This window comes from Microvirga sp. KLBC 81 (genome assembly GCF_003075415.1).
Lineage (GTDB): Bacteria > Pseudomonadota > Alphaproteobacteria > Rhizobiales > Beijerinckiaceae > Microvirga.
In genome coordinates this window covers 1-92,127 of sequence record NZ_QDAH01000015.1, presented here as the reverse complement: position 1 = coordinate 92,127, position 92,127 = coordinate 1, and the positions used below count along the sequence as shown (strand labels likewise).

97 protein-coding genes and 1 tRNA gene are annotated in these 92,127 nt (G+C 60.8%); 36 read left to right on the top strand and 62 right to left on the bottom strand.

All coding sequences use genetic code 11. The annotated features are described in order from the left end of the window. Positions 1-710 precede the first annotated feature (710 nt). Positions 711-899 carry a helix-turn-helix domain-containing protein gene (locus DC522_RS35860; protein ID WP_245444114.1) on the top strand — a complete coding sequence of 63 codons (189 nt, stop codon included), beginning with the start codon at positions 711-713 and terminating at the stop codon, positions 897-899. Between the two features lie 82 nt (positions 900-981). Beyond that, positions 982-1,227: a hypothetical protein gene (locus DC522_RS12635; RefSeq protein WP_116529057.1), complete on the top strand. Its 246-nt coding sequence runs from the start codon at positions 982-984 to the stop codon at positions 1,225-1,227. Positions 1,228-1,519: 292 nt separating this feature from the next. Here the strand turns inward: DC522_RS12635 and DC522_RS37230 are convergent, their stop codons facing one another. Next, a complete protein-coding gene (locus DC522_RS37230) occupies positions 1,520-1,921 on the bottom strand; it encodes a DUF4145 domain-containing protein (RefSeq protein WP_165820144.1) in 402 nt (133 codons plus the stop codon). Positions 1,922-2,419: 498 nt separating this feature from the next. Here DC522_RS37230 and DC522_RS12625 point away from each other — a divergent pair, with 498 nt between their 5' ends. After that, positions 2,420-2,791, top strand: coding sequence for a hypothetical protein (locus DC522_RS12625; RefSeq protein WP_133239272.1), 372 nt, complete (start codon positions 2,420-2,422; stop codon positions 2,789-2,791). Between the two features lie 339 nt (positions 2,792-3,130). Here the strand turns inward: DC522_RS12625 and DC522_RS12620 are convergent, their stop codons facing one another. After that, positions 3,131-3,436 carry a hypothetical protein gene (locus DC522_RS12620; RefSeq protein WP_133239271.1) on the bottom strand — a complete coding sequence of 102 codons (306 nt, stop codon included), beginning with the start codon at positions 3,434-3,436 and terminating at the stop codon, positions 3,131-3,133. A 302-nt stretch (positions 3,437-3,738) separates the two neighbouring features. On the opposite strand from DC522_RS12620, the gene DC522_RS12615 reads away from it, so the two are divergent. The 5 genes from DC522_RS12615 (at position 3,739) to DC522_RS12595 (ending at position 5,387) form a co-directional block, all read left to right on the top strand. Next, complete coding sequence (locus tag DC522_RS12615; RefSeq protein ID WP_116529053.1) at positions 3,739-4,011, top strand: hypothetical protein; 273 nt, start codon at positions 3,739-3,741, stop codon at positions 4,009-4,011. Positions 4,012-4,216: 205 nt separating this feature from the next. After that, positions 4,217-4,483 carry a sensor histidine kinase gene (locus DC522_RS12610; protein WP_116529052.1) on the top strand — a complete coding sequence of 89 codons (267 nt, stop codon included), beginning with the start codon at positions 4,217-4,219 and terminating at the stop codon, positions 4,481-4,483. 129 nt (positions 4,484-4,612) lie between these two features. After that, a complete protein-coding gene (locus tag DC522_RS34770; protein ID WP_165820143.1) occupies positions 4,613-4,810 on the top strand; it encodes a hypothetical protein in 198 nt (65 codons plus the stop codon). Further along, complete coding sequence (locus tag DC522_RS34765) at positions 4,803-5,138, top strand: hypothetical protein (RefSeq protein ID WP_165820142.1); 336 nt, start codon at positions 4,803-4,805, stop codon at positions 5,136-5,138. Before DC522_RS34770 ends, DC522_RS34765 begins: the two co-directional genes overlap by 8 nt. Before the next feature lie 48 nt (positions 5,139-5,186). After that, positions 5,187-5,387 carry a hypothetical protein gene (locus DC522_RS12595; RefSeq protein WP_116529049.1) on the top strand — a complete coding sequence of 67 codons (201 nt, stop codon included), beginning with the start codon at positions 5,187-5,189 and terminating at the stop codon, positions 5,385-5,387. A gap of 576 nt (positions 5,388-5,963) precedes the next feature. Here DC522_RS12595 and DC522_RS12590 read toward each other — a convergent pair. The 8 genes from DC522_RS12590 to corA all read right to left on the bottom strand — a co-directional run bounded on the left by DC522_RS12590 (position 5,964) and on the right by corA (position 14,091). Next, a complete protein-coding gene (locus DC522_RS12590; RefSeq protein WP_116529048.1) occupies positions 5,964-6,218 on the bottom strand; it encodes a hypothetical protein in 255 nt (84 codons plus the stop codon). Further along, positions 6,215-6,964, bottom strand: a complete 750-nt coding sequence (locus DC522_RS12585; protein WP_116529047.1) for a Crp/Fnr family transcriptional regulator — start codon at positions 6,962-6,964, stop codon at positions 6,215-6,217. Before DC522_RS12585 ends, DC522_RS12590 begins: the two co-directional genes overlap by 4 nt. A gap of 182 nt (positions 6,965-7,146) precedes the next feature. Continuing rightward, positions 7,147-7,359: a hypothetical protein gene (locus DC522_RS12580; RefSeq protein ID WP_133239269.1), complete on the bottom strand. Its 213-nt coding sequence runs from the start codon at positions 7,357-7,359 to the stop codon at positions 7,147-7,149. Between the two features lie 771 nt (positions 7,360-8,130). Then, the gene (locus DC522_RS12570) at positions 8,131-10,068 is read right to left on the bottom strand and encodes a potassium transporter Kup (RefSeq protein ID WP_245444113.1); all 1,938 of its coding nucleotides are present in this window, start codon (positions 10,066-10,068) and stop codon (positions 8,131-8,133) included. Between the two features lies 1 nt (position 10,069). Next, complete coding sequence (locus DC522_RS12565; protein WP_116529043.1) at positions 10,070-10,537, bottom strand: hypothetical protein; 468 nt, start codon at positions 10,535-10,537, stop codon at positions 10,070-10,072. Positions 10,538-10,706: 169 nt separating this feature from the next. After that, a complete protein-coding gene (locus DC522_RS12560; RefSeq protein ID WP_116529042.1) occupies positions 10,707-11,399 on the bottom strand; it encodes a response regulator in 693 nt (230 codons plus the stop codon). Then, complete coding sequence (locus DC522_RS12555; RefSeq protein WP_245444112.1) at positions 11,396-12,892, bottom strand: DUF4118 domain-containing protein; 1,497 nt, start codon at positions 12,890-12,892, stop codon at positions 11,396-11,398. Before DC522_RS12555 ends, DC522_RS12560 begins: the two co-directional genes overlap by 4 nt. 185 nt (positions 12,893-13,077) lie before the next feature. After that, positions 13,078-14,091 carry a magnesium/cobalt transporter CorA gene (gene corA, locus DC522_RS12550; protein WP_116529040.1) on the bottom strand — a complete coding sequence of 338 codons (1,014 nt, stop codon included), beginning with the start codon at positions 14,089-14,091 and terminating at the stop codon, positions 13,078-13,080. A gap of 123 nt (positions 14,092-14,214) precedes the next feature. Here corA and DC522_RS12545 point away from each other — a divergent pair, with 123 nt between their 5' ends. Then, positions 14,215-16,146: a potassium transporter Kup gene (locus tag DC522_RS12545; RefSeq protein ID WP_116529039.1), complete on the top strand. Its 1,932-nt coding sequence runs from the start codon at positions 14,215-14,217 to the stop codon at positions 16,144-16,146. Positions 16,147-16,409: 263 nt separating this feature from the next. On the opposite strand, the gene DC522_RS12540 is transcribed toward DC522_RS12545, so the two are convergent. Beyond that, positions 16,410-16,634 carry a hypothetical protein gene (locus DC522_RS12540; RefSeq protein WP_245444111.1) on the bottom strand — a complete coding sequence of 75 codons (225 nt, stop codon included), beginning with the start codon at positions 16,632-16,634 and terminating at the stop codon, positions 16,410-16,412. A gap of 667 nt (positions 16,635-17,301) precedes the next feature. Between DC522_RS12540 and DC522_RS12530 the strand changes: the two genes are divergently transcribed. Continuing rightward, entirely contained in the window at positions 17,302-17,619 is a 318-nt protein-coding gene (locus DC522_RS12530; RefSeq protein WP_116529037.1) for a hypothetical protein, read from the top strand. A 6-nt stretch (positions 17,620-17,625) separates the two neighbouring features. After that, on the top strand, positions 17,626-18,114 hold the full coding sequence (locus tag DC522_RS12525; protein ID WP_116529036.1) for a site-specific integrase: 489 nt from the start codon (positions 17,626-17,628) through the stop codon (positions 18,112-18,114). A 351-nt stretch (positions 18,115-18,465) separates the two neighbouring features. Here the strand turns inward: DC522_RS12525 and DC522_RS12520 are convergent, their stop codons facing one another. The 5 genes from DC522_RS12520 to DC522_RS12500 form a co-directional block, all read right to left on the bottom strand. After that, positions 18,466-19,494 (bottom strand): AraC family transcriptional regulator, encoded by a 1,029-nt coding sequence (locus tag DC522_RS12520; RefSeq protein WP_116529035.1) that lies wholly within the window; start codon positions 19,492-19,494, stop codon positions 18,466-18,468. Between the two features lie 30 nt (positions 19,495-19,524). Further along, positions 19,525-20,565 (bottom strand): AraC family transcriptional regulator, encoded by a 1,041-nt coding sequence (locus DC522_RS12515; protein WP_256369852.1) that lies wholly within the window; start codon positions 20,563-20,565, stop codon positions 19,525-19,527. A gap of 452 nt (positions 20,566-21,017) precedes the next feature. Beyond that, on the bottom strand, positions 21,018-21,422 hold the full coding sequence (locus tag DC522_RS12510; RefSeq protein ID WP_371679447.1) for a DUF192 domain-containing protein: 405 nt from the start codon (positions 21,420-21,422) through the stop codon (positions 21,018-21,020). A 63-nt stretch (positions 21,423-21,485) separates the two neighbouring features. Next, positions 21,486-22,106 (bottom strand): cold-shock protein, encoded by a 621-nt coding sequence (locus DC522_RS12505; protein WP_245444110.1) that lies wholly within the window; start codon positions 22,104-22,106, stop codon positions 21,486-21,488. A 129-nt stretch (positions 22,107-22,235) separates the two neighbouring features. After that, positions 22,236-22,991: a Sir2 family NAD-dependent protein deacetylase gene (locus tag DC522_RS12500; protein WP_165820140.1), complete on the bottom strand. Its 756-nt coding sequence runs from the start codon at positions 22,989-22,991 to the stop codon at positions 22,236-22,238. A gap of 65 nt (positions 22,992-23,056) precedes the next feature. Between DC522_RS12500 and DC522_RS12495 the strand changes: the two genes are divergently transcribed. Next, on the top strand, positions 23,057-24,082 hold the full coding sequence (locus DC522_RS12495; RefSeq protein ID WP_245444109.1) for a DUF1624 domain-containing protein: 1,026 nt from the start codon (positions 23,057-23,059) through the stop codon (positions 24,080-24,082). A 185-nt stretch (positions 24,083-24,267) separates the two neighbouring features. On the opposite strand, the gene DC522_RS12490 is transcribed toward DC522_RS12495, so the two are convergent. Further along, positions 24,268-24,780 carry an Lrp/AsnC family transcriptional regulator gene (locus DC522_RS12490; protein ID WP_116529033.1) on the bottom strand — a complete coding sequence of 171 codons (513 nt, stop codon included), beginning with the start codon at positions 24,778-24,780 and terminating at the stop codon, positions 24,268-24,270. 309 nt (positions 24,781-25,089) lie between these two features. Here DC522_RS12490 and DC522_RS12485 point away from each other — a divergent pair, with 309 nt between their 5' ends. From DC522_RS12485 to DC522_RS12475, 3 genes are all read left to right on the top strand, one after another. Beyond that, complete coding sequence (locus DC522_RS12485) at positions 25,090-25,371, top strand: hypothetical protein (RefSeq protein WP_116529032.1); 282 nt, start codon at positions 25,090-25,092, stop codon at positions 25,369-25,371. A gap of 296 nt (positions 25,372-25,667) precedes the next feature. Then, complete coding sequence (locus DC522_RS12480) at positions 25,668-26,279, top strand: 2-dehydro-3-deoxy-6-phosphogalactonate aldolase (RefSeq protein WP_205769626.1); 612 nt, start codon at positions 25,668-25,670, stop codon at positions 26,277-26,279. Between the two features lie 80 nt (positions 26,280-26,359). After that, positions 26,360-26,611, top strand: a complete 252-nt coding sequence (locus tag DC522_RS12475; RefSeq protein WP_047189841.1) for a hypothetical protein — start codon at positions 26,360-26,362, stop codon at positions 26,609-26,611. 60 nt (positions 26,612-26,671) lie between these two features. On the opposite strand, the gene DC522_RS12470 is transcribed toward DC522_RS12475, so the two are convergent. Beyond that, on the bottom strand, positions 26,672-26,905 hold the full coding sequence (locus tag DC522_RS12470) for a hypothetical protein (RefSeq protein ID WP_116529030.1): 234 nt from the start codon (positions 26,903-26,905) through the stop codon (positions 26,672-26,674). 219 nt (positions 26,906-27,124) lie between these two features. Here DC522_RS12470 and DC522_RS12465 point away from each other — a divergent pair, with 219 nt between their 5' ends. Further along, positions 27,125-27,427: a hypothetical protein gene (locus DC522_RS12465; RefSeq protein WP_133239268.1), complete on the top strand. Its 303-nt coding sequence runs from the start codon at positions 27,125-27,127 to the stop codon at positions 27,425-27,427. A 51-nt stretch (positions 27,428-27,478) separates the two neighbouring features. On the opposite strand, the gene DC522_RS12460 is transcribed toward DC522_RS12465, so the two are convergent. The 7 genes from DC522_RS12460 to DC522_RS12430 all read right to left on the bottom strand — a co-directional run bounded on the left by DC522_RS12460 (position 27,479) and on the right by DC522_RS12430 (position 34,238). Continuing rightward, positions 27,479-27,553 (bottom strand) — tRNA-Glu (locus DC522_RS12460). An 80-nt stretch (positions 27,554-27,633) separates the two neighbouring features. Further along, a complete protein-coding gene (gene recJ / locus DC522_RS12455; protein ID WP_116529028.1) occupies positions 27,634-29,445 on the bottom strand; it encodes a single-stranded-DNA-specific exonuclease RecJ in 1,812 nt (603 codons plus the stop codon). Between the two features lie 27 nt (positions 29,446-29,472). Beyond that, entirely contained in the window at positions 29,473-29,913 is a 441-nt protein-coding gene (locus DC522_RS12450; protein ID WP_116529027.1) for a GNAT family N-acetyltransferase, read from the bottom strand. A gap of 165 nt (positions 29,914-30,078) precedes the next feature. After that, entirely contained in the window at positions 30,079-31,077 is a 999-nt protein-coding gene (gene glpX / locus DC522_RS12445; RefSeq protein ID WP_116529026.1) for a class II fructose-bisphosphatase, read from the bottom strand. A gap of 55 nt (positions 31,078-31,132) precedes the next feature. Next, entirely contained in the window at positions 31,133-32,455 is a 1,323-nt protein-coding gene (locus tag DC522_RS12440; protein WP_116529025.1) for a homoserine dehydrogenase, read from the bottom strand. Positions 32,456-32,562: 107 nt separating this feature from the next. Further along, positions 32,563-33,783, bottom strand: coding sequence for an LL-diaminopimelate aminotransferase (locus tag DC522_RS12435; RefSeq protein WP_116529024.1), 1,221 nt, complete (start codon positions 33,781-33,783; stop codon positions 32,563-32,565). A 41-nt stretch (positions 33,784-33,824) separates the two neighbouring features. Then, positions 33,825-34,238, bottom strand: a complete 414-nt coding sequence (locus DC522_RS12430) for a hypothetical protein (protein WP_205769624.1) — start codon at positions 34,236-34,238, stop codon at positions 33,825-33,827. A 102-nt stretch (positions 34,239-34,340) separates the two neighbouring features. On the opposite strand from DC522_RS12430, the gene DC522_RS12425 reads away from it, so the two are divergent. Continuing rightward, on the top strand, positions 34,341-36,146 hold the full coding sequence (locus DC522_RS12425; RefSeq protein ID WP_116529023.1) for an alpha/beta hydrolase: 1,806 nt from the start codon (positions 34,341-34,343) through the stop codon (positions 36,144-36,146). 87 nt (positions 36,147-36,233) lie between these two features. On the opposite strand, the gene DC522_RS12420 is transcribed toward DC522_RS12425, so the two are convergent. Then, on the bottom strand, positions 36,234-37,574 hold the full coding sequence (locus DC522_RS12420; protein ID WP_116529022.1) for an OmpP1/FadL family transporter: 1,341 nt from the start codon (positions 37,572-37,574) through the stop codon (positions 36,234-36,236). A 383-nt stretch (positions 37,575-37,957) separates the two neighbouring features. On the opposite strand from DC522_RS12420, the gene DC522_RS12415 reads away from it, so the two are divergent. Beyond that, on the top strand, positions 37,958-38,833 hold the full coding sequence (locus DC522_RS12415; protein WP_116529021.1) for a fumarylacetoacetate hydrolase family protein: 876 nt from the start codon (positions 37,958-37,960) through the stop codon (positions 38,831-38,833). A 64-nt stretch (positions 38,834-38,897) separates the two neighbouring features. On the opposite strand, the gene argC is transcribed toward DC522_RS12415, so the two are convergent. Next, complete coding sequence (argC, locus tag DC522_RS12410) at positions 38,898-39,866, bottom strand: N-acetyl-gamma-glutamyl-phosphate reductase (RefSeq protein WP_371679431.1); 969 nt, start codon at positions 39,864-39,866, stop codon at positions 38,898-38,900. Positions 39,867-40,155: 289 nt separating this feature from the next. Between argC and DC522_RS12405 the strand changes: the two genes are divergently transcribed. Then, positions 40,156-41,067 (top strand): HEPN domain-containing protein, encoded by a 912-nt coding sequence (locus tag DC522_RS12405; RefSeq protein WP_245444108.1) that lies wholly within the window; start codon positions 40,156-40,158, stop codon positions 41,065-41,067. A gap of 225 nt (positions 41,068-41,292) precedes the next feature. Here the strand turns inward: DC522_RS12405 and rpsI are convergent, their stop codons facing one another. Continuing rightward, the gene (gene rpsI, locus DC522_RS12400) at positions 41,293-41,769 is read right to left on the bottom strand and encodes a 30S ribosomal protein S9 (RefSeq protein ID WP_047189852.1); all 477 of its coding nucleotides are present in this window, start codon (positions 41,767-41,769) and stop codon (positions 41,293-41,295) included. Positions 41,770-41,772: 3 nt separating this feature from the next. Next, positions 41,773-42,237, bottom strand: coding sequence for a 50S ribosomal protein L13 (rplM, locus tag DC522_RS12395; RefSeq protein ID WP_116529020.1), 465 nt, complete (start codon positions 42,235-42,237; stop codon positions 41,773-41,775). Between the two features lie 281 nt (positions 42,238-42,518). Here rplM and DC522_RS12390 point away from each other — a divergent pair, with 281 nt between their 5' ends. After that, positions 42,519-43,157: a glutathione S-transferase family protein gene (locus tag DC522_RS12390; RefSeq protein WP_116529019.1), complete on the top strand. Its 639-nt coding sequence runs from the start codon at positions 42,519-42,521 to the stop codon at positions 43,155-43,157. Between the two features lie 17 nt (positions 43,158-43,174). Here the strand turns inward: DC522_RS12390 and DC522_RS12385 are convergent, their stop codons facing one another. Then, the gene (locus tag DC522_RS12385; RefSeq protein ID WP_116529018.1) at positions 43,175-43,612 is read right to left on the bottom strand and encodes a PaaI family thioesterase; all 438 of its coding nucleotides are present in this window, start codon (positions 43,610-43,612) and stop codon (positions 43,175-43,177) included. A 50-nt stretch (positions 43,613-43,662) separates the two neighbouring features. Here DC522_RS12385 and DC522_RS12380 point away from each other — a divergent pair, with 50 nt between their 5' ends. Both DC522_RS12380 and DC522_RS12375 read left to right on the top strand, forming a co-directional pair. Continuing rightward, positions 43,663-44,187: a CoA-binding protein gene (locus DC522_RS12380; protein WP_116529061.1), complete on the top strand. Its 525-nt coding sequence runs from the start codon at positions 43,663-43,665 to the stop codon at positions 44,185-44,187. A gap of 95 nt (positions 44,188-44,282) precedes the next feature. Beyond that, positions 44,283-45,566: an O-acetylhomoserine aminocarboxypropyltransferase gene (locus DC522_RS12375; RefSeq protein WP_116529017.1), complete on the top strand. Its 1,284-nt coding sequence runs from the start codon at positions 44,283-44,285 to the stop codon at positions 45,564-45,566. Positions 45,567-45,733: 167 nt separating this feature from the next. On the opposite strand, the gene DC522_RS12370 is transcribed toward DC522_RS12375, so the two are convergent. Continuing rightward, on the bottom strand, positions 45,734-46,411 hold the full coding sequence (locus tag DC522_RS12370; protein WP_116529016.1) for an AAA family ATPase: 678 nt from the start codon (positions 46,409-46,411) through the stop codon (positions 45,734-45,736). 428 nt (positions 46,412-46,839) lie between these two features. On the opposite strand from DC522_RS12370, the gene DC522_RS12365 reads away from it, so the two are divergent. Further along, positions 46,840-47,256: a DUF1236 domain-containing protein gene (locus DC522_RS12365; protein WP_116529015.1), complete on the top strand. Its 417-nt coding sequence runs from the start codon at positions 46,840-46,842 to the stop codon at positions 47,254-47,256. A gap of 51 nt (positions 47,257-47,307) precedes the next feature. Here DC522_RS12365 and DC522_RS12360 read toward each other — a convergent pair whose 3' ends face one another. Then, entirely contained in the window at positions 47,308-48,390 is a 1,083-nt protein-coding gene (locus tag DC522_RS12360; RefSeq protein WP_116529014.1) for a COX15/CtaA family protein, read from the bottom strand. A 127-nt stretch (positions 48,391-48,517) separates the two neighbouring features. Here DC522_RS12360 and DC522_RS12355 point away from each other — a divergent pair, with 127 nt between their 5' ends. After that, positions 48,518-48,730, top strand: coding sequence for a DUF2842 domain-containing protein (locus DC522_RS12355; protein ID WP_116529013.1), 213 nt, complete (start codon positions 48,518-48,520; stop codon positions 48,728-48,730). A 50-nt stretch (positions 48,731-48,780) separates the two neighbouring features. Here DC522_RS12355 and DC522_RS12350 read toward each other — a convergent pair whose 3' ends face one another. From DC522_RS12350 to DC522_RS12330, 5 genes are all read right to left on the bottom strand, one after another. Beyond that, entirely contained in the window at positions 48,781-48,975 is a 195-nt protein-coding gene (locus DC522_RS12350) for a hypothetical protein (RefSeq protein ID WP_116529012.1), read from the bottom strand. Positions 48,976-49,092: 117 nt separating this feature from the next. Continuing rightward, positions 49,093-49,476, bottom strand: coding sequence for a hypothetical protein (locus DC522_RS12345; protein WP_116529011.1), 384 nt, complete (start codon positions 49,474-49,476; stop codon positions 49,093-49,095). 174 nt (positions 49,477-49,650) lie between these two features. Further along, positions 49,651-50,694 carry a response regulator gene (locus DC522_RS12340; RefSeq protein WP_116529010.1) on the bottom strand — a complete coding sequence of 348 codons (1,044 nt, stop codon included), beginning with the start codon at positions 50,692-50,694 and terminating at the stop codon, positions 49,651-49,653. A gap of 12 nt (positions 50,695-50,706) precedes the next feature. Then, positions 50,707-52,851, bottom strand: coding sequence for a PAS domain-containing sensor histidine kinase (locus DC522_RS12335; protein WP_116529009.1), 2,145 nt, complete (start codon positions 52,849-52,851; stop codon positions 50,707-50,709). Between the two features lie 2 nt (positions 52,852-52,853). Next, positions 52,854-53,360, bottom strand: coding sequence for a molybdopterin-dependent oxidoreductase (locus DC522_RS12330; RefSeq protein ID WP_133239267.1), 507 nt, complete (start codon positions 53,358-53,360; stop codon positions 52,854-52,856). 382 nt (positions 53,361-53,742) lie between these two features. Between DC522_RS12330 and DC522_RS12325 the strand changes: the two genes are divergently transcribed. Together DC522_RS12325 and DC522_RS12320 are read left to right on the top strand one after the other, a co-directional pair. Then, entirely contained in the window at positions 53,743-54,159 is a 417-nt protein-coding gene (locus DC522_RS12325; protein WP_116529007.1) for a BA14K family protein, read from the top strand. Positions 54,160-54,428: 269 nt separating this feature from the next. Then, positions 54,429-54,704, top strand: coding sequence for a hypothetical protein (locus DC522_RS12320; protein ID WP_116529006.1), 276 nt, complete (start codon positions 54,429-54,431; stop codon positions 54,702-54,704). 16 nt (positions 54,705-54,720) lie between these two features. Here DC522_RS12320 and DC522_RS12315 read toward each other — a convergent pair whose 3' ends face one another. Beyond that, entirely contained in the window at positions 54,721-55,704 is a 984-nt protein-coding gene (locus DC522_RS12315; RefSeq protein WP_245444107.1) for a L,D-transpeptidase, read from the bottom strand. Positions 55,705-55,779: 75 nt separating this feature from the next. After that, positions 55,780-56,466, bottom strand: a complete 687-nt coding sequence (locus DC522_RS12310; RefSeq protein ID WP_116529005.1) for an extensin family protein — start codon at positions 56,464-56,466, stop codon at positions 55,780-55,782. Positions 56,467-56,660: 194 nt separating this feature from the next. On the opposite strand from DC522_RS12310, the gene DC522_RS12305 reads away from it, so the two are divergent. Then, the gene (locus DC522_RS12305; RefSeq protein ID WP_133239266.1) at positions 56,661-57,062 is read left to right on the top strand and encodes a hypothetical protein; all 402 of its coding nucleotides are present in this window, start codon (positions 56,661-56,663) and stop codon (positions 57,060-57,062) included. Between the two features lie 13 nt (positions 57,063-57,075). Here DC522_RS12305 and DC522_RS12300 read toward each other — a convergent pair whose 3' ends face one another. The 7 genes from DC522_RS12300 to DC522_RS12270 all read right to left on the bottom strand — a co-directional run bounded on the left by DC522_RS12300 (position 57,076) and on the right by DC522_RS12270 (position 64,284). Next, positions 57,076-58,443 carry an FGGY-family carbohydrate kinase gene (locus DC522_RS12300; RefSeq protein WP_116529003.1) on the bottom strand — a complete coding sequence of 456 codons (1,368 nt, stop codon included), beginning with the start codon at positions 58,441-58,443 and terminating at the stop codon, positions 57,076-57,078. Positions 58,444-58,446: 3 nt separating this feature from the next. Continuing rightward, on the bottom strand, positions 58,447-58,770 hold the full coding sequence (gene rhaM, locus DC522_RS12295) for an L-rhamnose mutarotase (protein ID WP_116529002.1): 324 nt from the start codon (positions 58,768-58,770) through the stop codon (positions 58,447-58,449). Beyond that, on the bottom strand, positions 58,767-59,813 hold the full coding sequence (locus DC522_RS12290; protein WP_116529001.1) for an ABC transporter permease: 1,047 nt from the start codon (positions 59,811-59,813) through the stop codon (positions 58,767-58,769). Before DC522_RS12290 ends, rhaM begins: the two co-directional genes overlap by 4 nt. Beyond that, positions 59,810-60,829 carry an ABC transporter permease gene (locus DC522_RS12285; RefSeq protein ID WP_116529000.1) on the bottom strand — a complete coding sequence of 340 codons (1,020 nt, stop codon included), beginning with the start codon at positions 60,827-60,829 and terminating at the stop codon, positions 59,810-59,812. The genes DC522_RS12290 and DC522_RS12285 overlap by 4 nt, the downstream gene beginning before the upstream one ends. Before the next feature lie 16 nt (positions 60,830-60,845). Continuing rightward, on the bottom strand, positions 60,846-62,363 hold the full coding sequence (locus tag DC522_RS12280) for a sugar ABC transporter ATP-binding protein (RefSeq protein ID WP_116528999.1): 1,518 nt from the start codon (positions 62,361-62,363) through the stop codon (positions 60,846-60,848). Between the two features lie 75 nt (positions 62,364-62,438). After that, positions 62,439-63,434: a rhamnose ABC transporter substrate-binding protein gene (gene rhaS / locus DC522_RS12275; protein WP_116528998.1), complete on the bottom strand. Its 996-nt coding sequence runs from the start codon at positions 63,432-63,434 to the stop codon at positions 62,439-62,441. A gap of 37 nt (positions 63,435-63,471) precedes the next feature. Next, positions 63,472-64,284, bottom strand: coding sequence for a DeoR/GlpR family DNA-binding transcription regulator (locus tag DC522_RS12270; protein WP_116528997.1), 813 nt, complete (start codon positions 64,282-64,284; stop codon positions 63,472-63,474). A gap of 247 nt (positions 64,285-64,531) precedes the next feature. On the opposite strand from DC522_RS12270, the gene DC522_RS12265 reads away from it, so the two are divergent. After that, the gene (locus tag DC522_RS12265) at positions 64,532-66,637 is read left to right on the top strand and encodes a bifunctional rhamnulose-1-phosphate aldolase/short-chain dehydrogenase (RefSeq protein WP_116528996.1); all 2,106 of its coding nucleotides are present in this window, start codon (positions 64,532-64,534) and stop codon (positions 66,635-66,637) included. A 21-nt stretch (positions 66,638-66,658) separates the two neighbouring features. Continuing rightward, positions 66,659-67,954: an L-rhamnose catabolism isomerase gene (rhaI, locus tag DC522_RS12260; RefSeq protein WP_116528995.1), complete on the top strand. Its 1,296-nt coding sequence runs from the start codon at positions 66,659-66,661 to the stop codon at positions 67,952-67,954. Positions 67,955-67,964: 10 nt separating this feature from the next. Here rhaI and DC522_RS12255 read toward each other — a convergent pair whose 3' ends face one another. The 4 genes from DC522_RS12255 to adhP all read right to left on the bottom strand — a co-directional run bounded on the left by DC522_RS12255 (position 67,965) and on the right by adhP (position 74,163). Further along, entirely contained in the window at positions 67,965-69,089 is a 1,125-nt protein-coding gene (locus DC522_RS12255) for an ABC transporter permease (RefSeq protein WP_116528994.1), read from the bottom strand. Positions 69,090-69,094: 5 nt separating this feature from the next. After that, positions 69,095-71,836 (bottom strand): ribosome-associated ATPase/putative transporter RbbA, encoded by a 2,742-nt coding sequence (gene rbbA, locus DC522_RS12250; protein ID WP_116528993.1) that lies wholly within the window; start codon positions 71,834-71,836, stop codon positions 69,095-69,097. After that, the gene (locus DC522_RS12245) at positions 71,823-72,797 is read right to left on the bottom strand and encodes an HlyD family secretion protein (RefSeq protein WP_245444106.1); all 975 of its coding nucleotides are present in this window, start codon (positions 72,795-72,797) and stop codon (positions 71,823-71,825) included. Before DC522_RS12245 ends, rbbA begins: the two co-directional genes overlap by 14 nt. A 340-nt stretch (positions 72,798-73,137) precedes the next feature. Beyond that, on the bottom strand, positions 73,138-74,163 hold the full coding sequence (gene adhP, locus DC522_RS12240; protein ID WP_116528992.1) for an alcohol dehydrogenase AdhP: 1,026 nt from the start codon (positions 74,161-74,163) through the stop codon (positions 73,138-73,140). A 365-nt stretch (positions 74,164-74,528) separates the two neighbouring features. On the opposite strand from adhP, the gene DC522_RS12235 reads away from it, so the two are divergent. After that, positions 74,529-76,880, top strand: a complete 2,352-nt coding sequence (locus DC522_RS12235) for a 3-hydroxyacyl-CoA dehydrogenase/enoyl-CoA hydratase family protein (RefSeq protein WP_116528991.1) — start codon at positions 74,529-74,531, stop codon at positions 76,878-76,880. 13 nt (positions 76,881-76,893) lie between these two features. On the opposite strand, the gene DC522_RS12230 is transcribed toward DC522_RS12235, so the two are convergent. From DC522_RS12230 to DC522_RS12185, 10 genes are all read right to left on the bottom strand, one after another. Next, positions 76,894-77,580: a transglutaminase family protein gene (locus DC522_RS12230; RefSeq protein ID WP_116528990.1), complete on the bottom strand. Its 687-nt coding sequence runs from the start codon at positions 77,578-77,580 to the stop codon at positions 76,894-76,896. Between the two features lie 33 nt (positions 77,581-77,613). Beyond that, positions 77,614-78,330, bottom strand: a complete 717-nt coding sequence (locus DC522_RS12225) for a TetR/AcrR family transcriptional regulator (RefSeq protein ID WP_116528989.1) — start codon at positions 78,328-78,330, stop codon at positions 77,614-77,616. 96 nt (positions 78,331-78,426) lie between these two features. Continuing rightward, the gene (gene bktB / locus DC522_RS12220) at positions 78,427-79,608 is read right to left on the bottom strand and encodes a beta-ketothiolase BktB (RefSeq protein ID WP_116528988.1); all 1,182 of its coding nucleotides are present in this window, start codon (positions 79,606-79,608) and stop codon (positions 78,427-78,429) included. Between the two features lie 27 nt (positions 79,609-79,635). Next, positions 79,636-81,468 (bottom strand): long-chain fatty acid--CoA ligase, encoded by a 1,833-nt coding sequence (locus DC522_RS12215; RefSeq protein ID WP_205769623.1) that lies wholly within the window; start codon positions 81,466-81,468, stop codon positions 79,636-79,638. Positions 81,469-81,476: 8 nt separating this feature from the next. After that, complete coding sequence (locus DC522_RS12210) at positions 81,477-82,286, bottom strand: ABC transporter ATP-binding protein (protein ID WP_116528987.1); 810 nt, start codon at positions 82,284-82,286, stop codon at positions 81,477-81,479. A gap of 5 nt (positions 82,287-82,291) precedes the next feature. After that, positions 82,292-83,473 (bottom strand): ABC transporter substrate-binding protein, encoded by a 1,182-nt coding sequence (locus tag DC522_RS12205; protein ID WP_116528986.1) that lies wholly within the window; start codon positions 83,471-83,473, stop codon positions 82,292-82,294. A gap of 21 nt (positions 83,474-83,494) precedes the next feature. After that, positions 83,495-84,535, bottom strand: a complete 1,041-nt coding sequence (locus DC522_RS12200; RefSeq protein WP_116528985.1) for a branched-chain amino acid ABC transporter permease — start codon at positions 84,533-84,535, stop codon at positions 83,495-83,497. Continuing rightward, on the bottom strand, positions 84,535-85,413 hold the full coding sequence (locus DC522_RS12195) for a branched-chain amino acid ABC transporter permease (RefSeq protein WP_116528984.1): 879 nt from the start codon (positions 85,411-85,413) through the stop codon (positions 84,535-84,537). Before DC522_RS12195 ends, DC522_RS12200 begins: the two co-directional genes overlap by 1 nt. Further along, entirely contained in the window at positions 85,413-86,252 is an 840-nt protein-coding gene (locus tag DC522_RS12190; protein ID WP_116528983.1) for an ABC transporter ATP-binding protein, read from the bottom strand. The genes DC522_RS12195 and DC522_RS12190 overlap by 1 nt, the downstream gene beginning before the upstream one ends. Before the next feature lie 3 nt (positions 86,253-86,255). Further along, positions 86,256-87,044: an enoyl-CoA hydratase/isomerase family protein gene (locus tag DC522_RS12185; protein WP_245444105.1), complete on the bottom strand. Its 789-nt coding sequence runs from the start codon at positions 87,042-87,044 to the stop codon at positions 86,256-86,258. 478 nt (positions 87,045-87,522) lie between these two features. On the opposite strand from DC522_RS12185, the gene DC522_RS12180 reads away from it, so the two are divergent. Then, positions 87,523-88,671, top strand: coding sequence for an acyl-CoA dehydrogenase family protein (locus tag DC522_RS12180; RefSeq protein ID WP_116528981.1), 1,149 nt, complete (start codon positions 87,523-87,525; stop codon positions 88,669-88,671). Between the two features lie 35 nt (positions 88,672-88,706). Here DC522_RS12180 and DC522_RS12175 read toward each other — a convergent pair whose 3' ends face one another. After that, the gene (locus tag DC522_RS12175; protein ID WP_116528980.1) at positions 88,707-89,240 is read right to left on the bottom strand and encodes a lytic transglycosylase domain-containing protein; all 534 of its coding nucleotides are present in this window, start codon (positions 89,238-89,240) and stop codon (positions 88,707-88,709) included. A 230-nt stretch (positions 89,241-89,470) separates the two neighbouring features. Between DC522_RS12175 and DC522_RS12170 the strand changes: the two genes are divergently transcribed. Then, positions 89,471-90,232 (top strand): SDR family oxidoreductase, encoded by a 762-nt coding sequence (locus DC522_RS12170; protein ID WP_116528979.1) that lies wholly within the window; start codon positions 89,471-89,473, stop codon positions 90,230-90,232. Continuing rightward, positions 90,207-90,452, top strand: a complete 246-nt coding sequence (locus DC522_RS34270; protein ID WP_133239265.1) for a hypothetical protein — start codon at positions 90,207-90,209, stop codon at positions 90,450-90,452. The genes DC522_RS12170 and DC522_RS34270 overlap by 26 nt, the downstream gene beginning before the upstream one ends. Before the next feature lie 385 nt (positions 90,453-90,837). Here the strand turns inward: DC522_RS34270 and DC522_RS34760 are convergent, their stop codons facing one another. Next, a complete protein-coding gene (locus tag DC522_RS34760) occupies positions 90,838-90,975 on the bottom strand; it encodes a hypothetical protein (RefSeq protein ID WP_165820137.1) in 138 nt (45 codons plus the stop codon). A gap of 182 nt (positions 90,976-91,157) precedes the next feature. On the opposite strand from DC522_RS34760, the gene DC522_RS37225 reads away from it, so the two are divergent. The 3 genes from DC522_RS37225 to DC522_RS12160 all read left to right on the top strand — a co-directional run bounded on the left by DC522_RS37225 (position 91,158) and on the right by DC522_RS12160 (position 92,102). Then, the gene (locus DC522_RS37225; RefSeq protein WP_371679410.1) at positions 91,158-91,388 is read left to right on the top strand and encodes a Ku protein; all 231 of its coding nucleotides are present in this window, start codon (positions 91,158-91,160) and stop codon (positions 91,386-91,388) included. Between the two features lie 18 nt (positions 91,389-91,406). Next, positions 91,407-91,628 carry a hypothetical protein gene (locus tag DC522_RS37220; protein WP_371679445.1) on the top strand — a complete coding sequence of 74 codons (222 nt, stop codon included), beginning with the start codon at positions 91,407-91,409 and terminating at the stop codon, positions 91,626-91,628. Between the two features lie 177 nt (positions 91,629-91,805). Further along, positions 91,806-92,102, top strand: coding sequence for a hypothetical protein (locus DC522_RS12160; RefSeq protein ID WP_116528977.1), 297 nt, complete (start codon positions 91,806-91,808; stop codon positions 92,100-92,102). Positions 92,103-92,127 lie beyond the last annotated feature (25 nt).

Below are 92,127 nucleotides of genomic sequence, written 5' to 3'. Positions count from 1 at the left end.
TCTGCGAGTGCTATGCGATTACGCGAAACCGCTTCGAACGGCTTCTGCCCCACACCTTTCAGAATGACTGAGACCGGCACTAGAGCCAGTGCCGCAAAAGGCATCGGATTTACTCAAAGCGCCGTTTGAGTCGACGGGTACTTTCTTTTGCAACGCCGGACTTCGGAAGAATCAGCCGCGCTGGACTTGATGAGAGTCCGTCGTCCTTGGCGCCTTTGTCCCTAGAGAATTTGTCAGAACTTCAGGGCATTATCAGTCAACGCACCGTATGTGCGAGGGCACGAACTCTTGCAGCGAGCGGCAGCATAATCGTCGGCCTTGAGAGGAGGCGGTGATGCTTGTGGTCATGCGCTGCCTGCCGGTCCTCTTGATCCCACAAGTGCCTGTTTGGCACGGTCCTCCCGCCATCTGGCTAGAGCATCGTGCTTAAAAAGTGGACCGGTTTTCGCTGACGCGGACCTCCGGTTCCGCTTTCAACGATGCGCTCTCTCTAGAAGGGAGCATCGGATCAAATCCCAAAAGTGCAAGTCCACTTTTCACGTCCGAGGCTCTGGCCCTTGCACGGTAGGGTTTATCCAGCACAAGGCCCTGCACGCTCTCTGCGACCGCCACCGGCGCCTCGCCGCCGCGTTCTGGCGCGAGACCCTGATTGATGCGGCCATTTCCGGGAATGGGTGGCCAATGTCGAGCGACGCGAAGGCTACCAGCGCATGGCCCACATCCTGTGCGAGCTGCTGGTGCGCCTGCGGGCGGTCGGCTTGGTCCAGAACCATGCCTGCGATCTGCCGATCACCCAGGGCGAATTCGCGGATGCGCTCGGCATGACCACGGTCCACGTCAATCGGATCCTGCAGCAGTTGCGGATCGATGGCCTGATCGAGACCAAGGGACACGCTTGAACATTCCCGACTGGGAGAAGTTGAAGCAGGCCGCTGAGTTCGATCTGGGCTACCTGCATCTGGAGCAGAAAGAGGCAGCCGCATGAGCTTCACCTTTCAGCCCGTGCGGGTTGCGACCGGCAGCGATGAAGAGGGCCTGCTGGTCTTCGATGACGACCAGCGGCTCCTGGCGGCGCTGACCCACCACTCGGACCAGTACGACAGCCTGTCTGGGCATTGGATTATAGAGGTTGGGTTCGGTCTGCCGGGAGGACTGGATCATCCCGCATATGCCGATCTGGAAGCAGCCCAAGAGGGCATCAGGCAGCGCCTTGCCAGGGGGCGTTAGGCGGCTTTCCTCGTACAGACTGCTTCCGGTTCCACAACCGGCCTTCGGGAAATACTGGTCCGGCCAGCTCTCGAAAGAGCGACGCCGGCGCGATCAAGGAGGCTTGATCCGATCACGCCGGCGTCGGGGCCTCGCGATCAGGGCAGTCCAGCGGACCAGGCCCTGAGAGGCCCTGACCTGAGAGTAATTGCTCAGGCCGCCACGATGAAGTTCTCGTTTGGGTTAGGTTTGCTCCCCCATTTTCGACGCGAAATGAGCGTTTTGGAACTTCAGATCTCACGCGCGAGGCGGATCAGGCTGCAGCAGGCTCCGGCGGAGGCTTAGGCATCATCAGCTTCTTTTGGCGAGGTGGCTTAGGCGGCACGGCCTCCCTTAGTCTCTCGGCTTGATAGCCGAGGATAAACGTTCTGCAAATGAAGCCCTCAATGCTTGCCAACATGATTTCGAGTTGGTGCGCCGATGGCCGCCAACTCCGATGAGCCGCGGCACTTCCCGCATCTGTCAGTGCGTCAAGCATCTCGCGCTCGTTTGTCCCGATCTTGCCTTGCGCAAGGAGTTCGTCGAGCTTTTCGTCGAGCCTTTTGGCAGGATTTACTCCGAGAAACTCAGACGCGCGGTCAAAGGCAGTCCTGATGCCTATAGCTGCGAAGATGCGAAGACCGCTATCGAGCGCCGTGCAAGTATCGATAAGCAAATTATGTAGCTGACCGTCATATATCCATATCTCTGAAAGCCATTCAGGTCGGGTGCGCTATTCGTCATCGCTCGCGTATCGAGTTGATCAACGCAGAATGATGCGAAGTGCGTCTTGTGCGGGCTTGGTTTGCCATCGCGGACCTCGGTTACAGCGGCCTTCACGATAAATCCGGGTATCTTTCCTTGGTAGTAAGTTCTGTTTATTGATCCCCGAATATTCATCAGCCGCCCATCAAGTGTCCTGACTACGCTTGAGAAATGGACACCGCACAGTTCAATACGACCCGTTCCGGTACACGATCATCGGGGGCAAGATAGTTGTGGCCGATCCGGCCAGCCGCAGAGTCATCTGGAGCCTGGAGTGAGATCAGGTTGTTTCCCAGTCTCACGTTCTATGAATACCGTGCCGAATCCAGCCTCGTCATTGACGACAGCCTGGGCATCGTCCGCCTCAACAGGCTGGCATTTTGGCGACCGTTGTCTATGACTGGTCCCGATGAAAACCTACCTGCTCCCTATGCTTGTCCTTACGACAGCCCTTTCCGGATGCTCGGCCGCCTACATCATCGGCGAATATGGCCAGAGTTCCGGACATGAGATCCGTTTGAGCTGCCGCCGGACCTACCGAGTACACGAAAAGGCGGACAAGCTGCTGGTGACGGCCTTCGCGGCCAGTGAAGCCGCCGGTGCGGCGTGTCGGGCCATGCTCACTGAGGACGCGCCTGAGTCGACGGAGCATCCGATCCGCTATTGGGATGCCGCCGAAGCCTATCTGACGGACAAGAAGATCCAACGATGCATGATCAGCGGAGGACGTGAACTCGAACTGCTCCATTCCGAGTTCACCGTCGCTTGCGTACCAAAATAGGCACGCGGACTTAGGTGCCCTATCCTGGTTAACCGTCGCTTCCTTCCGCTGTCTGACCAGATAAAGGAGCTTTCTTCGTTTGGCGGCGTGACCGGTAGATCTGCCGCGCCTTCTGCGCTGCATCCTCGCGAGCCTGCTCGGAGAGCGCCCGTCTGATTTCGTGCAAAGACCCATGTTCGCGGCCACACCCGGCGCACCGCACCGCCGAGGCTGCATCCGCCCGGGACGGCAAGAGCGCCTGAGGCCTCCCACAGCACGGACAGGAATAGGCGATCGTCACGAAACCGTTCACCCAATCAATTCCCAAGTTTTGAGCAGTTCGGGCCAGTGGCGATACCATCAACTTCTTGCCTTCTGAACCCTGCCCTTAGGGCGCTTGTAAGGCAGCGGGTCGAGTTCGCGCCGGCCGGTGTCCACCGACACCCGCCAGACGCAGCCCGACTTGGCGTACACCCGAAGAACGAAATCGTTGCGGACCGGCTTTGGAGCCGCCGCGGCGACGGAAGACGGGATACGTTGATCGGAGTTCATGATGGCAGGAGCGGCGATGACCACTCCGGCGCACAGGAGAAGCAGGATCAAGGCGAGGCGAAGGGGTCGGGCAATGGCTTCTACGGGTGAGCGACAAGTAAATAATCTTACCATGCAGCTGGGTCCTAGATGTGGGAAATACGCACATTACTCTCCACGATTTGGTCGTATTGACCGTCTCCTATTGCTGTCCGGCGCACCATCTCACAGCGGAGGCGGGTTAGGCGTCCTCACCCCTGCGGACAAGGTGCGGCTCACCGGCGCTTCGAGGTCGGGATGAAGACCTCTGTCGGCTTCGTATACGACGCAGGAAGTGCCGGCCCCATCGCAAGGACGATCATGAGGGCTCAAGGCGCCACCAATCCTGGACTGTCAGCCGGGAAGGAAGGCGCTACGCGATTGCGAGGAAGACGACGATGCGAGTGATTTACGTTGTTCAGGGCGCCAAGGCTGGCACAGGTCCATTCTGGACCGCCCTGATCAGGCTCGCAGTCCTGACTGCGGCGGGCCTTGCCCTTCTGGCCCTCATCCTCATCGGGCTGCTCATCGTCCTGCCCCTGGTGCTGGTCGGCGGCGTTGCCCTGCTTTTCTATGTCCGCCGCCGTCTGCGCCAAGCTCAGTCCAGGCGACATCCCCGGGACGGCGTAATCGATGCGGAATATACCGTTGTCGACCACCGCCATGGATGAAGGCCCACAGCATCGGACGTGAAAAGTGGATCTGCACTTTTGGGACCCATCCGATGCTTTCTCCTTGAATGAGAGCATCGTTCAGGCGACCCGAAGGGCCGCGCCAGCGAATGACCGGATCCACTTTTCACGGGCGTGCTCCTTCGGGTCGCTGACGCGGACCTTCGGTTCCGCACGATGCTCTAGGCGGTAGACGTCCCGCGCGATGGACCGAGCGTCCGTGGATGTCCCGCGCGCGAATGAGAACGGCAATCTGACCTTTATCCAGACCTACGACTTTGATCTCAGTAACCCTGACGACGCCTTCATCTTCGAGGAGTTCCAGGATCGAATTGCCGGCCGCCTGTTCCAGATCCCCGGCCTTGGGCTGAAGCTCCTTGACGCCTTCACCACCCAGCTTGACGGCCAGATCGAGCAGGAGCCGGTCAAGAAGGGCACGCGCACCTGCGTGAAATTTCCTCTCCCCCTATAGCACGGACCGTGCGATTTCGAAGACGCCGTTTATGGAACAGCGGCCACTGGGACGACATGAGGACCGCCGATCCGGAGGTGTCGTCATGAGCATGGAGGACGATCCCTGATCCAGCACACGGAGGCGGTTGTGGCCGAAGCAGCCCGACTCCGACAGGCCCTCGAGCAGGCCCAGGAGCGGATCAGGCACCAGATTCTGGAACTGGCCTGGATCGAGGCCGAACTGGATCCGCTTCTGCTGCACCCACCCGAGGAGCTTGCTACGGTCAGGGCGCTTCCGGCCCAGGATCCGCCTGAGGAGGTGGGGAGGCAGACCGCTCATGCCTAGCGATGGCCTCCAGGATGAGCTGGCGGTGGTCCTGCCAGAGCACCATGGTCTCTTCGAGCAGCCGCAGCAGCTCTCTGGCCGTAGTGGTATCGCAGCCTTGCTCGGTCATCCTCCGGATCAGGGCAATCTGCCCAGAGATCCGTTGCTCACCGGCGGCGAGATGCCGATCTGCCAGGATCAGGTCTTCGCGTTCGCGTTGGAGGTCGTTCATGGCGACACCCCCGGCCGTGCAGGCGGGAGCGCACGTCTCTCTCAGTCACTGGCGCCTACGGGTTCGAATCTGCCGGTGATGGAGCCATTCTACACCTTATGGGGTGGCGAACGTTAGGCTTCTGAAGTGCGTTAGTAGCCTGATTGCTCTGCAATGAGGGTGGCCTTGTATTCCCCACGCTGCGATAAGGCCGCCGAATATCGCCGGCAGGCTCAGGAGGTCCGGAACCTCGCCCGCCAGATCTCGATCAACGACGCCCGCGGCCAGCTTCGTGCGACAGCCATGCACCTGGAGGCACTGGCGGAGGAAGAGGAGCGCCGGGCCGGGAACGTCGCCCCTGCTCAGGGCCCGGCGGGGGAGGACTAAACGCCACGAATTTCCGATAAGCCTACAAGTCGTGGCAACGTGCTGAAGATCCTCATGAGGTCGCCAGGGCAGATGCCATCGGCTTCTCCTCTCAGTCCCTGATCCCTGTAGTTTCCTGCGTGCTCCTCCTCTTCCGGAACGGAGGCCAGGGACCGTAGCACTGCATGGAAGATCACCCTGTGCGAATAATCGAGCCGACGGCGGAAAATCCGCACCGGGTCAAACTTTCACGTTCAGGCCGCTCAGCGAACGCTGACTTTTTAGAGCATCGTGCGGAACCGAAGGTCCGCGTCAGCGACCCGAAGGAGCACGCCCGTGAAAAGTGGATCCGGTCATTCGCTGGCGCGGCCCTTCGGGTCGCCTGAACGATGCTCTCATTCAAGGAGAAAGCATCGGATCAATCCCAAAAGTGCAGATCCACTTTTCACGTCCGATGCTTTAGTCGCCGAAGGGGGACCAAGCTCCTTGGTCTGGGGAGTGCCATTTGGAGACATTCTGGGTTCACAGCAGCCCGCACACCCAATCCTCGATTGCTCACAGGCAGGCAGAATTCCGCTGAAGACGTTGATGGAACCGCTACCGACGGGATCGACCGACGCTGGAGCGCTGACTGATCCAGTCCTCGGCTTCACTCAGATCGGCAAAGGTCGGGTGGCTGAGTTCGCCCAGCCGATCAAAGCCGACCTCCAGGAACCAGTGCCCGGGAGCCACCTCGTTCTCAGGCGAGAGCTGGATCAGCACCGCCAAGAGCCGTTGGTCATGGTCAAAGACCAGCATGCCCTCTTCTTCAGCTCCCGTCGCGACCCGCACCGGCTGAAGCGTGAGGGTCATGCGGCTGCTCCACCTTGCTTGAGGTGAAGGTAAGTCTCGTCAAAGTCGCCCGCCTGCTTCAGCTTCTCCCAATCGGGAATGATCAGTTGGGTTCCCCTGGTTTCGATCAGGCCGTCAGCCCGCAGCTCCTGCAGCACCCGGTTGACATGCACCGTAGAGACGCCGAGTGCATCGGCAAACTCGGCCTGGGTGATCGGCAGATCACAGACATGATCCTCGGCCAGCCCCACCGCCCTCAGGCGCACCAGCAGCTCGCACAGGATGTGGGCCATGCGATGGTAAGCTTCGCGCTGTCCGACGTTGAGCAACCATTCCCGGAAGCTGGCGGCCTCCACCAGGGTCTCACGCCAGAAGGCGGCGGTGATGCGGGGATAGCGCAGGCAGAGATCCCACAGCGCCTCATGGGTGATGAAGCCGACACTGCACGGGGTCAGGGTGGCCACGCTGATGTCCAGCACCTTCAGGTGCAGGCTCTGCACGTCGGGCATGTCACCCGGGATGCAGAACGCCACGATCTGGCGCCTGCCATCTCCGGTGACCTTGTAGGTGCCGGTAAAGCCGCTCAGGATCACGAAAGACCGAGAGGGGCGGTCGCCCTCCCGCACCACGTCCTGATCCTCCTTGATGACGGTTGCCTGCATCGGCAGATCAAGGAGGGCCTGCCGCTCGTCATCGGTCAGGGTGAAGATGCTCTCCAGCTTGCGGACGAGCGGATGGTGATCGGATGGAGAAGCTGCAGGCACCATGACGTTCTCTGTTCTGCAGATGGGAGCTCTCCTATGGTTCCGCTCCCGGCACCATGGCCATTGCTGATGATGCCGCTATCCTTACAGACAAGCGCAGGTCTGTCTTTGACCCATGTTACTTTTTTGCGATTTCGGTCAGCCGCTGCTTTCATGACGAGGACTAAGTTGCTTGTGATCAGCACTCAGCCTCGGGTGATGACGTCCAGCATGAGTCGGCGCCGGACGTGCCACTGGTCAAGGATCAACTCCAATTTCCGAAGCAGGTCCTTGGCTTCGGTTACGTCATGGCCCTTCTCGATCATTCGCTCGATACGGGCGATTTGAGCGGACACCCGCAGATCGGCTTCGACGATCCGCTCCTGGACCCTGGCAATGTCTTCTTGGCGGTAGGGCATGATGAACAATTATGCCTCAGATCGCCTGCGATCAACATAGGTTAAAACGATAGGCCAACATACGTTGAAAAGAAAAGCAGCGTCTCTTCACATGTGGGCCGGATCCATGAGCGCAAGACCAACCTCGCCATCTCGAACGCCTCTTGCGACGCTCGGCCGGCCCATACATGAGTCATAAACGGAAGTTGCCCAGCCCTTTTGAATGCCTGCATGTCATTCGGAAGCTGCCAAAGGCGCACGGTCCGATATCTGCCAGAGCGAGACATTCGTGGTTCACCGCCGAACGCCATCGTTAAGCGTGTGCGGACAACCAGGGCGCAGATTTGCGGGTGACCGGCTCGTGCGGCTGCCTTTTCGAGAGTATGGGACGGATCACAGGTAGATCAGCTTGGAAATGAGCCACACGGTGGAGCAGACGATTGAGAGCCTCGCTGTCCAAAGCCCAATCCTATGCCAGTACCTAAAATCCCACTCCCGTTTGTTGGGTAGATCACCCGTGTCTGGTGTGAGGTCAGCTTTCAGAGAAGCCTGGAACTGCTTCCAGGATTGCCTGGCAATCACATGGGCGACGATGGACAATCCGCCGGAGAGGATTGCCCCGTTCCACAGTAGGTTCCGAAGATCCTCAATGGCCACGGCACAACCTCAGGCTTCTGAGGCTGGCAAGACACGCCTCACCTGCTGCGTTGAACACGCAGTGTACGGCTGGATTGGCCTTGCGGATCATGACCGCAACGGCCACGGGGCGGAGCGTTGCGCAGATAGCCCCGCTCATACCGTCACCTGCGTGCCGACCTCCACCACGCGCCCGGTCGGGATCTGGAAGAAGTCGGTGGCGTCGTTGGCCGACTTGGCGAGGCTGATGAACAGCTTGTCCTGCCAGAATGGCATGCCGCCATGGGCCGAGGGCCGGATCGAGCGCCGCGAGACGAAGAACGACGTCGCCATGATGTCGAACGTGAAGCTCTGCTTGCGCAGGAGCGCGAGGCCGCGCGGGATGTTCGGCCTTTCCATGAAGCCAAAGGTCATGATCACCCGCCAGAACGAGTCACCCAGCGATTCGATTTGAACCCGCTCTTCATCCGGAATGCGCGGAGCATCCGCGGTCTTGATCGTCAGCACCACGTTCTTCTCGTGCAGGATCTTGTTGTGCTTGAGGTTGTGCAGAAGGGCTGCCGGAGCCGTATCGGGATCGCTGGTCATAAACACAGCGGTGCCCTTCACGCGATGAGGCTGGCTCTTCTGCAACATGCCGATGAGTTCAAGCAGCGGCACGTCGACCTTGCGGGTCTTGTCGAACAGGATCCGCACACCCCTCCGCCAGGTCAGCATCACGATCGTCAGGGAAGCGGCCATGAGCAGCGGCAACCAGCCACCCTCGGCAACCTTCAGGATGTTGGCCCCGAAGAACACGGCATCGACCAGCAGGAACGGCACGATCACCAGCGCCGCCATCTGAGGCGACCACTTCCAGCACCGCCACAAGGCGAAGAACGCCATGATGGCGGTGATGACCATAGTCGCCGTGACAGCAATGCCGTAGGCCGATGCCAGGGCACTGGAGCTGCGGAAGGCGATGACAAGGACGACCACCGCGGCAAGCAGGAGCCAGTTGATGCGGGGCAGGTAGACTTGGCCCTTCTCGGTTTCCGAGGTGCGGCGGATCTCGAGGCGCGGCATGAGGCCGAGTTGGATCGCCTGCTGGGTCAGCGAGAAGGCACCGGTGATCACCGCCTGGCTCGCGATGATCGTGGCCGCTGTTGCAAGGGCGACCATCGGCAGCAGCGCCCAAGCCGGGTAGAGCAGGAAGAATGGGTTCTCCAGCTTGTCGGGATGAGCCAGCAGGAGCGCAGCCTGCCCCGCGTAGTTGATCGCCAGACAGGGCAGGACAAGGCCGAGCCAAGCCGTCTGGATCGGCCTGCGGCCGAAGTGCCCCAGGTCGGCATAGAGCGCCTCGGCACCCGTCACCGCCAGGAACACCGCGCCGAGGGCGAAGAGGCCGGCAATACCGTGGTTGATCAGGAACAGCACCCCGTAGATCGGATTGATTGCAGCCAGAATTCCTGGATCATCACCGATGTGGATCAGGCCACCGACAGCCATAGCCAGGAACCAGACCGTGGTGATCGGTCCGAACCAGACCGCGACCGAGGCCGTGCCGCGGCTCTGTACGGCAAACAGACCGAGCAGGATGATCAGGGACAGCGGCACGATGTAGGGCTCGAAGGCCGGGGTGGCGAGCTTGAGGCCCTCCACGGCCGAGAGCACGGAAAGGGACGGCGTGATGATTGCATCGCCATAGAACAGGGACGCACCCACGATGCCGAGGAGGGTGATGACGCCGCCTGCCATTGGCCCCATGGCGCGGTGCACCAGAGCCATGAGCGAGAGCGTGCCGCCCTCGCCGCTGTTGTCCATCCGCAGGATGAGCAGCACGTACTTGATCGTGACGATGACGATGAGGGCCCACAGGATCAGCGAGAGCACGCCGAGCACCATCTCGCGGGTGAGCGCGCCGCCCTCCGAGGCCGCCATCAGGCTTTCCTTCAGCGCGTAGAGCGGGCTTGTGCCAATGTCGCCGTAGACGACGCCGACGGAGCCGAGGGTCAGAGTCCAGAAGCCGGTCCTGGCATGGGCTAGTGGGGCATGGGCTAGTGGGGAACCATCCGATTCATCGGATGCGGACTGGCCTGGAACTGTTGTGGTCATGTTATCTTTCTGCATCGTTGCTCACGCGATTGGTTCCCCGCCGTCCCGTCCTTCTAAAGGGAGTGACATTGCTCGGAACAGGTCCTTGGATCTTTCGGAGTTGGGCCTGGACAAGGGCGCCGAGGATCGCCAGGGAGGGGTTGTCGTGCTGGAACTCGGCAACGTCCTCGATCCAGTTGATCGCCAGACCGCGGACGCAGATCGAGCAGGTCCAGCGCCGGTCATCGCAGGACAGCCGGTGGATCACCCAGTCCGGCAATTCCCAGCCAATCAGCCAGAACCCCAAATCGACCCAGGCCTCTGCCGCAATCAGTCGCCGCACGAGGTCGTTGGGCTTGGGTGCCGCCTGTAGCCGGGGGCATGCCTGCTGCAAAACCTCCGCCACGAGGTTGTTTGTCGGCTCGGAGGCCGCCTCGATCCTCGACAGGAGAGAGCGGAGAGCGCGTTCCTGGTTTCGCCTAAACCACATGCCAGCTTGTCCCGACAGGGCACGACGGGTCCGGCCAATCAGCTCTCCGCGAGCCAAATGGCCGTGTCCTGCCCTGTCGGGGAGACATGATCCGGTTCGCATAAAAATTCGATGCGGAAGTGAGGGCCGCGATATAAAGGCCGTATAAAGACGCCGGCCCGAAAGCCGCTCAAGCCATGTCGAGCAGGCGATAGCCGATGCCTGACTCCGTCAGGATGAAGCGGGGATCGGATGGGTTCGGCTCGATCTTCTGCCGGAGCTGGCCGATGTAGACCCGCAGGTATTGGGTGTCATGCTCGTGGGCCGGCCCCCACACGGCAGTCAGGATCTGCCGATGCGTCACCACCTTGCCGACGTGCCGCGCCAGGAAGGCGAGGAGATCGAACTCCTTCGGGCTCAAGTTCACCTCGGTGCCCTGCCATGTCACCCGTCGGCGGGGAACATTGATCTCCAGGCCGCCGACACCCACGACCGGCGTCTCGCCATTGCGCTGCATGCGGTGGCGCAACGCCGCCCGCAGGCGCGCCATCAGCTCGCCGACGCCGAAGGGCTTGTTGACGAAATCGTCAGCGCCGAGGTCCAGGGCGGCAATCTTCTCAGCCTCCCGGTCGCGGGCCGAAAGAATGATGATCGGCACATCAGACCATTGGCGTACCCGGGTGATGACGTCCTTTCCATCCATGTCCGGCAGGCCGAGGTCCAGAATGACGATGTCCGGAGCGTCCGATGCAATCTGCCGAAGGGCATCGCTCCCGTTGTTGGCTTTGAGAACCTCATAGTCATTCGCCAGAAGCGCCGGCGCGAGGAAGCGGTGGATGGCCGGCTCGTCATCGACAACGAGGACGCGGGCGGGATTGGTCATGGGTCGTCCTTCGGAAGTGGCAATCTGATCTCGATCCGGGTCCCACGTCCGTGCGCAACCGGGCTTGTCGCCGCGACAGTGCCGTGATGAGCCTCAACAACCCCCCTGACGATGGCGAGGCCGAGCCCTGTCCCCTCGCCGGCGTCGCCGCTCGGCCTTGGCGCCCGCGCGAACTTCTCGAAGACACGCGGCAGCACGTCCAAGGGGATTCCGGGGCCGTCATCCGTCACCGAGAGCACAACCTGATCTCCTTCGCGCTCGGCATGAAGATCGACATGGGCGGCAGGGCCTGCATGTTGCACAGCGTTCCCGAGCACGTTGGCCAGAACCTGGTCCAGCAGGTTTGGGTCCCCGGCGACAAACGGAACCGCTTCGTTCACGCGAACCTGGAACGTCTGGATTGCCCCACGACGCTTCACGAGGGCGACGGTGCGGTCAAGCAGTTCCCGCACGTCGATCCAGTCTCGGTTAAGCTCGAGCGCCCCGGCCTCCAGCCGCGTCATCGCCAGGAGGTTGCGGACCATCCCGTCCAGGTGTTCCGCTTCGTCCTTCACCTGCGCGAGCAGGTCACGGCGGGCCGGGTCCGGCAGCCGTGCGCCATACTCGATCAGGCTGGTCGCAGCGCCGAGGATGGATGCCAGCGGCGTACGGAAGTCATGGCTGATCGAGGCCAGCAGGGTGTTGCGGACCCTCTCGGCCTCGGCGGCGGCCCGCGTGGTTGTAATTTCCTGTGCAAGGCGCGCCCGCTCCAGGGCCGTTGCGGTCAGCTCCGCCAGGGTCTCGACAAGTGTTCGCGCCTCGGGAGTAAGAGGTGCATTGTCGGGGTGGGCAACGCCAAGGACCCCGATGGCACCGCTGGGCGTGCGAAGAGGCAGAAAGAGCCACGGAATTGTTGGGTCGACCGAGGTTCCGGCGCCCGTGGCTTGCTCCTGCGACAGGGCCAGCGTCGCTGCCGAGAGGGCCTCCGGGCTGAACTGATCGTCGGGCGGCCAGGCGGCCGACACCACGAGGCCGCTTTCCTGCCGCAACAGGATCGCGCAAGGGCGATGCAGATCGCCGTGGGCTTGGATGGCCGCATGATCGAGCACGGACTGGGGATCGGCCAGTGCCGACAGACGGCGTGCGAACTTGTACAGGCGCTGCGAGGCGGCTTCGCGCTCCGCCGCCCTGCTCGCCTGATCCCTGGCGCGGCCCGCAATGGCCGAGGTCAGGACAGCGGCGGCCAAAAGTACGAACAGCGAGAGCAGTTCATGGGGTTCGGTGACCGAGAAAGTATGGAGCGGCTCGATGAAGAAGAAGTTATAGGCCAGGAACGACAGCCCCGACGAGAACAGGGCCGGCCAGATGCCGAAGCGGGCAGCCGAAAACAGGACCGCCAAGAGGAAGACCATCGAAACGTTCGGGAGACGGACCAGGGCCGTCAATCCGAGGCCGATCCCTGCCGCCGCGGCAACCGCCGCGGCGGACCAGAGGTAGGGCCACGCTACCTCCAAGAGGCGATCCCTCTTCCCGGCGCGGGCTGAGGATCTCCCGTGTCCGCTCCCGAACAAGGATTGCGCAGCACGACGCGACCGGGGACCAAAAATGACCATCGGGCGTATGACCTACGTCATTCCTTGGTTCTTGGCCATAGTCTGGGTCGCACGTGAGCCGCCCCAGGATGCGTTCGCCGAATTGCCTAGAGCCACCGCTTCTGGCGGAAGCGCCAGTACAGCCAGCCACACACTACAGCAATGACCGTCAGCACAAGGGGATAGCCGTATCTCGAGTGGAGCTCGGGCATGAACTCGAAGTTCATGCCATAGATGCCGGCCACCGCCGTCGGCACCGCCAGGATCGCCGCCCAGGCCGCCAGCCTGCGCGTGATCTCGGTCTGCTGGGACTGGCCCCGCATTAGGCTGGCCTCGAACGCAAACGCCAGCACCTCGCGCAGCGATTCGATCTCCTCCTGCACCCGGCGGATGTGGTCGGAGACGTCGCGGAACAGCGGCTGCATCGCCACATCGATCCCGGGCAGCCCGGGCTGCTCCAGGCGGCGGCAGACCTCCACCAGCGGCACCGCGGCATTGCGCAGGCGCAGCAGGTCCCGGCGCAACTGGTAGATCCGTGTCATCTGATCCTGTAATGGGTTCGCGCCCAGGACGCTGTCCTCGATCTCCTCCACCTCGGCCTGGATGGTCTCGATGACCGGCATGTAGTTGTCGACGATGAAGTCGAGAATGGCATAGAGGATGAAGTCCTCGCCCTCTGAGAGCGCCTTGGGAGCCGCCTCGCAGCGCTCCCGCACGGGAGTATAAGACGTCGAGGCGCCGTGGCGGACGGAGACCACATAACCTTGTCCAACGAACAGATGGGTCTCGCCAAAGGCGATGCGCCCGTCCAGCATCTGGGCCGTGCGCGCAACGATGAAGAACGCCTCGCCGTACTGTTCGAGCTTGGGCCGCTGGTGCGCCTTGAGGGCGTCCTCGATGGCAAGCTCGTGCAGGCCGAATTCCTGTTGGAGTCGCCGCAGGAGGTCCAAGCCGGGCTCGTGCAGGCCGATCCAGACCACGTGTCCGGGCTTGCGCGACCATTCCCCCGCCTCGTCGATCGCAATGTCGGCCACGCGCCGGCCTCCTGCATACACGGCCGACGCGACCACTCCTGGTGGTTTTTCAGCCTGCGCTGCAACGAGCCTGAGAGAGTTCGCCATGATCAGTCAACGCTTGGCTGTGGCGTACGGTGCCACCGCCGGGATGCCGACACTCCGCGTGCCGCCCGAGGTGAAACCCTCCAAGGCGCGGCTACGTTAGGCCACGGAAGCCGAGTACGTTTCATGAGCAAGGGAGGGCTGATCGTGGCCACCACCGAAGTCAGCGCAGGCACCGCCACAGGCTCTCCAGATTACACGCATGCCGCCCCAACCTCCTTCTGGGCTCTCACCTTGGGCACCATCGGGGTCGTCTACGGCGACATCGGCACCAGTCCGCTCTATGCCCTCAAGGAGAGCCTCGCCGCCGCCACCGGCCCTGCCGGCCCCGGCGCACTCACCCGTGAAATGGTGCTGGGAGTCGTCTCTCTCATCCTGTGGGCGCTGATCATCATCGTGACGGTCAAGTACGTGGCCATCGTCCTGCGGGCCGACAACAACGGCGAGGGCGGCACCCTCTCGCTGGTGACGCTGGCCCAGCGCGCCCTTGGACACAGCACCGGGGTCACCATCGTCCTCGGCATGGTGGGCGCCTCGCTGTTCTATGGCGATGTCATCATCACCCCCGCCATCTCCGTCCTGTCGGCGGTCGAAGGCCTCAAGCTGCTGACGCCCGCCTTCGAGTCCTACGTGGTGCCGCTGAGCCTCGTGATCCTGATCACGCTCTTCGCCGTGCAGCGGTTCGGCACCGCGAGCGTGGCCGCGTTCTTCGGGCCGATCACCGCCTTTTGGTTCCTGGTCATGGCCTTGGGCGGCCTGATGCACATCCGGGACGACCTCAGCGTCGTCGCCGCCATCAATCCCGTACATGGCGTCAGCTTCTTGGCGAGTCACGGTACCGCGGGGCTCCTCGCCCTGGGTGCGGTCTTCCTGTCCGTGACCGGCGCGGAGGCGCTCTATGCCGACATGGGTCATTTCGGGCGCGCGCCGATCCGCACCGCCTGGCTCGGCCTCGTCCTGCCGGCGCTCGCGCTCAACTATCTCGGGCAAGGCGCCATGCTGCTGGCGCACCCTGAAGGGCTGGAGAACCCGTTCTTCCTGCTCTACCCCTCCTGGGCGCTGCTGCCGATGGTGATCCTCGCCACGGTCGCGACCATCATCGCCAGCCAGGCGGTGATCACGGGCGCGTTCTCGATCTCGGAGCAGGCGATGAATCTCGGTGTGCTACCCCGATTCCGCGTGCTGCGCACCTCCGAGACGGAGAAGGGCCAAATCTACGTCCCGTTCATCAACTGGCTTCTGCTCGCGGCCGTCATCCTGCTCGTCATCCTGTTCCAGACCTCGAGCGCCCTGGCGGCGGCCTACGGGCTTGCCGTGACCGGCGACATGGTTATCACCTCGTGCCTGCTGTTCATCGTGGCGTGGAAGTTCTGGGGCTGGTCACCAGTTGTCACTGCGCTGGTGCTGGCCCCGTTCCTCGCCATCGAGCTCGTGTTCCTGGGGGCGAACGCGCTCAAGATCCCGCAGGGCGGCTGGTTCCCGCTGCTGGTTGGGACCGGGCTGTTCATCCTGATGCGGACTTGGCGCAAGGGCACGCGCCTGCTGGCAGAGATTTCGCACCGGGGCCGTCCGCCCTTGGCCGAGTTCATCCGCATGGCGGAGAGCAGTTCGGCGCCGCGGGTGCCCGGCACGGCCATCTTCCTGACCGGGAACGCCCAGGATGTGCCTGCCGCCCTGCTGCATAACATGAAACACAACAAGGTGCTGCACGATCGGAACGTGATCCTGACCGTGGTCACCGAGGAGATCCCGCGCCGTCCCGATGAAGGCCGCATCACCACGGAGAAGCTCTCGGAGCGGTTCTCGCGGGTGACGGTGCGCTTCGGCTTCATGGAGCACCCGAACGTGCCCAGGGCGCTGGAGGCGGCGAACTTCGACCTGGCGAACGCGTCGTTCTTCCTGTCGCGGCGGGCGCTGCAAGCCTCGGCGCAGTCAGGCCTGCCGCTCTGGCAGGATTACCTCTTCATCCCGCTGGCGCGGTCCGCGAGCGACATCACGGACCAGTTCTGCATCCCCGAGGACCGGGCGGTCGAGGTGGGGTCGCGGATCACGATCTGAGGTATGGCGGACGGGTCTCCTACTGGGAGATGAGCCACAAGACCGAGCAGAGGATCGAGAGCCCCGCCGCCGCAAGCCCGATTCTGTGCCAGTAGCGGAAATCCCACTCCCGCAGGTAGGGGAATTTCCCGGAGTCGCGGGTGAGGACATCCCGCAGGGCGGCTTCGAATGCTTTCCTGGAATGTCTGGCAATCGCGTGGGCGACAATGGACAGCCCACCGAAGAGATTGCGAGATCCCAGGGCTGACCGAGATGGCGCATGATCAGAGGGTCGAGCCCTTGCGGGCCTTTTCCTGTTGGACCAGCTCCTGCAAAAGCTGGTGAGCCTGGGTGTCGCGTGCCACCCGCGGGGCAATCTCAGCCGATTTCCGGCCGTAGGGTGTTGTGACGGTGGGGATCTTGCGGTCAACCTTGTAGGTGCCCGCGTAGGTTCGTCCATCGATCTTGATGTGGATTGCATGGCCTGACATGGGAACATGGCCTGACATGGGAAAAGGCCTCCTGCATGAGAGCTTGCCCATAGCGTCAGCACGAGCGGACCCCTCAAAGGACAAGAGACCACGGGCGAGAATAAGCTTGGCTTAGTGTTTTGGGAGTCCACGCCAGGATAGAGGATCCGTTGTGCCGAAAAGGCTCCGTATGGCAGAGGAGCGCAGTACCTTGCGCAGGGAGTTCGGGATCTTCCTTGACCCCAGTTTCCTCGTCGTTTTTGGTCCTGATCCTCCTCTTGGGAGCCGCCCTGACGGGCATTCTCCTGGATTACACGACGAAGTACGGGATCCCGCCGTTCTAGCGCATCGTGCGGAACCGAAGGTCCGCGTCAGCGAAAAGGGGATCCGGTTTTCCGCTCTCAACGATGCTCTCATTGGAGGAGAAAGCATCGGATGGGTCCCAAAAGTGCAGATCCACTTTTCACGTCCGATGCTGTAAGCGCGAAGCGGATGCCTACGAACGCCGAAAGAAGGCCGAAGCATTCAAGCAGGTTGAGGAGGAGGAGAAGCGAGGCCGGGAACCCATGACCTTCGGTGCGGCCTCAACGCGCTATTGGGAGGAGGTGGCCCAGCACCAACCCAGCGCTGTCGATGCTGAGTGGTGCCTCGCGTGACTCCAGCGGGAAATCGGCCTCACCACTCGCCTTGCGGTCATCACCGATGGATGGTGGCCCGGCTCGTCGCCAAACGCCGGGGTGAGCGCACCTGCAGCGGCAAGCTGGTGAAACCCTCCACCGTCAACCGTACCGTGGTCGAGCCCCTGCGCCGGGTGATGAACCGGGCAGCGCTGATCTGGCGCGAACCTATGCCGCAGATCAATTGGAAAATCCATCGCCTCAAGGAAGACAGCGAACGGGTGCGCGAACTGCGCGCGGAGGAGGAACAGGATCTTTTCACGCACCTGCGGGAAGATTATCACCCCATCGTGCGCTTTACCCTCCTCACCGGGTGCCGCCTGGATGAGTGCGTTTCGCTCACCTGAAACCGGGTGGATTGGGGAGCGCGCAAGCTCTGGATCTTGGGTAAAGGCAACAAGCTCGCTTCGATCTCGCTCCCACCATCCGTGCGCAAGCTCCTCTGGCTCCTGCAAGGTCACCACCTCGAAGCGGTGTTCACCTATGTTGCCACCTACACACGGAAAGGTTTCATCAAAGGCGAACGCTACCCGATTGCATACGAGGGATTAAAGACGATCTTCCGGCGCACGATCCGGGGCAAGATCAAAGATTACCGCTGGCACGATAACCGCCACACCGCTGCCATCCGCGTGCTGCGCGCCACCGGAAAGCTGCGGATCGTGAAAGAAATGCTGCGGCACGAGGGTATCACCACCACCCTCAAATATGCCCATGTGCTGCACGACGATGTGCTGGAAGGGATGGAAAAAGCGGCCCTCGTCCCGACCGAAACGGCAAGTCCCGACAACATTCCCGACGCGGCGGAAGAGGTGCCCGGAGGCGCCGAGAAAAAACTTTAAGGATCAGGAGGTTAGGGGCTGCGGCGGGGAACATGACCGCCTTCTCCCAAAGCAGATGCGCTACCAGACTGCGCTATACCCCGATGCTCTCAATGGCTTGGTTTCTCCAACGATTTGAGAACCCCTACGCAAGCCTAAGGTTTCAGAGTTCAGAACATAATGGAACCTATGGGACTGGTTTGAAAGGAAAAGTTCGAGGAAAAGCCCATGGATGTTCGGCGGGCGTTCCCAAAACTGTCGCTGGAGCATACGCGAGCGCGTCTCTGAGATCGTGGCCGGAATGGAGAAGATCTTCCAGGATGTGCAAAGGTTGCATCGTAGGAATACGATAGCATCGTCCAGGAACACACTCTACAGCCGCAGCTTTTTCTGCAGCGTCTGACCTGGCGTCACGCCAAAGACACGCCGGTAGGCCGTCCCGAACTCGCCCAGATGCGTGAAGCCGCAGGCTGATGCGATCTGCGTCACCGTCACGACGGCAGGATCTGCTGACAGCAGCGCCTCATGCGCCCGCCGCAGCCGCACGGAGCGCAGGAACCCCATCGGCGTGATGTTGCGGAAGTTCTGAAACCCGTTCTGCAGGCTGCGCGCGCTCACCCCCGCCTGAGCCGCCAGATCGGCCAGCGACAACGGCTCGGCAAAGTGCGCCTCGATGTAGGCTTCCGCCCGCTTGACGTAGAACGGTACGGCCGCAGCCTGAGGTGCCAGCAGGGCCTGCGAGTAGCCATGCTGGTGAGAGAGGAGAAAGCCGGTGAGCAGCTGCTGTTCGAACTGCCGCCAGGCCACTGGCGACTGCCGGATGAAAGCGTGCGGGTCGGCCAGCTCGGCTTCGGCATAGCTCAGAAGCCGCAGCCAGCTGCGCCCGGAGGCGGTCTCGAGATCGGCCGAAATGTCGAAGTTGACGAAACCTGGAATGTCATGCCCCAGCAGCTTGGCGCAGCACTCCGCCATCTTCACGCGGTCTGCCATAAAGACTTTGCTTTCCATGTCCTCCGCAATTCGCGTTATTCGCTGCGCGCCCGACGTAATAATGGCCGCTCGTTCTCGCGAGCATGGAACCGTTTTGCCTTCTATAAGGAGCTCTCCCGCTCCCGATGCTGTCCTGACAAACGCTATCCGATCGTCAGCCTCCTCGGGCTCCAGGTTGATCTCGACGTCACGTCCGATCCGCAGTTGAAAGACCCCGAGGTCGGCTTGGCCCTGATACGCAAGGATGCTGTCGGCCCGGTCGCCTGCCGAGGCGTTCACGATTCTCTGTGGAGCGACCAGCACATTCAGCGCATTCTCCAGTTCATCAAGCCTGTTGGACTGGCATGCTTGGTCGATGATCTGGCTGTCCTGCGAGTTCCGTGGCATGGCGGCAGGCATGTGTCGACTCATGGACTTACCCCCTCATATCAGGAACACACTCTACAGCCGCAGCTTTTTCTGCAGCGTCTGACCTGGCGTCACGCCAAAGACACGCCGGTAGGCCGTCCCGAACTCGCCCAGATGCGTGAAGCCGCAGGCTGATGCGATCTGCGTCACCGTCACGACGGCAGGATCTGCTGACAGCAGCGCCTCATGCGCCCGCCGCAGCCGCACGGAGCGCAGGAACCCCATCGGCGTGATGTTGCGGAAGTTCTGAAACCCGTTCTGCAGGCTGCGCGCGCTCACCCCCGCCTGAGCCGCCAGATCGGCCAGCGACAACGGCTCGGCAAAGTGCGCCTCGATGTAGGCTTCCGCCCGCTTGACGTAGAACGGTACGGCCGCAGCCTGAGGTGCCAGCAGGGCCTGCGAGTAGCCATGCTGGTGAGAGAGGAGAAAGCCGGTGAGCAGCTGCTGTTCGAACTGCCGCCAGGCCACTGGCGACTGCCGGATGAAAGCGTGCGGGTCGGCCAGCTCGGCTTCGGCATAGCTCAGAAGCCGCAGCCAGCTGCGCCCGGAGGCGGTCTCGAGATCGGCCGAAATGTCGAAGTTGACGAAACCTGGAATGTCATGCCCCAGCAGCTTGGCGCAGCACTCCGCCATCTTCACGCGGTCTGCCATAAAGACTTTGACTTCCGTGTCTTGAGCGAATCTCACTATTCTCTCTGGACCGGACGGAAAAATGACCGCCTGGTCCGCTGAGTGCGAATACATGTGTCTGTTCAGGAGTACTTCCCCCGTTCCCGATGCCGACATGACGAACGCTATCCGATCGTCAGCCTCATCTGGCTCCAGGACGACATCGATGTTACGCCCGATCCGGGCACGAAAGATTCCGAAGTAGCCCTGGCCTCGGAAGGCGAGCATGCCATTAGCATGATCGCCAGCCGAGGAGCTCCTAAACCTCTGCGGAGAGACTTGTACATTCAGGGCATGCTCGAGTTCATCGAGCCTTTTGGAATGCAAGACCTCGTCAATGATCTGGCTGTTCTGCGGGGCCTGGGGCTGCTCCGCCTGATCCTTGTCATTCGGTTTCCGGAGCATAGCGGCAGCCATATGTCTGCTCATCACTTACTCCCAGCAGCAGGGGCGGCCAGGAGCCTGGCTGACGCTGCAAGACGTCTCTGTCGACTGGCCCGATGATGTATATCTTCTCTTGAAGCACTCAGCTCATCACGGCAGGGGAAATTATTGTAATGTTGTTTCTCTGCAATGGCACAAGATTTCGTTCGCTCAATTGAGAGAAAGACCAGACAACAACTTGGAGTAGCGCCCCGAAATCGCATTCTCACTCGCCTTTGACGTTGCGAGAGCTTGAGACCTTATAAGTTCGGCGCATTTGCCACAAGTAATACCTACGCTTGAGGCAATTCAGCACTTAGCATCACCAGCGCTGGGTTGCCACGGCAAGGTTCGGTCTCATCGAGACCCCGGCGTATCCATAGGCGGAGATTGAATTTGGTAGATCACCTGAGCTAGCCGCACCTGAACGCGGTCTACTGCTTGAAGAGTGGATGCTCGATCCGGTCTCCAGCCTTGATTCCAAGCCGGGCCGCCGTACCCGCATTCAGCTCCAGAACGGCGAGAACAGGCTCGCCGGAGGGGATGGTGCGGGTGGACAAAGGTTCCGTATTGGCGGCAATCCGGGCGATGGTGCCATCCTGCCGGATGAAAAGCATATCCAGAGACAGGTAGGTGTTCTGCATCCACATGGAGACCGGTTCGACCCGGCCGAAATCGAACAACATGCCCCGGTCAGGAGCCATGGAGCGGCGGAACATCAGTCCCTGTGCCCGGTCAGCATCGTTGCGGGCAACCTCGACCTGAAAGCTCTGCCGTTGCCCGCCCTGTGTCACGACGGACAAGACCTCGAGAGCCTGCGCATACGCTGCCCCGGCCAGGGCAACCACAAGGCCGAGGGCCGGGAAAACCGGGCGGAGGCGCTGGAACACGAAGGAAGCCTGTCAGTGGGAGTGTGGCAGAGCCATGTCGGCGAGACGAACCTCGGCGGCCATGAGGCCCTTCGAACCGTCGCCGAAGCGCACGAAGACGCGCTCACCGGGCTTCAGTTCTGCAATGCCATAGCGGCGGAGGGTTTCCATATGGACGAAAATGTCCGGCTTGCCCTCGCCCTGCGTCAGAAAACCGAAGCCGCGCAGGCGGTTGAACCACTTCACGACCGCAGGCTCCAGACCGCTCGTCGGCACCACCTGAACATGGGTGCGCGGCAGCGGGAGCTCCGAAGGATGCAGGGCCGTCGATTCATCGAGCGAGAGAATCCGGAAAGCCTGGAGCCCGCGGGGGCGCTGGACCGCCTCAACCACGATACGGGCACCCTCGTTCGCAGCTTGGTATCCCTCGCGCCGGAGGCAGGTCACGTGCAACAGGACATCGGGCATACCGTTATCGGGCACGATGAAGCCGAAGCCCTTGGCAACGTCGAACCACTTGATCCGGCCGCTCACCTGAATGAGTTCAACAGGGTTCTCTTCCGCAATCGGCTGAGAGGCCTCGCGCCGTCCTTGATCGAAAGAGGGATTTTCCTCTCGAAGATTGAAGGAGTTAGAGCCGAAATCGCCAGTCATGAATAAACCCAAACTCGAATCAAAAAGCCCGATTCTTAAAAAGAGGATAACATCGTCCTGAATCAGGGGAAGCCGGAAACAGCCCTTAAAATGCGATGAAATTTTCAGCATCCGGCGAGAGCATTGAAATTACGAGACAAATGCCGACAGCACGGTCCCGATTTCCGCATGGATCACCAAGTCTGCCATCTCGTCGAGGGGGGTCGGCTCGCGATTGACGATCACGAGCTGCGCCCCGTTCTCCTTCGCGAAAGCCGGAAAGGCGGCCGCGGGATAGACGACCAGGGAGGATCCCACAGCCAGGAAGAGATCGCAGCTCGCTGTGAGCTTCTGTGCCCGGCGCATGGCTTCCTCCGGCATGGCCTGGCCGAAGGAAACGGTCGCGGATTTGAGAATGCCGCCGCAATTGATGCACTCGGGCGGTTCGCCATTCCCTTCGAAATGCCGCCTCACCCAGTCAAGCTCGTGGCGACGTCCGCACGAGAGGCACTTTGCGTAGGTGCCGTTGCCATGCAATTCGATCACCTGCTCCTCGGAGAGGCCCGAAGCCTGATGGAGCCCATCGATGTTCTGGGTGATCACCGCAGGCATCCGACCCGACGCGATGAGCGATGCGATGCCGATATGCCCTTGGCTCGGCTGGGCCTCGCGGTAGAGATCGTCCATAACGAACTTGCGTCGCCATGCCTCCTGCCGCGCTTCGGCGCTTTGGACGAAATGCTGGAAGGGGATCGGCTTGTTATGCATCCAGGGACTGTTGGGAGAGCGGAAATCTGGAACGCCACTTTCCGTCGAGATGCCCGCCCCAGTGAAACCGGCGACGATCCGGGCGTCTTGAATCATTTCCTGCAATGTGGCGATTGACGTGGCGAGGTTCTCGGTCATGTCACTGATATAGAACGTGCAGGGCGGGATAGAAATGCCTCCATGAACCACAGGATCAGCATCACGTGAACGACGATCTTTCTCGCGCGCCATCCTCTCAGGAAAAGACTTACGCTCCTGCGATAGCCGGGCGCACCCAAGTCGTCGCATCCCAGCGCTGGGATGCCATCGACGTGGCTCGCGGGCTCGCGATCGCAGCCATGATCGTCTACCACTTCAGCTGGGATCTGAGCTTTCTGAAGCTGATCGAAACCAACATTCTCCAGGTGCCGGCATGGCGCTGGTTCGCGCGTGGGATTGCAGGCTCATTCCTGCTCCTTGCTGGCGTGGGACTTGCTCTCGCCCATGCGCAAGGTTTCCGCCGCCTTCCCTTCTTGAGACGGCTCATGAAGGTGGGCGGAGCGGCGCTGGCCGTCACTCTCGTCACGTTCTTCGCGTTTCCTGAGAGCTATATCTTCTTCGGCATTCTTCACTGCATCGCCGTGTCGAGTGTGCTGGCGCTCCCGTTCCTGCGGCTGCACCCTGCCCTCACTTTGCTGGCCGCGGTCATGTGTCTGGCCGCTCCCACGATCTTTACGAGCCCCGCGCTCGATGTGCCCTATCTCGATTGGCTGGGGCTCGGCGCCACGGATCCACTGACGAACGATTATGTGCCTGTCTTTCCATGGTTCAGCATGGTTCTGATCGGTGTCGCTCTCGGTAAGCTGCTCCTGAAACAAGCCGAGACCATGCGCCTTGCGCGATGGCGGGCGACGGATGCACTATCCCGAACCCTTGTCTGGGCCGGACGAAAAAGCCTTCCGATCTACCTCATCCATCAGCTCGTATTGCTTGGGTTTCTCTATGGAGTGCTGCAGATCATCGGACCGAATCCAGGAGCCGAGGCACAGCCATTCATGAATGAATGCGTTTCGACCTGCCTGATGCAGAACGCTCAACCACAGACCTGTAACGCCTTGTGCTCCTGCACGGTCGACATGCTGCGCCAAAGCGAATTGTGGCGAAAAGTCCTCAGCGGCACGACGAGCGCAGAGGAGCGGACGCAGATCTCCCGAGCCGCGCAGCAATGCCTGCGCCGCGCGCCATCCTAGAGCATTTTTCGGCGAAGTGGATTCGGTTCGCCGTTAAAAATGCGTCGCGCTACAGCATCGGACGTGAAAAGTGGATCTGCACTTTTGGGACCCATCCGATGCTTTCTCCTCCAATGAGAGCATCGTTGAGAGCGACCCGAAGGGCCGCGCCAGCGAAAACCGGGTCCACTTTTCCGCACGATGGTCTAGGTTTCGACAGTGATAGGATAGCCGTCGAAGCTCTTCAGGGTTTTGAGAACGAAGGTCGTGTGAATGCGGCCAATGCCGTATGCCGTATCGGCAAGGATGGCTCCGGTAAGCGCCTCGTAGACCGCAAGTGTCGGCGCAACGATACGGGCGATGTAATCGTACTCGCCGTTCACGACCTGCAATTCAACGACCGCCGGGTGTTCGAGCAAGGCCTTCTCAAGCCGCTGCCGCACTCCTGCGGAAGGGTCGCGCATGCTGATTCCAGCAAGCGCAATGATGTCATGGCCTATCGCCGAAGGGTCGACGAGAGCCGTATAGCCGCGGATAACCCCCTTCTGCTCCAGGCGCTTGACCCGCTCCAGGCAGGGACGTGGCGAGAGCCCGACACGGTCTGACAAGGCCTGATAGGTGATACGGCCGTTCTGGCGCAGCGCATCGAGGATCGAAAGATCGATCCGGTCGAAAGCAGACTTAGCTGGACGGAACGGCAGCTTCGCAGGCGGCTTCATGATGGTGCTCGAACGAGGATCTCCTCCCCACCGGGAGGTGTGCGCGTCTGTAGCTCACGAAGAGGGCCGCTTGCAAATCCTGTACGAGTGACCGCGAAATATCTGGCGGCACGCAATCATTTGGGGTTGCGACAGCAAAGCCAAATCTAATTCACGTTGCATTTTGATCCAATGTTTCGTCTTCTCACTTTTATCATGGAAGATAGGGCTGATAACGTTGCATTTTCGCGAATCAAGAACTATATTGCGGCGTTACATTACAAAGTACATTTTTCTGACGACTTAACCTAAGTCTCCAAGGGGCAAAGGATGACTTTTTACTCGGAGGCGAATATCGCTCGCCAAATTACCGACCTGTGCGAATGGATAGGTGAAGGCAGCATCGCAAAAGTCGAAATGAGCATGTCGCTTACCAGGGATCTGGCCTTCGATTCCATGAAGCTCATGCAGTTCTTCGCCGGCACTGAGGAACTGTATTCAGGCATTGCCCTAGAAGATTGGTTCATCGAGCACAGCGCCGGCGGGCGCGATACCATCGGTAGCGTTGCGCGATACATCGCTGCTGCGGTGACGCTAGTTACACGGGAGTGATCCAGGGGCTCCCCGAGGCGCAAACGCGCTGCGGCCCTTGGTCAATTTGTCCCTAGCCCTTCCCAAACACGTCTTCGATCACGAGACCCTATGGGACGAGATGTTCGATCAATGATAAACCGCTCTAAAAACCCCAGAGGTTGAAGCTAGTGCAGTTGGTCCATCAAAAGCAATTAGTCGCTGCGAACTGAGCGCAGCAGAGCGCAAAAGTCGCTGGAAAACCCGCGCGACTTTTGCGTTAAGTTCTCGTCATCGATACATGCTTTCAAAGAGGTGCTGTCTTGTTGCGGGGCTATATGACCGATCTTCCCCTGATCGCGATCCTTCGCGGGCTGCGTCCTGATGCGGCCGAAACCGTCGGCCTTGCTCTTGTTGAGGCGGGTTTTCGCATCATCGAGGTTCCGCTGAATTCGCCGGAGCCGTTCCGCAGCATCGAAATCCTGGCCAAGGCGATGCCGGGCGATGTCCTCGTCGGCGCCGGGACCGTTCTTGATCCTCAGCAGGTGGACGGCATCCGTGATGTGGGCGGCAAGCTCATCGTCATGCCTCATGCCGATCTCGATGTGATCCGGCGCGCCAAGGAACATCGGATGATTTGCACCCCAGGCGTCGCAACGCCAACGGAAGCCTTTACCGCGCTGAAGGCTGGGGCCGACGCCATCAAGATCTTCCCGGCGGAAGCCATTCCTCCGGCGGTCGTGAAGGCTTGGAGGGCGGTTCTGCCCAAGGAGACGATCGTGCTGCCGGTCGGCGGCATCAAGCCTGACAATATGAAGGCCTACGTCGATGCAGGCGCCAACGGGTTCGGTTTGGGTTCTGCTCTCTTCACGCCGTCCATGACTGTCGAAGAGATTGGCCGCAATGCGCGTGCCTTCTCATCCGCATGGAAAGATCTGCGTGCGGGCTGAAGCTGTCCCGAGCCTTTGCAGGAACCGCCACGGGCGGACGACGTTCACACGGCAAAGGCTTGAACCATGGAGCTTCAGACATGAAGAAGTTAGCGTTCGTTTTTGCCGCCACTGTGCTTAGTACGGCGGCCTTCGCTCAGGACACCACGACGACCATCAAGAAAGAGGAAGGCATCCTCGGCAGCAAGACGACGATCGAGCAGAAGCGCGAACCGAGCACGACATCGTCGACGACTGTGACCACCGGCTCGAGCGTTGGCTGTACGACCGAGACGAAGCAGAAGACGGACGAGTTCGGCGACACCACCACTCAGAAGAAAACCGAGTGCTGAGTGCGTCGATCACTCACCAGTAAGAGGCCCGGCTTGCGCCGGGTCTTCTCGTGAGAGACCTTAGCGGCGCTTGCCGCTGCGTCCGCCGCGGAAGAACGGAACCGTCAGAAGACGCCGTCCTGTCTCATCCACGATCTCGAGTTCGATATTGCCTGCATCCGCAAGCTCGTCCCGCAGCTCTTCGACAGTGGCGATCGCTTCGGCCTTGGCCGCCTCAAGATCGGGAAGCTCGATGCCTTCATCGTCCTCGTCGACGTCGTAACCGTCTCGAATATTGAAGAAAAAGCGAGGCATGGCTTTACGCTCGGCAAAAGAGAGATGGCGAGAAAACGCCTTTCATTTCGGCAAGTTCACTGTAGCGGCAGCCGCCCTCGTTTGGACATCGGAATCTTGGTGAAGACGCCCAGTTATGCAGCACAACTTGCTGTGCTTCTCGGCATGGAGCTTTTGAGACACTTTGTGCGTTGACGGAAACGCCAAGGGATCATGCGGGCAAACCGCAGAGGACGTGCCATGATCCATCGCTCCCTTGCCATGCTGCCTCTCCTCAGCCTGCCCCTGCTTGTCGAACCCTCCGCGGCTTCTGCCCAGATCTCATGCGGTCCGCGCGATCAGCTCGTGAAACTGCTTGCTGAGCAATACAAGGAAGATCCTGTCGGAATCGGCCTCACCCAGCCTGGCCAGGTTCTCGAAGTCTTCGCCTCTCAAGCCGGATCGTGGTCGATGGTGATGACGATGCCGGATGGCAAAGCCTGTCTGATCGCAGCCGGCGATAATTGGGAAATGGTGGCCAAGATCAAAGGCAATCCGATCTGAAGGCGATTGCCCTCAGACATTCTTTGCAGCCGATTGTCTGAAAGAAGAAAGTGGCGCGCCCTAGGGGAGTCGAACCCCTCTTTCCTGCGTGAAAGGCAGATGTCCTAACCGATAGACGAAGGGCGCACTGTGTTTCGGGGGCATTGCCGCCGAGGTGGGCGGACGTATAGACGGGTTCGTGACGCACCGCAAGCGTCAGTTTTGAATTATTCAGCCCTTGCCGCATCCATGATGCGAAGCTCGGCTTTTTCCTGGCCACCCCAACGGTCGATGGAGAGGGTTCCCGCCACGTGCAGCGAGCTTCCAATGGCCTCTGAGAGCGCATTCCCCAGCGGCTGGCCCGCCGCGCGGAATGCGATTCCCCCGATGAAGCTGCCATCGCCGCTGCGAAGCTTCACGCGTATATGCCCGCCGCTACCGACCTCACGGACCTCGACGACACGATGTTGTGGAAAGACGAAGACAGGCTCCGGCTGCCCTGAACCGAATGGCCCTGCCCGCTCCAGTGCGGTCACGAGTGTCGGCTGCGCGCCTGCCGCCGTCAGCGTTGCGTCGATGGCAAACTGATCGTTCAGGCGCGTGATGCTGACTGGCTCGTTCAGCTTGTCCGTAACGAAGGCGAGGAAACGATCCATGTCGGTCGCATTGATCGTCACTCCCGCCGCCATGGTGTGGCCGCCGCCCTTGATGGCGATTCCAGCCTCCACGGCCGCCCGGACGGCAGCCCCAAGATCGACACCGGGCACGGAGCGGCCCGAGCCGGTCGCCGTGCCGTCTGGATTCAGCGTGAAGGCGAAGGCCGGACGGCGGAAGCGCTCCTTGGTGCGGGCGGAAATCAGCCCGACAACGCCTGGGTGCCATTCGGCCGAAGCCGTCACGAGCACCGGCTGGTCGGGGGACTTCTCCAGAACCAGCATGGCCTGGGCCTCGGCCTCCTGAACCGCGACCACCTCAATGGCTTGGCGCTCGCGGTTCAGCCGGTCGAGCTCGCCCGCGATCTGACCAGCCTGAACCGGATCCTCCGTCAACAGGAGCCGAGCCCCGAGCGCGGCATCGCCGATTCGTCCGCCCGCATTGATGCGCGGACCCACGAGATACCCGAGGTGCCAGGCTTCCGGAGCCCCGGCGAGACCCGCCGTGTCGAGCAAAGCCGCCAAGCCCACGCGGCGGCGGGCGCGCATGATGGCAAGGCCCTGGCGCACGAAAGCACGGTTAAGCCCGATCAACGGCACCACGTCCGCCACCGTGGCGAGAGCCACCAGATCGAGGCTGCCCATCAGGTCTGGCTCACGCCGGCCCTGGAAGAAACCGCGCTGGCGCAGAACCCGGTTGAGGGCGACGAGGAAGAGAAATACCACGCCCGCGGCGCAGAGATGACCAAGCCCCGAGAGATCGTCCTGCCGGTTCGGGTTCACGATGGCGAGCGCCTCGGGCAGCTGCTCCGGCGCCTGGTGGTGATCGAGAACAATCGGGTCCAGGCCAAGGCGCTTCGCCTCCGCGAGCGGTTCGATGCTGGCCGTGCCGCAATCGACGGTTACGAGGATATCCGCCCCCTGCTCCTTCAGCGCGCGGATGGCATCGACATTCGGGCCGTACCCCTCGGTGATCCTGTCCGGGATGTGAATGGCGAAACTGATCCCGCAGGCGCGCAGATACTCGGCCAGCAGCGCCGAGCTGCAGGCACCATCCACATCGTAATCGCCGAAGATCGCAACCTTCTCCGAGCGCATCACGGAATCCGCGAGCCTTGAGGCTGCGGCTTCCATGTCGGTGAGCACATGGGGATCCGGCAGCAGGTCCCTCAGGCGCGGATTGAGGAAACCTTCGGTGTCATGGATGCCGACACCGCGCCCGGCGAGCACGCGCGCCAGAATGTCCGGTACGCCGTGAGCTTGGGCGATGGCGAGCGCAATTGCGCTCTGGGAAGCGCTGCAACGCTCGACCCAGAGACGACCAAGGGCTGATTGGGTCACCCCCAAAAAGGGTTTCGGCAGAGAAATCGGCGATGATTCGGTCACGGAATGAGTATTAACCGCGAATTGTGGTCAAAACACCCTGCGATACTGAATGAACCCGCTGCGGGACGCTACCTTGTCGTAAAGCGCCTGAGCGGCCGTGTTCGTCTCATGGGTCAGCCAATAGACGCGGCTCGCCCCATCGGCTTTCGCGCGATCATAAACCGCCTCGATCAAGGCCCGTCCGACACCACGACCCCGCGCCTGCTCTGCCGTGAAGAGGTCCTGAAGATAGCAGTAGTCGCCCGTCGACCAGGTGGAGCGGTGATAGAGGTAGTGCACAATGCCGACGACCTTGCCATCGAGGATGGCGACAAGGCCGTGCATGGGCTCGGCCGGATCGATGAGACGCCGCCATGTGGTTTGCGTGACCTCGGCGGGCAGCGTGGATTTGTAGAAGGTCAAGTAGCCCTGCCAGAGCGGCTCCCACGCCTGCCGGTCTTCAGGATTGAAGGGGCGGATTAGAATCATCCGATTGTCTCGAGTGCTCTCATGCCACGTATCTCAAGCCCTCCCCCATCGTGGCCGCACTTGTTGCGGCCATCCAGGTCTTAAGATCCGCGTCCTTTGAAACGTGGATGGCCGGGGCAAGCCCGGCCATGGCGAAGAAGCAAGGTAATGCGTAGCTGCGAACGCTTAGTCGAGGTGGAACTTCGACAGTTCGCGGTGCTCGCCGTGGATGCGGCGGACCGTGCCGGTGGCGGAGCGATAGACCACGGTCTCCGTGGTGATCACTTCCTTGCCGAAGTGGACGCCCTTGAGGAGCGCGCCGTCGGTCACGCCGGTGGCGGCCACGATCACGTCGCCGCGGGCGAGGTCCGTCATGTCGTACTTCTTGTTCGGATCGGTCACGCCCATCTGGAAGGCGCGGGACCGCTTCTCCTCGGTATCGAGGATGAGGCGGCCCTGCATCTGGCCGCCGATGCAGCGCAGCGCGCCGGCTGCGAGCACGCCCTCGGGCGCAGCGCCGATGCCGAGATACATGTCGATGCCCGTGTCGGCAGGCTTCGTCGTGAAGATCACGCCCGCCACGTCGCCGTCCGTGATCAGGCGAACGCCGGCGCCGGTCTTGCGGATGGCCGCGATCAGCTCCGCGTGGCGCGGACGGTCGAGCACGAGGCAGTTGATCTCGTTCGGCTTCACGCCCTTTGCCTTGGCCAAAGCGTGAATGTTGTCCTCCGGCGACGCATCGAGATCGACGACGCCCGTGGGATAACCAGGACCGACGGCGATCTTATGCATGTAGACGTCGGGAGCCGCCAGCAGAGTTCCGGCCTCGGCCATGGCCATGACGGCGATGGAGCCGGGCATGTCCTTGGCGCAGAGGGTCGTGCCTTCGAGGGGATCGACGGCGATATCGACCTTGGGGCCCTGCTTGTTGCCGACCTTCTCACCGATGAAAAGCATCGGCGCCTCGTCGCGCTCGCCCTCGCCGATCACCACGGTGCCGTCAATGGGCAACTTGTTCAGCTCACGGCGCATGGCGTCCACGGCGGCTTGGTCTGCCGCCTTCTCGTTGCCGCGCCCACGCAGGCGGGCGGAAGCCACCGCCGCGCGCTCAGTAACGCGAACGAGCTCCATGGTCAGGATGCGCTCGATGATTTGCCCCGGTTGGACGGTAATGGCTTGCGACATGGATGTGTCGACTCCCTCTTGAAGGTGATCTGTGGGCTCTTCGCCTGCTCGACGATTAATCTCGCTCGATGCGAATGACTTGGGGCGGCTCGGCGATAAGACCATCCCTCGAAATCTTCTCCAGCGCAGACCGGATGGAGGCTTCCGTCGCCGCGTAGGTGATGAGAACGAGGGAAACCGGCGCACCGGAGCGGCCATGAGGATCCTGCGTGGCGGCGATCTCGGAACGCTTCTGCAGGATGCTTTCGAGCGAAATGTCGGCCTCGGCCATACGCGTGGCGACACCGGCGGCAACACCTGGCCGGTCATGAACCGTAAGGCGGACGTAGTAGCCACCCTCATGCCGCTGCATGGGCGCGCGAGGTGCCTTCTCGAGCTGACCAACAGGCTTGCCGAAGAGAGGCTGCGCCACACCTGCGGCCACATCGGCGAGGTCGGCCACCACGGCGGAAGCGGTGGCATCGCCCCCTGCTCCGGGTCCGATCAGCGTCAGCTCGCGAACCGCATCCGCATCGATGGTTACGGCGTTCGTGACGCCCATGACCTGCGCGATGGACGATGTCCTCGGCACCATGGTCGGATGCACGCGCTGCTCGATTCCGGTCTCCGTGCGCTCGGCGACGCCGAGCAGCTTGATCCGGAAGCCCAGTTCCTTCGCCATGGCGAGGTCGAGCGGCGTGATGGAGGAAATGCCTTCCACATAGATCGCGTCGGCGTCGATCTCGGTGCCGAAGGCAAGGCTCGTGAGGATTGCGAGCTTATGGGCCGTGTCGAAGCCTTCCACGTCGAAGGTCGGGTCGGCCTCCGCATAGCCGAGGCGCTGCGCGTCCTTGAGGCATTCCTGGAAGGTCAGCCCCTCCATCTCCATGCGGGAGAGAATGTAATTGCAGGTACCGTTGAGAATGCCGAAGAGCCTGGAAATCCGGTTGCCCGGCAATGCCTCACGCAGGGTCTTGATGATCGGGATACCGCCGGCAACCGACGCCTCGAAGGCAATCGACACGTCCTTGCCCTCGGCAATCTTTGCCAGTGCCAAACCATGCTTAGCGAGCAGAGCCTTGTTGGCCGTCACGACATGCTTGCCGCCGGACAGGGCCGTCTGCACCACGTCAAGAGCTGCCCCATCGGCACCGCCCACCAACTCGACCACGCAATCCACATTCGCCGAGCGGGCAAGGTCCACGGGATTGTCGAACCACGTGAATCGGGAGAGATCGACGCCGCGATCCTTGAGTCTATCGCGAGCCGACACGGCCACGACTTCGACGGGCCGGCCGCCCCTCTGGGTGACGGTCTCGTTCCGGCGTTCGAGGATCCGAATGACCGAAGCGCCAACCGTGCCGAGGCCGGCAATGCCCACCTTGAGAGGACGTATCACGGACAAAAGCTCCCTGTAAAACCGCGTTGCTCTTTACGCCTGCCAAGCTCCCATGTCCATGCGGTCAGGGAAACCCGACTGTCATACGGGGCGACTGTCCTTCAGGGTCAGCCCCGGCGCGCCATCGGAACCACGTTGTGGAGGGTCTGGTCGGCGTTGTCGAAGAACTTGCGGATATTGCGGGCGGCCTGGCGGATGCGCTGCTCGTTTTCCACAAGGGCGATACGGACATAATCGTCGCCGTGTTCGCCGAAGCCGATACCCGGAGCAACCGCCACATCGGCCTTTTCGACCAGGAGCTTGGAGAATTCCAGGCTGCCCATGGCCCGGAACCTCTCCGGAATCTGGACCCAGGCGAACATGGAGGCGCTGGGGGCCGGAATGGGCCAGCCCGCCTTCTCGAAAGCGTCGACCAGCACGTCACGGCGCTTCTTATAGATCGCGCGCATCTCGCGGATGCAATCGTCGGGACCATTGAGGGCCGCCGTCGCTGCAACCTGCACCGGCGTGAAGGCACCATAGTCGAGATAGGACTTCACGCGGGTCAGAGCGGCGAGCAGGCGCTCGTTGCCGACAGCAAAGCCGATGCGCCAGCCGGCCATGGAGAAAGTTTTCGACATGGAGGTGAATTCCACCGCCACGTCGATCGCGCCCGGGATCTGGAGGATCGAGGGCGGCGGGTTCTTCTCGTCGAAATAAACCTCGGCGTAGGCAAGATCCGACAGCAGGATCAGTTCGTGCTTCTTCGCGAAGGCCACGAGGTCCCGGTAGAAATCGAGGGAAGCCACATAGGCCGTGGGGTTCGACGGATAGCAGACCACCATCGCCACGGGCTTCGGGATCGAGTGCATCACGGCCTTCTCGGCGGCCACGAAGAAGTCCGGAGTGGGTTCTGCCGGAACCGAGCGGATCACGCCACCCGCCATCAAGAAGCCGAAGGCATGGATCGGGTAGCTCGGGTTCGGCACGAGGATCACATCACCCGGTTCGGTGATGGCCTGGGCCATATTGGCGAAGCCTTCCTTGGAGCCCAGGGTCGCGACCACTTGCGTGTCAGGATTGAGCTTCACGCCGAAGCGGCGCTCGTAATAGCCGGCCTGGGCACGGCGCAGGCCCGAGATGCCCTTGGAGGCCGAGTAGCGGTCCGTGCGCGGCTTGCCCACGGTCTCGACCAGCTTGTCGATCACGTGCTGAGGGGCAGCCAAGTCCGGATTACCCATGCCGAGATCGATGATGTCCGCTCCATTGGCGCGGGCGGCGGCCTTGATGCGGTTGACCTGCTCGAAGACATAAGGCGGAAGGCGCTTGATGCGGTAGAAGTTAGACATGGTTCTGTCCTCGAGCGGAATCGGATGACCTGATATAAAATTTATGGGTTGGGATTGGAATTCGTCTTCTGGCGCGGACTCTGCGGCTTCTTGACCGGCAGCGTGACAGGCTCAGGCGGAGGCGTTCCGCCCAGACGAGCCGCAGCGGCTCCGGCAGCCTCGTTGCGGGCGCGCAGGGCATCGAGCTCCGATTCGGCTGCCTTGATCTCCGTGGCACTCCGGGCCGGAGTCGGGCGCCCCTCTTCAGCAGTCCCAATCGGCATGTAGTCGAGGTTCTGCGGGCGCGAGCGGGCCACGAAATCCGGAGTCGGCGCAACTCGGGGCCCAGCCCCCACGGCGGTCGCGATATCACGGACAGGATTGGAACCGCCTGTGCAGGCAGCAACGTTAGCAGCAACCAGCACCGTCAGCAGGAGGGCCGGAGCGCGGGAAACCGTAGGAAACTGAGTACGCATTGTCGCTAACCTAAGAGATAACTGCACAGATCGGGGATCAAACGCTAAGATGCTCGAAATGCGCACCCTGAGCAATGGCGCGAGATAGAGGGAGATCGCCTTATGGACAAGCCATACGGTGAAGAGAAAGCTCGGTCCTTATCCCCGGACTTCGAGGAGCTCTCCCGCAACATGGCCCGCTTCCTTGAGGGAGCGACCAAGGCAACGGCCGCTTACCTCAAGCCGATGGAGGAGCGCGGCTCCCCACCGGAGATCGCAAGCGATGCCTCGGAAGCGATCAAGACGCTGGGCCGTGTTGCGGAAGCATGGATGAGCGATCCGCAGAGGTCCCTGGAAGCCCAGACACGCCTCGGGTCCCAGTTTCTCGATCTTTGGGCCTCGACACTCAAGAAGGCGCAGGGCGAGCCTGCAGACCCTGTTGCGGAGCCCGAGCCCAAAGACAGCCGCTTCAAGGATCCGGAATGGTCCGAAAATCCCGTCTTCGATTTCCTGAAGCAGGCCTATCTGATCTCCTCACGCTGGGCGGAGGACATGGTTGAGGAGGCCGAGGGTCTGGACGAGCGGACGCGCCACAAGGCGCAATTCTATCTCAAGCAGATTTCGAGTGCCCTCTCGCCGTCGAACTTCCTCCTCACCAATCCCGAACTCATCCGCGAGACGTTTAAGGAAAACGGAGCGAACCTTGCTCGCGGCATGGCGATGCTGGCGGAGGACATTCAGGCGGGTCGCGGCGAGCTCAAGATCCGCCAGACCGATCTCACCAATTTCAAGATCGGCGTGAACATCGCAACCACCCCAGGCAAGGTCGTCTTCCGTAACGACCTGATCGAGCTGATCCAATATGCGCCGACCACCGACCAGGTATTGAAGCGCCCGCTGCTGATCGTGCCGCCGTGGATCAATAAGTACTACATTCTCGATCTCAACCCGGAGAAGTCGTTCATCAAGTGGGCGGTGGACCAGGGCCTCACCGTGTTCTGCATATCGTGGGTTAACCCGGCAGAGCAGCATGCGGAGAAGGGCTTCGAGCACTACATGCGCGAGGGCGTCTTCGCGGCGCTCGATGCGATCGAGCAGGCTACCGGCGAAAAGAAAGTGACGGCCATCGGTTATTGCGTCGGCGGCACCTTGCTCGCCGTCACCATGGCTTACATGGCGGCCAAGCGCGACAAGCGCATCGATAGCGCGACCTTCTTTACCGCACAGGTCGATTTCACTCACGCGGGCGATCTGAAGGTGTTTGCGGACGAGGAGCAGATCCGCGCCATCGAGACCGACATGAAAAAGCGCGGCTATCTCGAGGGATCACGCATGGCCAATGCCTTCAACATGCTGCGCCCCACCGACCTGATCTGGTCGAACGTCGTGAACGTTTACATGAAGGGCCGGCCGCCCACCGCCTTCGATCTGCTCTACTGGAACTCGGATTCCACGCGCATGCCGGCAGCGAACCACGCCTTCTATCTGCGCAACTGCTACCTGGAGAACAGGCTCGCCAAGGGAGAGATGGAGCTGGCAGGCGTGAAGCTCGATCTGAAGAAGATCAAGGCGCCGATCTTCAACCTCGCCACGAAGGAAGATCACATCGCCCCTGCCCGCTCCGTGTTCCTGGGCTCAAAAGCCTTCGGCGGTCCGGTCGATTTTGTTCTCGCCGGATCGGGCCATATCGCGGGCGTGGTGAACTCACCCAACAAGCCGAAATATCAGTTCTGGACCGGCGGCCCGGTCGAGGGCGAACTGGAGGACTGGATGGCCAAGACCACGGAGCATCCGGGTACCTGGTGGCCTTATTGGTTCTCGTGGATCGAGAAGCAGGCCCCTAAGAAAGTGCCCGCACGGGAGCCGGGCGGCAGCAAGCTCGAGCCCCTCTGCGATGCGCCTGGGACTTACGTTTTGGCGAAGGCCTAACGCGAACCGCATCAACGCAGTTCCTCATACACATCAAAGGAAAAGGCCGGCGATGACGCCGGCCTTTGTGTTGGAACCCTACGGCTCTCAGTACTTGCGAACGATCGGGGCTGCCGGGATAGCCACCTTCGCGTCGTCCCAGCGGTAGCGCAGGCCCACCGAGATGATATCTACGTCCGAGTCCACATCAGCCACGAAGGGCAGACCAGGTCGAAAGTCCTGATGGCCCTCGACGATGCGGATATCAGTCTCCTTCGTGAAGATGTGGGTATAGGCGACGTCGAACGACAACTTGTCGTTCCACTGGTAGCCGAGACCAATCGAGGCCCAGACGCGGTCGTTATCCGGCAGACGGGTGGAGCGGATCTCCGTGTCGATCGGGGATTCTTCGTAAGCCACACCGGCGCGCACGATCCACTGGTTGTTCAGCTTGTAGTCCATACCCAGCGAATAGAAGAAGCCGTCGTCATAGTTGAGCGGAAGCTCCTGGACGACAGCCCCGGTGCTTGCATTGGTGACGAGCGGAGTCTTGAGAACGCTCCAGTTCGTCCACTCGAAGCCGAGGTGGACCGTCATAGCAGGTGTAATCACCTGCGAGAGACCGACGGTGACCTGATCGGGGGTCTTGAGAGTCGCGTCAATCGGCGTCCGAACCGCGACAGGAGCAACAACGCCAGCGGGAAGCGTAAAGGATCCTTCGAGGTTATGCTCGATGGTCGAACGGTAGCCGACACCGATCGTCGTTCCCGCGAATGGAGTGATGGTCAGACCAGCCGTGAAGCCGAAGCCGATATCATCACCATCGAGAATGCCGCTCGGCTGGCCAGGACGAACGGCGGTGGCAGGCACAGTGATCGGGGTCGGCACTGCACTCTTCAGGCGGATGTCGAAATACTGGAGCGTCGGGCCTGCGGCCACCGACAGCCAATCGGTCACCTTCACGCCGATGACCGGGTTGACGTTCGCAGAGAAGATTCGCGACGAGCGGGAATAGACCTGACCGGCCCAGTTCTCGCGGGGATCGGTCACGAGACCGTAGGGAGCGGTACTGGAAAGACCGACCCAAAGCCTGTCGTTGATCTGGTAGGAGGCGAAGCCGGTCGGCACAATGGCATCCTGCCCGATATCACCGGAAGCGCCCAAGACGGCAGTCGGTGTCCGCAGAGGATCCGGATTGATATCGCTGCGCGGAACGATCAGCGAAAGATGCCACTCGCTGTGCCAGCCGGGAGCCATCGTGATGACGGCAGGGTTCCAGAACATCGAGGAGAGATAGCCCGAGCCGGATGCGGCACCGGCGAACGAATAGCCCTGCGCAGTAGCGCTCTGCTCGCGGACCGCGAAACCGCCAGCCTGAGCGCTTTGAGCGGCAATGAGAGCGGCGAAGGAGATTGCGGCGAGGGACAAAGAACGATTGAAACGGCTCATGGAGGATTCCTGCCCTTTTCTGTTTTGTTGCGGGGAATCCCGCATTGGCCGCAATGTGCCAATGCTTTATTTCTGCCGCAATCTCCTTATGATCTGCCCAACATGTCTTAAACAAACCTAAATACTGACCATACTTGCTGACTTATACTCGAACATGCGAAAGATTAGCCGCCAAATATACAATTCAATACAATTAGTTCATATGTAAACCAGTGTATTTGAAATGCACGACTGCAATTGTGCTGCATTGCATCTGGTGGGGGACATTTCGCGCTTTGTCAGGCCTCGTGGCAAAACGGCAACATATTTGCGTCTAGAAAATGCATTGTAGGCAGGCAGCGAATGCACCAAATAGCAACGTGCCGTTACAAGAGGAGCGCTTGATGAAGCTGGTGAGATTTGGGGAATACGGACGCGAGAAGCCGGGAATCGTCGATGCCCAAGGGCAGATCCGCGATCTGTCTGGCGTGGTCCCGGACATTACAGGCGCAACTCTGTCGTCGGAGAGCCTGTCCCGCATCCGCAATGTCGATGCCGGCACGCTCCCCCTCGCCTCGTCGGGACAGCGCCTCGGCGCCTGCGTCGGTCAGGTCCGCAATTTCATCGCCATCGGCCTGAACTATGCGGATCACGCCGCCGAAACGGGTGCGCCCATTCCGGCGGAGCCCATCGTCTTCAATAAGGCGCCCTCGTGCATCGTCGGCCCCAACGACGATGTCATCATTCCTCGGGGATCCCAGAAGACCGATTGGGAGGTTGAACTCGCCATCGTGATCGGCGAGCACGCTTCCTATGTCGGCGCTAACGAAGCCTTGGGCTACGTGGCCGGCTACTGCGTCTGCAACGACGTCTCCGAGCGCGAATTCCAGCTGGAGCGCGGTGGCACGTGGACCAAGGGCAAGGGCTGCCCGACCTTCGGTCCCCTCGGTCCCTGGCTCGTGACGAAGGACGAGATTCCCGATCCGCAGAATCTCTCCATGTGGCTCGACGTGAACGGCGAGCGCGTGCAGAACGGCTCCACCACGACAATGATCTTCAACGTGGCGAAGATCGTATCCTACGTCTCCCACTTCATGATCCTGGAGCCGGGCGATGTGATCACCACCGGCACGCCGCCCGGCGTCGGCATGGGCATGAAGCCGCCGCGCTATCTGAAGGCTGGCGACGTGGTGACCCTCGGCATCGAAGGCCTCGGCGAGCAGCGCCAGCGCTTCGTCGCCTTCGAGGAGGCTCAGCCGGATACGAGCAGGGGCCGATAGACTTCTTCGACAAAACCACCTCGTCATGGCCGGGCTTGTCCCGGCCATGACGAGGCATTTCGTATTAGGCCAGCCCGAGCATGAGCTGGATGTTCTGCACCGCAGCGCCCGAGGCGCCTTTACCGAGATTGTCGAGGCGTGCCACCAGCACCGCGTGGCTGTAGCTGTCGTGCCTGAAGACGAAGAGTTCAAGGCGGTCCGTGTCGTTGAGCGCCTCAGGCTCGATACGCTCAATCTTCCTGCCCTCGGAGATCGTCGGTACGACGCTCACGAGACCACCGCCCTGGTAGCGCTCGATCAATGCCTTCTCCAGCTCGATCGCCTTCGGCTTGCCAGACAGCATGTCGAGATGGAGCGGAACGCTCACCAGCATGCCCTGCCGGAAATTGCCGACGGACGGAATAAAGATCGGGCGGCGTGTCAGTCCGGTATACTTCTGAAGTTCGGGCACGTGCTTGTGCTCGAAGCCGAGGCCGTAGAGTTCGAAGGCAGGTGCCGTGCCGGCCTCGTAGGCCTCGATCATCGTGCGCCCTCCGCCGCTATAGCCGCTGACGGCATTCACGCTGATCGGGTAGTCAGGCGGGATCAGGCCGGCATCGACCAGGGGGCGCAGGAGCGCGATGGCACCGGTGGGGTAGCAGCCGGGATTGGCGACGCGCTCGGCGGTCGCAACCGCCCGCTTCTGCTCCGAGGTCAGTTCCGCAAAGCCATAGGCCCAACCAGGACTCACGCGATGTGCGGTGCTGGCATCGAGGATCTTCGGCTTCCTGCCGCTCAAGCCATCGACGAGAGAAACCGTCTCCCGTGCGGCATCGTCGTGGAGGCATAGCACCACGAGGTCGACCTCGGCGAGAATCTCACGCTTAGCTTCGGGATCCTTGCGGCGTTCGGGATCGATGCTGCGGATAGAGACTCCCGGTACGCTTTTCAGGCGCTCGCGAATGCCGAGGCCCGTTGTGCCCGCCTCACCGTCGATGAAGACGGTCTTCGTGCCCTGAGAGAGATCCGCAGAATTCTGGGTCATGGTTGTCATGGTCGATCTGATCCACCTGTGGCCGCCGATGAAGCTAAAGCCAATAACGCCAATAGGGTTCTGGAGAAACAAAAAAGCCGCGCAACGGCGCGGCTTGCGGTCAGGCCTTCAAGACAGCCGTCATCGCTCGCGCGCCGGGGCGGCAATCATTCGGCGTCGGATGATGAAGAGGCTCTGGTTCATGGGAGGTTTATGCGGGCGCAGACGGCCTTTTGTCAACAAGCCCATCCTGAGAGCCGAAACGCCCTTCACCCCTGAAGAAGGATGCTCTAGGCATGGAAGGGACTTTATGACACTCAAGGGCATGCACAGCGAACTCGATCATCTCCCGGAGCAGCAGCAGCGCGACCTACGCCGGGCGCTCGACGTGCTCTTTGCCGAGTTCGAGGAGGCATTGAAAGGCAAGCTCTCGTCCGAGCGCAAGAACGGGCGCATCCTCAAGGTGATCCTTTACGGCTCCCAGGCGCGCGGCAAGGCGGTGCGCGATCCGGTGACCGGCTATGTCTCCGATTACGACCTGCTCGTGGTGGTCAACGGCGAAGAATTCGCCGATCCCGATTATTGGGAAGGCGCAGAGGACCGCCTCCTTCGCCAGAACTTGATCAACCCCATGTACCACCCGATCCAGTTCATCGTGCACAGCTTGGGCGACGTGAACGATCAGCTCTCGCGCGGCCGCTACTTCTTCATGGACATCGTGCGTGAGGGCATCGTGCTCTACGAGGCCGAGGGCCATCCCTTCGCTGAGCCAAAGCCGCTCTCACCCGAAGCGGCGCATGAGGAGGCGAAAGGGTATTTCGATTATTGGTTTACCAGTGCCGGTGAATTTTTCGATGACTTCAGTAGCAATCTAGGCAAGGGACGCTTCAATAAAGCAGCCTTCGAACTCCACCAGGCCACCGAGCGTCTCTATCACTGCACGCTGCTGGTGCTGACGCTCTACACGCCAAAACTGCACAACATCGAGAAGCTTCGAGACATGAGCGAAAAGCTCGACGCGCGCCTGATCGAGGCTTGGCCACGCAATACGCGGAGGGCGCGGCGCTTCTTTCAGAAGCTCAAGCGCGCCTACGTCGATGCGCGCTATTCCAAGCACTACACCATCACGACAGAGGAGTTAGTCTGGCTTGGCGAGCGCGTCGCGGTGCTACGGGACATCGTGCGCGCCATCTGCGAGGAAAAGCTGGCGAAGGCGCAATAAGTCTCCATCATTCCGGGGCCGCTCGGCGGAATGACACCCTCTCACGTCATTACCAGCCTCGTGCCGGTGATCTCGTTTAGAAAGGTACGTCGCTTTTCCGGATCGAGATGGTCGGTACAAGCCCGGCCATGACGCGGGAGGGCTGTTGGGCCTTGAGATAGGCGCATTGTAACAAAAAGGGCGGCCCGAGAGCCGCCCTTTTCGAAATGTACAGTCTTGAGGCGATTAGCGCTTCGAGAACTGGAAGCTGCGGCGAGCTTTCTTCTTGCCGTACTTCTTACGCTCGACGACGCGCGGATCGCGGGTCAGGAAGCCTTCCTTCTTGAGCGGGCCGCGAAGCTCCGGCTCGTAGTAGGTCAGCGCCTTCGCGAGGCCGTGACGGACCGCACCGGCCTGACCGGAGAGGCCGCCGCCGTTGACGTTCACGACAATGTCGTACTGGCCTTCGCGCTGAGCGATCTGCAGCGGCTGCGACAGGATCAGGCGGAGAACCGGACGAGCGAAGTAAACCTCGACAGCGCGGTCGTTGATGGTGATCTTGCCGGAACCGGGCTTGATCCACACGCGGGCGACAGCGTCCTTACGCTTGCCGGTGGCGTAAGCGCGACCAAGGGAGTCGAGCTTCTGGACATGCTTCGGAGCTTCCGGAGCGGCGGCCTGGGCGTTCTGACCCAGATCGGCGAGAGACTGAAGGGTCGCCATGGATTAGGCCCTCACGTTCTTGGCATTGAGAGCAGCCACGTCGAGCACCTCCGGCTGCTGAGCGGTATGCGGATGCTCAGCGCCGCCGTAGACGCGCAGGTTGCCCATGATCTGGCGGAAAAGCGGGCCGCGGGGGAGCATGCGCTCCACAGCCTTCTCGACCACGCGCTCAGGGAAGCGGCCGTCCAGGATGAACTTGGCGGTGCGCTCCTTGATGCCGCCCGGATAACCGGTGTGGTGATAGTACACCTTCTGCTCGCGCTTGCGGCCGGTGAACACCACCTTGTCGGCGTTGATGACGATAACATTGTCGCCGCAGTCGACGTGGGGCGTGTAGCTTGCCTTGTGCTTGCCACGCAGGCGCATCGCCACGATCGTCGCGAGACGGCCCACAACGAGGCCCTTCGCGTCGATCACAACCCACTTCTTCTCGACCTCGGCGGGCTTCAGCGAAGTCGTAGTCTTCATTGCGCTGTTTCCCGTTGGAGCCCGTCGGGGCTCAGGTTCTGAAAAACGACAAACCGCCGCGAAATGCGGCGGCGAGTGAGTGGTGTTTAGTGATTTTGCGCCCGCAAGTCAACGGCGTTTATGCACAACGACGGCAGCAAAAAACATAAAAGAAACAATGCTTTATGTACATGCGGTATCTAATTACCTAACTTGTGGTATTATAGGACCACACGTGATTTGCCATTTCGAACTGTACAGCTATCGTCCTCTCGCCTGCTCTGTTCTATGAGGAAACAACCATGGCTGACGATCTCATCTTCTACACCCATCCCAAGTCACGCGGACGGATCGTCCGCTGGATGCTCGAGGAGGCTGGCCGCCCTTACAAGACAGAGATTCTGCAGTTCGGAACCTCCATGAAGAGTCCGGACTACCTCGCCTTCAATCCAATGGGGAAAGTGCCGACGATCATTCACAAGGGCACAGTTGTTACGGAAGCGGCCGCCATCTGCGCCTATCTGGCCGATGCCTTTCCTGAGGCGGGGCTTGCGCCTCTGCCTGGCGATTCCCGCCGTGGACCATATTACCGCTGGATGTTCTTTGCCGCCGGACCTGTCGAGGCTTGTCTGAGCAACAAAGCTCTTGGGTTTCAGGTGCCGGATGAACGACGTGGCATGGTCGGCTATGGCTGCATCGAAGACGTCACGAACGCCCTGGAATATGCCGTCACCCAATTCGAATACATTGCCGGCGACCGCTTCAGCGCAGCGGATGTCTATGTCGGCTCGCAGATCGGCTGGGGCATGATGTTCGGTACGCTCGAGAAGCGTCCCGCCTTCGAGGCCTATTGGGGGCGGATCAATTCACGGCCAGCCGCCATCCGCGCGCGGGAGATTGACGATGCTCTGGTGGCCGCCCAGCAGCAGGCCTCCCAATAAGGGCAGACGTGCCACTCCTATCGGCGATTCGGGATCGAATAGGTTCCGGTCGCGTGGCAGACCACATCGGGGCTGCCTTCGGAGAAGATCGAAACCTCTCCCACGGCAAGGCGCTTGCCGAGCTTGAGCAACCTGCAATCGGCGATCAGGGCACGGGGCTCGGGCTTTCTGAGGAAATTGAAGTTGAGGCTCGTGGTAACGGCGAGCGCTACGGGGCCGATATGGGCGAGGATCGCTGCATAGAGCGCGAGATCCGCCAAGGTCATCATGGAGGGGCCTGAGATGGTGCCGCCGGGGCGCAAGTGGCGGTCGTGATAATCCATGCGCATCCGTGCACGGAGCGGCCCGATCTCATCGACGAAGAAGGTCTGCCCGCCTTCATGGATCTGGGGGAACTCCCGATCCAGGAAGCCGGTCAGTTCGTCCTTGCTCATGATCGGGTGATGAGATGCCATTTTTCACGATGCTCGTTGAACTGCCCTGCCCTTTCCCATACGTTCCCGCCATGGATCACAGCAATTACCCAAACGATTACATCCGCGGCATTCTCAACACCGTGAAGACCATCGCGCTCGTGGGCGCCTCGGCGAGCCCCGCCCGCCCGAGCTGGATCGTCACCAAGTACCTGCTGGAGCGGGGCTATGACGTCATCCCCGTCAATCCGGGGATCGCCGGCACCGAGCTGCTCGGCAAGAAGGTCTATGGCTCACTCGCCGAAGTGCCCGGCCCTATCGACATGGTTGAGATCTTCCGCAATTCGGAGGCCGCAGGCCCGATAACGGACGAGGCCCTTGCTCTCGATCCCCTGCCGAAGGTGCTCTGGATGCAGCTCTCCGTCCGCAACGACGAGGCTGCCGCCAGGGCGGAGGCCAAGGGCCTGAAGGTCGTGATGGACCGCTGCCCCAAGATCGAGTTCGGCCGTCTCTCGGGCGAGATCTCCTGGCAGGGCGTGAACTCACGGATGATCAGCTCAAAGAAGCCTGTTCTCTCCGGCAAGGGCTTCCAGAAGCTCGGGCTCAATCGCCCATAGTTTAAAAGGGAACCTTCAGTGCTCCTTGACCGGAAGAACGTTTCGTTCTTTAAAGAGAACAGAACATCATCCCCAAAGGAAAAGGGCTCCCACCAATGTCTGACCGTCTGCCAGGCTTCAACACGCTCGCCATTCATGCGGGGGCCGCCCCCGACGCCGCGACCGGCGCCCGTGCCACGCCGATCTATCAGACCACGTCCTTCGTGTTCGACGACGTTGATCACGCGGCGTCTCTCTTCGGCCTGCAGGCTTTCGGCAACATCTATTCGCGCATCGGCAATCCTACCTGCTCCGTTCTGGAGGAGCGCGTCGCGGCGCTTGAGGGCGGCACGGCAGCTCTCGCCGTCGCATCTGGCCACGCGGCGGAGTTCCTGACCTTCCACACGCTGCTTCAACCGGGCGATGAGTTCATCGCCGCCAAGAAGCTCTATGGCGGCTCGATCAACCAGTTCAATCATGCCTACAAGAACTTCGGATGGAACGTGGTCTGGGCCGATTCCGATGATCCCTCGACCTTCGAGGCAGCCGTCACGCCGAAGACCAAGGCGATCTTCGTCGAATCGATCGCCAATCCGGGTGGCGTAATCGTCGACTTGCAGGCCATCGCGGCTATCGCCAAGAAGCATCGCATTCCGTTCATCGTGGACAACACGATGGCCTCGCCGTACCTGATCCGTCCCTTCGAGCATGGCGCCGACATCATCGTGCACTCGGCCACCAAGTTCCTTGGCGGTCACGGCAACTCGGTTGGCGGCCTGATCGTGGATGGCGGCTCGTTCAACTTCGCCGGCGATGACCGCTATCCCATGCTCTCCAAGCCCCGCCCCGAATACGGCGGCATGGTGCTGGGCGAGACCTTCGGCAATTTCGGCTTCGCCATTGCCGCCCGCGTGCTCGGCCTGCGCGATCTCGGTCCTGCCCTCTCGCCCTTCAACGCCTTCCTGATTCTCAACGGCATCGAGACCCTGCCACTGCGCATGCAGCGCCATTCAGACAATGCTCTCGCCGTTGCCGAGCATCTGGCGAACCATAGCAAGGTGTCCTGGGTCAGCTATCCGGGCCTGCGCTCGGACCGTTATCATAACCTCGCCAAGCAGTACTGCCCGAAGGGAGCAGGCGCGGTGTTCACCTTCGGCCTGAAGGGCGGCTACGAGGCAGGCGTGAAGCTCGTGTCGAACCTCAAGCTGTTCTCGCATCTTGCCAATATCGGCGATACGCGCTCGCTGGTAATCCACCCAGCCTCGACCACGCACCGCCAGCTCACCGACGAGCAAAAGACTCAGGCCGGTGCCGGCCCGGAGGTAGTGCGCCTCTCTATCGGCCTTGAGGACACGGAAGACCTGATCGAGGATCTCAATCAGGCTCTGGACGCGGCTTAAACCTTCGCGCTTCTTCGTCATGCCCGGGCTTGTCCCCCGGACATCCACGCCTTAGTCATCCAGGACGTGGATGGCCGCAACAAGTGCGGCTATGACGAAGTGGGAGAAGTCAGCAACAAAAAGGCGGCTGAAAGCCGCCTTTTTGTTTTGACCAACCCAGGCTGCAATTACGCCGCGCGCGAGGAGCCGCCGGTCTTCTTGTAGGTGTTGTGAATGGCGTTGAGCGAACGCTCCAGCGCTATCCATAGGCGCCCGATTTCCTCGGCGCCCTGCGAGTTCGGCTCGTACTCCTTTGCCCCCTCACCGGTTGCCAGCGCAAGGGTCAGTTCGGGGCGATGGGTGATCTGGCCCGCCCAGACGGGGACCTGCAGCGCATTGAGAGCGCCGCGGGCATCAGCCACCACGGGAGACTCCGCATCCCCGTGCTTGGCCGGAGCGGCATTGATCACGGCAGCGTAGGGCTTGCGCAGCTCACGCGCGATAGCGACCGTATCCTGCAGGGCCGCGATGTCGAACAGGCTGGCCCGGGTGGGGACGATCACAAGCGTGGCGTGCCTGATGGACTCGGCAACGATGTGGGACTTGTTGGGCGGCGTGTCGACCAGAACCCACTCATAACCTTCGCGCTTGGCCTCTTTCAGAGTTTCGCCAAGGTTGCGCACATTGTGCTTGAGGCCGAGATGTTCCTGATGGCGGATCTTGTGCCATAGCGACAGCGACCCCTGCGGATCGTTGTCGATCAGCAGCGTCCTGCGGGTAGGATTGGCAATATAGCTCGCGAGATGTGCAGCGAGCGTGCTCTTACCCGAGCCGCCTTTCCGCGAAGCAAAGACCAGCACATTCATGCCTGAGACTCCTCATAAGCCTATCAAAGCCCGCCGCCCCTGGTTAACGCGAGCTTAATATTGTTCATCTGTAGCAGAACAAGACCTGATTTCCTAATTCCACCTTTGATCACTCTGTGTATATCCCCAAGCAGAGCGCCGGTTTTCAAGCGCAAGATCATGCCGCAACGGAAGCACCTGAAAGCCGAGCTTTGAGCAACCCTCCCTGTCTGCCGCGACATGGAGATCAACGTTCGAAAAAAGGGCCGGAATTGCACAGGCGAGGTCCCAGGATTCAATAGAAGAATGATGATTTGGATCCGCAAGCAGGAAAGAAAAGAGGATTAATTCCTTGAGATGTCGGCCTTTTGAAACTCTCTATCAATGTCGGAACCACACCTAAGCCTGGTCGTTAAGCTCCCGACTTCACCAGTGAATGGAGCTGACACATGTCTAAGAAGATTCTTTTTGCAGGCGCTCTTCTCGTGGCTCTGGCCCCGGTTGGCGCATTCGCCCAGGACCCGGCAGCTGGTGGCGCGGCCGCTGGCGCAGCGACGGGTGCCGTTGGCGGCGCAATCGTCGGCGGCCCGATCGGTGCGGCCGTTGGCGGCGTGACGGGCGCGATCGTTGGCGGCCTTGCCGGTGATGCACAGCCCCGCTTCCGTCAGTATGTCGTGACTCAGGGCGTTCCCTCCTACCGCTATACGGAAGAGGTTCGTGTGGGCGCTACCCTGCCTGCTTCAGGCGTGCAGTACTATGAGGTTCCCGCTGAGTACGGCGTGACCCAGTACCGCTACACGGTGGTCAACGACACCCCGGTTCTGGTCGATCCCGGCACCCGCCGCATCGTCCAGGTCATCCGCTAATTTCTAGTGGCATGATGAAGTTTGGGCGGCCGTCAGGGCCGCCCTTCTCTTTTAAGCGGCACTCACTCGTGCATGAACCACGGCCATCGCGAGAACAGCCATCGCAAAGACCTGATGCGCCAATCCGGCCCAGAGCGGCACCGCGAGCAGCAGCGTCACGATGCCGAGGCCCATCTGGGCAAACGCGAGAAATGCCATTCCAGTCGCACGGCGCGCCGCACCCGAGCCCTGCGCTCTGCGGCGCATGTCCCAGGCATGCCAAAGGGCAAAGGCGACGAGCACGTACGCCACCACGCGGTGGTTGAACTGAACGAGCAGCACGTTGTCGACGAAGTTCTCGATCCAGGGCTTCACCACGAACAGAGCCGACGAGGATGGGACGAATGCCCCGTCCATGAGCGGCCAGGTGTTGTAGGTCAACCCGGCTTTCGAGCCGGCGACGAGACCGCCCAGAGCAATCTGCAACAGGATCAGACCGACGAGAATGCGGGGCGCATAGCCTGCGCTTTTCTCAGGCCGAGAAGCGCTGCGGTCTTTCAGTCCGGCCGCCACCCAGACCAGGCACGCGAGAATGATGCTGGCGACCGTCAGGTGCAGCGCGAGCTTGATGGGCGCGACAGCCGTCATGCCGGGCTCCAACCCTGAGGCCACCATGATCCAGCCGATGGTGCCTTGCAGTCCGCCGAGCGCGCCGATGCCGAGCAGCGTCAGGGCTAGCCTTCCCTTGATGATGCCGCGCACCCAGAACCACACCAACGGTAGGAAGAAGACCAAACCGATGAGACGGCCGAGCTGACGGTGCCCCCATTCCCAGGCATAGATGAACTTGAACTCGGAAAGGGTCATGCCCTTGTTCACGAGCTCATATTGCGAGATCTGCCGGTACTTCTCGAACTCTGCTTGCCAGGCCTGTTCCGTGAGCGGCGGAATCGCGCCGGTGACCGGCTTCCATTCCGTGATCGACAGGCCAGAGCCTGTCAGGCGGGTCGCTCCGCCAACGGCGACCATCAGCACGACCAAAGTTGCGAGCGTATAGATCCATGTGCGGACCAGGGTCTGAGACCGGATTTGAGGCGATTGGGCTTCAGGCAGGCGCGCCAACGGCGCGCCCTCGGTTGAGGCTGCGACAGCCATGCTCGTTCTCATCGACAATTTAAGACTTGAACCCGGGATAACGCTTGTCACATAGAGGCTGAGCCTCCTTGAGGCAATCAATGCCAGTGACGCACCGCGAAAAGGTGGGTTCTAGAAGGGTTTGAGCATGAGCATGCGTGTGCGCAAGCTGATCGGGACGGTGGTGATGCTGGTCTTCATCATCACCTATGCGCTGTTTGCCATGGCTGTGGCTGAGGGCCGAATTACTGAGGCTCCGAAGCTCGTCCAGACCCTTGCCTATATCGCGCTCGGCCTGATCTGGGTGTTTCCCATGATGCCGCTTGTCCGGTGGATGGCTAAGCCCGACAAGCAGCCTTGATAAGGCATGAGGTTGATCCCAAAAGTGGCGGCCACTTTTGGGCCCGATGCTCAAGCGCCGCCGATCCCCTCGATAATCTTGCCCGTTCCGCCGCACATGGGACAGGCCGCCGCACCGATGCGGCCGCTGCCCTTGCATTCGGGACAGATGTTCTCGCCCGCACCAGGAGTGCCGGGCTCGGCTTGGTCGCCAGGGTTGAGTTTCGGTGTGTCAGGGGCAGCTTGGTCTTTCGGTGTGTTGCTCATGACAGAACTCACGCTGTGGCTTTCCCCGTCAACGCGGCAATGGAATCGGAGTTTCTAAAACGCGCAAAAGAAAAGGCCCGCCGGAAGCGGGCCTTACATGATTCGTGGCGGAGGTGATTAGTTGCAGACCTGACGGCTGCGATATTCCCAACCCCAGCCCGGAACCCACTCCCGATAACGTTCGGTCGTGCAACGCTCGACATAAACCCGGCGCGGACGATGATGCTCGTACACAACCGTGCCAGGCTGCTCCACGTAAACGCGGGTCGGCGGTGGCGGCGGAGGCGGTGCCACATAAACCGGCGCCGGAGCGGCATAAGCCGGCTGCTGGGCAATCGTCGCACCGACGATGGTGCCGACCGCAAGGCCACCCAGGGCACCGACGGCAGCAGCCGCGCCGGGAGACATGCGATCACGGGCAGCAGCCGGTTGGGCAGCGGCCAGACCGGTCACCAGCGCCAGAGCAGCGGCCGTACCGGAGAAGAAACTGAAGACCTTCATGGATCGTCACCTACAAGCAGGAGGGAGATTTCCGTTCCCCCTTTCTTGGCGATGACTATATCGCCTCAAACCTCACTGGAAGCTGAACAGATTATGGCAAAGCTTCGACCGAACTTTGTTTCAGCGCGGATGGTAAGCAAACCCTTAACATGCCTTTTCGCTCATAGACCGACGCTAATCTCCTGTTGTCCGCAACGGGACTGACAGCAGCACGCGCACCAGATCAGCCTGCCGGTTCGTCTCGGTTTTCCTGAAAAGGTTCTTCAGGTGGAAGACAACCGTCGTCTGCGCGATCTCGAGTTCTTCGGCAATCTGGTCAAGTCGCTTGCCATCGATCAGCATCAGTGCAACTCGGGTTTCGGAAGGCGTCAGATTGTAAAGCCGTACGAGCGTGTCGCCTGAGACCTTGGTGCGCTGCTCGGTATCAATGACAAGCAGCACCACGGCATCGGGCCTCTCTTCCACCGAGAACCTTTGGCCAGGAACAAGCACGAGATACGGACGCCCACCGGAGTTGCGCGGGAAGGACACGATCTCGTCGAGAGCTTCCTCTTCGAACGCCTTCTCGATGGCCTGATGCAGCTTGGAGTTCTGCTTCGCCATAGCACCCTTGAGCACACCGCCCGAGACGGTAAGACCATCATTCTCACCAATGATTCGCTCGGCTTCCTTGTTCATCAGCCTCACGCCCCCTTTCTCATCGACGATCACAACGCCGACCAGAAAGCGGTCGAACGCGAAAGTCGCTTTGTACAGGGCGTCGACAGTGCGTCCGCGCGAGGATTTGAGAATTTCCTGCCAAGCCTCTTCCGCGCGGCTGACGGCACTCGACTGCACGCGCGCCACCTGATTGAGACGCGCCTCAATCGTGGCGAGCAAGATCTCGTAGTCGATGGGCTTGACGAGGTAGTCGTCCGCGCCGGCCTGCTTACCAACGAGAACGTCGTTTCTCTCCGCCAGGGCCGTCAGGAAGATGAAGGGGACATCGGCCTTGTCCGCTTGCTCGCGAATGGCCTTGAGCACGTCATAGCCCCCAAGACCCGGCATGGTGACGTCGCAGAGCACGAGGTCAGGCCGCTCGCTCTCAAGGAGACTAAGGGCTTCGCTGCCATTAGCGGCCTGAAGCACGCGGTAGTTGGCGGACTCCAGTTCCTCGGCAATGTCGGTCCTCAAGTCGTCTTCGTCTTCGACGCAAAGAATTGTTTTTTGAGCATTCATTGGCTTGGTCACTTATGCAGCCTGTTGCGCCTCTTCGGCATTCGATAGCGGCAAGTCGAACGTGAACAAAGATCCTCCGGCCTCGTAGCTTTCCACTTGGATCTCCCCCCCATGCAAGTGCATGATTCTCTGCGCGAAATTCAAACCGATACCAGTCCCTGCGATTCCGGATGCCGTCCTGGCACGATAGAACCGATCGAAGATCTTAGGCAACTCGTCGGCCGGAATACCGATACCCCAGTCCCGGACGGAGCAGAAAGCACGCGCACCTTCTGTCCAGACCTTGATCTCAACCACTGGACTCTCGCCTGAATACTTCACCGCATTTGAAACAATATTGATGACAACCTGCTCGATCAGCATGCTGTCGCAATAGACCTGCACAGGAACATCAGGCACCTGGAAGCGAATGTTCGCATGCGAATTGAGTTCGCTCTGACGCTCGCAGATATCCATGACAAGGTGGACGAGGTCACAGGCTTCAGGATTCAGCTCGATCCGGCCAGCATCAAGTTTCGCGGCATTCAGAACGCTCTCTACGAGGCGCGTCAGGCGATTGCCGGCGTTTCTGATCTTCTGAATACGTGCGGAAAGCTCTTCATGCGTCAAATTGGAGCCGCGCCTCAGAATGCGCTGCGCGCTGGAATCGAGGATAGCCAGCGGTGTCCGGAACTGGTGGGAGACCATGGAGACGAAGTTGCGGTAGGCATCCGTCGTCTCACGCTCACGATCGAGAGCAGACTGAAGGGCCTTTGCCACCTGCTTGTAGCCGGAGATGTCGGTAAGACGCACGAAGATCGTGGCGCCATCCGCCTTCGTGACGGACAGGCGGGCCCAAACGTCCTTCTTGATCAGAACGTCGATCTCGATTTCCTCGAAGGGAGGATGAGCCACCAGAAGTCGCTCATCCGCACCTTCGCACATGGCAAAGCAGCGGAGGAAGACGGGAAGGCTCATCTCCTCCCGGCCCCAAAGGGCTACGGGCGCAGCCGCCCAGATCTGCTCGTTGGCAAAGAGCAGTTTGCCGGTCCAGTCGAAGGCCGCAAACCCTTCTGCGGCGGATTCGATAGCCGCAATTAGACGGCGCTCGGCCTGCCGCAGAGCGGCGGTGCGCTGGAGGACCTTGATCTCCAGGTCGAAGTTGTGGCGCTCGGCCTGCTTGCGGGCGAGCCATTGCTCGGTCACGTCGCGCACGAAGGCGATGCCCAGCTTGCGCTGAGCCATGGAGACCGGAAAACAATTGATCTCGAGGCAACGTTCCTGGTCGGCGTCTTCCGGTGTCTTGTCTTCGAAGACGGAACTGGTTCCCTCAATTACCAGATTGAGAGAACGGATCACATCCGCTTTTGAGAAAAGCGGGTCGATGTCTTGCATGAGCCGGCTGATCGCCTGATCCGGCTTGACGTTGAGCAGACCCTCCATTCCGGGATTCCAGAGCAGGCACTCCAGCTTCTCGTCGAACATGACGATGCCCTGGTTGCTGACGTTGTTGATCACGAGATCCGACAACTCCTGCTCCTGGCGCAGAAGTTGCTTGGCCTGGCTTGCCTCCTGAACGCCTCGGAAGAAGCGTAGGAGCAGGAAAGTCGCGCTGAGCACGATGCCGACGAAGAACGCGAAGCTCTCGAAGACGACACGCATGTAGTTGGAGTGTTTCAGGGAGGCTTGCTCACGCCCGTACAGAAGGACTCGGTTGGCGGCATCCCTCAGCTTGAAGGCGAGATCACGCGCCTGAGCCTGCAGCAGCAACGCACCCTCGGCATCTATACCTTGCTGGAGCAACGGCTCGGCCAGCGTGAGCTGAAGATAAGATTGTTTCAGGTCACCCATGAGCCCCAGGGTACGGAACACCTCACTCTGAGGCCCTTCAAGAAGAACCGCGAGGCGGCTGATCAGGATGGTGGCACGAAAAGCCGGCTCTTCCTCAGGTGTGGCAAAGTTCTCCTGGGCTGCTTGACGCGCCAAGCTTTCGGCAAAAGCAGCTGCCTCGAACTGGGTTTGAGTGGTAACCCAGAGATTCGTCTGCATGGTGTCCGTCCGCAGATCGCGCTCAACGTCGACCAGCCGCATAACCGTGACGCCGAGATAGGCGACGAGGCTCGCGATTGCAAAGAGCGTGACGATGGCTGCTTTCTTGCTGGGCAGAGCGAATTTCATGGCTACTCGATATGAAGCTTGCTCAGCTGCCAGACCCAGCGCGAGTCATACCTCGCGTCATGGAGGACGGAATGGGCATCACGCGGATAGGCAATCCAAAGCGGCCCCTTATCGCGGGCGGTAATCACCTTGCCGTCGACCTTCATGGCGAGAATGGGCTCGAACTGAAGATCCTCCATGGGGATGGAATTCTGATAAGCGTTCAGGGCCGTCGCCTTGATCGTCTTGCCGAGAGCCCCCACACGCTCCAGCACAGCACGCAGAGGAACCCCCTCGAATGTCATGGGGGTTGCCGACACTTCGGATGATGTCGTGTACGAGGCCTTTCCCAAAGTTTCCAGCATGGCCTTGTCAAACCGAGCCTGCCCCGGGGCGTTCATCTGGGTGATATTGCCCGTGATCGTCAGGATGACGGCCCCCTGGGGGCGCGGCAAAGGCTCTGCTGCGGAAGCGGCACTCATGCGCCCCAGCACCGCAAACAGCATTACCACCAATGTGACGCAACGCACGAAAGCCCCCTCTCGACAGGATTATGTTAGAACATACACCTTTTTGAAGGATTTCATGGCAAAAATCCAGGGCTTTTCAAGGATTTTTGCTATCGCCCATTTAGGCATTTGGTTGGCTGAGACCTCTGCCTCACAGGCAGACGGAGGAGTGAGTTTCACATTTTCTTGATATGTTATGTTTTAAAGTTTCTTCTTCTAGGGCGTGCAGATTGCATAGGGGGCGTGACATCACACGGCGGCCAGTTAGCGGGCGCAGGCCAGGAGAAGGACACAGGCCCGGTAAACTGGCCTATGGTGTTTGCAAGCTTGGCAGATTGCGTTGTAGTTTCGCACGCTGATGTAGCGCCTATACTACTATATCCTTGCAAGTCAGGAGTCCTCGATGCCCAAACTCGCTCTGGTCCTCGGTCCATTGGTAATCCTCTCGGCCACCCTACTCGGCTCGTCCCTTCCTGCTGACGCCGAACCTCTCCTGAACCAAACCCTGCCGAAAATCGAGCGGGCTTACCCGAACGAGAGCTACACGCAGTACTATCACCGCCGCCGCTACTATTATCGCCGCCATCACTATCATGATGACGGCGGCTCGGCTCTTGCCGCGGGCGCCGTGGGCTTGGCAGCAGGAGCTTTGATCGGGAGCGCCATTGCCAGCCAAGCTCAAGCCGCCCCTCCTCCGCCTCCGGGCACGATCGATCCCACAGTGGCGGCTTATTGCGCCCGCAAATATCGCTCTTACGACCCGGTGACGGGCACGTTCCTGGCCCATAACGGGATGCGCTACGTCTGCACCTATCCGTAAGCCCGTCGTTATCAATGCATAGGTCTATTGTCTTACGTCGGTAGGTTTGTTGTCTCTGCGCAATCGAACGCAGCATCAGGCGAGAGATCACGCCCGGCGTCTGTGGCGTAGCGCATCGTGCGGCAAAGTGGATCCGGTTTTGCACAACCAACGATGCGCTCCTTGAGAAAATGAGCATCGGTGGGGGGCTCAAGAGTGGGGTCCACTTTTGGGTCCGATGCTCTAAAATCGGCAGAGAGCCTGAAATTCAAAAAGTGAAAGACACCCTCATGGCCCTTCCTCCCGACAGCAGTGGCACCGTCATTCCTCCCAACGAGGCAGCCATCGTGACGGCCAGCAACATGACGGAGCTGGAGCTTGTACTGCCCGATATGGGCGATGAGGATCTTCCCGAAATCGCGATTTTCCTCGTGGCCTGTGCCATGCGCTTCCACAGCGACCCCAACTTCGTGCAGGAGCAACTGGAATGGCTCGTCAGGATGCACGATACCGAGGTTGATGAGGGCCTGAAGCCTGACCAGCTGAACTCCGCCAACGACGATTGAAGGCCGTCCTCACCTGTCAGTCGAGAAAGACGACCGGCATCCCTTTCTTGACCATGCCTGCAAGCTCCTCGACATCCCAGTTCGTCAGCCGAACGCAGCCATTGGAATAGGCCTTGCCGACTTTCTCCGGCTCCGGCGTGCCATGGATACCGAAGGACTCGACGGAAAGATCAATCCAGGTCGAGCCGGCAGGATTATTGGGCCCAGGCTTGATCTCGAACTTCTCCTTCGCCTTCACGCCCTTGAAGGCATAGTCAGGATTGTAGGTGTAGGTGGGATTGCGCGCGACGGCGCGTATGGTGTGCGAGCCTGCGGGCGCGGGCTTCTCCTCGCTTCCGATGGAAGCCGGGTAGGTGGCAAGCACCGCTCCGTCCTTTCCGATCACTCGCAGGAGGTGCTCGCTTTTGACCACTTCGATCTTCTCGATCTCCTTGGCCTGTTCGTTCGCGGCTGAAGGCGGCGCAACATTGGCGACGACGATCGAAGTGCCCGCTTGGTCGAAGCGCTTATCGGGGTTGAGTTCCTTCAGCAGGTCTACATCCATGTGGAATTTTTCAGCCAGGAGCTCTTCCGGACTGGAATAGGACAACCGCTCCAGCTCTGCCAACTCCTCCATCTTCTCAGGGATCGCTGTAAAAGGTCCTTTCACGTCCTCATCGCTGATCGTGTAGGTCATGAGGACCGGATCGGATGAGGCTTCGTTCAGTTTTCGCCACAGTTCTTCGTCGAGAGCTCCGTCGATTTTAACCCCACGCGCCTTTTCGAAGGCTTTGATCGCGTTCTGCATGTTCTCGCCATTCCGCCCATCGATCGCGCCGGGAGAAAACCGCGCACGGTCGAGCAAAACCTGCGCTTTGATGAGAACTGGACTGACGCCATTTTCAACCTTCGCAGAGAAATTGGCGGCATTCACGGCCTCCATATCCAGGATCTGCGGGGCGGCGGCCGCCCCTCCAGTCATGCACGACAGACCCAACGCGGCACGCATCAGAACCTTCATCACCTACTCCACTCCGTTCGCCTCGCTGTGAGACGAGTGAACATAAAGACGAAAGCCTGCTGCTCGTTCCCTGCATCACTGGCAAATGCGATAGTCACCCTTGCGCACGCGCATATCGAGATGAAGGTGATCGTCGTGGTCATCATCGGCGCCCGGCCCGAGCACGGTCGAGAAAATCGCGCAAGCATCCTTCTGGACAGCTGACTGGAAAGCGGCCTCAGGGGAACCTTCGGCCTGAACACGGACCGTCAGCGGCGGGCGCTTGTCGAACTCGAAGCCCATCACGTCCACGCTGTTCCCAAAGGCATGCTCACTCAGCTTGGCTCCGGACCGTTGATCGCGGCACTGGTAGGATGTTCCGATCAGCAGTTTTGTCGGCGCGCTTTGGAAGTGCTCGCTCGTGCGGGGAATGACGACCTCGTTCACCCACCGCACCAAACCCTCAGCAAAGGAGCACTCCATCAGCGAGGCCGGCGCGACCTCCACCCCATTCGGAAGCACCGAGACGGAGACAGGGTTGCCAATCCTGCAGGCATTCTCCTGCACAGGCGGACGCTTCTCGAAGCGAAGCCCCAGCTTGGTCAGACGCTCGATGCAGGCGGTATCCGGATCATCGGCATCCGTCGCTTTCTGCTCAGCACTCTCTCCAACAGGCGGTTTCCCATCAGGCTTTTCAGGGGGCGCAGGCCTGTCCGGTCTTGGCGGCGGCAAGGGTGGATTCTGCCCCTGAGCGGCCCCTGCCTCGGGGAGCGCCACTGCCATCAGGAGGACCAGACTTCTGTTCCAGCTTGACAAACCTTTGCGGGAAGAGCCGCCCAACCGCCAATCCTTGCCTTAGACATTCGCCACGGAAGTCAACCGAACTTGGCGAGTTCGCGTTCCACTCACCCGTTAGAGTGGCTTGTCGTCCGCGCTGAAAACGCCAAATTCTTATTCAGAAAGGATCTGTCATGGGGATGTTTCCGCTATCGCCGGCCGACTACAACGAGAGCCTGGCACTCAGCCCGAAGCTGCATGAGCTTCAGGAGGGCCCTTGCACGAGGCGTGTCGCGGAACTCAGGGCAAGGGTGGAGAGGCTGCGGGCTAAACTTCGGGCAGCTGAAGAGATGCTGGTACGGGAACAAAGCCGGGCGCCTGAGATCGGCGAGTTCGTTCGCTGTCCGCTGACCGGCTTCTTCGGCCAGGTCACGAAGGTTACGCCGCGCGCCTACGGCCGCCCCTGGGTCGAGATCCTGCTTTACCTTGGCAAGGACATGCCCGGCCACACGACCGTCGATCTGTTCGGAAACTGGGAGCTGATGGACCCACCTTCCGAGGATAGCGTGGTCCATGCCCTTATGATTGCACCTGAAGCGTAGAGCGCCGATCGGCTCACCCAGCCTGCACCAGTTTGTTCCAATCCCGGCAATATTGCTGGAAGCTCTCAGGCAGATGGCAGGTGGCACTCGCTGGCTCGGTCTGAGCGGCTGTCGTCGCAGAGAGGCCGGAAGCAAGAAGAGCCGCGCCGACACTCGTACCTGTCGATCCGGCGACTGCGATCACCGGACGTCCGATCGCCTTGGCCAGAGCCTCAATGTAGAGTTCATTTCGGGCGAATGGCCCCTCTACGACGATGGGGCCTGCCGCTCCGGTGAGATCGAGACAGGCTCTCGTCATCAAAGCGGCATAGAGGGAGGCTGCCACATAGGTCTCGTCCGGGTTCAGCCCTTGCGGCGCATTCACGATACGGTGCTCGGCATGAGGATAGGGGCCACATCCCGGGACGACGCTCGGCGTCAGGCAAATGCCTTCTTCGACGACACGTGCCACAGCCTCATGGGTATCCGTCCCCTGCCCTCCCGTCAGGATCTCGAACTCGCGTCCCCCCATGAACCGGGCCGAGGGAACGGCACGGCCGAGAGCATCGACATTGGCCAGCGTATCGCGCCCGGGATCGAGATGATCGAGGTCTCCGCCGACTGCGAAAAGCACGACCCAGGTGCCTGTCGACACCACGGCGAAAGGCGCCTCGCGCTGAAGGAGATGCGGCAGCAGAGAGGCATTGGAATCGTGGATACCGCAGAAGACCGGAACGGGACCGGCAAGCCCGATCTCCGCCGCGATCTCGTCAGTCACGTAACCCAGCATATCCGATGGTTTCTTGACGGGTGCCAGTTTGCCGGCAATCCCGAGGCTATCAACGAGGCCGGAAAACATGCCTACGCGCGGTAGCCACAGATCCGTGTGGCACCCGAGCGATGTGACCTCGGTGGCCGCAACCCCTGTCAGCCGCCAGCCCCAGTATTGCGGATAAGTGACGATCGTCCGCACCTCCCTGAACGCATCCGGAAAGGCGGTCTTCTGGTAATGGAGCTGTGCACCGAGATTAAGCCCGCCCGGAAGACGAGGTGAGAAAGTCTCCCGGAACGATGGCCTGATCCCATCATACGCATCATCGATTTCTTCCGGGTAACGGAACTCGTAGTCCAGCACCGGCAATGCCAAGCCGTCCTCACCAAGAAGCGCACCGCTCGCGCCGTGAGCCGTGATAGAGATGGCCTCGAATCCAAACTCGGCATTGAGCTGCTTCAAGGACTCCAGAAAGAACGCGAAGATCCCATCCACGTCGAAATGAGGATAAGGTCCGTCCGTCAGCACCTTGTTCGGTTTCGTGCGCGCGGCGAGCTCCCGCCCGGCCGCCACATCGACGACAACGGCCTTGACGTTCGTCTTGCCGACATCGAGCACTGCGACTTTCATGGGTCAGACCATGTGGAAGACGGTAGCGAGAGGCTTCTCAACCGGCGAGTTGTCCGGGTTCGTTGCCATGATATCGGCCATGTAGGCCCACCAGCGCTTCATCACGGGGTGGCTCGGCAGATCGGTCATGTTGTGGTTCACAGGCCGCCAAAGCACGGCGAAGAGAATGTTGGTCTCCCGATCGAGGTGGATCGAATAATCCTCGACGCCCGCATCCTTCAAAAGCTCCACCAGTTCGGGCCAGATCTCGTCATGGCGGCGGCGATATTCTTCCTCCATTCCGGGATTGAGCTGCATCTTGAACGCGTACTTTTCCTTTGCACTCATGCGGATGCTCTCGAGCGGATGCGGCGGAAGACGATCGGCAGCGCGATCACGAGGATCAACAGCAGGCCGATGAAGATGGACATAACGATGCCGGGCACGTTGAGCAGGCCCAACCCGAAGGTGACGAGGCCCATGACGATGGCTGCAAGGACCACGCCCAGAATGGTGCCAGAACCTCCCAGAATGCTCACCCCGCCGAGCACCGCCATGGTGATGGCCTCAAGTTCCCAACCGGCCGCGATGGTGTGCCGGGTCGAACCCAAACGCGAGGTCAGGCATACGGCCGCAAAGCCGCTCATCAGACCGGTCAGCAGAAACAGGATGAACTTCGTGCGCTGTACGGGAATGCCGGAAAACTGCGCCGCAAAGGCATTGTTGCCGATGGCGTAGATCCGGCGCCCGAAGGTCGTCCGGTGCAGCAGGATTCCGAAGACAACGGCGAAGAGCACGAAAGCCACCATCTCAAAGGTGACGACCTCGAACCCGGGAAGCGTCGGCCACCAGGAGAAATCCGACATGTAGCCTTGGCCGAACCAGGCGAAGCTCGCAGGGTAGCCGCCATAGGCCTGATCGCCGAGAACGATCTGCGCAATGCCACGGAACAGGCTCATAGTACCGATTGTCACCACGATGGACGGCAAACCGATGCAGGCCACCAATAACCCGTTGAACGCACCGCACAGAAGACCGACGCCGAGGCCGATACCGACCAGCGCCGGCGTCTGGAATCCGGCCTGGGCGGCCGCTCCCATGGCGGTCGAGGCGAGCGCGATGATCGCTGCAACCGACAGGTCGATTTCCCCTGAGATGATCAGCAGCGTCATCGCGAAGGCGATCATCGCCTTCTCGGTGAAGTTGTAGGTGGCGTCCGACAGGTTCCACGGATCGAGGAAGTGCGGCGAGGCCAGCGAGTTGGCGATGAAGATCGCAATGGCGACTGCGGCGAGAAGCGTCTCCCAGCTCCCCAGAAGCCGCCCGATGGGTGTCGAGAGCTTGTCGGGGATATGGCGCACGGGCTGCTTGTCGGCTGTCATGATGCTCATGCGGCTGCTCCTTCAACAGGGGCCTCGATCCGGGACGGGCGGCGCTTGGCAGCATCGCGCAGGATAAGACGGCCCTTGCGGCGCTCCTGACGGGCATTGAAGAGAACGGCGATGATGATCACCAGGCCGGAAATCGCCATCTGCCAGAACGGAGAGATGTTGATCACCGGAAGCGCGTTCTTGATTACCCCGAGGAAGAGCGCGCCCAACACGGCTCCGCCGACGGAACCGATACCGCCCAACGTCGAGATGCCGCCGATCACGCAGGCCGCAACCGTGTCGAGCTCGAAGCCGGCGGCGATATCCACGTAAGCGACCGCATAGCGCGACACCCAGAGATAGCCGCAAAGCCCTGCTAGAGCACCCGACAGAACGAAGGCAAAGAACTTCGTGCGACCGACGTCGACGCCGGCATAAAGTGCTGCGGTGGGGTTTCCGCCGGCGGCATAAAGGGACCGCCCGAAGACCGTGCGCGTGAACAACACGGCGACAAGAGCGATCACCAGGATCGCCGTCCAGCCGAGCAGGGGAAGGCCGAGCACCGGCATGCGTGGCGTGTTGAGGAAGACCGGCGTCATCTGAGTCTGGTTAACCCAGGCACCGCCCGAGAGCACGAAGGCCATGCCGCGATAGATCGTGAGCGTGCCGAGCGTCGCCACGATGGCAGGAATGCCGATCTTCCACACCATGAAGCCGTTAACGGCGCCGAGAATGGCTCCAATGGCGAGGGCCGCCAGGATCAGGAGCGGCAGCGGAATGCCCGGATAGGCGGCATTGAGCATCGCAACCGCCATACCGGTGAAGGACAGGTTCGCCGCCACGGACAGATCGATGGACTTTGTCAGGATCACCGCCATCTGACCAAGCGCCAGTATGATCAGGATGGCGGTGTCGTTGAAGATGTTGGCGAGGCTCTTGGGCGAGGCGAAGCCCGGCGCGCGATAGGAGAAGGCGGCGATCAGCACGACGATGATCGCCACCAGCAGGAGTTCGCGGTACTTCAGAATCCGGCTCATGGCGTCTCTCTTCCCATCACTCGTTGCCGGTGGCGGCGCGCACCAGCATTTCGGCGTCGAGCCCCTCCCGGTTCCAGATGCCGGCCATCCGCCCTTCGCGCATCACCATCACCCGGTCGGACATGCCGAGGATTTCGGGTAGCTCGGACGACACCATGATCACGCTGAGGCCCTCCCCCGCGAGTTCGCTCATGAAGGCATGCACGGCAGCCTTGGAGCCGATGTCGATCCCCTTCGTCGGCTCGTCCAGAATGATCACCTTCGGCTTGGTGGCGAGCCACTTGCCGATGACGACCTTCTGCTGATTGCCGCCAGACAGGGTACCGACCGGGACCGACAAGGCGGCCGCACGCAGGTCGAGCCGCTCCGCATACTTGCGCGCCAAGGCGAATTCCTCGGCCTGCCGGAGGAAGCCGGCCCGCGTCGTCTTGGCCAGAGTGGCCATGGAGAAGTTCTGGAAAATAGGCATCTGAAGCACGGCCCCATGACGGCCGCGCTCTTCCGGCACATAGACGATGCCAGCCGAAATGGCGTCCGACGGAGAGCGGATCTGGATGGAGTGCCCTTCGAGCTCGAGGGTTCCCGCACTTGGGCGCGTGATGCCGAAGAGAGATTGGCAGAATTCCGAACGCCCTGCTCCGACGAGACCGTACAGGCCAAGGATTTCGCCACGGCGCAGCCCGAATGAGATGCTGTCGAATTCCGTCGGATGGGAGTATCCGGAAACCTTCAGAACGGTGCTACCGATGGCGACGTCTGTTTTGGGAAACACGTGATCGACCGAGCGGCCGACCATCATGCGCACGATCTCGTCCTGGCTGGTTTGCGACAGCAATCCGGCACCGATCGAGCGCCCGTCACGGAAGACCACGAACCGCTCGGCGATCTCATAGACCTCTTCGAACTTGTGGCTGATGAAGAGGATCGCCTTACCCTGTCGCTTCAGCCGTTCGATGATGCGGAAGAGGTCCTCCACCTCCTTATAGGACAGCGCCGCCGTCGGCTCGTCCATGATGACGATACGGGCCTCGACGGACAAGGCGCGTGCGATGGCAACGAGGTGGCGCTGCGCAATGGAAAGATCCTTCAGCCGCGTATAAGGGCTGATCGGCGCATCGATGGAGGTCAGCAGCGCTGCGGCGCGCGCATTCATGGCGGCCCAATTCACGAGCCCCCACCGGTTACGAGGCGCGTGCCCAAGGAAGATGTTTTCGGCAACCGAGAGTTCGTCGAACAGCACGGTTTCCTGATGGATCGCCGTGATGCCGCTGCGAATGGCGGCCTCCGCATTTGCGAAATGGACAGCCTCGCCATCGACGACAATCTCGCCGTTATCGGGCTGGTAGATGCCTGTGAGAATCTTGACGAGGGTGGATTTGCCCGCGCCGTTCTCGCCGATCAACGCCGTCACGGTTCCCGGGTAGAGCACGACATCGACATGATCGAGCGCCTTGACGCCGGGAAACGACTTGGAAATGCCGCGCATCTCCAGAAGCGGAGTTGGATCTTTAGCAACCGCTTGTACGACAGACATGGGAACTCCCGCCGCGAGCCAACGTGAGCAAGGAAGGCGCAGGAATCCCGCGCCTTCACTCTGAGGGTGTCGAGATCAGAAGATCTTGGCGAATTCGTCGACGTTCTTCGCGTCATACACGAACGGATCGGCCATGGCGGCTTCACCGTTGTCACCGACCTTGATCTTGCCCATGCGGCCGGCATTGATCTCCGAACCCGGCTTGCCGTCGGTCTCCTTCTTGACGAGACGATAGGCGAGCTGCGTCGCGGAGTAACCGAGATCGATCGGATTCCAGATCGCGAACTGCTTGGTCGCACCCGAGTGGACCGCACCCGCCATTTCAGACGGCAAGCCGAGGCCAGTCACGTAAACCTGGCCGATCTTGCCGGCATCCTTCACCGCCTGCGAGGCCGCGAGCACGCCGACGGTCGTGGGAGCAACGATCACCTTCACGTTCGGGTGGGAGGTGAGTAGGCCCTGGGCTTCGCGGTAGCTCTTGTCGGCCAGATCGTCGCCATAGACGGTCGTGACGAGGTTCAGCCCGGGATATTTCGGCAGTTGCTTCTTCATCTCGGCAATCCAGGTGTTCTGGTTCGTCGAGGTGGAGGTGGCCGACAGGATGGCGAAGTCGCCCTTGCCGCCAGGCAGGTGATCGGCTGCGAGCTTCAGGCACATATTGCCGATGAGCTCGTTCGATGACGGATTGAGATGAAGGATGCGGCCGTCCTTGTTGACGCCGGAATCCCAGGAGATCACCTTGATGCCGCGCTGGGCAGCCTTCTTCAGCGCCGGAACGACAGCGTCGGGATCGTTGGCGGAGATCGCGATCGCATCGACCTTCTGGGCGATGAGCGCATTGATCACCTCGATCTGACCTTCAGCGGTCGTGGTGGTGGGACCGGTGTAGATGACGTCGACCCCGCCGAGCTCTTTCGCCGCTTCCTGAGCGCCCTTGTTGGCAGCCTCGAAGAAGCCGTTGCCGAGTGACTTCACGACGACGCCGATCTTGATGTTCTCGGCGCTTGCCGCGCCCGTGAGAAGGGCGAGGCCCAGAGCGGTCCCGACGGCGAGTTTCGCGAATAGTTTCATGTTTTCTTCCTCCCTTGCAAAACACCTCCGGCAGACTTCACGCTGCCGATGAGGATTTCGTTGGCTGCTCGGCTGCCGCGACATTGGCAACGATCAGCTTGATGCCCGCTTCCTCGATCATCGCTCGAGCCGAATCCGGGATGCCATCGTCGGTGATCAGCGCGGAGACACGATTGAGCGGACAGAGAATGAGGCTGGAGCGGCGCTGGAACTTGGTGGAATCCACCATCAGCACCAGTTCATCGGCTTGGTTGATGAGCTTCTGTTCGGCTTGAATGATCAGGGCATCCTGCTCCATCACGCCGAGTGGGCCGACGCCCTGAGCGCCCATGAACATGCGCTGCGCATAGAAGTTGCGCGTCACGTCGTTGTCGAAGGGCGAGAGAATGATGCTCTGGTCGCGGTAGACAGAGCCACCCGGCAGCATCACCTGGTTCTTGGAATGCTTGATGAGGTGCTCGGCAATCGCGAAGGAATTGGTGAAGACCTGCATCCGGCGGGCGGTCAGATAATGCACCATCTGGAATGTGGTGGTTCCGCCATTGATGATGATGGCGTCACCATCATTGCACAGGGCCACGGCCTCGCGGGCGATGGCGCGTTTCTTGGCAGCGTTCTCGCCTTCCGAGATGCGGAAGGGCTTTGCAGCCAGCGGGCTGATTTGCTGCGGGTGAAGAGCTTCCGCCCCGCCGCGCACGCGGCGCAGGCGCCCCTGGACATGAAGGGCCGCGATGTCCCGGCGGATCGTTGCCTCGGAGGCCTCCGTCAGTTCCATCAAATCCTGGATGGTCGCGACCGGCCTCTCCTGAACGAGGCTGAGAATGATCCGGTGCCTTTCACGTTCGTGCATTATCCCTCACCAGAGTGCCCTAGAACCAAGCAAGATCACTAAGAGGCCATCAAATTCGCTTAAGAGCAATCCTAGCGTCATAGAGATTTGGAGCATCGTCAATCATTTCCTGTCTTATCCCTTCGTATTATGAAATGTTTTGCTCGTTTTTGATTGGTTTTGGTTGACAAGACTGGAGGCCTCGCCAATGTTCTTTGCCTAAACGTGAGGCACTGCGCGCCCGCTTTCAGCTTGGCAGGAGGACAATGTGGATACTGCGACGCAAACCGTGAAGCTGCTCGACAATAAGTGGGACGACGCGAAAGCGGCCACCCTCGACGAGCCCGGCCTGCTCCTCTACCGCTCCAATCTGCTCGGGGCCGACAAACGCATCACGAACTATGGCGGCGGCAACACCTCGGCCAAGGTGATGGAAACCGATCCCCTCACCGGCGAGAAGGTCGAGGTTCTCTGGGTGAAGGGCTCCGGCGGCGATGTCGGCACCATCAAGCTCGACGGTTTCGCCACCCTCTACATGGACAAGCTGCTCTCGCTGAAGTCACTCTACAAGGGCCTGGAGGACGAGGACCGCATGGTCGGCTTCCTGCCTCACGCGACCTTCAACCTGAACACACGCGCAGCCTCCATTGATACGCCCCTGCATGGCTTCCTGCCCTACAAGCATGTCGACCACATGCATCCCGATGCGATCATCGCGATCGCAGCCTCCAAGAACTCACGCGAACTCACACAGGAAATCTTCGGCGACGAGATCGGTTGGCTACCCTGGCGTCGCCCCGGCTTTCAGCTTGGTCTCGATCTGGAGGCTTTCGCCAAGGCCAATCCCCATGCCAGGGGCGTCGTACTCGAAAGCCACGGTCTCTTCACCTGGGCCGATAACGCGAAGGACTGCTACGAGCTGACGCTGCGCATCATCAACCAGGCCATCAAGTGGTTCGCGCAGAAGACGGCCGGCAAGCCAGCCTTCGGCGGCGCCGTGACCACCAGCCTCTCCCGCGAAGAGCGCCGCAAACTCGCCGCACGCCTCATGCCGGAAATTCGCGGCAAGATCAGTCAGGCAGAGCGCAAGCTCGGACACTTCGACGATCAGGACGCGGTACTGGAATTCGTCAACTCGGCCAACCTGAAGCCGCTGGCGCATCTCGGCACAAGCTGCCCGGATCACTTCTTGCGCACCAAGATCCGTCCACTCGTTCTCAACTTCGATCCGAAGTCCCCGGATGTTGACGCCGTGGTGACAGGTCTCGATGCGGCTCTGGAGGCCTATCGCGCCGACTACACGCGCTACTACGAGCAGTGCAAGCGTTCCAACAGTCCGAAGATGCGCGATCCGAATCCGGTGATCTTCCTGATCCCGGGCGTCGGCATGCTGTCCTTCGCCCGCGACAAGGCTACGGCCCGGATCGCCAGCGAGTTCTATGTGAATGCCATCAACGTGATGCGCGGCGCCTCCTCGGTCTCCGAGTACCAAGGACTACCCGAGCAGGAGGCGTTCGACATCGAGTATTGGTTGCTCGAAGAGGCGAAGCTCCAGCGCATGCCCAAGCCGAAGAGCCTCGCGGGCCGCGTGGCCTTCATCACCGGCGGCGCCGGTGGTATCGGCCGCGCCACGGCCGAGCGGCTGATGAGCGAGGGCGCCTGCGTGGTCCTGGCCGATATCGACCAGGAATCCCTCGTTTCAACCGTTGGCGATTTCGGCAAGCGCTTCGGCAACGACGTGGTTCGCGGCGTGAAGCTCAACGTCACGAGCGAGACGGACGTGCTCAACTCCTTCATCGAGGCCTCAGTCGAATTCGGCGGCATCGACATTCTGGTGTCGAATGCAGGAATCGCGTCTTCGGCTCCTGTCGAGGAGACCGATCTCGCCATGTGGAACAAGAACATCGACATCCTGACGACCGGTTACTTCCTGGTCTCCCGCGAGGCGTTCCGCCTGTTCCGCCGCCAGAAGCTCGGAGGCAACATCGTCTTCGTGGCGTCGAAAAACGGCCTCGCCTCCTCACCTAACGCCTCGGCCTATTGCACAGCGAAGGCCGCCGAGATCCACCTCGCCCGCTGCCTGGCTCTCGAAGGCGCGGAGGCCGGCATTCGCGTCAACACGGTCAACCCGGACGCGGTGCTGCGCGGATCGAAGATCTGGTCCGGCGAATGGCGCGAGCAGCGTGCGGCCTCGTCCAAGCTCGCCGTCGACGAGTTGGAGGAGCATTACCGTAAACGCTCCCTGCTGAAGTTGAACGTCTTCCCGGAGGATATCGCGGAAGCCATCTATTTCCTCGCCTCCGACGCTTCGGCGAAGTCCACCGGCAACATCATCAACGTGGATGCCGGCAACGCCATGTCGTTCACGCGTTAAGATCAGGCCGGGGAGGAAACCATGTCAGAACAGAAAATCCGGGCCGAGATCGTCGCCACCGACAACGAGAAGCGCTCAAACGCTCTGAAGGCCGACTACGACGCTCTCGGGGCAAAGCTCTCCCGCGAAGGCATCGATATCGATGCGATCACCGAAAAAGTCGGGAAGTTCTTCGTGGCCGTCCCCTCCTGGGGCGTCGGCACAGGTGGAACCCGCTTCGCCCGGTTTCCCGGCATTGGCGAGCCGCGCAACATCTTCGACAAGCTCGACGATTGCGCAGTGATCCACCAGCTGACGCAGGCGACGCCGACCGTCTCTCTGCACATTCCATGGGACAAGGTCAGCGATCCGCCGCAGCTGAAGTCTCACGCTGATGCGCTGGGTCTCGGCTTTGATGCCATGAACTCCAATACCTTCTCCGATGCACCGGGGCAGGAACACAGCTACAAATACGGGTCGCTCAGCCACACGGATGCGGCGACCCGCCAGCAGGCCATCGAGCACAATATCGAGTGCATCGAGATCGGCGAGGCCATTGGCTCCAAGGCGCTGACAGTCTGGATCGGCGACGGCTCGAACTTCCCGGGCCAGACGAATTTCACCCGGAGCTTCGAGCGTTATCTCGACTCCATGAAGACGATCTATAAACGGCTACCTCGAGACTGGCGCATCTTCTCCGAACACAAGATGTACGAACCGGCCTTCTACTCGACAGTCGTCCAGGATTGGGGCACGAACTACCTGATCGCGACAGAGCTTGGTGAGAAGGCTTATTGCCTCGTGGACCTCGGCCACCATGCGCCGAACGTCAATATCGAGATGATCGTGGCTCGCCTGATCCAGTTCAAGAAGCTCGGCGGCTTCCACTTCAACGACTCCAAGTATGGTGACGACGATCTCGATACGGGCTCCATCGATCCCTACCGCCTGTTCCTCGTCTTCAACGAGCTGGTGGACGCCGAGTACCGAAAGGTGGCGGATTTCCACCCCGCTCACATGATCGATCAGTCGCACAATGTGACGGACCCGATCGAGAGCCTTATCCGGAGTGCCAACGAGATCCGCCGCGCCTATGTGCAGGCGCTAATCGTGGATCGGAAGGCGCTGGAGAGCTATCAGGAATCCAACGATCCGCTCATGGCGTCCGAGACGCTGAAGACCGCGTTCCGCACCGATGTGGAGCCGATCCTCGCCATGGCTCGCTTTAGGGCCGGCGGTGCCATCGATCCCATCGCGGCCTATCGGGCGAGCGGCTATCGTGAGATGGTCGGCAAGCAGCGCCCTGCAGTCACCGGAGGCGGTGGCGGCATCGTCTGATGCCGCCTCATCACCCTGCTTTGGCAAGCATGCTGCGGAATCGCGCGATGGCGACGACCAGAAAAACGACGCCAAGCCCGGCCATGATTGCCATGTCCTCCCAGACAATCGGGAAGCCCGCCCCGCGGTAAAGAATGGCCTGCGCGAACCGCACGAAGTAGATCGAAGGCGAAACATGCATGGCCGCCTGCAGCGCCTGCGGTATGCTCTCCAGGGGAGTCATGGTGCCGGAGAGTAGCATCATCGTCACGAAGACCGGGATCGCAAGCAACGCGAATTGCGGCATGGAATTGGCAATCGTCGCCAGCAGGATTCCGAGCGACGTCGTGGCAAAAAGATAAAGGACCGTGCCGGCAAGAAAGAGTGCAATGGAGCCTGCGATGGGGATATCGAGCACCATGCGCAGCACCAATTGCACCGAAAGAAAGACGGCGATCAGGATGACGAGGCCGTTCGCCCAGATCTTGCCGAGAGCAATGGCCGCCGGTGTGACAGGCATCACCAGGAGATGCTCCATCGTCCCGTGCTCACGCTCCCGCATGATAGCAGCGCCCACAAGCAGGATCGAGAGGATGGTCACGGAGTTGATCACCTGCATGACCCCATTGAATCTGACACCATTGAGGTTGGGATTGAAGGCGAAGCGGACGACGCCTTGGATGGGTAGTACGCTGTTGACACCAGCTTGATCGAGGTATCTCGCCGTTTCGGTGAGCAGGATGTCCTGGAGATAGGCTATGCCGTTCCCTGCCTGGGCGATGGCAGTCGCGTCGGCTCGCACGGCGATCCCCGGCGAGCGACCCGCTAGCACATCGGCCTCGAAATGTGGCGGGAATTCCACCACGAAGGTGTATCGGCCCGCATCGATGGCATGATCGATGGCATCGGCCTCCACCATTATGGGAGGCTTGAAGTATTGCCGCGGGATGGCATCGGCGAGCCTCTGGCTCAGTTGCGTGCGGTCCTGGTCGACGATGGCGATGGCCGCGTTCGAAACCTCCAGCTTCACGCCCCGCGCAACTGTCACCACCGCAATCGAGAGCGCATAAACGACAAGCCCAAGCATGACGTAGTCATATCGAAGGCTCGAAAACTCCTTCAATCCCAAGAAGAAGACGTCCTTGAGGAAGCGCATCGCCGTCAGGCCTCCTGTTTGGACAGCATGAGACATGCGGTTGCAAGGAACACGACACCGAAGCCAGCGAGTATCGCGTAGTCCAACACGAGATCAGCAGCGCCTAGACCCTTGGCGAAGGTGCCGAGCGAAATCCTCTGAAACCAGCCTGCTGGAAATGCATAGCCAATGATGCGACCTACTCCCTCTACTGAAGCGATCGGATACATGAAACCGGAGAAGTTCACGGCAGGAATGACGCTGAGAATGGCCGTTGCGAATGTCGCCGCCACCTGGGTGGACACCACGGTCGAGATCAGGAGCCCGAATGCCGTGCAGGCGAAAACATAGATCATGGCTCCAAGCGCGAAAGCCGCGATGGATCCGTTGAAGGGCACGCCGAACGCCAAGACGGCCGTGGTGAGCAAGCTGACGACATTGATCATCCCAATTCCGACATAGGCGAGCTGCTTGCCGATCAGGAATTCGGCCACGCTCGCCGGTGACGCCTCGAGGTTCGCAATGGACCCGATCTCACGCTCCCGCACCACGCCGAGCGCGGTCATCATGGCGGGGACGAGCAGGAGAACCAGCATGATGACGCCCGGAGTGATGGCGTTTACCGACTGGAAGGCCTGATTGTAGAGATAGCGGGGTCGGATATCGACCGGCGCGCTCACCCCCGACGAGCCGGCCGAGGCCTCCCGAGCCAGCTCGTTCGCATAGGTCATGATCAAGCCGGAAACGTAGGAGCGCACCGTTTCAGCGCGAAACGTATTGGCGCCATCGATCCAGATGCTGACCTCGGGACGGCGTCCCAGAAGAAGGTCTTTTCCGAAGCCGGGCGGGATGCCGACTACGAGGCGCAGCTCTCCACTCGTCAACCGCCTGTCGCCCTCGGCCTCGGAATCGACAGGTGCTTTGGCCTCGAAGTAGCGAGAGCCTTCGAAGCTGCGCAAGAAGGCTTGGCTTTCCGCAGAACGATCACGGTCGAAAGCCGCGTAGGTCAAATGCTCCACATCGAAAGAGATGCCGAAGGAGAAGATGATGAGCAGCAAGATCGGAATAGCGAGCGCGAACCCGATCCGGATACGGTCGCGCAGCAGCTCCAGCGTTTCCCGGCGAGTGAAGGCCCAGAGCCGACTGAACCGGCCAGCCTCTCCTGCCCCGCTTGGTCCGGCTCCCTTGAGCGGCCCATTATCTGGCTCTTGAGCTTCGGCGGATGCTTTTACGGGACCGGGCTCCTCTCCACCCTCGGCGAGATAGGTGATGAACGCCTCCTCCAACGTAGTGGCATTGCGGGAGGCCACAAGCTCGGCAGGCGTTCCCATTGCAAGTACGCGCCCTCGGTGCATGAGCGAGATCCGATCGCAGCGCTCCGCCTCGTTCATGAAATGCGTTGACACGAAGATCGTCACGCCCTCATCTCGTGAGAGAGCGGCGAGGTGCCTCCAAAAAAGATCCCGCGCGGCCGGATCGACGCCTGACGTCGGCTCATCGAGGATGAGCATCTGCGGCCTGTGAAGGCACGCAGCCGCAAGCTGCAGGCGTTGCCGCAGTCCGAGCGGAACCCGGGCCGGCAGATCATCCGCGACGCCGATGAGCTGAAAGCGCTGAAGGCTCTCGACAATCCGTTCCTCAGTTTCTTTCGGCGGGACACGGTACAGTCGAGCATGGAGTTCGAGATTGCCGCGAACCGTCAGCTCCTCGTAGAGCGAGAAGCCTTGACTCATGTAGCCGACACGCATGCGGGCATCGAGATCCCCGGCATCGACTGCTTTGCCGAACAGCTCGGCCCGCCCTTCGGTCGCGGGCAGCAAACCGGTCAGCATCTTCATGGTCGTCGTCTTTCCGCAGCCATTGGAGCCTAGGAAGCCGAAGATCTCGCCGCGCTCGATGCGGAAGCTGACATGGTCGACGGCCGTGAAGTCACCAAAACGGCGGGTCAGCCCCTCCGCTACGATAGCCGATGCGCCGTCATGGACAGCCCGGGGCCCAATGGTGAAATGGCCCTCTGGTTTCGCTCCCGTCTGCAGGCTTCGGTAAGCCTCTTCGAGGGTCGAGGCTCCGGTCTGCGCCAGCACATCTCGAGTTTCTCCGGCCGCAATAACCCGCCCCTGCTCGATCGCCATCACACGGTCGAAGCTCTCCGCTTCCTCCATGTAGGCCGTCGCGACGATGACAGTCATTGCCGGACGACCGGCGCGGATGCGTGCAATCAGCGTCCAGAACTGCCGGCGAGATAAGGGATCAACGCCCGTTGTCGGCTCGTCGAGTATCAGCAGGTCGGGATCATGGACAAGGGCGCAGCAGAGCGACAGCTTCTGCTTCATGCCGCCGGAGAGTTTGCCTGCGGGCCGATCCGGAAACGGATCGAGACCCGTGGCGGCGAGGAGATTCTGGAGCCGCGTCTTCCGCTCCGGTCCAGTGAGCCCGAAAAGCCGCGCATGAAAGTCGATATTCTCCGCGACGGACAGCGTGGGATAGAGATTTCTGCCAAGCCCCTGCGGCATGTAGGCGATACGCGCAGCAATGGCGTTGCGATGTGCGGCATCGGCCATAGACCCGCCGAGCACCTCCAGCGTGCCTTCCTGCAATCGCCGAACACCGGCGATCAACCCGAGCATCGTGGATTTTCCGACGCCGTCGGGGCCGACCACTGCCGTAGCGCTTCCAAGCGGCAGGCAGATGGAGATGTTGTCAGCCGCCAGGATTTTCCCATAGCGGTGGGTGAGTCCCTCCAATCGAACGGCGTCACGACTTGGCATCGGGCAGCCTCGGCTGCAGCCAATCGGGCCAGGTGCCGGAGGAGCCGAGCAGGATATAGGCATTCCCTGTCAGGCCTGACTTCACGTAGTCCCGGTACTGCCGGAGGAGTTCGATGGGGACGCTCACCTTGACGCGGTACATGAGCTTTGCCCTCTCGTCTGCGGTCTCCACCGTCTTTGGCGTGAACTGAGCCTCAGCGGCCACGAAAGAGACGTTGGCGGGGATTACGTAATCGGGCGCGGCGTCGAGAACGATGCGAGCCTCACTGCCGAGCCTTACCTGCCCGACCGAGGCAGTGGGCAGAAAGACGGTCATATAGACGTCGGACAGGTCGAGCAGCGTCACAACCTTTCCGCCAGAAGCAACGACCTCTCCGGGCTCAACGAGCCGGTACTCGACGCGTCCGGCAATCGGAGCCTTCAAGGTCATGTCGGCAATGCGCGCCTCAACCTGCGCCACATTCGCTTCAGCCACTTTCCTCGCAGCCTCGGCATCTCCAATCGCCGCTTTCGCCGCTTGGACTGCCGCTGCAGCCACGTCTCGCGCTGCGCGCCTTTGGTCAGCCTCCGCCCGAGAGGTATAATCCTTCTCAAGCAGGTTCGTGGAGCGCTTGAGCTGGACTTCGGCAAGAGCAAGTTCCGCCTCACGGCTCGCTGTCGTCGCCCTGGCTTGAGCCACTCCTTGGATAGCCCGCTCGACCGCGGCCTTCGTTGCTGCGAGTTCCGCGCGGACCTCGGTCTCGTCCATCATTGCGACGACCTGACCCTCGCTTACCATGTCGCCTTCCCGCATGGTGATCGACGCAATGCGGCCGGGAACCTTGGTCGAGATATCGACGCGCTGGACCTCGATCCGCCCGTTCGCCTGAGCAATGTTAGCTGGGACGGTTTGTGCGGTTTTCTGGAAATAGGCATAAGCGCCGAGCCCCGCGGCTGCCAGGAGCACGAGGACGACGGTCATTGGAGCTAACCGCCTGGTTTTCATGAAGGAACCCGACAAAAGCGAACCAATTCACCGGAGCAGACCATCAAGTAGCGGCCGCACATGGCAAGGTGCGATCGCGAAACGCGAAGCCAAGCTCAGCCACCTTCCAAGCTCAGCCACCTTGCCGCATATGCTCCTGCAAACATGAATGCCGTTGCGGCCTTTGGTCAAGATCGAAGGCTTTGGCTATTAGAGCATCGGACCCAAAAGTGGACTGGCACTTTTGGGTCCGATGCTCCCTCTCTGCAGGAGCCCTTCGTTCGAGGCAGAAAACCGGGTCCACTTTTCCGCACGATGCCCTAGTCACGTGACAGGATCATTGCATTTGCAGCACGATCCGTCCGTCAATCTGGCCGGCCTCCATGCGCTCGAAGATGGCATTGATGTTCTCGAGCTTGTCCCAGGAGAAATGGGCCGCAACCGCTCCATGGCCCGCGAACTCCAGCGCCTCCTCCAGATCCTGCCGCGTGCCGACGATGGAGCCGCGCACCGTAATCCGCTTGAGGACAGTGTCGAAGATCGGCATCGCGAACTTGCCAGGAGGCAGGCCGACGAGTGCCATCGTGCCGTGCGACCGGAGCATGCCGAAGGCTTGCTCGAAGGCGGCAGGAGAGACCGCTGTCACAAGGACTCCATGAGCCCCTCCGATGGCCTTCTGCAATTCCTGCATGGGATCCGTTCTCTTGGCGTCAAACGTGATTTCGGCTCCGAGAGACTTGGCGAGAGACAGCTTTTCCGGGTGCACATCGACGGCCGCGACCCGCATACCCATGGCGCGGGCATATTGCACGGCCATGTGACCGAGACCGCCGATGCCAGAGATCACCACCCATTCGCCCGGCTTGACCTCCGTTTCCTTCAAGCCCTTGTAGACCGTGACGCCTGCGCAGAGGATGGGCGCAGCCGGCCCCCATTCGAGCCTGTCGGGCAGACGGCCAACATAGTTGGGATCGGCCACCGCGTACTCGGCGAAGCTGCCATTGACGGAATAGCCGGTGTTCTGCTGCGAACCGCACAGCGTCTCCCAGCCGGTGCGGCAGTGCGGGCAGTAGCCGCAGGCGGTGTGCAGCCAAGGGATCCCGACGCGATCCCCTTCCCTGATCCGCTTCACGTCACGACCCACCGCCACGACGGTGCCAACGCCTTCGTGCCCAGGAATGAAAGGCGGATTGGGCTTCACCGGCCAGTCTCCCCTGGCGGCATGAAGGTCGGTGTGGCACACGCCAGTCGCAGCGATCCGCACGAGGATCTGATCTGGGCGAGGCTCGGGAATCTGCACCTCCTCGATGGTCAGGGGACGTCCAAGCTCGCGAACGAGCGCTGCCTTCATCATCTTCGCCATGGAATCCCTCCTCGTTTCAAAGAAGATGAATACCTGCAGAGCCGAGCGGCCACATTGATCGGGATCAAGGTTATGGGCGCCCTCTCACGTTCCGGCCCCTTAAATGTCAGCATCAGTGGAGTTTCTGTTTCGAGTCTCGCCCAAGCGTCGGCGCAGCCCGCCGTTGACAGATCCTACTAGGAAGTAGGAATAATACTGCGCTTATAACATGATCAACGACGGATAGGGCGATCCTGTTCTCGGATGGAGACCCGAAACAGGCACCCCAATCCTTCGAAGGCCCTCGGGTGGTCGGTGGCACAGAAATTGGCACGCCGTCCTCAAGATCGGAGCTCAGATTGGCCATCCATATTCTGGGAGACACCATGAACGCCCTCTCCTCTTTCTCTCCTTCCATCATCGGCGTTCGAGAAGCTGGCATTGCGCGTGTAGCCGTCATCGGCGCCGGATCCATGGGATCCGGCATTGCCGCGCAATTTGCCAATGCCGGAATCCCTGTGGATCTTCTCGACATCCGAGGGTCGGACTCATCTCCCGATAGCCCAGCCGAAACGGGTATCGCGCGGCAGCTGAAGGCAAACGGCTTCATGCATCCTGATGCTGCCAAACTCGTCCAGGCCGGCAATATCGACGATGACCTTCAACGGCTTTCGGAAGTCGATTGGATCATTGAGGCCGTTGTCGAGAAGCTCGACGTGAAACGCGACCTTTACCGCAGGATCGACAGCATCAGGAAAAAAGGATCGATCGTTTCCTCCAACACCTCCACGATACCCCGTTCAGACCTGATTGTCGAACTTGGTCCCTCGTTTGGGGCCGACTTCCTGATTACGCATTTCTTCAATCCGCCGCGCATCATGCGGCTCGTCGAGATCGTCAGTTCTCCGGAGAACTCAACCGAGCTCGTGGCGCGCGCGAAGGCAGCATCGGAAGTCATTCTCGGAAAAACCGTTGTCGATTGCCAAGATACGCCTGGCTTCATCGCCAATCGCATCGGCTGCTACTGGCTGGCGGTGGCTGCGCTGGAAGCGAAGCGCCTAGGTCTCACCGTCGAGGAGGCGGATACGGTGATGGCGGCGCTGGGCATGCCGCGCACCGGTGTCTTCGGACTGCTCGACCTCATCGGCATCGATCTTATTCCGCACGTGTGGGGCAGTCTCATGATCGCCCTGCCCGCATCTGACGACATTCACTCCTATGATTTGCCTTCGGATCAGACCGTCCAGGGCATGATCGCGGCAGGACAGCTGGGTCGAAAAGCCAATGGCGGCTTCTACAGGGTCAATGTCGACAAGTCGCATGAAGTCCTGGATCTCTCGTCAGGTCGGTACCGTCCGGAAGCGCCGGTCGACGCTGCTGCGCTACCTGGTAAGGGCCGCGATCTTGCGGCTCTTTTGCAGTCTGATGACCGACTTGGTCTCTACGCCTGGAGCGTGTTGTCCCACCTCATCGCCTATACCGCCCATGTCGGCCCGGAGATTGCGAAAGACGTTGCCGCCATCGATACGGCCATGGAACTCGGCTATGCCTGGCGCGAAGGCCCGTTCAGGCTTGCCGAACGTTGCGGGCTGGCGATGCTTGCCGAACGCTTGGCTCGGGAAGGGCAAGACGTGCCCTCCCTCCTGGCCTCTGCTATCCGAAACGAGGGATTCTACGGCCGGAACACAGGATCGGCGCTGCGCACCGATGGCACGCGCGCGCAGCCGACGGACAAGACCGGCATTCTCACATTGCCGGCCATCAAGTCATGCCAGCAGAGAATTCTCGGGAATGAAGGAGCCTCGCTCTGGGATGCAGGCGACGGCGTGGTCTGCTTCGAAGTCCATACAAAAATGAACAGCCTGACCCCTGCCGTTTTCGATGCGCTGGAGACAAGTCTCGATAAGGTGGCCTCCGAGTTTCGTGGTCTCGTCATCGGCAACGACAACGCGCGCGCTTTCTCTGCCGGCGCTGATCTGTCCTACTTCGTCGGTCTGATGCGCGAGGAAAATTGGGCAGCGTTGGAGGCCTTTCTCTCACGGGGTCAGAACCTCTTCCAGCGGGTGAAGTATGCGCCCTTCCCTGTAGTGGCTGCGCCGGCGGGACTCACCCTCGGCGGCGGGTGCGAGCTGATGCTCCATTGCGATGCCATTGTCGCGCATGCGGAGTTGGCGGCAGGCCTTCCCGAAACGAAGGTCGGCATCGTGCCCGGCTGGGGAGGATGCACGCAACTCCTGCTGCGCATGCAGGAGCGTGTCAAGGATGCAGGCGATCCTGTTTCTGTCGCGACAATGGCTTTTGAGACAATTCTCGCCGGCAATTCCTCGTCCTCGGCTCTCGATGCCTGGGACAAGGGATTGCTGCGCACCACCGATGGCATCGTCATGAACCGCGATCGTCTGCTGGGCATAGGCATCCAGCGCGCAGCGTCAATAGCGAACGTCGGATACCGTGCGCCTGATCGCTCGAAGATCGTGCTGGCTGGTCCGTCCGGCAAGCGCATGCTCATGGATCTTACTGAGAAGCGCCAAGAGGCCCTTCGCCTCACTGAAACGGATATGGCAGTCGCCGAGACTCTCGCCTCAGTTCTCACTGGCGCGAATAGCAGGAGCGGCGCCGCTTCCGAGGAAGACGTGCTGGCATTGGAGCGGGAGGCAGTGATTACCCTCGCGAAGAGGCCAGCAACGCGGGAGCGCATCGAGCACATGCTGGCAACCGGCAAGCCGCTGCGCAATTAGACGACCTGTTGTTTCAGGAGGCCGGAGCCGCGGATGCTCCGGCCTCCTCTTCCATACTTTGCCCTCGATAGCCTCCGGGCCTGCAGAGGGCCGGATAGAGCCGCGCCATCTCACCCATGAGAAACTTCGCAGGCACGTCGAAGAACGTGCCGTGATTGACGACGTAGTCCATGAACGCCCGCCCTTCTCCGTCGAAAGGTTGGAATAACGCGTCGCCGGAGCCATCGAAGTCGAGCGGTTCGACACCGAGCTTGGCACATAGGCTCGCATTGAACGTCGGCGTCGCCTTTAGCCAACGATTGCCGAGATGAACCTCGACATAGCCGTGGCACGAGAACACGTCGGTGCCGACCGCTGCCAGCAGGCGGGGTGTCGCGAGATGGTTGCGCACATCGGATAAGCCGATACGCGCCGGAATTCCGCCGGCGCGGCAGAGTGCCGCATAGAGAGCGGCCTTGCTGACGCAATAGCCGCGACCCGCCGCCAGAACGCTGCTGGCCCGGAAGCTCTCGCGGTTCGTGTAATCCACATAAGGATCGTAACGGATGCCGTCGCGCACCGCGTCGTACAGCACCTTCGCCCGCTCTGCCGCCGAAGCAAGTCCAGCCGTCAGCTCCTCGGTCCTTTTCCGGATCGCAGGGTAATCGCTGTCCACATATTCGGCCGGGCTGAGATAAAGGCGCTGCTCGGATACATTCATGGCGCAGTTCCTCTGCTGCCAAAACAACAGCCGTCAGGAGGCTCGACTGGCGGACTTCCGGGGCGGTTTTGGTGACGCAGGTGCGTTCGCAGCAGCGAGCTTCATTCCAGCCTTACTGTTCGTCTTTCTTTTCGCCTGGCCAACACCACCAACGCCGTGGACGAGCAGGTCGATCATCTGGTCTGCAAGCTGCTCCGGATTGAGCGGTCCGCGCGGATCGTACCAGCGCGCGATCCAGCTCAAGGCACCTGCAGCGGCGAAGGCTGCCATCTTCGGATCGCAGGGGCGGATGGAGCCGTCCTCGATACCCTCCGCGATGACGGAACGGAACCGCTTGTCGATTCGTCCTTTCAGCGCACGCAGTTCCTTGCGCGTGCCCGGCGGAAGCGGATCCTCGCCCACGAGGATCAGGCAACGGCCGAAATCCTCGGTAACGATCTGCACATAGACCCGCCAGAGAGCAATCAGCTTGGTAAGGCCATTGGCACTGGTTCCCTCGATCTGGGCCGAGGCATCCTCCAGCATCTCCAGACCGATACGGACACACTCGAACAGGATCTGATCCTTGTTCTTGACGTAGTAGTAGATCGTCGGCTTCGTGACGTTCAGGCGCTCGGCCACATCGTCCAGGGACGTCTTGTGAAAGCCGTTCTCGTTGAAAGCCTGAGCGGCAGCACGCAGCACGGCATCGCGCTTGACTTCGCGCTCCTTCTGCCGATCGGCAGGCTTTTTCCACGGGGATGCCGTCATAGGATTCCTGACTGATAAGGGGGGCGTGGCCGCCCGCCCATGTAACGGCGGCTCGGCAGGACGTCCAGGGCAGGCGCGCCCCTCATTGGATTTCCTTTAGGCTCTCTCGATAGCCAGCGCGATGCCCTGGCCACCGCCGATGCACATGGTAATCAGGCCATGGCGCCCGCCCATTCGAGCCAGTTCATAGGCCGTCTTGACTGTGAGAATGGTACCGGTTGCCCCCACCGGATGACCGAGAGCAATGGCTCCACCATTCGGATTGACGCGCTCGGGATCGAAGCCGAGTTCGTTCGCAACCGCGCAGGCTTGTGCTGCAAAGGCTTCGTTCGACTCGATGACATCGAAGTCGCCGATCTTCATGCCCGTCTTCTCAAGCAGTTTCCGAACAGCCGGAACAGGACCGATGCCCATCTCGCCGGGCTCCACGCCGGCATGCGCATAGCCGACGATCCGGGCCAGCACATTCTGCCCTTCGCGTTCCGCCCTGCCCTCCTCCATCAGAACGACAGCGGCGGCGCCGTCGTTGATGCCGGAAGCGTTGCCAGCCGTTACCGTTCCGTCCTTGCGGAAGACGGGGCGAAGGGACGACAGACTCTCGCGGGTCGTTTCGCCCTTGGGGTGTTCATCGGTGTCGAAGGAAATGATCTCCCGCCCCTTCCTGACTTCGACAGGAAGAATCTGATCCTTGAATCGCCCCTCATTGATAGCGATAGCGGCGCGGCGCTGGCTTTCCGCCGCAAATGTGTCCTGTGCGTCACGGGAGATCTGCCACTTGGACGCGACGTTTTCAGCCGTGATGCCCATGATGCCGTTGCCGAACGGATCAGTGAGGATACCGGTCAGGTGATCCACAACCAAGGCGTCCCCCATCCGCTGACCAAAGCGCGCCGTATGCAACAGGTGCGGCGAACGGCTCATCGCCTCCGCGCCACCCGCCACGGCCACTTCCGCATCGCCCAGCATGATGGATTGTGCAGCCGATACGATGGATTGGACGCCGCTGCCGCACAGACGATTCACGGTCATGGCCGGCACCTCGATGGGAACGCCGCCCTCGATGGCCGCGACCCGGCCGAGATAGGCATCCTTCGGCTCAGTGATGATCACGTTGCCGAACACCACGTGGTCCACATCCGAGCCTTCGAGCCCGGCTCGCTTCAGCGCCTCTGCCACGCAGAGCGCGCCGAGCCGGGTGGGCGAATGGTCGGACAACGTGCCTCCGAACGTGCCGATGGCGGTCCTGACTCCCGATGCAATCACGACGTTGCGTACCATCCTGAAAACTCCTTGAACCTGATTGTCTTACTCCGCTGCCACGGCGGGCGCTTCTCTGTAGAGCCCTTCGATCTCGGCGGCATATTTCCGATAGATGTTCGCGCGCCGGACCTTCATGGTGGCGGTGACTTCATCGTCATCGTGATCCAGCTCCTTCGTGAGGAGATGAAATTTCTTGATCTGCGCCACGGGCGCGAGCTGCCGGTTGGCACGCTCGACCTCCGCATCGATCAGCTCGCGTACGCGCCTGTTCTCCGCGAGGCTCTTGTAGTTCGTGAAGGGCACCCGGTTTTCCTCGGCCCACTTGCCGACGGTTTCCGCATCGATCTGGATCAACGCAGCCGGGTAGCGGCGCCCTTCGGCGATGACGATGCACTCCTTGATGAAGGCGCTGCTCTTGACCGTATTCTCGATCTCGGACGGACTGAGGTTCTTTCCGCCGGCAGTGATCATGATGTCCTTGAGCCGGTCCACGATCTTGACCTGACCGGCTTCGATCTTGGCCACGTCGCCCGTGTGCAGCCATCCGTCACGGATCGATGCACGTGTCGCCTCCTCGTTGCGGTAATAGCCCTCGAAGACCATATCGCCGCGCACGAGCAGTTCTCCGTCCGGGCCAATATCCACCTCCGCCCCATGAACCGCTGGACCGACGGCACCCGGCAGGAGAGCGTCGAGCCGCTGTCCCGTGACCATGCCCGAGGTCTCGGTCAGGCCATAGACTTCGATGAGCGGGATCCCGAGCGTGCGGAAGAAGCGAACGATCAGGGGCGAAATGGGCGCTGCACCGGTGAGCGCCACTTTGATGCGCCGCAGGCCGATGAAATTCTGCAGCGCCCGGAAGACCAGGAGATAGCAAATCCCGAACACCATCTTTTCACGTAAGCTGCGGTCGGCGGGCGCCTTCTCGGCGAAGGGCTCGCACAAGGAAACGGCCTTCTCGAAGAGCCTGCGGCGGAAGCCCTTGGCCTCGATTATCTTGATATGGATAGCCGAATGCAGCTTCTCCCAGATTCGGGGCACGCCCAAGAACAGCGTCGGCGCGATCTCGCGCAGATCCTCCTGAACTGTTCTGATGGACTCACCGAAGCTGACGCAGGAGCCGGCTTGGAGGGGTGCCATCACCGTCAGCATCTGCTCCGCCACATGGCACAGCGGTAGATAGGACAGGTTGGTGGTATCCTCCGTGTAGCCGAGCCGCTCGATCACAGCGGCGCCTTGAGCACGCATATTGCGATAGCTGAGCATCGCGCCCTTCGGCTTTCCGGTTGAGCCGGAAGTGTAGACCATGAGACCGATATCGGCGAGGCTCTGCCCGGCGAGGCATGTGTCGATCAGGTCCGGGTGATCCTTTTCATAGGCAGCCCCCTTTTCAAGGACCTCCTTGAATGTCGAGAGCTTGTCGCTCTCGTAGTGACCCAGGCCTTTCGGGTCGATCACCACGATGTGCCTGAGCTTCGGCAGCGCCTCCAGACATTCGAGCACCTTGTCGGTCTGTTCCTGATCTTCGCAGACCACCACCTCCGCATCCGAATGGCCCAGAACATACGAGATCTCGTTGGCCGGACTCGTGGCATAGACGCCGATGGTCACACCGCCCACGAGGCCTGCGCCGAGTTGCGCAATTACCCATTCGGCCCGGTTCTCCGACAGAATGGCCACATGTCCACGCGGCTCCAGACCGAGTGACACGAGGCCCAGTCCGAAATGCCGCGCCCGATTGTAGTAATCAGCCCATGTGATCGGTTGCCAGATGCCGAAGTCCTTCTGTCTCAGGGCAATGCGGTCGGGCATGCGCTGGGCATTGTCCCGCAGGAGCTGCGGAAGGGTCATGCTGTCGCGGTCGAGAGCTTGCGGCATCGTGGTCCTCATGACAGCCAGCGCTTGCGACGCTTGTAATGCTTCACATCCCGGTAGCTCTTGTGGGTACCGCCTCCCCCGAGCCCGAGATAAAACTCCTGCACGTCCTGATCCTTGACGAGTCGCTCCACCGGGCCGTCGATGACGACCTTGCCCATTTCCATGATGTAGCCATAGCTCGCAACGGAGAACGCGACCGCGGCATTCTGCTCAACGAGCAGCATGGAGGCACCCTGTTCCGCATTGATGCGCGTGATGATGGTGAAGATCTCCTCCACGAGCTTCGGCGACAGGCCGAGCGAGGGCTCGTCGAGAAGAATGAGCTTCGGTTTCGAGATCAGCGCCCGGCCGATCGCCAGCATCTGCTGCTCGCCGCCCGAGAGATAGCCGGCAAGCCCCTTCCTGCGCTCGTACAGGCGCGGGAAATAGGAATACACGAGGTCGAAGGGTGTGATCGGCAGGCCGCGCCCGGACAGCGAGAAGGTGGCGGCGGTGAGATTCTCCTCAACCGTCAGATCTTCGAAGATGCGGCGGCCCTCCATCACATGAAACAAGCCGCGCCGCACGAGCCCGTGCGGCGTGATGGTCGCGATATCCGTTCCGTCGAACTCGATTTGGCCTGCGGTGACGGCGCCGTCCTCCAGTGCGAGCAGGTTCGAGATGGCCTTAAGCGTGGTGGACTTGCCTGCTCCGTTCGAGCCCAGAAGGGCGACGATCTCGCCCTTCGGAACCCGCAGGGACAGGCCGCGGAGAACCTGGATCGTCCGGTTATAGACGACCTCGACATTGTTGACGTTCAGAAGGGTCTCCGCATCCATGGGCTTTACTTTCCGAGCTGAATCCAATCGGAGGCCGGGAGCATCTGCTTCTGCTTGGCATCGAAACGATAGATGCGGCCGACCGGCACGGAATTGCCGGGGATGGAGATCGGAACGCCGAAGATGCCGCCCGTGTCGAAGTCCTTGATACTGTTGAGCGAGACCTTCATGTTCGGGCCGGTGAGCTCCTTGCCGGCATCAAGGGTGCGCTTCACCGCTTCCGTCATCAGCATCGCCGTCACGAAGCCCTGCATATAGGCCGTCGACTGATACTCGGGCCGCATCTGCCGGATCTTGTCCAGCATCGGCGCGGTGCCCTCCTTGTCGTAGTAGTAGCGATAGGGCATCACGCCCATGAAGCCGTCGGCCGCCTCGCCCATCTTCTCCACCATGGAATTATCCATGGACCAGAAGGTGCCCATGAAGCGGCTCTGCATGCCCATTTGCTTCGCCTGCTGGATGAATTCCGGGATCGGCGCGAGCACATAGCCATGGAAGATCGTGTAGTCCGGCCGTGCGCGGCGCAGCTTCAGCACTTCCGTGGACACGTCCACGCTGCCCGGCGGCGTCACGATCTTCTCGACCACCTTCAGCCCGAGTTCCGTGGCAAGCTTCTCGCCTGGTGCGATGGGATCACGCCCGAACTCCGTGTCGGAATAGACGAAAGCAATGGTCGCACCCGGCTTTTCCTTGGCGATGTGGCGCATCAGGATGCCGAACATCTCCGTGTAGTCGGGACCGGGCAGAAACTGCAGCGGATATTTCTTCGGATCGTTCAGCTCCGACGCGAAGGATGCGCCGGCCATGATCATCGTGCCCTTCCGTTCAAGCTCGGGATTGATCGTCTTCGCGAAGCCCGTCGAGTCGCCGTAATAGAGCGAAACCTTGTTCTGGCCGGTGATCTTATTGAAGGCCGCCACGGAGGCATCGACCTTGTAGCCGGTATCCTCGGCCACGTACCTGATCTTGCGGCCCTTGATGCCGCCAGCATCGTTGACGATCTTCAGGTAGTCCTGAATGCCCGCATGAATGCCGACGCCCGCGAAGGCGAAGACGCCGGTGAGCGGGATCGATCCGCCGAGGACGATCTCCTCATTCTGTCCTTGAGCCCTGGCTTCGACCGCGCCGAGCGCAAGCCCGGCCATCGCCGCCCCTATGAGACTTCTCCGCGATAACGTGAGTTTCATGTGATTTCCTCCCGATAGTCTTTATGTTCTGAAGGGCCATAGGTGGAAGAAACGTCGGATCCGCTGCCAGATTTCGGCAAGGCCCTGTGGTTCGAAGATGAGGAACCCGACGATCAGAGCACCGAACACGATGGTTCGGATTGGAGCGAGCAGGCTGAGCGCATCCGGCACCCAAGGGGTGATCCAGCCGACCACGAGCTTGAGAACCTCCGGCACCAGGGTCATGAAGGCAGCCCCGAGAATGCCGCCCAAGATGGTCCCCATGCCGCCGACGATGATGGCCGCGAGATAGAAGATCGAGTTGATCAGCGGGAAGCTCTCAGGCGTCACGACACGGAAGAAATAAGCCCACATCCCGCCCGCGACGCCCGCATAGAACGACGAGAGAGCAAAGCTCGTCAGCTTGGTCTGAAGCAGCGGAATTCCAAGCACCTCCGCCGAGATGTCCCGGTCGCGGACGGCGATGAAGGCACGCCCCACGCGCGTGCGGAAGAGGTTCGCGGCACCCAGCACCATGAGCGCCATCACCGGAATGATGAGCCAGTAGAGTTTTTGCGGCTGGTCGAGCGCGATGCCGAAGAAGCTCGCAGGCGGCATCGAGAGGCCGCGCGTTCCGCCCGTGAGCGGCCAATGGGCGAACACGAAATGCAAGATCATCGATGCTGCGATGGTGGCGATCGCGAGATAGAGCCCCTTCACGCGAAGGCTCGGGATGCCGAACACTACGCCGACCGCTGCAGTCATTCCGCCAGCCAGCAGCAAATTGATGACGAACGGTGTGCCGACGCGGATTTCGAGCACCGCGACCGTGTAGGCCCCGACACCCATGAAGGCCGCCTGTCCCAGGCTCACGAGCCCCGTATAGCCCGTGAGGATGTTGAGACCCGTGGCACTTGCCACGTTGATGGCCACGAGACAGGCGAGATAGACCCAGTACGGGCCCGCCACGAAGGGGAAGATCAGGAGCCCGAGCGCGAGAAGGCCAAGCCAGATCCACTGCACCTTCGTGTCGAACAAGGCCTCGTCGGCTGCGTAGGTGAGTTTTAAGGTTCCAATGCGCATTAGAGCCTCTCGATCTCATGGCTGCCGAAGATGCCATAGGGCCAGATCATCAGGATCAGGATCAACAGGCTGAATGTCGCGAGCAGCTTGTATTCGCCTCCGAGGAAGCTGCCAGCGAGCGCTTCGACCAATCCGATGAGAAGCCCGCCGACCAGCGCGCCTGCGACGGAGTCGAGGCCGCCGACGATGACGACCACGAGCACGGACAATCCGAAGATGCCCATGGTGGGCGAAATGCCCCCGATGGCACCGACGATCACTCCGGCCCCAGCCGCTGTGGCGCAGGCCGCCATCCAGGACAGCGAGAAGACACGCCCCACGTCGATTCCCATGGAATAGGCCGCGCCCTGGTCACGCGCGGTCGCGCGCAGAGCGACGCCTCCGCGGGAGAATCTGAGCGCCACAACCGCTCCAGCGATGAGAAGAGCGGCAACGAGCGCACCATAGGCGACCTTCGGAGCGACATAGGCCTCGCCTAAGAAGATGGGCGTGTTGGGAATGAACTCAGGTAAACGCAGCGGATCGGCGCCCCAGGCGAGTTCGACGATGCCTGCCAGAATGGAGCCGAGACCGATCGTCACCATGAAGACCGAGATGGGGCTCTCGCCGAGCATGGGGCGGATGAGCGTGCGCTCCACCAGTACGCCCAAGCCGGCACCCGCAAGGATCGTCAGCGGAATGGCGGCCCAGATGGACAGGCCAGCTCCCGCGACGAGCCCAAAGAACACATAGCCGCCGAGCATGAGGATCTCGCCGATCGCGAGATTGACCACGCGGGTCGCCTTGTAGATCAGCACGAAGGCGACACCAGTTAGTGCGTAGAGAGCGCCCGCGCCCAGACCGGCCAGAGCGACTTCCGTCAGATAAAGCCAATCCATCACGCGGCCTCCGTCTTGCGGATGCGCTGTGCGAGGTCGCCCGAGCCGAGATAGGCGCTGATGACGGCGGGATCGTTCTGCACGTCAGCCGGACGCCCCTGCGCGATCACTTGGCCGAAGTTGAGGACGACCACATGATCGGAGATATCCATCACCATGCCCATGTCGTGCTCGACCATGAGGATGGTGATGCCCCATTCTTCCTTCACGTCGAGGATGAAGCGGGCCATGTCCTCCGTCTCCTCCCGGTTCATCCCCGCCACCGGCTCATCGAGCATGAGGATGCGGGGGCGCATGGCGAGAGCGCGTGCAAGCTCCACGCGCTTCTGCAAGCCATAAGAAAGCGCCGCTACGGGCGCGTGGCGGATGTGCTGGATCTCGAGGAAGTCGATGATACGCTCCTCGACCTCGGCCCGGAGTTCCATCTCTTCCCGATGCGCCCGTCCCTTGTAGAACAGAGCGTCGAGAACATTGGTCTTGAGATGCGCGTGGCGACCGAGCTTGATGTTGTCGAGCACCGTCATGCCCCGGAATAGGGCGATATTCTGGAACGTGCGAGCCAGGCCCCTTTTAGCCCTCACAGGCGGCCGCTCTCGGCTGATATCCTCACCTTTGAAGATGATCCGCCCCTCCGTCGGCCTGTAAAAGCCCGAGATGGAATTGAACATGGACGTCTTGCCCGCACCATTCGGCCCAATCAGGGCGGTGATCGAGCCTTCCTGCACCTCGAATGAAACGCTGGAGAGTGCGCGCAGGCCGCCGAAGGACAATGAGAGCGCATCGACTTTCAGGATCGGAGCGGCGGTCTCGCGCGAGGATCGGTTGAGGCCGTCTGACATGCTCTAGTGCCCCTTGAACTGCGCAGGAATCTTGTTGAGAAAGGCGGAGACGCCTTCCCGGAAATCCTGTGTTCGCGAAAGCGCCTTGAAGGCTTGGCGCTCCGCCTCGAGCTGAGCGTCCAAATCCCTGTTGAAGGATGAGGTCAGCAGCTCACGAATACGGTGATAGGCAGTTGAGGGACCGGCAGCGAGCCGCGTGGCAAGCCGTGCGCATTCACTGTCGAATTCCGCCTCAGGAACAACCCGATTGACGAGACCGAGCCGAAGCGCTTCCGCCGCATCGATGGTGTCAGCCAGCAACGCGAGCTCCTTCGCTTTCCTCAATCCCACGATACGAGGCAGGTGATAGGTCGCCGCTCCGTCAGGGCTTGCGCCGATGCGCGCATAAGCAAGTGTGAATTTCGCCGTCTCCGTCGCAATGGCGAAATCGCAAGCCAGCGCAAGGCTGAAACCTGCACCTGCCGCGGCACCATGAACGGCGGCAACAGACGGTTGCGGCAGGCTGTTGAGCAGCTGCAGCGCCTCATGGAACGGGGTGATGATCTCGTCTATGGCCGCCTCGGGATCGCCGTTCCCAAACCGGCTGACGTCCCCTCCGGCACAGAACGCACGTCCCTCTCCACGCAGCACGATCGCCCGCACGTCCGAACAGTCTGCGATGCTCTTAAGGGTGCTCAGAAAAGCTCTCGCCGCCCCTGCGTCGATGGCGTTGAGCACCGACGGGCGGTTGAGCTTGATCGTTGCGACGGTGTCGGCAACGGACAAGGTGATCGAGTCAGAACTCTGCACCACCTGCATTTCCTCCCATTGGACGCGCCGGCAGTCGCCGGCGCTTGACCTGGTGGCCGGATATGCTCTTACGCGGCGCTCTCGGCTTCTTGTTGATGAGCCAACCGTGACTTGGCCTACTCTCAAATCGTATTCTTACTCGTGAGTAGAAGTCAACATGCCTTCCCTCCTCCCAAAGATGAAGCGTGCAAAGTATGGCCGCGCCAATTCTTCGTTCCGTAAGCAACTTCTCCATAATTGCAAAAGAAACGGATGCTTGACGGGAAAGAAGCCAAGGGCTTACCTTTGAGTCATAAGATTACCGCTTGGTAGATAAGAATGTAATCTCGGGAGGATGGACACTGCAGCCCTGTTGGGTAGCTGGCCACGCCGATTGCATCGGCGGGATTTGCATGAGTGCACGAGATCCTATCAAAAGATCCCCTCAATTCGGCCCTGCCTACGACTGCCTGCCACACTCATGATATTGGAAGGAACGCCCATGACGCACCGCTCATCTTGGATGACCAGCGAACTCGATATCTTTCGAGAGACGTTCCGGCGTTATCTCTCCACCACGCTTTCTCCGCGAGCGGAGCGATGGCGCGCCGACAAGATGATCGACAGGGACGCGTGGTTGGCTCTTGGCGAAATGGGCGCGCTTTGTCCGGATGTTCCGGAAGTATATGGCGGCCTAGGCGGCACCTTCGCCCATGTGGCGGCCGTAATCGAAGATCTCGAATACGAATTGCCCGAGATGGCCCTGCCCGTGGCTGTGCACAATGCGATCGTGGCGCAATACGTCATGCATTTCGGTTCGCACGAGCAGAAGCTGCGCTGGCTGCCGGGGCTCGCCACGGGCCAGCTCATCGGTGCGATTGCGATGACGGAGCCCGGAGGCGGCTCCGATCTTCGGGCGCTTCGCACCCGCGCCAGCCGTGCAGGCAATGCCTATGTGCTGCGTGGATCGAAGACATTCATCACGAATGGTCAGATCGCAGACCTCATCATCGTCGCAGCGAAGACCGACCTGGAACAGGGCACGAAGGGCATCTCGCTCCTCATGTTGGAAGCCGAGGGCAGCGATGGCTTCAGGAGAGGTCGAAACCTCGACAAGATCGGCATGCACGCCTCCGATACGTCGGAGCTCTTCTTCGACAACGCTTTCGTTCCCGCCGAAAATCTCCTCGGCAGTGAGGAAGGCCGCGGGTTCTACCAGATGATGGAGATGCTGCCTAAAGAGCGCCTTGCCATCGCAGTGTCAGCGGTTGCATCCATCGAGCGCATGGTCAAAGTGACTACGGACTATGCGAAAGAACGCAAGGCGTTCGGAAAGCCTATTCTGGAGTTTCAGAATACGGCCTTCGTTCTGGCTGAGCGAAAGAGCGAGGCCCTGATCGCACGCGTTTTCCTGGACTGGTGCATCGAGAGAGCCATCAAGGGCGAACTCGATCAGGTCTCCGCCTCGATCGCGAAATACTGGACCACGGACAAACAATGCCAAACCGCCGATGAGTGCCTGCAGCTTCACGGCGGCTATGGCTACATGAACGAGTTCGAGATTGCCCGGCGTTATGTGGACGCGCGCATTCAGCGCATCTACGGCGGCACGAACGAGATCATGAAGCTTCTGATCGCCCGATCTCTTTAGGACGAGAGATCACGCAGCGCCAATCAATTGAGGCGTTATCGATCCGCTGCTGTCATGTAGGATGTGGCTTTCGGAGAGAACCGCAGCGAAGAATAGCCCGTGATCGACCCTGTCGACGCAGGCTCGGTCGCAGCGGTGGACACAGGACCGCTCATTGCGGTCCGGAGTTGTCGCAACATGCCTTTCCGCTTGGCTTCGTAGTAATATCCGCCGGCGTAGAGGGCGACGGCCCGATCATGATTTCCACCAGCAACCCTGTAGGCATTGGCCAGATACGGGACGGCATAGGTCAGATTGGTATTGGCGTCGAGCAGCCCTGATGCGGGACCTGTATAGCCCATGCCGCGCGCCGTATCGTGGCGGATCTGCATAAGGCCCCAGTAGATCCGGTTCTTTGCCCGGGCGTTATATCCGCTCTCTCGTTTGATGACCCTATGCACCAGTGTTTCCGGGATCCCATGTGCCTTGGCGTGTTGCGCCACAAGAGCATCGGTTGCGACACGGTCGGAGGCGAGTGCTGGCTGGACACAAGCGATCACAGCACAGCCCAGAACGAAACGAGCGATCATGGTATCCCCTTATCTGAGGAAACCATTCTCCGGGAAAACGTGGCAATAAGGCGTCAGCTTGGCTGTACGGCTTGATGCCGCTAGTTCTGTAATAACAGATTGTGTCCCATCAGCAACTGTGAACGTCTCCTCCAAGCTCATTCGGCGCTCCTGCTTGTCTAAAGTGTCGAGCCGAATTCATGTAAAGTACTGACGCTTCCGCCAGCCCGTCTCTTCTCAGGAACCTAGCCATGAAAATGTTCGACCTCACTGGTCGCCTTGCCCTCGTCACCGGCTCCTCCAAGGGGATTGGTTGCGCAATTGCTCGCGGTCTCTCGGAAGCCGGTGCAACCGTCGTCTTGAACGGCCGCGATCGGGAGCAGTTGGAGAAAGCCCGCGCGATGCTGTCAGCAGAGGGGCGCGTGGTCCATGCACGCTCCTTCGATGTTACGGATTTCAGGGCGGTTGAGACGGCTGTCGTCGAAATCGAAGCAGAGATCGGACCAATCGAGATCCTCTTCAACAACGCGGGGCTTCAGCACCGGGCCCCGCTGGAGGAGTTTCCGATCGAAGCCTGGGAACGGTTGATGGCCACCAACATCGACAGCGTTTTCTTCGTTGGGCAGGCGGTGGCCAAACGCATGATCCCCCGCGGCCACGGAAAGATCATCAATGTCGCCTCCGTGCAGGCCGAACTCGCGCGCCCCGGGATTGCGCCCTATACGGCAACCAAGGGTGCGGTGAAAATGCTGACCAAGGGAATGGCGACCGATTGGGCGCGGCATGGCTTGCAAGTCAATGCGCTTGGCCCCGGCTATTTTAAAACCGAACTCAATGCTGCTCTTGTTGCCGATCCTCACTTCAGCACTTGGCTTGAGAAGCGCACTCCCGCCGGTCGCTGGGGGAATGTGGATGAATTGATCGGCGCCGCCGTGTTCCTGGCCTCCGATGCCTCGAGCTTCGTCAACGGCCACGTTCTTTATGTCGATGGCGGCATCACTGCCAGTCTGTGACAACTGGGAAAAAGCCTGTTTCCTGAAGCGCCATGCGCTGTTTCTAAGTGAGAATCCTTTTGCAACGGGTTCAGGCCCAGTGCGCCTCATCGGCAATGCGTCGTCAAACACGATCAGCGGCGGCTCGGGCAGCGACACACTCCATGGCAATTTGGGGAAGGACATCTTCGTGTTCAACACCAAGCCATCGTTGAGCAAAGTCGACAATCTCGCCGGTTAAAGATGGCCGGCGATACGATCCGCCTGGAGAATGGCGTCTTCACAAAGCTCACAGCCGGCAAACGGGCTTCCTCCGCTTTCTGAACGGGCGCGAAGGCGCATGACCGGGACGACGTATTATCTACGATTCCGTCAAGGGCAATGTGTACTATGGATGCGGATGGCACGGGCGCATCGAAGCAGGTGCTGATCGCCACCACAGCCAAGGGAATCGAGACGACCTCCGGCTAATTCTACGTCATCTAAGACAGCTCCCGTGCAAGATCACTGCCCACTTTGGTGCCGAGTTTCTTGAAGACAGCCTTGCTCAGCCAAATCGTATCGCATGCCACGCTGCCGTCACGCTCGTTGTGCGCTCATGTGATGGAGATGCATCCTGCCGCCACTTAACCGTGGCGGTTGGCATAGCGACGCTTCTTGGTGAGATTCTTCTGCCCCTCGAGCGTCTTGGCGGGGGCAATCACCTCGCGATAGCGGCGGGTGTGCTTTTTAAACGACGGTCTCATGCGAGCTTTACCGGCCATAAGCATTGCCTCCTACCATCCTTCTTACGTGGGGGGCATGAGACCATATTCGCCCGCCGCGTACACCTCATCCCGAATAGGTACAGAGTGCTTCCGGACACACGCTGCCTGTTCATCGCCGCTGCTACTCTGGGGCAGGATGACCTAACTCTGCGGCCAAGTATTTTTGTGAGGAATATACTATGGCACGGCGTGCGAACTGGAAAGGATGTTCAAAATTACCTCTGGATTCGTGCGCCATCGAATTATGCCCGGCCACCTCTTCATCTGAACGAGTACGCTTCCGCACCCTCAGCCGGAAAAATCGGGAACCGGGCAAACGTCAGTTCATCGATGCAGAGACTAACGAGGTCGTCGAATTCGACCAGCAGGTCAAGGGCTGCGGGTCGGCAAGGGCTCCTTCATCCTTATGAGGACGAGGAGCTTGAGCCATCCGGATCGCCTATCCGACCAGGGCGCATCCTGGTGCTTCAGTCTCAACGCCTCTTGCCTGGGACGAGCTCTCGGCCTCGAACCGTCCGAACCACTTCACGGTGGATAATCTGCCGACCCGCCTCGCGCACCTGAAGTCCGATTCCTGGGCCGGTCTTGGCAAGGCCGACCAAGTGCTGCCCGAAAAGCAGAAATTCCGCCGCGGGCGCCTTTCGCGATAGGCTCACCTGGTCCTTCGTACGATTCCGCACGCCGAACGGATCTGATCCCGTGTGCAGCCCGTGGAGAATGGGGGATAATGCGGTCAATTGCCATAAGTCCTTGATCCCTAAGGACCAGAACCCGTTCTCGATCTGATGATAAAAACCTAGTCGGACCGCGGGCGCAGGAGTAAAACGATGCGCCATCATTTTCACCGCACGGATGACTGGGAGTCGATCCTGGACCTCTGCGGACGCTCGATGAGGGCCGACAGCGATATAGGCAAGCAGATCGAGGCAGTCGTCCGACGTCTCATGACGGAAGTCTTTATCTCCGCATCTCCGCCGACCGATCTCGGTGGCTCGTCTGCGTCCACAATGAACCTGGCGAGGAGATTGCAGTGGTACCCCTTTCGGATCCACGGCGGATTTCGGTGCCTGCAGTGCCACATGTATGGTCCGACCGTGCGTCTCGAGATGAAGTTGGCAGGCTGACGAACATGAGAGCTGCGTCGATGTA

Excerpts from the sequence above, each read along its gene's own strand:
- DC522_RS35860 (WP_245444114.1), top strand. The coding sequence starts at position 711 with ATGGCCCACATCCTGTGCGAGCTGCTGGTGCGCCTGCGGGCGGTCGGC.
- DC522_RS12635 (WP_116529057.1), top strand. The coding sequence starts at position 982 with ATGAGCTTCACCTTTCAGCCCGTGCGGGTTGCGACCGGCAGCGATGAA.
- DC522_RS12625 (WP_133239272.1), top strand. The coding sequence starts at position 2,420 with ATGAAAACCTACCTGCTCCCTATGCTTGTCCTTACGACAGCCCTTTCC.
- DC522_RS12620 (WP_133239271.1), bottom strand. The coding sequence starts at position 3,436 with ATGGTAAGATTATTTACTTGTCGCTCACCCGTAGAAGCCATTGCCCGA.
- DC522_RS12615 (WP_116529053.1), top strand. The coding sequence starts at position 3,739 with ATGCGAGTGATTTACGTTGTTCAGGGCGCCAAGGCTGGCACAGGTCCA.
- DC522_RS12610 (WP_116529052.1), top strand. The coding sequence starts at position 4,217 with ATGGACCGAGCGTCCGTGGATGTCCCGCGCGCGAATGAGAACGGCAAT.
- DC522_RS34765 (WP_165820142.1), top strand. The coding sequence starts at position 4,803 with ATGCCTAGCGATGGCCTCCAGGATGAGCTGGCGGTGGTCCTGCCAGAG.
- DC522_RS12590 (WP_116529048.1), bottom strand. The coding sequence starts at position 6,218 with ATGACCCTCACGCTTCAGCCGGTGCGGGTCGCGACGGGAGCTGAAGAA.
- DC522_RS12585 (WP_116529047.1), bottom strand. The coding sequence starts at position 6,964 with ATGGTGCCTGCAGCTTCTCCATCCGATCACCATCCGCTCGTCCGCAAG.
- DC522_RS12580 (WP_133239269.1), bottom strand. The coding sequence starts at position 7,359 with ATGCCCTACCGCCAAGAAGACATTGCCAGGGTCCAGGAGCGGATCGTC.
- DC522_RS12570 (WP_245444113.1), bottom strand. The coding sequence starts at position 10,068 with ATGACCACAACAGTTCCAGGCCAGTCCGCATCCGATGAATCGGATGGT.
- DC522_RS12565 (WP_116529043.1), bottom strand. The coding sequence starts at position 10,537 with ATGTGGTTTAGGCGAAACCAGGAACGCGCTCTCCGCTCTCTCCTGTCG.
- DC522_RS12560 (WP_116529042.1), bottom strand. The coding sequence starts at position 11,399 with ATGACCAATCCCGCCCGCGTCCTCGTTGTCGATGACGAGCCGGCCATC.
- corA (WP_116529040.1), bottom strand. The coding sequence starts at position 14,091 with ATGGCGAACTCTCTCAGGCTCGTTGCAGCGCAGGCTGAAAAACCACCA.
- DC522_RS12545 (WP_116529039.1), top strand. The coding sequence starts at position 14,215 with ATGAGCAAGGGAGGGCTGATCGTGGCCACCACCGAAGTCAGCGCAGGC.
- DC522_RS12540 (WP_245444111.1), bottom strand. The coding sequence starts at position 16,634 with ATGTCAGGCCATGTTCCCATGTCAGGCCATGCAATCCACATCAAGATC.
- DC522_RS12530 (WP_116529037.1), top strand. The coding sequence starts at position 17,302 with ATGGTGGCCCGGCTCGTCGCCAAACGCCGGGGTGAGCGCACCTGCAGC.
- DC522_RS12520 (WP_116529035.1), bottom strand. The coding sequence starts at position 19,494 with ATGAGTCGACACATGCCTGCCGCCATGCCACGGAACTCGCAGGACAGC.
- DC522_RS12515 (WP_256369852.1), bottom strand. The coding sequence starts at position 20,565 with ATGCTCCGGAAACCGAATGACAAGGATCAGGCGGAGCAGCCCCAGGCC.
- DC522_RS12505 (WP_245444110.1), bottom strand. The coding sequence starts at position 22,106 with ATGACTGGCGATTTCGGCTCTAACTCCTTCAATCTTCGAGAGGAAAAT.
- DC522_RS12500 (WP_165820140.1), bottom strand. The coding sequence starts at position 22,991 with ATGACCGAGAACCTCGCCACGTCAATCGCCACATTGCAGGAAATGATT.
- DC522_RS12490 (WP_116529033.1), bottom strand. The coding sequence starts at position 24,780 with ATGAAGCCGCCTGCGAAGCTGCCGTTCCGTCCAGCTAAGTCTGCTTTC.
- DC522_RS12485 (WP_116529032.1), top strand. The coding sequence starts at position 25,090 with ATGACTTTTTACTCGGAGGCGAATATCGCTCGCCAAATTACCGACCTG.
- DC522_RS12480 (WP_205769626.1), top strand. The coding sequence starts at position 25,668 with ATGACCGATCTTCCCCTGATCGCGATCCTTCGCGGGCTGCGTCCTGAT.
- DC522_RS12475 (WP_047189841.1), top strand. The coding sequence starts at position 26,360 with ATGAAGAAGTTAGCGTTCGTTTTTGCCGCCACTGTGCTTAGTACGGCG.
- DC522_RS12470 (WP_116529030.1), bottom strand. The coding sequence starts at position 26,905 with ATGCCTCGCTTTTTCTTCAATATTCGAGACGGTTACGACGTCGACGAG.
- DC522_RS12465 (WP_133239268.1), top strand. The coding sequence starts at position 27,125 with ATGATCCATCGCTCCCTTGCCATGCTGCCTCTCCTCAGCCTGCCCCTG.
- DC522_RS12450 (WP_116529027.1), bottom strand. The coding sequence starts at position 29,913 with ATGATTCTAATCCGCCCCTTCAATCCTGAAGACCGGCAGGCGTGGGAG.
- glpX (WP_116529026.1), bottom strand. The coding sequence starts at position 31,077 with ATGTCGCAAGCCATTACCGTCCAACCGGGGCAAATCATCGAGCGCATC.
- DC522_RS12435 (WP_116529024.1), bottom strand. The coding sequence starts at position 33,783 with ATGTCTAACTTCTACCGCATCAAGCGCCTTCCGCCTTATGTCTTCGAG.
- DC522_RS12430 (WP_205769624.1), bottom strand. The coding sequence starts at position 34,238 with ATGCGTACTCAGTTTCCTACGGTTTCCCGCGCTCCGGCCCTCCTGCTG.
- DC522_RS12425 (WP_116529023.1), top strand. The coding sequence starts at position 34,341 with ATGGACAAGCCATACGGTGAAGAGAAAGCTCGGTCCTTATCCCCGGAC.
- DC522_RS12420 (WP_116529022.1), bottom strand. The coding sequence starts at position 37,574 with ATGAGCCGTTTCAATCGTTCTTTGTCCCTCGCCGCAATCTCCTTCGCC.
- DC522_RS12415 (WP_116529021.1), top strand. The coding sequence starts at position 37,958 with ATGAAGCTGGTGAGATTTGGGGAATACGGACGCGAGAAGCCGGGAATC.
- argC (WP_371679431.1), bottom strand. The coding sequence starts at position 39,866 with ATGACAACCATGACCCAGAATTCTGCGGATCTCTCTCAGGGCACGAAG.
- DC522_RS12405 (WP_245444108.1), top strand. The coding sequence starts at position 40,156 with ATGACACTCAAGGGCATGCACAGCGAACTCGATCATCTCCCGGAGCAG.
- rpsI (WP_047189852.1), bottom strand. The coding sequence starts at position 41,769 with ATGGCGACCCTTCAGTCTCTCGCCGATCTGGGTCAGAACGCCCAGGCC.
- rplM (WP_116529020.1), bottom strand. The coding sequence starts at position 42,237 with ATGAAGACTACGACTTCGCTGAAGCCCGCCGAGGTCGAGAAGAAGTGG.
- DC522_RS12390 (WP_116529019.1), top strand. The coding sequence starts at position 42,519 with ATGGCTGACGATCTCATCTTCTACACCCATCCCAAGTCACGCGGACGG.
- DC522_RS12385 (WP_116529018.1), bottom strand. The coding sequence starts at position 43,612 with ATGGCATCTCATCACCCGATCATGAGCAAGGACGAACTGACCGGCTTC.
- DC522_RS12380 (WP_116529061.1), top strand. The coding sequence starts at position 43,663 with ATGGATCACAGCAATTACCCAAACGATTACATCCGCGGCATTCTCAAC.
- DC522_RS12375 (WP_116529017.1), top strand. The coding sequence starts at position 44,283 with ATGTCTGACCGTCTGCCAGGCTTCAACACGCTCGCCATTCATGCGGGG.
- DC522_RS12370 (WP_116529016.1), bottom strand. The coding sequence starts at position 46,411 with ATGAATGTGCTGGTCTTTGCTTCGCGGAAAGGCGGCTCGGGTAAGAGC.
- DC522_RS12365 (WP_116529015.1), top strand. The coding sequence starts at position 46,840 with ATGTCTAAGAAGATTCTTTTTGCAGGCGCTCTTCTCGTGGCTCTGGCC.
- DC522_RS12360 (WP_116529014.1), bottom strand. The coding sequence starts at position 48,390 with ATGGCTGTCGCAGCCTCAACCGAGGGCGCGCCGTTGGCGCGCCTGCCT.
- DC522_RS12355 (WP_116529013.1), top strand. The coding sequence starts at position 48,518 with ATGAGCATGCGTGTGCGCAAGCTGATCGGGACGGTGGTGATGCTGGTC.
- DC522_RS12350 (WP_116529012.1), bottom strand. The coding sequence starts at position 48,975 with ATGAGCAACACACCGAAAGACCAAGCTGCCCCTGACACACCGAAACTC.
- DC522_RS12345 (WP_116529011.1), bottom strand. The coding sequence starts at position 49,476 with ATGAAGGTCTTCAGTTTCTTCTCCGGTACGGCCGCTGCTCTGGCGCTG.
- DC522_RS12340 (WP_116529010.1), bottom strand. The coding sequence starts at position 50,694 with ATGAATGCTCAAAAAACAATTCTTTGCGTCGAAGACGAAGACGACTTG.
- DC522_RS12335 (WP_116529009.1), bottom strand. The coding sequence starts at position 52,851 with ATGAAATTCGCTCTGCCCAGCAAGAAAGCAGCCATCGTCACGCTCTTT.
- DC522_RS12325 (WP_116529007.1), top strand. The coding sequence starts at position 53,743 with ATGCCCAAACTCGCTCTGGTCCTCGGTCCATTGGTAATCCTCTCGGCC.
- DC522_RS12320 (WP_116529006.1), top strand. The coding sequence starts at position 54,429 with ATGGCCCTTCCTCCCGACAGCAGTGGCACCGTCATTCCTCCCAACGAG.
- DC522_RS12315 (WP_245444107.1), bottom strand. The coding sequence starts at position 55,704 with ATGAAGGTTCTGATGCGTGCCGCGTTGGGTCTGTCGTGCATGACTGGA.
- DC522_RS12310 (WP_116529005.1), bottom strand. The coding sequence starts at position 56,466 with ATGGCAGTGGCGCTCCCCGAGGCAGGGGCCGCTCAGGGGCAGAATCCA.
- DC522_RS12305 (WP_133239266.1), top strand. The coding sequence starts at position 56,661 with ATGTTTCCGCTATCGCCGGCCGACTACAACGAGAGCCTGGCACTCAGC.
- DC522_RS12300 (WP_116529003.1), bottom strand. The coding sequence starts at position 58,443 with ATGAAAGTCGCAGTGCTCGATGTCGGCAAGACGAACGTCAAGGCCGTT.
- rhaM (WP_116529002.1), bottom strand. The coding sequence starts at position 58,770 with ATGAGTGCAAAGGAAAAGTACGCGTTCAAGATGCAGCTCAATCCCGGA.
- DC522_RS12290 (WP_116529001.1), bottom strand. The coding sequence starts at position 59,813 with ATGAGCATCATGACAGCCGACAAGCAGCCCGTGCGCCATATCCCCGAC.
- DC522_RS12285 (WP_116529000.1), bottom strand. The coding sequence starts at position 60,829 with ATGAGCCGGATTCTGAAGTACCGCGAACTCCTGCTGGTGGCGATCATC.
- DC522_RS12280 (WP_116528999.1), bottom strand. The coding sequence starts at position 62,363 with ATGTCTGTCGTACAAGCGGTTGCTAAAGATCCAACTCCGCTTCTGGAG.
- rhaS (WP_116528998.1), bottom strand. The coding sequence starts at position 63,434 with ATGAAACTATTCGCGAAACTCGCCGTCGGGACCGCTCTGGGCCTCGCC.
- DC522_RS12270 (WP_116528997.1), bottom strand. The coding sequence starts at position 64,284 with ATGCACGAACGTGAAAGGCACCGGATCATTCTCAGCCTCGTTCAGGAG.
- rhaI (WP_116528995.1), top strand. The coding sequence starts at position 66,659 with ATGTCAGAACAGAAAATCCGGGCCGAGATCGTCGCCACCGACAACGAG.
- DC522_RS12255 (WP_116528994.1), bottom strand. The coding sequence starts at position 69,089 with ATGCGCTTCCTCAAGGACGTCTTCTTCTTGGGATTGAAGGAGTTTTCG.
- rbbA (WP_116528993.1), bottom strand. The coding sequence starts at position 71,836 with ATGCCAAGTCGTGACGCCGTTCGATTGGAGGGACTCACCCACCGCTAT.
- DC522_RS12245 (WP_245444106.1), bottom strand. The coding sequence starts at position 72,797 with ATGACCGTCGTCCTCGTGCTCCTGGCAGCCGCGGGGCTCGGCGCTTAT.
- adhP (WP_116528992.1), bottom strand. The coding sequence starts at position 74,163 with ATGGCGAAGATGATGAAGGCAGCGCTCGTTCGCGAGCTTGGACGTCCC.
- DC522_RS12235 (WP_116528991.1), top strand. The coding sequence starts at position 74,529 with ATGAACGCCCTCTCCTCTTTCTCTCCTTCCATCATCGGCGTTCGAGAA.
- DC522_RS12230 (WP_116528990.1), bottom strand. The coding sequence starts at position 77,580 with ATGAATGTATCCGAGCAGCGCCTTTATCTCAGCCCGGCCGAATATGTG.
- DC522_RS12225 (WP_116528989.1), bottom strand. The coding sequence starts at position 78,330 with ATGACGGCATCCCCGTGGAAAAAGCCTGCCGATCGGCAGAAGGAGCGC.
- bktB (WP_116528988.1), bottom strand. The coding sequence starts at position 79,608 with ATGGTACGCAACGTCGTGATTGCATCGGGAGTCAGGACCGCCATCGGC.
- DC522_RS12215 (WP_205769623.1), bottom strand. The coding sequence starts at position 81,468 with ATGCCGCAAGCTCTCGACCGCGACAGCATGACCCTTCCGCAGCTCCTG.
- DC522_RS12210 (WP_116528987.1), bottom strand. The coding sequence starts at position 82,286 with ATGGATGCGGAGACCCTTCTGAACGTCAACAATGTCGAGGTCGTCTAT.
- DC522_RS12205 (WP_116528986.1), bottom strand. The coding sequence starts at position 83,473 with ATGAAACTCACGTTATCGCGGAGAAGTCTCATAGGGGCGGCGATGGCC.
- DC522_RS12200 (WP_116528985.1), bottom strand. The coding sequence starts at position 84,535 with ATGCGCATTGGAACCTTAAAACTCACCTACGCAGCCGACGAGGCCTTG.
- DC522_RS12195 (WP_116528984.1), bottom strand. The coding sequence starts at position 85,413 with ATGGATTGGCTTTATCTGACGGAAGTCGCTCTGGCCGGTCTGGGCGCG.
- DC522_RS12190 (WP_116528983.1), bottom strand. The coding sequence starts at position 86,252 with ATGTCAGACGGCCTCAACCGATCCTCGCGCGAGACCGCCGCTCCGATC.
- DC522_RS12180 (WP_116528981.1), top strand. The coding sequence starts at position 87,523 with ATGACGCACCGCTCATCTTGGATGACCAGCGAACTCGATATCTTTCGA.
- DC522_RS12175 (WP_116528980.1), bottom strand. The coding sequence starts at position 89,240 with ATGATCGCTCGTTTCGTTCTGGGCTGTGCTGTGATCGCTTGTGTCCAG.
- DC522_RS12170 (WP_116528979.1), top strand. The coding sequence starts at position 89,471 with ATGAAAATGTTCGACCTCACTGGTCGCCTTGCCCTCGTCACCGGCTCC.
- DC522_RS34270 (WP_133239265.1), top strand. The coding sequence starts at position 90,207 with ATGGCGGCATCACTGCCAGTCTGTGACAACTGGGAAAAAGCCTGTTTC.
- DC522_RS34760 (WP_165820137.1), bottom strand. The coding sequence starts at position 90,975 with ATGGCCGGTAAAGCTCGCATGAGACCGTCGTTTAAAAAGCACACCCGC.
- DC522_RS37225 (WP_371679410.1), top strand. The coding sequence starts at position 91,158 with ATGGCACGGCGTGCGAACTGGAAAGGATGTTCAAAATTACCTCTGGAT.
- DC522_RS12160 (WP_116528977.1), top strand. The coding sequence starts at position 91,806 with ATGCGCCATCATTTTCACCGCACGGATGACTGGGAGTCGATCCTGGAC.